The sequence below is a fragment of the Rhizobium sp. L43 genome, assembly GCF_002531725.1.
Lineage (GTDB): Bacteria > Pseudomonadota > Alphaproteobacteria > Rhizobiales > Rhizobiaceae > Rhizobium.
Genome location: NZ_NWSQ01000008.1, coordinates 115,343 through 230,685, shown reverse-complemented (window position 1 = coordinate 230,685; position 115,343 = coordinate 115,343). Strand labels below are relative to the sequence as shown.

The 115,343-nt window shown below is 61.7% G+C and carries 97 protein-coding genes and 2 pseudogenes (2 of these 99 running past the window's edge); 49 read left to right on the top strand and 50 right to left on the bottom strand.

Going from position 1 to position 115,343, the window contains the following annotated elements; translation table 11 throughout:
- Positions 1–303, bottom strand: the 5' portion of a protein-coding gene (locus tag CO667_RS12955) for an Lrp/AsnC family transcriptional regulator (RefSeq protein ID WP_097618753.1). Its footprint begins 192 nt before the window's first position; 303 of the gene's 495 nt are visible here — the first part of the coding sequence; its start codon is at positions 301–303; its stop codon lies off the left edge, out of view.
- A 172-nt stretch (positions 304–475) separates the two neighbouring features.
- Here CO667_RS12955 and CO667_RS12950 point away from each other — a divergent pair, with 172 nt between their 5' ends.
- The 3 genes from CO667_RS12950 to CO667_RS12940 all read left to right on the top strand — a co-directional run bounded on the left by CO667_RS12950 (position 476) and on the right by CO667_RS12940 (position 7,095).
- The gene (locus CO667_RS12950; protein WP_097618752.1) at positions 476–676 is read left to right on the top strand and encodes a hypothetical protein; all 201 of its coding nucleotides are present in this window, start codon (positions 476–478) and stop codon (positions 674–676) included.
- A 26-nt stretch (positions 677–702) separates the two neighbouring features.
- On the top strand, positions 703–4,410 hold the full coding sequence (gene putA / locus CO667_RS12945; RefSeq protein WP_097618751.1) for a trifunctional transcriptional regulator/proline dehydrogenase/L-glutamate gamma-semialdehyde dehydrogenase: 3,708 nt from the start codon (positions 703–705) through the stop codon (positions 4,408–4,410).
- A 147-nt stretch (positions 4,411–4,557) separates the two neighbouring features.
- Positions 4,558–7,095, top strand: a complete 2,538-nt coding sequence (locus CO667_RS12940) for a methyl-accepting chemotaxis protein (protein WP_097618750.1) — start codon at positions 4,558–4,560, stop codon at positions 7,093–7,095.
- 21 nt (positions 7,096–7,116) lie between these two features.
- Here CO667_RS12940 and CO667_RS12935 read toward each other — a convergent pair whose 3' ends face one another.
- From CO667_RS12935 to CO667_RS12925, 3 genes are read right to left on the bottom strand one after another with little or no spacing between them, the layout of a single operon-like run.
- Complete coding sequence (locus CO667_RS12935) at positions 7,117–7,959, bottom strand: ABC transporter ATP-binding protein (protein ID WP_097618749.1); 843 nt, start codon at positions 7,957–7,959, stop codon at positions 7,117–7,119.
- The gene (locus CO667_RS12930) at positions 7,956–8,750 is read right to left on the bottom strand and encodes an ABC transporter permease (protein ID WP_097618748.1); all 795 of its coding nucleotides are present in this window, start codon (positions 8,748–8,750) and stop codon (positions 7,956–7,958) included. Before CO667_RS12930 ends, CO667_RS12935 begins: the two co-directional genes overlap by 4 nt.
- 8 nt (positions 8,751–8,758) lie before the next feature.
- Positions 8,759–10,171, bottom strand: coding sequence for an ABC transporter substrate-binding protein (locus CO667_RS12925; RefSeq protein WP_097618747.1), 1,413 nt, complete (start codon positions 10,169–10,171; stop codon positions 8,759–8,761).
- Between the two features lie 369 nt (positions 10,172–10,540).
- Here CO667_RS12925 and CO667_RS12920 point away from each other — a divergent pair, with 369 nt between their 5' ends.
- Positions 10,541–11,347: a Crp/Fnr family transcriptional regulator gene (locus CO667_RS12920; RefSeq protein ID WP_097618746.1), complete on the top strand. Its 807-nt coding sequence runs from the start codon at positions 10,541–10,543 to the stop codon at positions 11,345–11,347.
- Positions 11,348–11,422: 75 nt separating this feature from the next.
- Here CO667_RS12920 and CO667_RS12915 read toward each other — a convergent pair whose 3' ends face one another.
- The 14 genes from CO667_RS12915 to CO667_RS12850 form a co-directional block, all read right to left on the bottom strand.
- Positions 11,423–12,379, bottom strand: coding sequence for a HEAT repeat domain-containing protein (locus CO667_RS12915; RefSeq protein ID WP_097618745.1), 957 nt, complete (start codon positions 12,377–12,379; stop codon positions 11,423–11,425).
- Between the two features lies 1 nt (position 12,380).
- On the bottom strand, positions 12,381–12,614 hold the full coding sequence (locus CO667_RS12910; protein WP_097618744.1) for a ferredoxin family protein: 234 nt from the start codon (positions 12,612–12,614) through the stop codon (positions 12,381–12,383).
- Positions 12,615–12,626: 12 nt separating this feature from the next.
- Positions 12,627–14,363 carry a fumarate reductase/succinate dehydrogenase flavoprotein subunit gene (locus tag CO667_RS12905; protein ID WP_097618743.1) on the bottom strand — a complete coding sequence of 579 codons (1,737 nt, stop codon included), beginning with the start codon at positions 14,361–14,363 and terminating at the stop codon, positions 12,627–12,629.
- A gap of 10 nt (positions 14,364–14,373) precedes the next feature.
- On the bottom strand, positions 14,374–14,661 hold the full coding sequence (locus CO667_RS12900) for a DUF971 domain-containing protein (RefSeq protein WP_097618742.1): 288 nt from the start codon (positions 14,659–14,661) through the stop codon (positions 14,374–14,376).
- Between the two features lie 141 nt (positions 14,662–14,802).
- Positions 14,803–16,128 (bottom strand): FAD-binding oxidoreductase, encoded by a 1,326-nt coding sequence (locus tag CO667_RS12895; RefSeq protein WP_097618741.1) that lies wholly within the window; start codon positions 16,126–16,128, stop codon positions 14,803–14,805.
- A 238-nt stretch (positions 16,129–16,366) separates the two neighbouring features.
- The gene (locus CO667_RS12890) at positions 16,367–18,022 is read right to left on the bottom strand and encodes an ABC transporter ATP-binding protein (RefSeq protein WP_097618740.1); all 1,656 of its coding nucleotides are present in this window, start codon (positions 18,020–18,022) and stop codon (positions 16,367–16,369) included.
- Complete coding sequence (locus tag CO667_RS12885) at positions 18,019–18,885, bottom strand: ABC transporter permease (protein WP_097618739.1); 867 nt, start codon at positions 18,883–18,885, stop codon at positions 18,019–18,021. Before CO667_RS12885 ends, CO667_RS12890 begins: the two co-directional genes overlap by 4 nt.
- A complete protein-coding gene (locus CO667_RS12880) occupies positions 18,882–19,832 on the bottom strand; it encodes an ABC transporter permease (RefSeq protein ID WP_097618738.1) in 951 nt (316 codons plus the stop codon). The genes CO667_RS12885 and CO667_RS12880 overlap by 4 nt, the downstream gene beginning before the upstream one ends.
- Before the next feature lie 81 nt (positions 19,833–19,913).
- Entirely contained in the window at positions 19,914–21,524 is a 1,611-nt protein-coding gene (locus CO667_RS12875; RefSeq protein WP_097618737.1) for an ABC transporter substrate-binding protein, read from the bottom strand.
- Positions 21,525–21,588: 64 nt separating this feature from the next.
- Positions 21,589–22,302, bottom strand: a complete 714-nt coding sequence (locus tag CO667_RS12870; protein WP_097618736.1) for an HAD-IA family hydrolase — start codon at positions 22,300–22,302, stop codon at positions 21,589–21,591.
- 640 nt (positions 22,303–22,942) lie between these two features.
- On the bottom strand, positions 22,943–24,223 hold the full coding sequence (gene otnK / locus CO667_RS12865) for a 3-oxo-tetronate kinase (RefSeq protein WP_097618735.1): 1,281 nt from the start codon (positions 24,221–24,223) through the stop codon (positions 22,943–22,945).
- Between the two features lie 3 nt (positions 24,224–24,226).
- Complete coding sequence (otnI, locus tag CO667_RS12860; RefSeq protein WP_097618734.1) at positions 24,227–25,003, bottom strand: 2-oxo-tetronate isomerase; 777 nt, start codon at positions 25,001–25,003, stop codon at positions 24,227–24,229.
- Positions 25,004–25,017: 14 nt separating this feature from the next.
- Positions 25,018–25,962 carry an L-threonate dehydrogenase gene (ltnD, locus tag CO667_RS12855; protein WP_097618733.1) on the bottom strand — a complete coding sequence of 315 codons (945 nt, stop codon included), beginning with the start codon at positions 25,960–25,962 and terminating at the stop codon, positions 25,018–25,020.
- Between the two features lie 71 nt (positions 25,963–26,033).
- Positions 26,034–27,350 (bottom strand): MFS transporter, encoded by a 1,317-nt coding sequence (locus CO667_RS12850; RefSeq protein WP_097618732.1) that lies wholly within the window; start codon positions 27,348–27,350, stop codon positions 26,034–26,036.
- A gap of 199 nt (positions 27,351–27,549) precedes the next feature.
- On the opposite strand from CO667_RS12850, the gene CO667_RS12845 reads away from it, so the two are divergent.
- Both CO667_RS12845 and CO667_RS12840 read left to right on the top strand, forming a co-directional pair.
- Positions 27,550–28,548, top strand: coding sequence for a LacI family DNA-binding transcriptional regulator (locus tag CO667_RS12845; protein ID WP_097618731.1), 999 nt, complete (start codon positions 27,550–27,552; stop codon positions 28,546–28,548).
- 16 nt (positions 28,549–28,564) lie between these two features.
- Positions 28,565–29,233, top strand: a complete 669-nt coding sequence (locus CO667_RS12840) for an aldolase (protein ID WP_097618730.1) — start codon at positions 28,565–28,567, stop codon at positions 29,231–29,233.
- A gap of 50 nt (positions 29,234–29,283) precedes the next feature.
- Here CO667_RS12840 and CO667_RS12835 read toward each other — a convergent pair whose 3' ends face one another.
- On the bottom strand, positions 29,284–30,327 hold the full coding sequence (locus CO667_RS12835) for a tartrate dehydrogenase (RefSeq protein ID WP_097618729.1): 1,044 nt from the start codon (positions 30,325–30,327) through the stop codon (positions 29,284–29,286).
- Positions 30,328–30,780: 453 nt separating this feature from the next.
- Complete coding sequence (locus CO667_RS12830) at positions 30,781–31,092, bottom strand: hypothetical protein (RefSeq protein ID WP_097618791.1); 312 nt, start codon at positions 31,090–31,092, stop codon at positions 30,781–30,783.
- A gap of 301 nt (positions 31,093–31,393) precedes the next feature.
- Between CO667_RS12830 and CO667_RS12825 the strand changes: the two genes are divergently transcribed.
- The 7 genes from CO667_RS12825 to CO667_RS12795 all read left to right on the top strand — a co-directional run bounded on the left by CO667_RS12825 (position 31,394) and on the right by CO667_RS12795 (position 35,641).
- On the top strand, positions 31,394–32,299 hold the full coding sequence (locus tag CO667_RS12825) for a LysR family transcriptional regulator (protein ID WP_097618728.1): 906 nt from the start codon (positions 31,394–31,396) through the stop codon (positions 32,297–32,299).
- A 54-nt stretch (positions 32,300–32,353) separates the two neighbouring features.
- Entirely contained in the window at positions 32,354–33,484 is a 1,131-nt protein-coding gene (locus CO667_RS12820) for an HPP family protein (protein ID WP_097618727.1), read from the top strand.
- A 40-nt stretch (positions 33,485–33,524) separates the two neighbouring features.
- Positions 33,525–33,803 carry a DUF6522 family protein gene (locus CO667_RS12815; RefSeq protein ID WP_097618726.1) on the top strand — a complete coding sequence of 93 codons (279 nt, stop codon included), beginning with the start codon at positions 33,525–33,527 and terminating at the stop codon, positions 33,801–33,803.
- Between the two features lie 301 nt (positions 33,804–34,104).
- Positions 34,105–34,395 carry a hypothetical protein gene (locus CO667_RS12810; protein ID WP_097618725.1) on the top strand — a complete coding sequence of 97 codons (291 nt, stop codon included), beginning with the start codon at positions 34,105–34,107 and terminating at the stop codon, positions 34,393–34,395.
- Between the two features lie 107 nt (positions 34,396–34,502).
- Positions 34,503–34,859, top strand: a complete 357-nt coding sequence (locus tag CO667_RS12805) for a hypothetical protein (protein ID WP_097618724.1) — start codon at positions 34,503–34,505, stop codon at positions 34,857–34,859.
- 31 nt (positions 34,860–34,890) lie between these two features.
- Entirely contained in the window at positions 34,891–35,217 is a 327-nt protein-coding gene (locus CO667_RS12800; RefSeq protein WP_097618723.1) for a DUF2934 domain-containing protein, read from the top strand.
- Between the two features lie 4 nt (positions 35,218–35,221).
- On the top strand, positions 35,222–35,641 hold the full coding sequence (locus tag CO667_RS12795; RefSeq protein WP_097618722.1) for an HD domain-containing protein: 420 nt from the start codon (positions 35,222–35,224) through the stop codon (positions 35,639–35,641).
- A 40-nt stretch (positions 35,642–35,681) separates the two neighbouring features.
- On the opposite strand, the gene CO667_RS12790 is transcribed toward CO667_RS12795, so the two are convergent.
- The 9 genes from CO667_RS12790 to CO667_RS12750 form a co-directional block, all read right to left on the bottom strand.
- Positions 35,682–35,951, bottom strand: coding sequence for a cyclase (locus CO667_RS12790; protein ID WP_097618721.1), 270 nt, complete (start codon positions 35,949–35,951; stop codon positions 35,682–35,684).
- A gap of 34 nt (positions 35,952–35,985) precedes the next feature.
- Positions 35,986–36,249 carry a hypothetical protein gene (locus tag CO667_RS12785; protein WP_097618720.1) on the bottom strand — a complete coding sequence of 88 codons (264 nt, stop codon included), beginning with the start codon at positions 36,247–36,249 and terminating at the stop codon, positions 35,986–35,988.
- 339 nt (positions 36,250–36,588) lie between these two features.
- Entirely contained in the window at positions 36,589–38,439 is a 1,851-nt protein-coding gene (locus tag CO667_RS12780) for a DUF2264 domain-containing protein (protein ID WP_097618719.1), read from the bottom strand.
- Positions 38,440–38,518: 79 nt separating this feature from the next.
- Positions 38,519–39,793, bottom strand: a complete 1,275-nt coding sequence (locus tag CO667_RS12775) for a sugar ABC transporter substrate-binding protein (RefSeq protein ID WP_097618718.1) — start codon at positions 39,791–39,793, stop codon at positions 38,519–38,521.
- A gap of 35 nt (positions 39,794–39,828) precedes the next feature.
- Positions 39,829–40,542: a YesL family protein gene (locus CO667_RS12770; RefSeq protein WP_097618717.1), complete on the bottom strand. Its 714-nt coding sequence runs from the start codon at positions 40,540–40,542 to the stop codon at positions 39,829–39,831.
- A gap of 18 nt (positions 40,543–40,560) precedes the next feature.
- Positions 40,561–41,670, bottom strand: coding sequence for a sn-glycerol-3-phosphate ABC transporter ATP-binding protein UgpC (gene ugpC / locus CO667_RS12765; RefSeq protein ID WP_097618716.1), 1,110 nt, complete (start codon positions 41,668–41,670; stop codon positions 40,561–40,563).
- Between the two features lie 15 nt (positions 41,671–41,685).
- Complete coding sequence (locus CO667_RS12760; RefSeq protein WP_097618715.1) at positions 41,686–42,858, bottom strand: glycoside hydrolase family 88 protein; 1,173 nt, start codon at positions 42,856–42,858, stop codon at positions 41,686–41,688.
- Positions 42,859–42,862: 4 nt separating this feature from the next.
- The gene (locus tag CO667_RS12755) at positions 42,863–43,699 is read right to left on the bottom strand and encodes a carbohydrate ABC transporter permease (protein ID WP_097618714.1); all 837 of its coding nucleotides are present in this window, start codon (positions 43,697–43,699) and stop codon (positions 42,863–42,865) included.
- Complete coding sequence (locus CO667_RS12750) at positions 43,696–44,676, bottom strand: sugar ABC transporter permease (protein ID WP_179874130.1); 981 nt, start codon at positions 44,674–44,676, stop codon at positions 43,696–43,698. Before CO667_RS12750 ends, CO667_RS12755 begins: the two co-directional genes overlap by 4 nt.
- Before the next feature lie 217 nt (positions 44,677–44,893).
- Between CO667_RS12750 and CO667_RS12745 the strand changes: the two genes are divergently transcribed.
- The 4 genes from CO667_RS12745 (at position 44,894) to CO667_RS12730 (ending at position 49,683) form a co-directional block, all read left to right on the top strand.
- Positions 44,894–46,684: a heparinase II/III family protein gene (locus CO667_RS12745; protein ID WP_097618713.1), complete on the top strand. Its 1,791-nt coding sequence runs from the start codon at positions 44,894–44,896 to the stop codon at positions 46,682–46,684.
- Between the two features lie 11 nt (positions 46,685–46,695).
- A complete protein-coding gene (locus tag CO667_RS12740) occupies positions 46,696–47,547 on the top strand; it encodes a discoidin domain-containing protein (protein WP_097618712.1) in 852 nt (283 codons plus the stop codon).
- 77 nt (positions 47,548–47,624) lie between these two features.
- On the top strand, positions 47,625–48,293 hold the full coding sequence (locus CO667_RS12735; RefSeq protein ID WP_097618711.1) for a response regulator: 669 nt from the start codon (positions 47,625–47,627) through the stop codon (positions 48,291–48,293).
- A complete protein-coding gene (locus CO667_RS12730; protein WP_097618710.1) occupies positions 48,283–49,683 on the top strand; it encodes a sensor histidine kinase in 1,401 nt (466 codons plus the stop codon). The genes CO667_RS12735 and CO667_RS12730 overlap by 11 nt, the downstream gene beginning before the upstream one ends.
- A gap of 75 nt (positions 49,684–49,758) precedes the next feature.
- Here the strand turns inward: CO667_RS12730 and CO667_RS12725 are convergent, their stop codons facing one another.
- From CO667_RS12725 to CO667_RS12695, 7 genes are all read right to left on the bottom strand, one after another.
- Positions 49,759–50,640 carry an ABC transporter permease gene (locus tag CO667_RS12725; RefSeq protein ID WP_097618709.1) on the bottom strand — a complete coding sequence of 294 codons (882 nt, stop codon included), beginning with the start codon at positions 50,638–50,640 and terminating at the stop codon, positions 49,759–49,761.
- Between the two features lie 11 nt (positions 50,641–50,651).
- Positions 50,652–51,470 (bottom strand): ABC transporter ATP-binding protein, encoded by an 819-nt coding sequence (locus CO667_RS12720; RefSeq protein WP_097618708.1) that lies wholly within the window; start codon positions 51,468–51,470, stop codon positions 50,652–50,654.
- A gap of 97 nt (positions 51,471–51,567) precedes the next feature.
- Positions 51,568–52,581 carry an ABC transporter substrate-binding protein gene (locus CO667_RS12715; RefSeq protein ID WP_097618707.1) on the bottom strand — a complete coding sequence of 338 codons (1,014 nt, stop codon included), beginning with the start codon at positions 52,579–52,581 and terminating at the stop codon, positions 51,568–51,570.
- Positions 52,582–52,678: 97 nt separating this feature from the next.
- Entirely contained in the window at positions 52,679–53,692 is a 1,014-nt protein-coding gene (locus CO667_RS12710; protein ID WP_097618706.1) for a helix-turn-helix domain-containing protein, read from the bottom strand.
- The gene (locus tag CO667_RS12705; RefSeq protein ID WP_179874129.1) at positions 53,689–54,267 is read right to left on the bottom strand and encodes an isochorismatase family protein; all 579 of its coding nucleotides are present in this window, start codon (positions 54,265–54,267) and stop codon (positions 53,689–53,691) included. Before CO667_RS12705 ends, CO667_RS12710 begins: the two co-directional genes overlap by 4 nt.
- A gap of 123 nt (positions 54,268–54,390) precedes the next feature.
- Entirely contained in the window at positions 54,391–55,119 is a 729-nt protein-coding gene (locus CO667_RS12700; RefSeq protein WP_097618704.1) for a FadR/GntR family transcriptional regulator, read from the bottom strand.
- A 337-nt stretch (positions 55,120–55,456) separates the two neighbouring features.
- Positions 55,457–56,464, bottom strand: a complete 1,008-nt coding sequence (locus tag CO667_RS12695; RefSeq protein ID WP_097618703.1) for a LacI family DNA-binding transcriptional regulator — start codon at positions 56,462–56,464, stop codon at positions 55,457–55,459.
- A 207-nt stretch (positions 56,465–56,671) separates the two neighbouring features.
- Between CO667_RS12695 and CO667_RS12690 the strand changes: the two genes are divergently transcribed.
- From CO667_RS12690 to CO667_RS12640, 10 genes and pseudogenes are all read left to right on the top strand, one after another.
- Positions 56,672–57,991 carry an alpha-L-fucosidase gene (locus tag CO667_RS12690; protein WP_097618702.1) on the top strand — a complete coding sequence of 440 codons (1,320 nt, stop codon included), beginning with the start codon at positions 56,672–56,674 and terminating at the stop codon, positions 57,989–57,991.
- Between the two features lie 50 nt (positions 57,992–58,041).
- Complete coding sequence (locus CO667_RS12685; protein WP_097618701.1) at positions 58,042–59,265, top strand: sugar ABC transporter substrate-binding protein; 1,224 nt, start codon at positions 58,042–58,044, stop codon at positions 59,263–59,265.
- Positions 59,266–59,308: 43 nt separating this feature from the next.
- Entirely contained in the window at positions 59,309–60,283 is a 975-nt protein-coding gene (locus CO667_RS12680) for a sugar ABC transporter permease (protein ID WP_179874133.1), read from the top strand.
- The gene (locus CO667_RS12675) at positions 60,273–61,157 is read left to right on the top strand and encodes a carbohydrate ABC transporter permease (RefSeq protein ID WP_097618700.1); all 885 of its coding nucleotides are present in this window, start codon (positions 60,273–60,275) and stop codon (positions 61,155–61,157) included. Before CO667_RS12680 ends, CO667_RS12675 begins: the two co-directional genes overlap by 11 nt.
- A gap of 199 nt (positions 61,158–61,356) precedes the next feature.
- Positions 61,357–62,286, top strand: coding sequence for a substrate-binding domain-containing protein (locus tag CO667_RS12665; protein ID WP_097618699.1), 930 nt, complete (start codon positions 61,357–61,359; stop codon positions 62,284–62,286).
- 16 nt (positions 62,287–62,302) lie between these two features.
- Positions 62,303–64,447 (top strand): methyl-accepting chemotaxis protein, encoded by a 2,145-nt coding sequence (locus CO667_RS12660; protein WP_097618788.1) that lies wholly within the window; start codon positions 62,303–62,305, stop codon positions 64,445–64,447.
- Positions 64,448–64,688: 241 nt separating this feature from the next.
- Entirely contained in the window at positions 64,689–65,066 is a 378-nt protein-coding gene (locus CO667_RS12655; protein ID WP_097618698.1) for a nuclear transport factor 2 family protein, read from the top strand.
- Positions 65,067–65,087: 21 nt separating this feature from the next.
- Entirely contained in the window at positions 65,088–65,960 is an 873-nt protein-coding gene (locus tag CO667_RS12650; protein ID WP_097618697.1) for an NAD(P)H-binding protein, read from the top strand.
- Positions 65,957–66,890: pseudogene (locus CO667_RS12645) on the top strand (NAD(P)-dependent alcohol dehydrogenase). Before CO667_RS12650 ends, CO667_RS12645 begins: the two are co-directional and overlap by 4 nt.
- A 110-nt stretch (positions 66,891–67,000) precedes the next feature.
- Positions 67,001–67,708, top strand: a complete 708-nt coding sequence (locus CO667_RS12640) for a YafY family protein (protein WP_097618696.1) — start codon at positions 67,001–67,003, stop codon at positions 67,706–67,708.
- A 67-nt stretch (positions 67,709–67,775) separates the two neighbouring features.
- On the opposite strand, the gene CO667_RS12635 is transcribed toward CO667_RS12640, so the two are convergent.
- Positions 67,776–69,041 (bottom strand): DUF3422 domain-containing protein, encoded by a 1,266-nt coding sequence (locus CO667_RS12635; protein ID WP_097618695.1) that lies wholly within the window; start codon positions 69,039–69,041, stop codon positions 67,776–67,778.
- Between CO667_RS12635 and CO667_RS35365 the strand changes: the two genes are divergently transcribed.
- The gene (locus CO667_RS35365; RefSeq protein WP_179874128.1) at positions 69,040–69,195 is read left to right on the top strand and encodes a hypothetical protein; all 156 of its coding nucleotides are present in this window, start codon (positions 69,040–69,042) and stop codon (positions 69,193–69,195) included. The two genes, CO667_RS12635 and CO667_RS35365, sit on opposite strands and share 2 nt — an antisense overlap.
- A gap of 170 nt (positions 69,196–69,365) precedes the next feature.
- Here CO667_RS35365 and CO667_RS12630 read toward each other — a convergent pair whose 3' ends face one another.
- On the bottom strand, positions 69,366–70,652 hold the full coding sequence (locus CO667_RS12630) for an ABC transporter substrate-binding protein (RefSeq protein WP_097618694.1): 1,287 nt from the start codon (positions 70,650–70,652) through the stop codon (positions 69,366–69,368).
- 191 nt (positions 70,653–70,843) lie between these two features.
- Between CO667_RS12630 and CO667_RS12625 the strand changes: the two genes are divergently transcribed.
- The 8 genes and pseudogenes from CO667_RS12625 to CO667_RS12590 form a co-directional block, all read left to right on the top strand.
- On the top strand, positions 70,844–73,366 hold the full coding sequence (locus CO667_RS12625; RefSeq protein WP_097618693.1) for a hypothetical protein: 2,523 nt from the start codon (positions 70,844–70,846) through the stop codon (positions 73,364–73,366).
- A 16-nt stretch (positions 73,367–73,382) separates the two neighbouring features.
- Positions 73,383–74,477: a glycoside hydrolase family 88 protein gene (locus CO667_RS12620; RefSeq protein WP_097618692.1), complete on the top strand. Its 1,095-nt coding sequence runs from the start codon at positions 73,383–73,385 to the stop codon at positions 74,475–74,477.
- Entirely contained in the window at positions 74,474–75,838 is a 1,365-nt protein-coding gene (locus CO667_RS12615) for a glycoside hydrolase family 28 protein (protein WP_097618691.1), read from the top strand. The genes CO667_RS12620 and CO667_RS12615 overlap by 4 nt, the downstream gene beginning before the upstream one ends.
- Positions 75,826–76,932, top strand: a complete 1,107-nt coding sequence (gene ugpC / locus CO667_RS12610; RefSeq protein WP_097618690.1) for a sn-glycerol-3-phosphate ABC transporter ATP-binding protein UgpC — start codon at positions 75,826–75,828, stop codon at positions 76,930–76,932. The genes CO667_RS12615 and ugpC (CO667_RS12610) overlap by 13 nt, the downstream gene beginning before the upstream one ends.
- A gap of 2 nt (positions 76,933–76,934) precedes the next feature.
- Positions 76,935–77,921, top strand: coding sequence for a sugar ABC transporter permease (locus CO667_RS12605; RefSeq protein ID WP_097618689.1), 987 nt, complete (start codon positions 76,935–76,937; stop codon positions 77,919–77,921).
- Between the two features lie 13 nt (positions 77,922–77,934).
- Positions 77,935–78,981 carry a carbohydrate ABC transporter permease gene (locus CO667_RS12600; protein ID WP_179874132.1) on the top strand — a complete coding sequence of 349 codons (1,047 nt, stop codon included), beginning with the start codon at positions 77,935–77,937 and terminating at the stop codon, positions 78,979–78,981.
- A 573-nt stretch (positions 78,982–79,554) separates the two neighbouring features.
- Positions 79,555–80,103, top strand: coding sequence for an MCP four helix bundle domain-containing protein (locus CO667_RS35860; protein WP_097618687.1), 549 nt, complete (start codon positions 79,555–79,557; stop codon positions 80,101–80,103).
- An 89-nt stretch (positions 80,104–80,192) separates the two neighbouring features.
- Positions 80,193–81,485 (top strand): annotated as a pseudogene (locus tag CO667_RS12590) (methyl-accepting chemotaxis protein); the annotation flags it as partial.
- Between the two features lie 171 nt (positions 81,486–81,656).
- Here CO667_RS12590 and CO667_RS12585 read toward each other — a convergent pair.
- Positions 81,657–82,808, bottom strand: a complete 1,152-nt coding sequence (locus CO667_RS12585) for an ROK family transcriptional regulator (protein WP_097618685.1) — start codon at positions 82,806–82,808, stop codon at positions 81,657–81,659.
- 224 nt (positions 82,809–83,032) lie between these two features.
- On the opposite strand from CO667_RS12585, the gene CO667_RS12580 reads away from it, so the two are divergent.
- Entirely contained in the window at positions 83,033–84,064 is a 1,032-nt protein-coding gene (locus CO667_RS12580) for an AraC family transcriptional regulator (protein ID WP_097618684.1), read from the top strand.
- Positions 84,065–84,079: 15 nt separating this feature from the next.
- Here the strand turns inward: CO667_RS12580 and CO667_RS12575 are convergent, their stop codons facing one another.
- Both CO667_RS12575 and CO667_RS12570 read right to left on the bottom strand, forming a co-directional pair.
- Complete coding sequence (locus tag CO667_RS12575; RefSeq protein ID WP_179874127.1) at positions 84,080–85,159, bottom strand: LacI family DNA-binding transcriptional regulator; 1,080 nt, start codon at positions 85,157–85,159, stop codon at positions 84,080–84,082.
- 75 nt (positions 85,160–85,234) lie between these two features.
- A complete protein-coding gene (locus CO667_RS12570) occupies positions 85,235–85,867 on the bottom strand; it encodes a TetR/AcrR family transcriptional regulator (protein WP_097618683.1) in 633 nt (210 codons plus the stop codon).
- Between the two features lie 110 nt (positions 85,868–85,977).
- Between CO667_RS12570 and CO667_RS12565 the strand changes: the two genes are divergently transcribed.
- The 5 genes from CO667_RS12565 to CO667_RS12545 all read left to right on the top strand — a co-directional run bounded on the left by CO667_RS12565 (position 85,978) and on the right by CO667_RS12545 (position 94,174).
- On the top strand, positions 85,978–87,051 hold the full coding sequence (locus tag CO667_RS12565; RefSeq protein ID WP_097618682.1) for an efflux RND transporter periplasmic adaptor subunit: 1,074 nt from the start codon (positions 85,978–85,980) through the stop codon (positions 87,049–87,051).
- Positions 87,048–88,133 carry an efflux RND transporter periplasmic adaptor subunit gene (locus CO667_RS12560; RefSeq protein WP_097618681.1) on the top strand — a complete coding sequence of 362 codons (1,086 nt, stop codon included), beginning with the start codon at positions 87,048–87,050 and terminating at the stop codon, positions 88,131–88,133. The genes CO667_RS12565 and CO667_RS12560 overlap by 4 nt, the downstream gene beginning before the upstream one ends.
- Positions 88,130–91,201: an efflux RND transporter permease subunit gene (locus CO667_RS12555; RefSeq protein WP_097618680.1), complete on the top strand. Its 3,072-nt coding sequence runs from the start codon at positions 88,130–88,132 to the stop codon at positions 91,199–91,201. The genes CO667_RS12560 and CO667_RS12555 overlap by 4 nt, the downstream gene beginning before the upstream one ends.
- 254 nt (positions 91,202–91,455) lie before the next feature.
- A complete protein-coding gene (locus tag CO667_RS12550; RefSeq protein WP_245433130.1) occupies positions 91,456–92,583 on the top strand; it encodes an alpha/beta fold hydrolase in 1,128 nt (375 codons plus the stop codon).
- Between the two features lie 139 nt (positions 92,584–92,722).
- On the top strand, positions 92,723–94,174 hold the full coding sequence (locus CO667_RS12545) for an NCS1 family nucleobase:cation symporter-1 (RefSeq protein ID WP_097618678.1): 1,452 nt from the start codon (positions 92,723–92,725) through the stop codon (positions 94,172–94,174).
- A 66-nt stretch (positions 94,175–94,240) separates the two neighbouring features.
- Here the strand turns inward: CO667_RS12545 and CO667_RS12540 are convergent, their stop codons facing one another.
- On the bottom strand, positions 94,241–96,124 hold the full coding sequence (locus tag CO667_RS12540; RefSeq protein ID WP_097618677.1) for a HAMP domain-containing methyl-accepting chemotaxis protein: 1,884 nt from the start codon (positions 96,122–96,124) through the stop codon (positions 94,241–94,243).
- A gap of 201 nt (positions 96,125–96,325) precedes the next feature.
- Here CO667_RS12540 and CO667_RS12535 point away from each other — a divergent pair, with 201 nt between their 5' ends.
- Together CO667_RS12535 and CO667_RS12530 are read left to right on the top strand one after the other, a co-directional pair.
- Complete coding sequence (locus CO667_RS12535; protein WP_097618676.1) at positions 96,326–97,036, top strand: DUF4272 domain-containing protein; 711 nt, start codon at positions 96,326–96,328, stop codon at positions 97,034–97,036.
- A 312-nt stretch (positions 97,037–97,348) separates the two neighbouring features.
- Entirely contained in the window at positions 97,349–98,392 is a 1,044-nt protein-coding gene (locus CO667_RS12530) for a magnesium and cobalt transport protein CorA (protein WP_097618675.1), read from the top strand.
- On the opposite strand, the gene CO667_RS12525 is transcribed toward CO667_RS12530, so the two are convergent.
- Complete coding sequence (locus CO667_RS12525; RefSeq protein WP_097618674.1) at positions 98,393–99,166, bottom strand: aminoglycoside phosphotransferase family protein; 774 nt, start codon at positions 99,164–99,166, stop codon at positions 98,393–98,395.
- 26 nt (positions 99,167–99,192) lie between these two features.
- A complete protein-coding gene (locus CO667_RS12520; RefSeq protein WP_097618673.1) occupies positions 99,193–100,074 on the bottom strand; it encodes an MBL fold metallo-hydrolase in 882 nt (293 codons plus the stop codon).
- Between the two features lie 384 nt (positions 100,075–100,458).
- Between CO667_RS12520 and CO667_RS12515 the strand changes: the two genes are divergently transcribed.
- A complete protein-coding gene (locus CO667_RS12515; protein ID WP_097618672.1) occupies positions 100,459–100,998 on the top strand; it encodes a hypothetical protein in 540 nt (179 codons plus the stop codon).
- 590 nt (positions 100,999–101,588) lie between these two features.
- On the opposite strand, the gene CO667_RS12510 is transcribed toward CO667_RS12515, so the two are convergent.
- The 3 genes from CO667_RS12510 to CO667_RS12500 form a co-directional block, all read right to left on the bottom strand.
- Entirely contained in the window at positions 101,589–101,948 is a 360-nt protein-coding gene (locus CO667_RS12510; protein WP_097618671.1) for a type II toxin-antitoxin system PemK/MazF family toxin, read from the bottom strand.
- Positions 101,948–102,211, bottom strand: a complete 264-nt coding sequence (locus tag CO667_RS12505; protein ID WP_097618670.1) for a PbsX family transcriptional regulator — start codon at positions 102,209–102,211, stop codon at positions 101,948–101,950. Before CO667_RS12505 ends, CO667_RS12510 begins: the two co-directional genes overlap by 1 nt.
- A gap of 141 nt (positions 102,212–102,352) precedes the next feature.
- Positions 102,353–102,715 (bottom strand): hypothetical protein, encoded by a 363-nt coding sequence (locus CO667_RS12500; RefSeq protein WP_097618786.1) that lies wholly within the window; start codon positions 102,713–102,715, stop codon positions 102,353–102,355.
- 227 nt (positions 102,716–102,942) lie between these two features.
- Between CO667_RS12500 and CO667_RS12495 the strand changes: the two genes are divergently transcribed.
- From CO667_RS12495 to glgB, 3 genes are read left to right on the top strand one after another with little or no spacing between them, the layout of a single operon-like run.
- Positions 102,943–106,167 (top strand): alpha-1,4-glucan--maltose-1-phosphate maltosyltransferase, encoded by a 3,225-nt coding sequence (locus tag CO667_RS12495; RefSeq protein ID WP_097618669.1) that lies wholly within the window; start codon positions 102,943–102,945, stop codon positions 106,165–106,167.
- Positions 106,168–109,449 (top strand): maltose alpha-D-glucosyltransferase, encoded by a 3,282-nt coding sequence (gene treS / locus CO667_RS12490; protein WP_097618668.1) that lies wholly within the window; start codon positions 106,168–106,170, stop codon positions 109,447–109,449. It abuts the gene before it with no gap.
- A complete protein-coding gene (gene glgB / locus CO667_RS12485) occupies positions 109,446–111,656 on the top strand; it encodes a 1,4-alpha-glucan branching protein GlgB (protein WP_097618667.1) in 2,211 nt (736 codons plus the stop codon). Before treS ends, glgB begins: the two co-directional genes overlap by 4 nt.
- A gap of 20 nt (positions 111,657–111,676) precedes the next feature.
- On the opposite strand, the gene CO667_RS12480 is transcribed toward glgB, so the two are convergent.
- Together CO667_RS12480 and CO667_RS12475 are read right to left on the bottom strand one after the other, a co-directional pair.
- Complete coding sequence (locus CO667_RS12480) at positions 111,677–113,305, bottom strand: thiamine pyrophosphate-dependent enzyme (protein ID WP_097618666.1); 1,629 nt, start codon at positions 113,303–113,305, stop codon at positions 111,677–111,679.
- 25 nt (positions 113,306–113,330) lie between these two features.
- Positions 113,331–114,509, bottom strand: coding sequence for an amino acid aminotransferase (locus CO667_RS12475; RefSeq protein ID WP_097618665.1), 1,179 nt, complete (start codon positions 114,507–114,509; stop codon positions 113,331–113,333).
- 149 nt (positions 114,510–114,658) lie between these two features.
- Here CO667_RS12475 and CO667_RS12470 point away from each other — a divergent pair, with 149 nt between their 5' ends.
- On the top strand, positions 114,659–115,126 hold the full coding sequence (locus tag CO667_RS12470; protein ID WP_097618664.1) for an Lrp/AsnC family transcriptional regulator: 468 nt from the start codon (positions 114,659–114,661) through the stop codon (positions 115,124–115,126).
- A gap of 13 nt (positions 115,127–115,139) precedes the next feature.
- Here CO667_RS12470 and CO667_RS12465 read toward each other — a convergent pair whose 3' ends face one another.
- A protein-coding gene (locus tag CO667_RS12465; RefSeq protein ID WP_097618663.1) for an ABC transporter ATP-binding protein crosses the window boundary here: on the bottom strand, positions 115,140–115,343 show its 3' end. It continues 558 nt past the right edge of the window; only the last 204 of its 762 coding nucleotides appear in the window; its start codon lies off the right edge, out of view; it ends in the stop codon at positions 115,140–115,142.

Genomic DNA, 115,343 nt, shown 5'->3' with positions numbered 1-115,343 from the left:
TTCCCTGATCTTCTTGATGGCCTCGTTGAAGCTTTTCAGCGCTTCCTCGCGGGTATCGGAGAGCTTGACCTCGACGAAAGCGATATGGTCGAGCTGCATTTTCGCAGGATTGAGGACGGCCTTGAAGCCTTCGATATAGCCGTCATTGATCAGCCGCTTGAAGCGGAGCTGGCAGGGTGTCTTCGAAAGGCCGACGCGTGCGGCGAGATCGGTGATCGACAGTCTGCCATCCTCGGCAAGAGCCGCGAGGATCTTTCTGTCGAACTGGTCCAATTCACTAAAGACGTCGTTTTCTGTGGCCATTTGAACTCTCGGTGATCGCTTTATAAGTTCATACAGCTTGAAAACCGCTGAAATCAAGTGAGATCGCGATTTGCCATTGTGGTAGATTATGCGTCGGCACTGGGAGCAAGGGCGCAGCCGGCTGGCGCGTGCCCGGAATCGGTATCGGCGCCGCACAAAAGGGGGATCATGGATGCACGAGAAAAAAGCGGACGACGATCGAAAGCCCGACCTGCTCGTTCACTACCGGCCGGTGGCGATAAGAGCGGTTGCGGCGGCATTCACCCTGAAGCGCGACAAGCCGGACGCGCGCCCGCTTCGCGAGACGGAATATTCCGGCCCGGCGGATGATGCACCCTGGGATGACGAGCCCGGTGTTCCATTTATCCGTTAGACACACATAGATTGATAGGGACTCCCATGTTGAACGCAGCGATCGACCCCGCATCCTCCAATGATCCCGCCGAGGGAGCGCCTTTCGCCGCCTTCGCGCCGCCGATCCGGCCGCAATCCGAGCTTCGCCAGGCGATCACGGCGGCCTATCGCCGCCCGGAAACCGAATGCCTGCCGCCGCTCGTGGCGGCCGCGCGTGTCTCCGAGGCGAAACGCTACGACATTCGCAGCACCGCCCGCACCCTGATCGAGGCGCTGCGCGCCAAACATAAGGGCACCGGCGTCGAAGGGCTGGTGCAGGAATATTCGCTCTCCAGCCAGGAAGGCGTGGCGCTGATGTGCCTTGCCGAAGCGCTGCTGCGCATTCCCGATACCGACACCCGCGACGCGCTGATCCGCGACAAGATCGCCGAGGGCAACTGGACCTCGCATATCGGCGGCGGCAAATCGATGTTCGTCAATGCCGCCACCTGGGGCCTCGTCGTCACCGGCAAACTGACGTCGACGGTCAACGACCGCAGCCTGTCGGCGGCGCTGACGCGGCTGATCGCGCGCGCCGGCGAGCCGGTCATCCGTCGCGGCGTCGATATGGCGATGCGGATGATGGGCGAGCAGTTCGTCACCGGCGAAACGATCGCCGAGGCGCTGAAACGCGCCCGGCCGCTCGAAGCGCGCGGTTTCCGCTATTCCTACGACATGCTGGGCGAAGCCGCGACGACCGCCGCCGACGCCGAGCGTTATTTCAAGGATTACGAAAAGGCGATCCACGCCATCGGCAAGGCCTCGGACGGGCGCGGCATCTATGACGGCCCTGGTATTTCGATCAAGCTTTCGGCTCTGCATCCGCGCTACGTGAGGGCGCAGGCCGGCCGGGTGACCGGCGAGCTGCTGCCGAAGGTCAAGGCGCTGGCCGTTCTCGCCAAGAATTATGATATCGGCCTCAACATCGATGCCGAGGAGGCCGACCGGCTGGAGCTTTCGCTCGATCTGCTCGAGGAGCTCTGCTTTGCCACGGAACTGACAGGCTGGAACGGCCTGGGCTTCGTCGTGCAGGCCTATGGCAAGCGCTGCCCCTTCGTGCTCGACTATATCATCGATCTCGCGCGCCGCTCCGGGCGCCGGCTCATGGTGCGTCTGGTCAAGGGCGCCTATTGGGATGCGGAGATCAAGCGCGCCCAGCTCGACGGTCTCGACGACTATCCGGTCTATACCCGCAAGATCTACACCGACGTCGCCTACATCGCCTGCGCGCGCAAGCTTCTCAATGCACCCGACGCCATCTTCCCGCAGTTTGCCAGCCACAATGCGCAGACGCTCGCCACGATCTATCATCTCGCCGGTCCCGATTTCGCCGTCGGCAAATATGAATTCCAGTGCCTGCACGGCATGGGCGAGCCGCTCTATGATGAAGTCGTCGGCAAGGAAAAGCTCGACCGGCCCTGCCGCATTTATGCGCCTGTCGGAACGCATGAGACGCTGCTCGCCTATCTGGTCCGGCGCCTTTTGGAAAACGGCGCCAATTCCTCCTTCGTGCACCGCATTTCCGATCCGAACGTCTCGGTCGAGGCGCTGATCGCCGATCCCGCCGAAACCGTCGCCGCCATGCCCGTCGTCGGCGCTCCCCACGCGCAGATCGCCGCGCCGAAGGCGCTTTACGGCAGTGCCCGTGCCAATTCCGATGGTCTCGATCTGTCCAACGAGGCGACCCTTTCCGATCTGGCGCAGGTGCTCGCCGCCTCGGCGGCGAACCCATGGCACGCGCTGCCGATCCTTGCCGACGGCTCGACGGATGGGGTGAGGCGTGACGTGCTCAATCCTGCCGATCATCGCGACGTCGTCGGCACGGTCACCGAGCTGAAGGTCGAAGACGCCGCCCGCATCGTTGCGATGGCTGCCGAGCATGCGTCGCAATGGGCCGCCGTGCCGCCGGCCGAGCGCGCGGCTTGCCTGGAGCGGGCGGCCGACATCATGCAGGCCCGCATCAAGACGCTGATGGGCATCATCATGCGCGAGGCCGGCAAATCGGCGGCCAATGCCGTCGGCGAGGTGCGTGAGGCGATCGACTTCCTGCGCTATTACGCCGAACAGGCGCGCAAGACCCTCGGGCCGTCGCATGCGCCTCTCGGCCCGATCGTCTGCATCAGCCCGTGGAATTTCCCGCTGGCGATTTTCACCGGGCAGGTTGCCGCGGCACTGGTGGCCGGCAATCCCGTGCTTGCCAAACCTGCCGGCGTCACGCCGATCATCGCCTCGGAGAGCGTCAAGATCCTCCACGCGGCGGGTGTGCCTGTAGGCGCCTTGCAGTTCGTGCCCGGCAGCGGCCGCCTCGGCGCCAGCATGGTGGGCGCAGAGGAAACAGCGGGCGTCATGTTTACCGGCTCGACCGAGGTTGCCCGGATGATCCAGGCGCAGCTGGCGGAACGGCTGTCTTCGACCGGCAAGCCGATCCCGCTGATTGCCGAAACCGGCGGCCAGAACGGCATGATTGTCGACTCCTCGGCCTTGGCCGAGCAGGTGGTGGCCGATGTCATTGCCTCGGCTTTCGACAGCGCCGGCCAGCGCTGCTCGGCGCTCCGGGTTCTCTGCCTTCAGGACGATGTCGCCGACCGGACGCTCAACATGCTGAAGGGCGCCTTCCGCGAGCTGACGATCGGTCGCACCGATCGGCTGAGCATCGATGTCGGGCCTGTGATCAACGACGGCGCAAAGGCCGAGATCGACCAGCATATCGAGCAGATGCGCGGCGCCGGCCGCAAGGTCGATCAGCTGCCGCTGCCCGAAAGTGCCGCGGCGGGGACCTTCGTTCCGCCGACGATCATCGAGATCAAGGCCCTGTCGGACCTGACGAGGGAGATCTTCGGACCGGTCCTGCATGTCGTCCGCTTCAAGCGAAACGGCCTCGACCGCCTGATCGACGACATCAACGCATCGGGCTACGGCCTCACATTCGGGCTCCACACCCGGCTCGATGAGACGATCGCGCATGTGACCAGCCGCATCAAGGCCGGCAACCTCTACGTCAATCGCAACATCATCGGCGCGGTCGTAGGCGTGCAGCCTTTCGGCGGCCGCGGCCTGTCGGGCACCGGTCCGAAGGCCGGCGGTCCGCTCTATATCGGCCGGCTGGTGCAGCGTGCCCCCGTGCCGCCGCAGCAGGATTCCGTTCATACGGACCTTGCCCTTCGCGACTATATCGTCTGGCTCGACAAGAAGGGTTTGCCGGCCGAAGGCGAAGCGGCGCGTGGATATGCAAGCCGCTCGGCACTCGGGCTCGAACGCGAGCTTACCGGTCCCGTGGGCGAGCTTAATCTCTACGCGCTCCATCCGCGCGGCCGTATTCTTCTTGTGCCGCAGACGGAAAATGGGCTTTACCGCCAGATCGCCGCAGCTCTTTCGACGGGCAACCACATCGTCGTCGACGCCGGTTCGCTGTCGAAATCGGTCCTGGCGGATCTTCCGGCGGCTGTCGCCGGCCGGATCTCCTGGACATCGGATTGGGAAAAGGACGGGCCTTTCTCCGGCGCGCTCGTCGAAGGGGACCGCGAAAAGGTTCTGGCCGTCAATCGGAAGATCGCCGCTCTGCCAGGCCCGCTTCTCTTGGTCCAGGCCGCGACGAGCGAGGAACTGGCTGATGATCCCGAGGCCTATTGCCTCAACTGGCTGCTGGAAGAGGTGTCGACCTCAATCAACACAGCGGCCGCCGGCGGCAATGCGAGCCTGATGGCTATTGGCTAAGAAGAACGAGGCAAGGGCGGAAAAATGCGCCCTTGCCACGCCCGTTATGGCGTTTGAATGAACTCGACACCATTGACCATTTTTTCAGCAGTTGCGGCTATGGTCGGGGCATCGGGCGTGACCATTCCTGGGTGCGGGGGCTTCCTTATGGCGTTGATTGATCGACTGTTGCAGCGTATGCGGATCGTGACCAAGGTCCTCTTCTTCTTGGTGCCTCTGATCGTCCTCATCGCAGGCATCGGCCTTTTCGGTTATTTCACGGCCGGTACGCTCAATGGCCAGATGACGCTGACCCGGCAGACCATCGATACGCTCTCCAGTTTTCAGCAGCTGCGATCCTCGCTGACGGCGTTTACCGATCTTCCCACAGCGGCCACGCGCGATCGATTGATCGCCAGCATCTCCGATCAGGAGAAGGGAGCGGCGACGCTCGATGCCATGTTGATCGATCCGGCGCAGAAGCAGCAGATCGCTGTGGTGCGCGAACTCGGGGCCAAGATGCAGGGCGGCGCCGATGCGCTTTGGACCGTGTCACAGGAGCGCGTCAATACAGAGAAGGCGATCGACGATGCCGTGACCCAGCTGTTCAAGGAAAGCCAGACCGCCCGCAAGCAGCTCGACGTCCTTCAGGACCAGGCGAACGGAAAAGAGGCCTTCGTCCGGGCGCTGCTCCTCGATGCCTCCGTCTACAAGAATCTCGCGCAGCGCATTGCAAAGTTGCGCAAGGCGACCGCGCAGGCAACTGCCCCCGCGGATATCGCCGGCGCTCTCGGCAGCCTGCTGCCGCCGCTCGTCAAGGAGGTCGGCGGGAGCGCCGCAATCGCCTCCGACAAGGCGCAAAGCCAGCTTGCCGCGCTGAAGCCGGTATTGGACAAGCTCGCCGCGATCGCCAAGGACAGCGCCAACCTTACGCTGGACAGCTACGCTCCTGTCGACCAGGAGCTGCAGGGCTTCGAAGAGAAGTTTGGAAAGCTTGCCTCCGGAAATGCGGATACTGCGATCGAGCGTTTTGTCGGCATGGATGCAAGCATCTCAACTCTTCGCTCGATGGTGGCGATCGTCAATACCGCGTTCAAATCGATCGACGATCTGCGCCTGCACTTAAGCGAACTGAACAGGCGGGTCGATGCGGAGGCGCGGGATGCCGTTCTCGCCGATCTCAAGGCGTTGCGCGAAAGCGCTGCACAGCTCGTGCCCTTGAGCGGGAAAAATGCCGCCTTGCAGGATCTTGCCAAGAAGATCGAGCCGTCCCTTGCCTCGATCGAAAAGGATAGTTCGCTTCTGATATCGATCGCCGACCGGTGGCGGGCGAACAAGGAGGCGGCGACCGCACTGGTGGCCGACGCAAGCCACACGCTCGAGCAGTTCGTCAGCACGGCGCAGGAGAGCGGCAAGGAAATCAGCCAGCGCTCGGCGACGATGTCGCTTGCGGCCATGATTGCGGGCACGGTGCTGGCGATCATCGGCGGGCTCATGCTGATCGAAACCCTGCGCGCACCGCTGAAGCGGATCACCCAGACGATGATGAGGCTTGCCGACGGCGATCTGAACATCTCCATCGGCGACGGCAAGCGCGGCGACGAGATCGGCGACATGATCCGATCGGTGACCGTCTTCCGCGACCAGGCGCTTGAAAAGACCAGGCTAGAAGAGCTTGCCGAAGCAAACAGGGCGCGGGATGAACTGGAGCAGGCCCGCCGCGCGGCCGAACAGGCGCGCATCGAGGCAGAACAGAGCGAGGCTTTGAACGCTCTGTCGGATATGCTCGGCAAGCTCGCCAATGGCAACCTTGCCGCAGAGATGAGCGAGGATCTGGCCGCAGATTATGTCGCCATGGCCCGCACCTACAATCACGCCATCGACGCGTTGCGCCTGACGCTCGCCGAGGTGCGCAACTCGACCTACGAGATCGCCGAGGGCAGCACCAATCTTTCCGGTGCCGCCGACGATCTGGCGCGGCGCACGGAACAGCAGGCCGCGGCGCTCGAGGAGAGCTCGCGGGTGCTCGGCGAACTCACAGACAGCGTGCGGACGACCGCTGAAAACGCCCGTCAGACCTCGATTTCGGTCGCTGAAGCCCATCGTCAGGCGGAGCATTCCGCAGCCGTTGTCGCCAAGGCCGTCGATGCCATGGGCGCCATCAACCGGTCATCCGAAAAGGTCACCAGCATCATCGGCGTGATCGACGAGATCGCCTTCCAGACCAATCTTCTTGCTCTCAATGCCGGCGTCGAAGCTGCGCGCGCAGGCGAGGCGGGCAGAGGCTTTGCCGTGGTTGCGCAGGAAGTGCGCGAGCTTGCCCAGCGCTGCGCCAAGGCTGCCCGCGAGATCAAGGATCTCATCTCCAACAGCGCATCGCAGGTCGGCGCGGGCGTCACGCTCGTCGAGGAGACCGGCCACGCGCTTTCCGCCATCATGGAGCATTTCACCTCGATCAACGGGCTGGTGCAGGTCATCTCGTCTGCCACGACCACGCAGTATAAGGGGATCGACGAGGTGAACAACGCCGTTCGCGACGTCGAGCATATCACCCAGCACAACGCCGCCATGGTCGAGGAAAACACGGCGGAGATTCACCGGCTTCGGCAGCAGGTGGAACTCTTGAACGAAAGAATTTCCCACTTCCAGACCGTTGCCGCCGATGGCCGCAGGGCAGCCAGCCCATTGATGTCCCTGGCCTCCTGAGGGGGCGCCCGGCGCCGATAATCAGACCGCCCGTCCCAATCCAAGCGGCGTCAGGCGGGGAAGGGTGTCGGTGCCTCTGTCTTCATGGAGCAGTTCGAGGCAGTGACGCTTGAGCCGCGAGAATTCGGGCGATGCGACGATATCGGTCGCACGCGGTCGCGGGAAGGGGACGGTGATCTCCTCGTGAATACGGCCGGGTTGCGCCTTCATCACGATGATCCGGTCGGCGAGCAGCAGCGCCTCGTCGATATCATGCGTCACGAACAGGATCGTCTTGCGGAACTGCTCCCAGATGGCGAGCAGCAGTTCCTGCATCTTCAGCCGCGTCAGGGCGTCGAGCGCGCCGAAGGGCTCGTCCATCAGCAGTAGGCGCGGCTGGTTGACCAGCACGCGGGCGATTTCCACCCGTTGCTGCATGCCGCCGGAAAGTTGAGCCGGATATCGATCGGCAAAGCCGTTCAGGCCGACGAGATCGAGCATCATTTGCGCCTCGCGCCGCCGCTGTTCCTTTCCGACGCCGCGCATCTTCGGGCCGAAGGCAACATTGTCGCGCGCGCTCTTCCAGGGAAACAGCGTGTGGTGCTGGAAGACGATGCCGCGTTCGGGGTGTGGTCCGTGGACCGGGGCGCCGTCGACGTCCAGCCGGCCGCCTGCGATGTCGATATGGCCGGCGAGCGCGCCGAGAAGCGTCGATTTCCCGCAGCCGGACGGGCCGAGCAGGCAGACGAATTCGCCGGGTGCGACGGAGAAACTGACATCCGACACCGCTTCGAAAGCCGCCTTGCCCTTGCCGAGGCGGATGGAGACCTGTTCGGCCACGATTCTCCCGGTTTCCGACCGCACCAGGCGCTGATGGCTGTTCATCGTGCCGTTTCCTTTTTCTGCCAGGGAATGAGTGCGTTGCCCGCCGCACGCAGCACGCTGCTGCTGCTCATGCCGAGCAGGCCGATCACTGCCATTCCGACGATGATCTCCGGATAGTTCTGCAGGGTGTAGGCTTCCCAGGTGTAGTAGCCGATGCCGAATTGCCCAGAGATCATCTCGGCCGTCACCAGGCAGAACCACGACGTGCCCATGCCGATGGCGAGACCGGTGACGATGCTCGGCGCGGCGCCGGGAAGGATGACTTCGAACAGCATCGCCCGTCGCGTGCTGCCGAGGCTGCGCGCCGCCGCGATCAGGCGGGGGTCGACGCCCTCGACGCCGTGGATCGTATTGAGCAGGATCGGAAACAGGGCGCCGGTGAAGGTGATGAAGATCATCGACAGTTCGGACGACGGAAACATCAGCACCGCCAGGGGGATCCAGGCAACCGCCGGGATTGGCCTCAGCAGTTCGAGGGGCGCGAGCAGGAAATCGGCAGCGTTGCGCGATCGGCCGATGATCAGGCCGAAGGTGATCCCGGCGATGGAGGCGATCGCATATCCGGCAAACACCCTTTCGAGGCTGCTGGAAACATGCGAAAACAGTTTCGGCGATCGGGCAAAACCCAGGGCCGCGGTGAGCACGTCGACCGGCGAAGGGACATTCCGGAAGGTGACCAGGCCGAGATCGAGCCGCAGGGTGGACGCCATCTGCCAGAGAAGAAGACAGATGGCGATCGATCCCGAGCGGCGCAGCCAAGATCCATAGTCAGGGTGCGTCCACGTCGTCATCGTCTGCCTCAGTTGCTTGCCACGACGGAGGATTTGGCGTCGGCGAAATCGAGCACGTTGCCGCCATGCGCCTTGGCCCAGCTCTCGGCACTTTCCTTGAGCAGGAAGGCGCTGATTTCGCCCTTGTCACTGCGAACGAACCAGGCCTGATTGCCAAGCAGCTTGATGCCGCTCTCGCGATCCTGCGCATAGAAGACCCGGATGGCCTTGCCTTCGCCTTCCAGCGCCTTCAGAGCCTTGAAGGCATTTTCCGCCGTGGCGTAATGGCGGACGAGCGGTTCGTCCTTGACCCAGATCTGAGCGACGCGCTTCGGATCCTTGATCGGCTCGCCGGTGGCGGCATCCTTCGCGTCGAGCGGAAGCTGGCCGTAATTCTTCAGGCTTGCCTCATAGTCGAGGCCCGACGCTTTGAAGGCGGCCTTGATGAACCGGTCGTCGACGAATGTGTCGACGTCGAGCCCGCTATCGGCCTTTTTCAGGAATTGCAGTGTTTCGATCGCGGTGCCGACCGCTTGCCGGTATTCCGGCTTCCAGGTCAGGTCGCGGGTCTGCAGGCCCAGCGGGCCATGGAACAGATAGTCGACCTCCGCTTCGACGCCGGTCACCTTGGCGATCAGTTCGCTGTATTTTTCCGGCTCCTTGGCGATCAGCTGATCGGCTTCCAGCGCCGCGCGCAGATAGGCGGTGACGACCTCGGGATATTTTTCGGCATAGTCGGCATCGACCAGCGCGCCGTGGAAGGTGGGGCCGTTCGCCTGCGAGCCGTCATAGATCTTCCGCGCAAAGCCGCGCCATGGATAGAGCTCGGCAAAGGGCACGAAATCGGCATGCGCCTCGATCTGGTTGGACTTGAGCGCGGCGCCGGCGACTTCAGGCGCCTGGGCGATGATGTTGACATCCGTTTCCGGATTCCAGCCCTGAGCCTTGATGGCGCGCAACAGCAGGCCGTGCGAGGTGGAGGCGAAGGGAACGGAAATCGTCTTGCCCTTGAGCTCCGAGATGGACTGGATGGGAGAATCCGTCGGCACGACAATGCCGTTGCCGCTTCCCTTGACGCTGCCCGAAAGGACCGTGATGAACAGGCTCTTGCGTCCCGCCTTCAAGTGCGCGAGGCCGTTGAAGGAACCGGGGAAATCCGCCATCACGCCGAAATCGAGCTTGCCGGCAATCTGCTCGTTGGTGATCGGCGCGCCGCTGGTGAAATTCTTCCACTGGATGTCGTAGGTGGCATCCTTGTATTTGCCGTCATGCGGCAGATCTTTTTCGAGAAGATTCAGTTCCCGGATCAACAGGCCGCCGGTGGCGGTGTTGATCGTGGTGTCCTGCGTGCCGATGGCGACGCGAATGGTTTCCGCATGCGCCCAGCCGATGAAACTGGTCGCAGCCAAAGCTGCAGCTGCCAATGTTAAGCGAAAATGCATTGTGCCACCCCATGTCATCCCATCGTCTCGCGGCGGGAAATCTCCGAAATTTTGCCGACCGGCAGCCGCTGTTGCACCTGCCGACGTCGCGCAAATTTATGTGGCGAGGCCCATGACGGCGGAAGCAATTAATTTGCATTGACACGGCGGCAGGTCGGCGCCGGGCGTCCGGAGGGGATCGGCGCGGACAAATATCGGAGTATTTAGATAAATGATTACAGCGGGTTATTCGTCGTTCGCCTAGGCGGGCCGCTGGGATTTCCGGCGATAAACGACCATTTTCGGCAGCGAATACGCAAATATATTTCTTTATAGTCCATAGATTTTATATTTATTGAATTGCTCATCCGACACCAGACGGGGCTATCGATGAGCTTGGATTTCGAAATCGCAAAGCCGGAGCCGAAACGCGGATTGCGCGAAACGGGCCCCGAGCTGCCCCCGCAGGCCATCCTGCCCGGCGACCAGTCGTTGTTTCTGAGCGAGACCGTCGATGGGCTGGACGAGGGCGCGCATTTCCTCGATCCGCTCAAGCCGGATGAATGGGCTGTATTGCGCAGTCATGGACGCCAGCTCAGCTTCTCCACCGGCGAAACGATCTTCACGCAGGGTGACCGGCATGGCGGCGTCTTCATCATCGAACGTGGCTCGGTGCGCGTTTTCTATTCGGCCCCTTCCGGCCGCGAGATCACCCTGGCCTACTGGACGCCGGGCAATTTCATCGGCGGGCCGGAGATGACCGGCGGCGGCACGCATATCTGGTCGGGCGAGGCCATGGATGATTGCGAGATCCTGTTTCTGCCAGGCCATATCTTGCGTAAGCTGATCGTCGAACTGCCCAATTTCGCGCTCTGTCTTATCCAGGGCCTGGCGTCGAAGGGCAAAAGCTATTCGGCCATGGCTCAGATGCTCGGCACCCGTTCTGTCATCGAGCGGCTGGCGCAGTTTCTGACGAATCTCGGCAAACTGCATGGGGTCAGGGACGGCCACGCCGTCATCATCAATGCGAAGGTGACCCACGATCAGATTGCGGCGATGGTCGGCTCTACCCGGCAGTGGGTGACGATGATGATGAAGCGCTTTCAGAAGGAAGGATTGCTGACCGTCACGCCGCGGCACATCCGCATCGAGCGGCCGCATCTGCTGATGGCGATGGTATCGAAGGGCGGCGCGTAAGCGCCGCTTAAGGCGGTTCAGCTTTTAACGGAAACGCCAGCCGCTCTATCCCTGGAATTGCTCTAATGCGGTTTCCTAACCCAGGCGGGTCAGCGCCCAGCGGACGGTCTTGCGCACATCGGGATCGGGATCGTCAATATGCGCGGCCAGCGCTTCCCTGGCCTGGGGATTGCCGATCTCGCCAAGGGCGGCTGCCGCTTCCTTGCGCAAGGTGGGCATGTCGCTTTCGAGCAGAAGGGTGATCCGGAGCAGGGCGGCGTCCGCCTTCAGCTTGCCGAGGGCATTGAGCGATTTCTGCTGCACCTGCCAATATTCATCGGAAAGCGCCTTGCCGAGCGCTTCGACCGCCGAGGCGTGGCCGATGCGGCCGAGCGATTCCGCCGCCGCTGCCCGGACTTGCCAGTTCGCATCGCCAAGAGCCGCAGCCACGGCTTCCGCCGCGGCCGATTGCGTCGTGAACGTCAACGCGTTGACCGCTGCGGCGCGCACTTCGATGTTCTCGTCGCGCGTGGCCGCGATGAGAGAGGGGAGCGTCGAGTCGAGCTTGAGATAGGCGATCGTGCCGAGCGCCTGCACTCGCACAGACGCGTCCGCGTCGCGGAGCGCAATGAGGGCGGGGCCGAGTGCATCCTGCAGCCGCAGCCCCTTCAATCCGCGAAATGCCGCTGCCCGCACGAAGGCGCTCGCATGGTCCAGCAGCGGCAGCAAGCTGCCGCCCGCCTCCTGGTTTTTCAGCTCCGCCAGGCCGTCGGCCGCAGCCTGCGCGACCGATGGATCGTCGTCGACGACCAGCCGCGCCAGGCCACCCGCCGCACCGGCGCCGTCGAATTCGGCAAGCGCGATCGCCGCCTGGAGGCGGACATCTCCGCTGGCATCGCCGGCCGCCCCAATCAGGTGCGGCAGGGCCTCGGGACTTGCGGTTTCCGCAAGCTCGATCACCGCAAGGCGGCGGATGGCGGCATCCGGATCGAGCAGGCGTTCGGCGATGGCCTCTATGTCGCCAAAGGCTTCGAAAGGTTCAAAGATGCTCATATCAGCGCAACAGGTAAGGAATGTTGACGGTGACGGCGCCGGTCGGGCAGTCGGTTTCGCAGGGCATGCAGTACCAGCATTCGTCGAATTTCATGTAGGCCTTGCCGGTGAGATCGCTGATGCGCAGGACATCGAGCGGGCAGACGTCGACACAGACCGTGCAGCCCTTGTCGGCGATGCATTTGGCGTCATCGACAATCACGGGGACTGTGCTCGGGGAGAGGGCGAGAGGCATGGGTGCTTCCTGTCAGGCTTGCTTTTGAACACGCAGACGGTCGTAGGCCGTCCGTTCTTCGGTCTCGATCGGAACGACATAGGGCTCCACCTTGCGCTTCTCCGAGACCATGCGGCCGTCGATCTTCCTGAGAAGCGTGTGACAGAACCAGTTGTCGTCGTCCTTCTCCGGGTAATCGACGCGATTGTGGTAGAGGCCCCAGCGGCTTTCGGTGCGGAAAAGCGAGGCGTGGGCGGCCATTTCGGCGCAGTCGAGGATGGAGGACACTTCGAGCGCCCGCATCAGTTCATGGGCGTCGCGGGCGACAAGCGCGGTTTCGAGATCGTCGCGGACTTCGCTGAGCCGCGCCTGGCCGATCTGCATCTTGGCCGTCACTTTCGGCGGCTGCAGATAGTCGTTGACCAGGCGGCGCGCCTTGTATTCGAGCTGGTTGGGCGGAATGCCGTCGTCGCGCCGCGTCGGCGCCAGCACACGTTCACGCTCACGTGCGACAAACTCGCGGTCATAATCGGGAAGCTCTGTTTCCGCCGCGACCTCGGCCGCATGCTCTCCGGCAACCGCCCCGTTGGTAAAGGCGCCGAGCATGTAGTTGTGCGGGACATTCGCCATGTCGCCCGCCGCATAGAGGCCCTCGACCGTCGTGCGCGCGAATTCGTCGACGAAGACGCCTGAGGCGCTGTGGCCGGAACAGAAACCGATTTCGGAGATGTGCATCTCGATCATCGTCTCGCGGTAATCGGTGCCGCGCGTCTCGTGGAAGCGCCCGCGCGAAGGGCGCTCGACCTTGTGCAGGATCTGCTCGATCTCGCCGACGGAATCGTGGTGCAGGTGATTGAGCTTCAGGAAGACCGGTCCCTTGCCGGACTGAAGTTCGTTGTAGAATTCCTGCATCATCTGGCCCGACCAGTAGTCGCTTTCGATAAAACGCTTTCCTTCGCTGTTGGCGGTATAGGCGCCGAACGGACCGGCGACGTAGGCGCAGGCCGGGCCGTTATAATCCTTGATCAGCGGGTTGATCTGGTAGCATTCGAGGTTCGCAAGCGCTGCCCCTGCGTGATAGGCCATGGCATAGCCGTCGCCTGAGTTGGTCGGGTTTTCATAGGTGCCGAAGAGATATCCCGAATGGGGCAATCCAAGCCGGCCCGCTGCGCCCATGCAGAGGATGACGGTCTTGGCGCGCAGGACGAGAAATTCCGCCGAGCGCGTGTTGACGGCGATCGCGCCGGCGATCCGGCCATCCCCAGCCGTCAGCAATCGCGTCGCCATATAGCGGTTGGAGATCAGGATGCGCTCGCGGCGCAGCTGCCGATAAAGCGCCTTCTTAACGGTGTCTCCATTCGGCATCGGCAACACATAGGTGCCGAGGTGATGCACTTTCTTGAGGTCGAAATCGCCATTGGCGTTCTTCTGGAAGCGGATGCCGAAGCGATCCAGTTCCTCGATGATCTCGTAGCATCGCGACGCATATTTATAGACCGGCGCCTGATCGACGATGCCGTCATTGGCGATGGTGATTTCCTTGGTGTACTGCTCCGGGGTCGCATAGCCGGGAACCACGGCATTGTTCAGCCCGTCCATGCCCATGGAGATCGCGCCGGAGCGCTTGACGTTGGCCTTCTCGAGCAGGATGACGTTCAGGTTGGGATTGCGCTGCTTAGCCTTCAGCGCCGCCATCGGCCCTGCCGTGCCGCCGCCGATCACCAGCACGTCGCACTCGACCTCGGACAGGCCTTCTACAAAATTATCCATGCATCATTCCTCACGCCAATGAATCCGCGATTTCGCGCAAGTATTGCCAGGGGTAGATCCCTCGATCATGGCCGTCCGAGAAAACCAGCCTGACGGCATAGGAGCCGATCGGCTCGATGCCGGTCACCATGACATCATCGAAGTCCGTCTCGCGCCCATCGAGGGAGGCGCGCACCGCCTGGGCGGCGCGGCTGCGCCGGCGCAGCTCGGAGGCGGGAAGGAGAGAGATGTCGCCGCCTTCCCAGGTTATGGCAAGCGTGCGGCGTTCTGGCTTCAGCTTCAGTTGCAACGGTGTCATGGCTTTCCCTGTCAATCGAACGCCACTCTAAGAGAGCGCCGGACAGAGACACGCAATAAATTGCCATGGGCAGTCTGAAAGGGGTTGCGTGCAGCAAGTGCCCTCGGCACTGCGGTGACGCATCCTTTCGCCGAGCCGTCTTTAAAAATCGGCCACTTTGCCCCAGGCGGATGTTCCGAAGCGGTCGGGATGGTAAGGCCTGGGATCGACGATCGGCTCATCGCCGGTGACGATATCGGCGATCAGATGGCCGGCGCCCGGTCCGATGCCGAAGCCGTGGCCGCTGAAGCCGGCAGCGAGGATGAAACCGGGGAGCGTGGCGATCTCGCCGATCCCCGGCACGCCATCCGGCGTGCTGTCGATATAGCCTGCCCAGGCCGCGGCGATCTTGGTTTCCTTCAAGGCGGGTAGAAGCTCGAGCGCCCGTGCATGCGTCAGCGCAATGGTGGCCTTATCGACCGCGGGGTCGAGGATGCGCATGCGCTCCATCGGCGTCGGCTTGTCGAGCCGCCAGCCCGCCAGAGACTCGTGGCCGGAACGGAACCCCTCCAACCCGCCGGGTGCGAGACTGCGCCATCGCCGGGCGAACATCGGCAGGAATTGTGGGGCGAAGCGGAACTGCTGGGCGGTGGGATCGACGCGGCCGCGGCCGCTGATCGCCAGCGTGTAGCCGCCATCGCTGCGACGCGTAGCGGAGACTGCGGATGTGTGGAGCGCATCCGGCAGGCCGCTCGCGCCCGGGGATACGGAGAGGATCGACGAGCGGATCGAAGCTTGCGGAAATCGAATGCCGAGCTGGCGGCAGAAGGAGGAGGCCCAGGCGCCGCCGGCCAGGATCGCGATTTTTGTACGGATCGTGCCATGCTCGGTGACGACGCCCGAGAGCCTGCCGCCTTCGATGTCGATGCCGCGGGCCGCGCAGGACTGATGCACTGTGCCCCCCAGTTTCAGGATCGCGCGCGCGACGGCCGGCGCGGCACGTGCCGGATCGGCGGTCCCGTCGGTCGGTGAAAACACCCCGCCTTTCCACGAGGCGCCGGTGACACGCCCGCGTTCGGTTGCCTCTGCTCCGCTCAGCATATGCGTCGTGACGCCGACCGAGCGGGCGAAATCGCGCCAGCGTGCCCAGCCGGACAGTTCCTCGTCGCTATTGCTGAGATAAAACAGGCCGCAGCGACGAAAGCCCGTATCCTCCCCGGTCTCTGCGGCGAAGCGCTCCCACAGATCGAGGCTCCTCGTCGACATCGGCAGTTCACGGGCGTCGCGGTTCTGCTGGCGGCACCAGCCCCAGTTGCGGCTCGACTGCTCGGCGCCGATCAAGCCTTTCTCGAGGAGGGCGACCTTCAATCCGCGCCGGGTGAGATAATAGGCCGCGAAAACGCCGACGATGCCGCCGCCGATCACCACCGCATCGGCGGCAGTCGGCAGCTCCGGCGTTGTGTCGACGCGATCGAGCGGTGCGGGCATGGGAGAGTCTCCGTTTCAGGCTTTAAGCGCGTCGCATATGCGACGCGCTTTAACTCTTGTTTTGATGCCTGTCGTTATCCCGGACCGCTGCACAGTTCCAGGCGACATGCATTAGTCTAGCGGATCTGGCGCACCGCCTTTGCCGCAGGTCAGCCGCCGGCGGCAGAAGGCGACTTGCAGAAGAATGGCCGGGTTACAACCGCGCAAGCTTGCCGAAAAGTGATCGCCACGCCGACCCTCATTGCCGGCAATAGGCCCGCACCAGTTCAGGATCCTGCTGGAGCCCGTCGAGCCAGGCCGGATCAAGCGTCGGCACCGACGAGAAGAGCAGTTGCGAATAGGGATGCGTCGGCGCCTTCACCGTCGAGGATGTGATTTCCTCAACCTTCCGGCCTCCATACATCACGACGATCTCGTCGCAGATCGCCTCCACCACCGAGAGATCGTGGCTGATGAAGATGTAGGAGAGGCCGAGTTCCCGCTGCAACTCCTTGAGCAGGTCGATGACCGCGGCGGCGACCACCGTGTCGAGCGCCGAGGTGATCTCGTCGCAGAGGATCAGCTTCGGATCGGCGGCCAACGCCCGGGCGAAATTGACGCGCTGCTTCTGCCCGCCCGAGAGCTCTCCCGGCCGGCGATGGCGCAGGTTGCGGGGCAGGCGCACCATGTCGAGCAGTTGATCGATGCGGGCATTTCGCGCTTGTCGATCCATGCGGTGGTAAAAAACCAGCGGCCTGGCGAGGATGTCCTCCACCGATTTTGCCGGGTTGAGCGCGGTATCGGCATATTGGAAGACAATCTGCATCTCGCGCAATTGGTCGCGCGAGCGCTCGCGGGCGCTGCGGCGCAGTTCTGTGCCGTCGAAGACGATCTTGCCGACTGCGGCCGGCAGGATGCCGGCGATGGTGCGGGCGAGTGTCGACTTGCCGCAACCGGATTCTCCGATGATGCCAAGATTGCGGCCTTTCTCCACCTTCAGGCTTACGTGCTCGACCGCGCGAACGAGCGGGAGGCCGTCGGCCTGGCGCTGTCCGTAACCCGCGACGAGATCTTCGATCTTCAGAAGCGGCGCCGTCGCGCGCTCGATGGGGGCTGCCGCGGCGCGCAGTTTCGGCTCGAAGGCTGCAAGCAGCTCCCGGGTATAGGGGTGCTTCGCATGGTTGAGGATCTCTTCGGTGGTGCCGGTTTCCTGGGTCTCCCCGCCTTTCAAGACCACGATGCGGTCGGCGATCTGGGCGACGACGGCAAGGTCGTGCGAGACGTAGACGCCCGATATGCCGCCCTTCTTCATGACCGATTTGAAAGCGCGCAGCACTTCGATCTGGGTGGTCACGTCGAGCGCCGTCGTCGGCTCGTCGAAAATGACGAGGGTGGGGTCGCCGATCAGCGCCATGGCGGCGGCCAGACGCTGCAGCTGGCCGCCGGAAACCTGGTGCGGATAACGGCTGCCGATCGTCTCAGGTTCCGGCAGCGACAGCGCCCGGAAGAGCTCGACGGCCCGGGCACGCGCCTCGTCCGGCGACATCAGCTGATGAATACGTGTGACTTCGATCACCTGGTCCATGATCGTCGTGGCCGGGTTGAAGGCGGCCGCCGCCGATTGCGGGACATAGGTGACTTCGGTGCCGCGCACCTTGGCGCGCTGCTTTTCGCTGAGCCTGACCATATCCTTGCCGCCGACCGAAACGCTGCCGCCGGAGATGCGACAGCCCGCGCGGGTATGGCCCATCAGGGTCAGGGCGATGGTTGTCTTGCCCGAGCCGCTCTCGCCGATCAACGCGACGATCTCGCCCTCGGCAACGTCGAGGCTGACACCCTTGATGATCTCGACGCGCCGGCCGGAATCGGTGGTGGCCTCGACCTTCAGGTCACGGATTTCGATGAAATTGCTCATGAGGCGCTCCTGTCGCGGATCTTCTGCGGCAGGTTGTCGATCAGCAGATTAACGCTGATCGTCAGGCTGGCGATGGCCAGCGAGGGAAACATCACCGCCGGCGCACCGAACGGCAGGCCGCCGATGTTTTCGCGCACGAGCGCACCCCAATCGGCATAGGGCGGCTGGACGCCGAGGCCGAGGAAGGAAAGCCCGGAGAGCAGCAGAACGATGAAGACGAAGCGGATGCCGAGATCGGCAAGCACCGGCCCGACGATATTGGGCAGGATTTCCGAGCGAATGAGATAGAGGGTGCTTTCGCCGCGGATGCGCGCGACCGTGATGAAATCCATCGCATTGATATTGACGGCGAGCGCCCGGGCGAAGCGGTAGGCGCCGGGGATGTAGATCACCGACAGCGTCAGGATCAGAACCGGGACCGAGGAGCCGACGGCAGCGACGACCACCAGGCCGAACAGCTTGCTCGGGATGGAATTCATGGCGTCGAGGAACCGGCTGAGGATCGTGTCCAGCCAGCCGCCGGCGACCGCTGCGATCATGCCGAGCACCACGCCGCTGAAGCAGGCGATCGCGACCGCCGCCAGCGAGATGCCGACCGTATAGCGCGCGCCCATCAGGATCCGCGAGAGCATGTCGCGGCCGAGATAATCGGAGCCAAGCCAGAGCTGCCTGCTCATCGGGCCGAAATAGTCGAGATCGACAATCTCGCCGACGGGGTAAGGGATGACCAGCGGCGCCAGGATCGCGATGAGCGCCCAGGAGAGGATCACCGTAAGGCCGATCGCTCCGACGATGTTGAAGCGATAACCAAACCGGGTTCCGGACGGCCGGCCGGAAGCGGTTGCGGAACGGGTCATGGTCATCGGAGCCTCGGATTGGACAGGATGGCGATGATATCGGCGATGGTGATCAAGAGCAGATAGCCCAGGCAGAAGATCATCGCGCAGCTCTGGATCAGCGGCAGGTCGCGGGTGGCTACGGCATCCAGCATCAGCTTGGCGATGCCGGGATAGTTGAAAATGGTCTCGACGATGATGACCCCTCCCAGCAGATAGGACAGAGAAAGCGCAACGGCATTGACAATCGGACCCAGCGCATTCGGCAGCGCATGGCGAAAGACGATGCGCGGTCGCGAGGCGCCCTTGAGCAGTGCCATTTCGACATAAGGCGTGTTGAGCGTCTCGATCACAGCCGCGCGCGTCATGCGGATCATCTGGGCCGAGACGACGAAGGTGAGCGTGATCACCGGCATGGCGTAGACGCGCAAGATGTCGCTCAGACTATGGACCTCATTGGCCAAGGAGAGCGCCGGCAGCCATTTCAGATAGACGGCGAAGAGGAGTGCAGCGGAGGTTGCGACCATGAACTCCGGCACGGAGATCACGCCGATGGTGATCACCGTGACGATCCGGTCGTAAAGCGTACCGCGCAGCATCGCTGAGGTAATCCCGAGCGTGAGCGCGATCGGCACGGAGAACAGCGCGGTGACGCCGGCAAGTTTCAGCGTATTGACGAAGCGGCCGGCAATAAGATCGGCGATCGGCATGTCGTTGGCATAGGAGGTGCCGAGATCGCCCTGCAGCAGCCCGACGACCCAGCGCAGGAAACGGAAGAGGGCCGGCTCGTCGAGATGCATGGCCTTGCGCAGGCCTTCGACGGCTTCCGGCGTGGCGGCCTGACCGAGCAGGATGGTCGCCGTATCTCCGGGCAACAGCGTTGTCGCGAAGAAGACGGCGAAGGAGACGATCACCAGGGTGATCAGGGCGATGAGCAATCGGCTCAACACCAGGGACAAGACCTGATGGTTCACGGGTGCCTCCCTTTCTGCGTTCGAGTTCGGTTCCGGAAGAACCGGGGCCTGCCTGCTGCAGCCCCGGTTCCCTTCATTTTATCAGGCTTCGAGCCAGACGTATTCCGCGAAGGCGTATCCCATCTGGCCGCCAAGCGGGCTGGGCTCCAGACCCTTGAGCTTGGCGGTGGTGGCATCGACGTTCGAGAGATAGGCCGGGATGATGGTGCCGGCTTCGTTGGCAATCATCACCTGCATCTCGTCGTAAATTGCCCTGCGCTTTTCCTGGTCGAGCGAGCCTCGCGCTTCGATCAGCATCTTGTCGAACTTCTCCGACTTGTACTGGCTCTCGTTCCAGGGAGCCTGAGAGGAGTAGAGCAGCGAGAACAGAATATCCGGCGTCGGACGGGGATTGATATTGCCGAAGTGGATCGGCGCCTTGAGCCAGTAATTGTCCCAGTAGCCGTCGGAGGGAACGCGCTGGACATCGAGCTTCAGTCCGATTTCGGCGCCGGAAGCCTGAATGATCATCGCCATGTCGATCGAGGAGTTCGCCGCCTCGGAGGCGATCACCGGAATGGACTGGCCGAGGACGCCGGCCTTGTCGAAATGGAACTTCGCCTTGTCGGGATCGAAGGCCCGCGGCTTCAAATCCGCATTGCGGTAGAAATTGACGGGGGAAACCGGCTGGTCGTTGCCGACTTCACCGAGGCCGCGCAGGACCGACTTGACGATCTGCTCGCGGTTGACGAGGTACTTCATGCCCTCGACGAAGTCGCGCTTGCTGCCGGGATCCATGTCCAGCCGCATGTTGAGGTTGGTGTAGTTGCCCGAGGTGGTCTTCGACAGGAAGAAGCCGTCCCCCTGGGCCTCGACGAGGCGCATGGAGCGCGGATTGATCGAGGCTGCAAGGTGGATGTCGCCCGACAGCAGCGCATTGACGCGGGCATTGTCGTCGCTGATCGCGAAATATTCGAAAGAATCGACGTTCGGGCCGGATTTCCAGTAGTTTTTGTTCTTGATCCCGACCGAGCGAACGCCCGGCTCAAACACTTCCTTGACGAAAGCGCCGGTGCCGTTGGCCTTGGTGAAATCGGTCGTGCCGTCGGCGACGATCATGAAGTGATGCATCGACAGGATGGTCGGCAGGTCGGCATTCGGATCGGCAAGGGTGATCTCGACGGTCTGCTTGTCCACGGCCTTGAAGCCGGTCATCTGGGCGGCGATCTTGGCGACTTTCGAGCCGACGGACGGGTCGAGATGGCGCTTCAGCGAGAAAACCACGTCGTCGGCGGTCAGCGGCTTGCCGTCGTGGAAGGTGACGCCCTTCTTCAGCTTGACCGTCCAGGTCTTCGCATCCTTGGATTCGATCGCCTCGGCAAGCTCCATCTGCGGCGTGCCTGATTTGTCGAGGAAGGTGAGGCGGTTATAGAAGGAGCAGCACCGGACATAGTCGGTGGAGAGCGACGCCTTGGCAGGGTCGAGCGTATCGGCCGTGGAGGACGACCAGCCGGCTGCCTTGAGCGAACCGCCGGAAACGGGTGTCGCGGCAAGCGCCTTGCCGGCGCGGCCAAGCACGAGCCCGCCGGCCGACACGGCGACGCCGCCCGCAAGCATCATATGCAGCAGCTCGCGACGGGTCGCGCCGCGGCGGATCGCGGTTTCGACCATGGCGTCGTCGGATCTGGTCCAATTGGTGATCTTGTCGTTCATCTCATTCCCCTTTTCTTCTGTGGCGGGCTGCCCGTCACGGGCGGGGCCCGATCCGGTTTTAAAGTCAGGCGCGCGCGGCAGCCACGGCATCGGCAAGGCCAGCCATGGACGTGAAATGGTAATCGGGTCTGGTGAATTCGGCCGGCTCGATCGTGCCGCCGTAGCCCTTCTCGGCATGGCGCCGCTCGACCCAGCAATTGGTCAGCCCGAGTTTCCTGGAAATCCCGATATCGTGGTACTGGCTCTGGGCGACATGCAGGATGTCGTCCTTTGAATGCCCCTCCGAGCCGAGGTAATCGAACACCTTTTCGAAGAAGGCCGGATCGGGTTTTTCGGTGCCGGTATCGTCCGCGGTGAAGGCGGCATAAAAGGGATTGCCGAGTTCCTTTTCGAAGAAATCGAATGCCCAGCGGCGGGCATTGGTCATCGCAACGAGGCGGTAATCCTTCGCAAGACTGGCGAGCGCTGCGGCGCTGTCTGCAAAGCCCTTCCAGCTCTTTGCCGAGTCCCGCAGCCGTTCGCCATATTTTCGGTCGACGGGCAGGCCGAGCTCCGGCGCGATCGCCAGGTAGACGCGCACGAGGTCGTCGGGAAAAAGGTCGGCATCCCCGGAGTAGCGGGCTGCGCGGTAGAGGCTGAGTGCCTGCTCGCCGTCGACCGTGCCCCCCGCCTCGGCCGCGATCTCGGCGAGGCAGGCCTTGAGGCCGCCCTCGAAGTCGATCAGCGTACCGACGACGTCGAATGTCATGTATTTGAATTCCGGAAGGCTCTTGCTCACGTGAATTCCCCAGTGTTCGGCTCTGACGGGAGCGCGGTTCTCGAAGAAGAATATTCTGTTCCCATAGGCGAGATCTTTGTCCCGCTCTTATATGGAAGGCCCGCATCTGTCGGGATCCGCGCCCTTCACTGATCGTAGTGTGTCACCTGCACTGCGCCGGATTCTCCTGAAAGGCGGCATATGGCGGCACAAAATACCGAATCTGACGGTTTCGCGATATTCTCAGGCTTGCGTCGACCACACGCATCCTGGGCTGTCAGCGCCTCGTCCAGCGTCAAGCGCTTGCGCCGGACGAGGCCCGCTGCGTCGATGCGGGCGGCGGCTGCGCGCCGATGAGCGCCGGGATAACGAGGTTGTTTCGAGGCCCAATCGAAGATGCAGCGCACCGGCCCTGACGCCGTTTTCGCAAAGCTTCGGAATTTCGGGGCCAATTGCGGCGCAGGGGGGGTTGTTGCCAGTCGAGGGGACGCCGAAGCGGCATGGACGGCAGGGAGCGGGTTCAAGTCCTGCGCCAACCGCCGATGAGCGCAATAGTCGATCGAGCTGAATTGATCGCGTTCAGGCTATCCCTGGCTATTCCAGAATGGTCGAGTCGCTTCTCGACCATCGGCGCCTGGCGATGCTGCATGCGTTGGACAGGTCAGTGCATCATCGCCAGTGCTGCCGCAAAGAAATCCTCGCCTCCGAAGTTTCCTGACTTCAACGCCAGAAGCATGTCGCCCTGGGCATTGCCGACCGTGCGCAGCACCGGCACGCCGGGTGCAATCTCCGGGCCGATCAGAAATGCCGGAATGGCGAGCCTGTCGACGGCGGCGCCTGAGGTTTCGCCGCCTGCGACCACCAGGCGGCGCACGCCTCTCTGCACCAATTCGGCTGTTATGATCGACGTCGCGGTCTCGATCGCGTGGCCGGACGCCTCTCGTCCGTGGAGCGCCTGCAGCCGGGACACGGTTTCCGGCGCGGCACTTGCGGCGATGACCACGGGGCCGGCGGCGATGCGGTCTCCGGCCCAGGAAATCGCTGCGGCGATCTCATCTGGACCGGCAAGCAGCCGCTCCGGATCGAGCCGCAGCACGGGCATCGACCGTTCGGCGATGTCGAGTTGATGGAGCGTCGCCTTGGAACAACTGCCGGCAACGATCGCGGACAGCCCGCCGACGGGGCGCATGGCGTCCGCCGTGGTCGCGCCGCCGGACGATATCCGCCCGGAGCGGACGAGGGCGTGGGCAAGGCCGAGGCCGAGGCCGGACGCACCTGTCGACACCGGTGTTTCCAACGCGATCTCGCCGAGCGTTTCAAGGTCGCGTTCGAAAATCGCATCGGCGATAACCGTGGTGACGCCTGCCGCGCGCAGGGCATCGAGCCTTGCCCTGACGGCGCCGGGTCCGGCCGCGATGGCTGTGAGATCGACCAGTCCGACAGCGTTGCGCGACTGCCGGGTGAGAACCCGCACCAGATTGGCGTCATGCATCGGATTGAGGGGGTGGTCCTTGAGCGGGCTTTCGTTCAGCGGCTGGCCGCCGACAAAGAGATGGCCGAGATAGACGGTGCGTCCCGTTTCCGGGAAGGCGGGTGTCACCAGCACGGAGCCGCCGCCGGCCGCCTCGCTCAATGCCTCGGTGACCGGACCGATATTGCCGGCATCGGTGGAATCGAAGGTCGAGCAGATCTTGTAAAGCACATGGCCGGCACCCCGCTGGCGCAGCCACCGCTCGGCGCTGGTCGCGGCCGTCACGGCCTCCGGGGCCGGGACGGAGCGGATCTTCAGGGAAACCACCACGGCGTCGACATCCGGCAATGCCAGCGACGGGTCGGGGATGCCGACTGTCTGCACCGTGCGCAAGCCGTTCTTCGTCAGTGTGTTGGCGAGGTCGGAGGCGCCGGTATAGTCGTCGGCGATTGATCCGAGCAAAATAGCCATCGTCTAGCTCCGTGCAAAAGGTTTGAACCAGCCAAGCCCGTCCAACGTGCGGCCGCGCGGGATATATTCGCAGCCGATGAAACCGTCGTAACCCAGGCGGTCGATCTCGCCGAACAGATAGGGATAGTTCAGCTCCTCCCCGTCCGGTTCGTTGCGGGACGGCACGCTGGCGATCTGGATATGGCCGGTGATCGGCAGCAGGCGCCGCAGCGCCATGACGACGTCGCCGTGGATGATCTGACGGTGATAGATGTCGAACTGGAGTTTCAGGTTCGCCAAGCCGCTTTCGGCAATCAGCCGCTCGGCCGCGCCAAAGTCGTTGAGGAAATATCCCGGCATGTTTCGCCCGTTGATCGGCTCGAGCAGGAGATCGATGCCCTTTTCCGCAAGCCGTTCGGCCGTGTAGGTGACGGAGCGCCGATAACAGGAGGAGGCATCTTGGTCATGAGGGTCGGCGATGCCGGCCATCAAATGCAACCGTTTGACACCCGTCGCCGCCGCATAATCCAGCGCCCGCTCGACATCGGCTTTCAGCGCATCGAACCGTCCGGGAAGGGCGGCGATGCCACGCTCGCCGGCTGTCCAGTCGCCCGGCGGCAGGTTGAACAGGGCCTGTTGCAGATTGTTGCGCGCAAGCCGTTCGGCGATTGCCTCCGGCGGGGCTTCATAGGGGAAGAGGTATTCGACGGCGGCAAAGCCGGCATCGGCTGCGGCATCGAAACGGTCGAGGAATGCCCATTCGTTGAACATCATCGTCAGGTTGGCGGCGAAAACCGGCATGTCTAGCGTTCCCTCTACAGGCTTTGTGGCTCTTTGGCGGAGCCGGGCAATTCTGCGCCGGAAAGCTGGGCATAGAGCCGCGCAAGCGAGGAATCGTCGTCACGCCCCATGCCGGCGCCTGCGGCGGCCAGATACATCTGCAGGGCGGCTGCCGCAAGCGGCACCGGGTAGCGCTCGGAGCGGGCCATGTCCTGGACGATACCGAGATCCTTGACGAAAATCTCGATGCTGCTGAGCGGCGTATAGTCTCCGGCCAGCACATGCGGCACGCGGTTTTCGAACATCCATGAATTGCCGGCCGAAGCCGTGATCACCTCATAGACCTTGTCGAGGTCGAGGCCCTGCTTGGCGGCAAAGCTTATCGCCTCGCAGGCAGCGGCGATATGCACGCCGGCGAGAAGCTGGTTGATCATCTTGAAGGCCGCACCTTTGCCGGCGGCGTCGCCAAGTTCGTAGACCTTGCCGGCCATAGCCTCGAGCCCCGGGCGCGCCGTGTCGAAGGCCTGTCTGGAGCCGGACGCCATGATCGTCAGGGCCCCCTGCGCCGCCTTGGCAGCACCACCCGAAATCGGCGCGTCGAGATAATGCAGGCCGAGAGCCTCTACCCGTTGCGCCAGATCGCGCGCGACGGCGGGATCCATGGTGGCCGACGAGATGAAGACGGCGCCGGGCTTCATCACATGCGCGACACCTTCTGGCCCGAACAGCACGGCCTCGGTCTGCGCGCCGTTGACGACCACGGAGACGACAATGTCCGCATCCTTTGCCGCATCGGCGGGGGTTGCCGCGCCACGCCCGCCCTCGGTGATGAAGCGGTCCACCGCCGCCGGCGTGATGTCATATCCAACGACGTCTAGGCCTGCGCGCTTCATCGACCGGGCCATTCCAAGCCCCATGGAACCAAGACCGATGACGGCCGCGACAACGGCGGAGCCCGGGTTTTCAGCAAGCGGTGACATGAGGAGTTCTCCAGTCTTGTGAGGAAGGCTTTGCGCCCCTCCGGGGGGTACCGTCCCGGAGGGGCTGTGATTCAGCGATTGACGCTTTTCGCCGGAACCGTCAACACGGCCAGCGAACCAATGACCAGCGCAGCCGCCAGCAGATACATGCCGGCGCTGTTGGTGCCGGTGAAGTCCTTGAGATAGCCGACCAGAAACGGCCCGAGAAACCCGGCGAGGTTGCCGACCGAATTGATCCAGGCGATGCCGGCCGCAGCGCCCGTGCCGGCCAGAAAAGCTGTCGGAAGCGACCAGAAGAGCGGCGCGCAGCTGATCGCACCCGCCGCCGCCAGCGAGAGGCAGACAATCGAGACCGTGGTGCTGGTCGCCATGGTCGCGGCGACAAAACCACCGGCGGCGATGAGAGCGGGGACGACGAGGTGCCAGCGGCGTTCGCGCAGCCTGTCGGCGGAACGGCCGAGCGCCAGCATGGCGACGAATGTGCAGATATAGGGGATCGCGGAAATCAGGCCGATATTGAGGTTTCCGCTGACGCCCGAGGCCTTGACGATGGTCGGCATCCAGAAATTCAGGCCATATTGCCCGAGCACGAAGCAGAAATAGATCAGGCACATCAGCCAGACGCGACGGTCGGTCAGCGTTGCACCGATGCTGTGCGGGCTTGCTGTCTTCGTCAGGTTCTCCGCCTCGATATTGGCCGTCAGCACGCGTTTTTCCTCATCGCTCAGCCATTTGGCGCCCTGGATCGTATCATCAAGATAGAAGAAGGTCGCGACGCCGAAAAGAAGGGCGGGAATGGCTTCGATCAGGAACATCCACTGCCAGCCGGAAAGCCCGTGCGTGCCGTGAAAACTGTCCATCAGGAGACCTGAAAGCGGATTGCCGAAAATGGCGGATATCGGGATTGCGGACATGAAGGTGGTGATGATCCGGGCGCGGCGGTGGGACGGATACCACGCGGTCAGATAAAGAATGATGCCGGGGAAAAATCCGGCTTCGGCAACGCCCAGCAGGAAACGCAGGACATAGAAGACGGTTTCCGAGGAGGTGAACATGAAGGCGGCTGATATGATGCCCCAGGTGACCATGATGCGGGCAATCCACACCCGCGCGCCAACCTTGTTCATGATGATGTTGCTCGGCACTTCAAATAGAAAATAGCCGATGAAGAAAATGCCTGCGCCGATGCCATAGGCGGCTTCCGAGAGGCCGAGCTCGCTCGACATCTGCAGCTTGGCGAAGCCGACATTGACGCGGTCGAGATAGGCGACCACGTAGCACAGCATCAAAAAAGGTACGATGCGCCAGAATACCTTGCCATAGGCACGGTCTTCCGCCGCCTCAGCGGTATATGCGCCAGCGACTGGCGCCTGCGTCTCTAGTGTCATGATTTTCTCCTCCGATTGTTGCCGCGGTCCCTGTCGATCCTCCCGCGGCTCGTCGCGCCGTCTTTGGCAGCGCTGCCAATTTTCAATAATTCATTTTGGCAGCGCTGCCAACAGCAAAATGGTAGCGCTGCCAAAAAAATCTTGCTTCTTGGTGCGAGCAATGAAAAATGGTGAGGGAAAAGCTGGGTTCGATGTAACGATGGAATTCAAACATCAGGCGACGGTCACGCTTGCCGAGGTCGCGGAAGCGGCCGGTGTCGGCGAAAGCACGGTGTCGCGCGTGCTGCGTAACCATGGTTCGTTTTCCGGCAGGACGCGGGAACGGGTGATGGCTGCCGTCGAGCGGCTGGGCTATGTGCCGAACCGGATCGCCGGAACGCTGGCCTCCACCGGTTCGCGTCTTGTCGCCTTCGTCATTCCGTCGCTCTCCAACATCGTCTTTCCCGATGTGCTGCGCGGCGCCAGCGCCGTCCTGGAGGAAAACCGGTACCAGGCGGTGTTCTCCGTCACCGATTATGATCCGGGCAAGGAGGAAGCGCTTGCCGCCGCGATGCTCGCCTGGCGGCCGGCGGCGGTCATGCTGGCGGGATGCGAGCATACCGAGGGCACGGTGAAGATGCTGCGCGCCAGCGGCTGCCGGGTGGTGGAACTGCTCGATCTGGACGGCGATGCTCTCGATATCGCGGTCGGCTTCTCGAACCGCGCGGCCGGGCGGGAGAGCGCTGCCTTCCTGCTGAAGCGGGGTTATCGCCGGATCGGCTATGTCGGTCACGACCTGAACCGCGATACCCGTGCCGGCAAGCGGTTTTCCAGCTTTTGCGAAACGCTCGGCGCGCATGACGCCCCGCTCGTCGCCCGCGAAATTCTCCCAGGCGCTTCGTCTGTGGAAAACGGCAGGCTGGGATTGGAGCGGCTACTCGCCCGGACGACGGATCTCGATGCGGTTTATTTCTCCAACGACGACATGGCGCTGGGCGGTTATTTTCACTGTCTGGCTCAAGGGATCGCGATCCCCTCGAAGCTCGCCATTTTCGGCTATAACGGCCTCGATATCGGCCGGGCAACACCGCAACCCTTGTCGACCATCCGAACGCCGCGCGTGGCGACCGGGGAGATCGCCGCGCAGTTGGTCGTCGCTAATGCGCCACCGCAGGCCGTCGATCTCGGCTTTGAACTGATCGAAGGGGCAACCGCGTAATATTGGAGGAACTGTCATGTCCGACGCACGTCTGCGTGAAGAAATCTGCCGATACGGCCGCTCGCTGTTCGAGCGCGGGCTGACGCCCGGTTCGTCGGGCAACATATCGTTGCGGCTGGAGGATGGCGGCTGGCTGGTCACGCCGACCAACGCCTCGCTCGGCTTTCTCGATCCGGCACGTATTTCCAGGCTCGACGCCGAAGGCCGGCTCCTGTCCGGCGACAAGCCGACCAAGGAAATTCCACTGCATACGGCACTTTACGATACGCGCGGCAGCGCCCGCGCCATCGTCCATCTTCACTCCACCCACGCAGTGGCATTGACCATGCTGCCGGAGATCGATCCGCGCGCCGCCCTGCCGCCGATGACGCCATATTATCTCATGCGTGCCGGCGAAACCGCGCTGGTGCCGTATTACCGTCCCGGCGATCCTGATGTGGCCGACGCCATTCGCGGGCTGGCGGGCAAATATTCGTCGGTGCTTCTGGCCAATCACGGACCCGTCGTTGCCGGCGACAGCCTGGAAGCGGCGGTCTTTGCCACCGAGGAACTGGAGGAAACGGCGAAGCTCTATCTGCTGTTGCGCAACCTCAATCCGCGTTTCCTCAGCCCGGCTGAGGTGGCCGATCTCGTCAACACCTTCGGCCTCGACCTTCCATCGCATCACCATCACGACGATGATTGACGCTGTCGCTTGACTTCCAAGCGTACGCTGCACGCTATTGCCGCGGCGCTCTAGTCGAGCGCCGAAAGCACCGCCGACGTGATCGCGTCGGTCCTGTCCTTGCCGGGAACCGAGCCGATGCCGCGTGCCGTCGTCGCCTCGATTGCGGCCATCACCTTTGCGGCGGCAGCCGTTTCTCCCAGGTGCTCCAGCATCATTGCGCCCGACCAGATGGCGGCGATCGGGTTGGCGATGCCGAGATGGGCGATATCCGGCGCCGAGCCGTGGACGGGCTCGAACATCGACGGCGCCGAGCGGTCGGGATTGATGTTGGCGGAGGCTGCAAAGCCCAGTCCGCCCTGGATGGCGGCGCCAAGGTCGGTCAGGATGTCGCCGAACAGGTTGGAAGCGACGACGACATCGAGACTGTCGGGCGCCATGACCATGCGGGCGGCCATGGCGTCGATATGGTAGCTGGTCACCTCGACATCGGGATATTCCGCCGAAAGCCTCTGGGTGATTTCGTCCCAGAAAACCATCGAGTATCTCTGGGCGTTGGATTTTGTCACCGAGGCAAGCTTGCCGCGTCGCGCACGCGCTTGCTCGAAGCCGAAACGCAGGATGCGCTCGACCCCCTTGCGGGTGAAGATCGAGGTCTCCACAGCCACCTCGCTGTCGGTACCCTGGTGAACCCGGCCGCCGGCGCCGGAATATTCGCCTTCGGTATTTTCACGAATACAGAGGATGTCGAAGTTCTCCGACCGCAACGGTCCCTGCACACCCGGCAGCAGCCGGTGCGGACGGATATTGGCATATTGGACGAAAGCCTTGCGGATCGGCAGCAGAAGTCCGTGCAGCGACACGGAATCGGGCACTTTGCGAGGCCATCCTACGGCGCCGAGCAGAATGGCATCGAAGGAGCTCAGCGTTTCGATGCCATTGGCGGGCATCATGCTGCCGTGCTCGAGATAGTAGTCGCAGGACCAGGGATAGCTTGATGCAGCGAACGAAAATCCGCTTCGTGCCGCCGCCTTTTCGAGCACTGCCTTGGCTGCTTCCGTCACGTCGCGGCCGATGCCGTCTCCTGGCAAAAGGGCGATCTTGTAGGTCTTCATGGCAGGTCCTCACAGGCTGATGAGCAAGCTCTTGCGAATGCGTTCGGGAGATGGGCTTTGCGGCTGGTGCCTTGTCGATGCAGGCGGTCAGCGTTGCGCCGCGGCACTCACTGTAGACGGAGGCTCAGGCTTTATTTGCCGAAAGCGGCCTGGATTTGGTGGATCGTTGTTTTTGCTGAGGCATCGCCAGTCAATTGTATCGAACGATCTGGACTAGTCTGGATCGAGACGTTCCGGGTGCCCATCCCTCATCGCGACCTGGCGAAAAATGCGCAGGCGGGCGAGGGTAAATGCACTGGCATCCGGATCCAGCGTGCACCTTCGCCGGGCGACAGCTCTTCGTCATTACCGCGGAGCCGCAGGCTACGGCTTCGTGATACTGCGCGGATTGGGCATCGCTGCGGCAGCTCCTGAAAGCGTTCCGTGGCACCGTCGCCTGGAAAAGCGGATGGCTCAGTTGATCGAACGCAAGCCCAGATAGATCGCCAGGCTGAGGGTGGAAAGCGCGATGGTCAGCTTGGGTCGCCCATCGTCGAACATGGCCGCCAGCAACAGGCCGATTATCAGGATGACGGATTTTGCCCAAAGGTCCTGATCGGAGACGGTGAAGGCCAGTGTCGCCAGAAACACGGCGCTTGCGACGATCGTGACGGGTGCAGACTTCTCGGCGAGATCGCCGCCCGGGAAATACGGCAGAAGAAAGCGCCGCATGCTCAAGCCGGAAGCGATGCTGAGAAGAAGACAGGTCAAGACAAGATGCAACATGGGTCGGCGCCGATCGATCTGCAGATGGAATTGCAGATGCAAACCCCGTGCCAGCCTCAAACGCTTGGTTCGTCATGCGGCAGAGGCAATGTCGCGGCCTGCCTGGCTATTTCCTCGGCGTCGCGATCCTTTTTTCGGCAACCGCTCCGCTTCGCTCGAGCAAGCGATGCGCATCGCGATACGGATGTAAAGCACGATAAAAGCTGAAGGTGATAGTGCGATGAAACCGGCTTGAGCTATGGAGATGATTTTTATATAGAGAATTATCTTTCTCCTTAATTCCGGAAACGAGATCCTTTCATTGGACCTTTCGTCGATCGAAATCTTCCTCGCCGTTGCCAGCGATCGCAGCGTTACCAAGGCCGCCAGGGCCGTCGGGCGGGTGCCGTCGAATGTGACGACGCGCATCCAGCAGCTGGAGGAGGATCTTGGCGTTTCTCTCTTCAGCCGTGACGGTAAGAAGATGACGTTGACACGGGAGGGCGAGACGTTCCTTGCCTACGCCAACCGGCTGACGGCGCTTGCGCTTGAAGCGCGCCAGGCCGTGCGGCCTCGCGTCCCCACGGGAACATTGCGTGTCGGCACCATGGAAAGCACGGCGGCGAGCAGGCTGCCGGCGGCGCTGACGCAATTCAAGCGGATGTGGCCGGATGTGTCGCTTCATTTGACGATGGGCGCATCCCTGGATCTCGCCCGCGCCGTCGTGGCCGATGCGCTGGATTGCGCGCTGATTGCCCGCCCGCCGAAGACGATGCGCGGCGAAGACATGGGTTTCGATGCCGAGCTCAAGGGGCTGGAGATGGAGCCGGTCTTTGTCGAGGAGCTGTTGATCGTGCTGCCGCCCGGCCATCCAGCGATCAAATCCGCTGCCGACCTTAGCGTCGGCGCGATTGCCGCTTTGGAACCCGGCTGCACCTATCGCAGGATCGCCGAAAGCTGGGCGCGCAAATCGAGCGCCCTGCCGACCAGCGAGCTCGGCTCTTACCATGCGATCCTGGCAAGCGTTGCGACCGGCAACACCGCCGCCGTCATGCCGAAATCCGTGCTCGACCTCATGCCCTGGCCGACCCCTGTCCAGACCCACCAACTGGGGCCTGTCGAGACGCTGCTCGTCTACCGCAAAAATGATCGTCCCAGCGCATTCAACGCATTCCATGAAGTCCTCAGCGCTAGAAAAGGCAGAGATACCAGGCTGGCGACAAACTAGCCCTCACGTCTTTCCTCAATCCGCCAGATAATCCTCGCTAAAATTGGTCTTGTCATGCAGTATCCCGTTTCCCCGAAGGTGGGACCGAGCCGCTTCCGTCGCTTCCGTCTGTTTTCACCGATCTTGGCTGGCGCGACCTTGCGGGAGCGGTTGATCGCATGTCTCGGCGCTTTGGTGGCCATTGGCCTCACCGGCGTCATCAGCGGCTATCTTTTCGGGCAGGGACCGCATCTTCCCCTGATCGTCGCGCCGATGGGCGCGTCTGCGGTGCTTCTTTTCGCAGTGCCGGCCAGCCCGCTTGCGCAACCGTGGTCGATCATCGGCGGCAACACCATTTCCGCCCTGATGGGAATCATTGCCGCCTATTTCATCGGCGACCCGATCATTGCGACCGGCGTCGGGGTATCGCTTGCCATCGGCGCGATGTCCTTCACGCGCTGCCTTCATCCGCCGGGAGGAGCCGCGGCCCTTACCGCCGTCCTCGGCGGCCCTGTCGTTGCCGGCTGGGGATTTCTCTTTCCCTTCGTGCCGGTCGCCTTGAACTCCTGCATCCTGGTCGGTCTTGGTCTGCTGTTCCACAAGCTTTCCAGGCGAAACTATCCGCATGTCGTTCCAAAACCAGCTGAGAACACCCATCGCACGGTCGACCTGCCGTCCGCCGTGCGGGTGGGTTTCCGCGAAGAGGATGTCGATGCCGCGCTTGCAGCGCTCGACGAAACCTTCGATATCGATCGCGCCGATCTCGGCCGCCTGCTGCAGCAGGTCGAACTGCAAGCGGCGATCCGGTCAAACGGCAAGATCAATTGTGCCGATATCATGTCGCGGGACGTGATTGCCGTCGGCGAAGCTGCAGAACCGGATGCCGCACGGCACCTGCTTTTGAAGCATAATATCCGTACGCTGCCGGTGAAGGACCCGGAGGGGCGCCTGATCGGCAGCGTCGGCTTGCGGGAATTGTCGACCATCAGCGACACGATCGCAGGCGCAATATCAAAACCGGCGGTCGCGAAACCTTCGGATCCGGCCTTGTCGCTGCTGCCCGTTCTGACGGATGGGCGCACACACGCGGTCATCATTGTCGATGACGATTACCGGATCCTCGGCCTGATCTCGCAGACCGACCTCCTGAGCGCGGTGGCGCGGCTGCTGCCGAACGACAGCGCCCCGATCTCGGCTGTGGTCTGAGCGGTGACCGTAGATTGCCAAGAAAAGGAAGAATGAGCCGGTGTTGATCGAGCGCGATCCGAATGGGGATTTTATCCTCGACTCATCCGAACTCGCGGAACGGTTCGGACTGTCGCTGGCCGATCTGCGCCGTCACATGCGACATGGCTCCGTCGTCAGCACCGTGGAAATCGGTACCGCCGAACACGAGGGTACCAAGCGGGTGTCGCTTCGGCTTGGCAACAGGCTTTGGCGCGCCGTTCTGAACGATGAAAATGAAGTGCAGCAGGAACAGATGACCGTTTTCCGGGGGAAAACTTCCGGACCGCACCTTCGCTGACGCCATCCTTTATTTATGACGGCTTGCTGAAGCCTCTCTGCAGCTCCGCCCCCAAGGCACGGGATTGAGTTACCGCTCACTCGTTCCGGAGATTCCGCGCGCCGCCTCAACACCAGTCAGCCCCCTCCAGGGAACCGAAGATCGGTTCCTGCGTTCGCAATAATGGATGGTTGTCGCCCTCGAGTTGAAAGGTTCAAGCCGTACCGAGGCTTGAACCGGATTTCGGGGTTTCCAGCTCGTTGGTGATCGAGGCTCGATGCACTCGGTTGCCGTCCCACATCTCTTGGAGTGAGTGACGGAAATGCAAGAAATCACCAATCTCATCAGAGACCTCAGTGTCGAGGAGCGCGAGGAAGTCTTCGTCGATATCGCGCGTATGCTGGAGGGTACGGCGCGTGAGGCGTTGGTCGAGGGCAATACGCATTTCGCAGCAATTTCCAACGACATGGCCGAAGCGATCCGTATCAACGCCGATGAGCTCGCCCGCGATGATCCCGAGAATGCCGAACTCGTCTTGCAGCAGGCAACGGCGATGATCTCGCAGTTCGAGGCCGTCCACCCCTATCGCATGGTGAGTATGGCCGTTCATTGATTGCCCGCCGGACGGTCCCGGCTCGATCGCTCTCAAATCACACGCGACCCACCCGGAACTCTCGCCGCCCGCGGGGGTTATCGGTTCACAACAGCGAAAGGTGATCCATGGCGACTTCCAACTCCAACGTACCGCCCGAGAGCGGCACCGACGACGCTCGTTCCGCTGACACGGAACCTGCCGAGACCGAGCGCAACCGGGCATTGGCAACGGCTCGGCGCAACGCGGGTTCGGCGTTAGGCGGCGGAAGCGACACTGAAACCCCAAGCCTGAAGCTTGCGAAGGAATATCTGAGCCTCGGCGGCCGCCGCCGGTCCATGATCGACGACAATATCACCGATGTTCGCCAATGGGACGAGGATCCGCCGGAGGCAGAACGGTTCTGGCAGGAAAGGGTGGAGACGCTGTCAAAGGATGAGCGGAAGCAGGTAGAGGATTTTCTTCCAACCATCAATACGCCCTGACCGGCTCATTCCAATGTGTCTGGAGGAGATCATGGCTATAGACAAGCACGAGCAGATACGTCGCCGTGCCTATGAAATCTGGGAGGCCGAGGGCCGCCCGGATGGCGCAGACCAGCGTCACTGGCTGCAAGCCTGCGATGAGCTGGCCGGCGAGGACGAGGATCAGACGCTGCAGGACCTGCTCGATGAAGACGACAGGGATGATACGGCGCTGCTTCAAGGCGCCGGTGAGAGCGGCGATTTCGATCGGCGACCAGCAAGGTTCAGCCGGGTCGCCGCGGCTCGCGTGCCTGATATAGAGATGACGACCGGCGAAAAGCCGTCCCAGCGGAAAATCAGGAAGACCGAGGGGCCGTAATCCCATGCAGCATCTCGACCACGCCATCCAAATCGCTCTCGAAGCGCATGAAGGGCAGGCTGATAAAACCGGCCGGCCGTTCTTCGAGCACTGTCAGCGGGTGGCGCTTCTCGTTTCCGGCGACGAGAGCCGAACGGTCGCCTATCTTCATGACGTCGTCGAGAAGGGAAGCGGGTGGACGCTCGACAGGCTGAGGGAGGAAGGCTTTCCGCCGGCGATTATTTCTGCGGTGGATGCTTTGACACGGCGGCCGGACGAGCCGGACGACGACTTCGTCAGACGTGCGGCATCAAACCCGCTGGCCTTGCCGGTCAAACAGGCCGATCTCGAAGACAATCTCCGGCAGGCCGAACAAGCCGGTAAGAAAACGGAAAAATATCAGCACGGACTCAACCTGCTGCGCGACATCAGGAATGGCCAATAGGAACTCGGACTCCGGGCGCAGCGGGGGCCCTGTCCTAATTTCATGTTTTGTTGGTAAACCATACCGTCGGGGCGCCGAGCACGCCTCCCGTGCGCATTGCCGTCTTCAACTCGTCGAGCTTGCTGAACGCCTGAGCCGCTTCAAACGTGGCAAACTCGTGGGTGACGGTAATGTCGTTCGGATTGTCGATGGCGCGATAAACGGCTTGCGCCGTCACCCCATTGGCCTTCTGCACCTGGTGAAACGCATCATATACTTTGCGCCAGGCGGCATAGTCAGAGACTTCGTGCCTCACGAATAACGTCGTCATATCATCCTCCCGCCAACCCTCGTGGCGATGTGCGTTACGATTGAACCAGGAATATCATGGTCTCGGGCAAGACACCGTCACTTGCCATGGCATCGGCCGCGGCCTGGGTCTGCATGAAGGCCATCAACTTTTCCATGTCTGCAACGTCCATGACCAAACCAACGTGGTTGGACGTTTGAGGGTCTGTAAACGTGCGAATGTTCGTGACGCCGATAGGTTCCAATACCTGTTTGCGAATGGGTGAAGCGAGCCAGTGTTTCGTGTCTTTGACGTCGTGACAGACCATTATGGTAGGCATTGCATCCTCCTCTCAAGATCTCGGAAAATGAAAGCTGAGTAGCTGCTGCGCTTTGCCGGATTCATTACAGCAATGTTGCGCAGAGTGGATTTTTCTTATTCATTAGTTGAAGATATAAATATAACTATCGAGTAACTCGAAAAATATTATCCGTAGCTAAATTGAATGCGCGTTGCTGACATTGGACCAGACTTCGACCGCACCGCGTTCGACAAGGAATTCAATGCTGACGTCCTGGCATTCTTCCGCAAGCATTTGATGGACGCGCTAAAACCTTAGGCAGGGAGGGCCGGACTGTTTCAGCGGGTCTCGTGCTCATGCTCAAGACCCGATCCCAAGTCACTGCCGGAGGGCGAATGCCGGCACCCGACTGCCGTCCTCGCGAAAGAGCCGCTCCACCTGGTCGAAGCGAGGGCAGGCAGGCGGGTTGTCGAGCGCCTCCGCCCAGTTCTCGCGGTTGGGCAGGGCCATCGCCGCGGTCACGAGCACGGTGGTTCCGGGGGCGATGTCACCGCGCAGCTGCGGTAGCAGGGTCTTGGCGTGGATGAGGTTGGTATTCGGGATCGGGCTCATCGCATGGCCGGCCCTCGGATCGGGCGATAAATCCACGATCGCGCTGACATCGGTCTGTCCGTGCCAGACGGCGCGGCCTTGTCTTACATCGGAGCGGTCGGCATTGAAATCCGCGCGCTCGATCGCAAAGCCGCCCTCGATGGTGCTGAGGGGGCGCGGCGTGGCGATGCGGTGGATGCGGATGTGCCAGGGGTTTGCCGGAAGCAGCCAGGTCTCGATGGCGACATCGTTCCAGGGGCGCCAGCGCGAATAGAGCCGGTCGCCTGCGATTAGCGCCTCTTCGAGACTTTCCCGCATGCGGAAGTGGCTTCCGTCGTCGGAGAGGCCGAGCATGCCGTCGAAGCTTGCTGCCGAAAAATTCCGGTCGTCGGCTTCGATGTTGAAGGCGTAGCGCGTGGAATAGACGAATTTCGAATATTTCTCGTTTGCGCCGAGCATCTTGTCGTGCTGCTGCCCTGAGGAGAGTACGACCACGTTTCCCGGCGTGTGCATGGCGACCATTCCCGCCGGCTTCAGCGCAACCGGCTCCGGAAATTCCGGCTGCGACGCCTCCTCGGCGGCCCAGAGCGGATGATCCCCCGGAAGGGCGAGCGGCAGGAAGAATTTCAGCGCCCAATAGGGCGAGCCGGGAGAGTTGTAGCTCTCGCTCATGAAGAGGTTCGGATAGCCGTAGCCGACGGAGAGAACGCCGTCGCGATCGGCAATCGGCATCGCCGACCACCAGCGGATATGGCGCATGTAATAGCCCTTGATCTCCGCCCAGGGCAGGGCTTCGACGCCGGCAAAGGCAAGCGCACCCCAGAAACCGCCTGCCGCGAAGCGATAGGTCTGGCTGCGGCCGAAGGCAAGGGCTGCGCCATCGGGGCCGAACCAGTGGCGAATATCCCCGGCGAATGTCCGCGCGCGATCGCGGAAGCGTTCCTTGCGCGCCTCGTCGCCCTTAGCCAGCACCGCATAGATCAGGCCGTAGAAATGCATGGCGAAGGGAATGTAATGATCGACCCGCCGGACCGGCCCGTCGCGATACCAGCCTTCCCCGAGGTCGAAAGCTTCCAACTCGTCGAGATAGGCGCGGGTTTGGCTGTGGTCGAACGTCACGCCTATCCGTTCCAATCCGAGATCGATCAGGACGCGGAAGAATTTCCAGTTGTTGTCGATGAATTCCAGGTCCCGCGCGGCGACAAGATAGGCTGCGACTGTCTTCTTCTGACTATCGCTCAAGGGTTCCCAGATGTGTTCCGGCACCAGCGCCAGCGCAAATCCGACGGCGGCGAGTTCGACCAGCCGCTGGTTGCGGTCGGCAAGATCGCCCCAATATTCGGGATGGGCGGGATTGGTGCCGTTCGCCAGCCCGCGCCGGTAGAGATCCCAATGCGGGAAGTCGCCGCCACCGGCAACAAGCGGGACGATACCCCAGAGCGGCCGTGCAAATCCTTCCAGATCCGCGGCCGCACGGTCGAAGATCGCGCCGGCGGCACCCAGGCGCACGCGGGCGCCACCTTCGGAAAAATACGGCAGGAGTGGCTCGAACAGGTCGATGACGGCCTTGGCGAGGTCGTCGCGTGTCTTCAGCGGATTGCCGAAAAGCGGATTGGCCCTGATGGGATCATATATCATTGTCAGGCTCGAAATTCATAGGAACAGGACTGGCCGCGGACCAGGTTCATGGCCGCGGCCGTCAGCAATCTCGTAAGGTCTACTTGATGGCCTTCACGCCTTCGGTCATTTCCTTCAATCCGTCGTCGATCGAGGTATTGTCGGTCATGACAGCGTCATGCACGCGATTGAGCACGACCTCGATCTTGGCGGCGTTCGGATTGACCGCCATCTCCAGATAGGCCTTCGACGGTATCAGCGCTTCCTTGCTGGCCGCGTCATCAGGGAAGCCGGGCGTTGCCGCGATCTTTGCGCTGACGTCGGCGGTCTTGAGCGCCGGGAAGGTGCCCGTTGACGCGATGACTGCCGCGCCCTCAGGACCGGTGACGAATTTGATGAAATCGAGCGCTGCAGCCTTGTGCTCGGAATTGGCATTGACCGCCAGGCCCGAGATCTGCGCAGCCGTTGTGCCGGCTGCCACGCCATCCGGATGCGGGAACTTCACGATGCCCCAGTTCTTGCTCTTCGATTCACCCGATTTCACCTTGGCGATCTGCGTGCCGACGAACCAGGTTCCCATCGGCAGCATGCCGATTGTGCCGTTGAAGAACAGCGCCGAATAATGGGTGTTCGATGTCTTCAGGAAGGCATAGGAGGGGATGGCGCCATCCTTCTGCAGGGTGAGCGCCCGCTCGTACCAGGGCTTGAGGAAGGCGTAGTCGCCATCGACGAGCGTGTGTTTTCCGTCGAGGATGCCGGGCAGCTGGACGGTCGAACGCCAGGTATGCAGCAACGCGCCATAGGTCTTGTTGGTGCCCATACCGCCCGTAAGCTTCTCGGCGGTCGCGTCGAACTGGGCCCAGGTCATGTCATTCGTGGGGTAGGGGACGCCTGATTTGTCGAATATGTCCTTGTTGTAATAGACGATCCAGAAGTCGGAGCGGAACGGCAGCGAATAGATCTTGCCGTCGATGGTCAGTTCCTCGATCAGGCCGCCATAGGGCGCCGGATCGATCTTCTGCTCGGTCACGAAGCTGCTGAGATCGGCGATATTGCCGGCGCGCACTAGATTGGTGTAGCCCGGCACATCCTTGATGGTGACGATGTCGATGTCCTTGGAGCCGCCGGTCAGCTGCGTCGAGATCATCTGCTGGTAGTCCTGCGAGCCGAGATCCATCGGCTCGAACTTCACGTTTGGATGCTTGGCCTGATAGGCCTCGATCAGAGGCTTGTAATAGGCGGTCTTGTCCCAGTCCCACAAAGCCCATTTGAGCGTTACGGCATCCTCGGCAAGTGCTGCGCCGGCCGTTGTCGCGGCCAAGGTGAAACCTGCCAAGGCAAGTTTCATCGTCCTCCCGAATTTATCCAAATACATTCCCGTTCTCCTTCCCTGGATCATCTCTGGATCAGTTATTTTATGAAGTGTCGGTGCAGCTGCATTGCCTCTGGCAGGTCCAGAACCAGCACCGCCGCCCGATGGACGCCGAATGCGACGGCGAACATTCCGAGTGAAAAATTGAAGGTTGCCGGCATGAACACGGAAACCGGATAGAAGAGGATATGCGCCAGCCAGAGGCTGGCGACGAAGGCGAGTGAGCCAAGCGCCGGGAGCGGACGGATGACGGATGCGAGTGCCGCGAGGCGCAGGAGCCGCAGCACCGGCAGATCGCGCATCACCATCAGAACGATGAGATGGCAGGCAAGAACCGCTGCGAAGGCGGTGGCGACGAGGGCAATCGCCAGCGGCACGCTCAGCAACAGGTTGTCGCGCGCGCCGGCGGCATAGGTGACGATCGCATGGATGCCGATTGCAAGCGCTCCCGTCAGCGCCAGCCCCCAAACGGTGGCGCGCCAGAAATAGCGCAGAAAGGCTTCCGTGAAGTCCCTGAGGAGATAGGTGTTGCGATCTTCCACCAACGCCACCGAGACCCGGGCCATGGCGATGAGGGCGGCCGGCAGCGTCACCACGAGGAGGCTGGCCAGGATGAACAGGATGTTGAGCTTGACTATCTCCCACCATTCGCGGACGAGGATGTCGGCGAACAGGGCAAGGCCGGTCTTCGCTGGCGCATCCTTCGCAATGCCCGGCCCCTCCTTCGTCCACATATCCCGCAACCACTGCATGGCCGTCTCCCCAAGCGCTCAGTAAAGAATCGAGCGTTCCGTTTCCCTGTCGAACAGCTGCGCATTGCTCATGTCGGCGACCAGCGTCGCCTCCTCGCCGATATCAGGCCGGAAGCGCGGCGACACACGGGCGATGAGATTGCGCCCGCCCGCCACCATGTTCAGATGCACTTCCGAGCCCATCGGTTCGGCAAGTTCGACGACCGCCTTCAGCGGCGCCAGGTTTTCTGCCGGAATGTCGGCCGGCGGCAGTTCGTGGAAGTTCTCCGGACGGATGCCGAGCACCAGTTCGCGGCCCTCATAGGGGGCGATCCGGCTCTTGTCGAAATGATCGGGCAGCGGCAGTTCCCTGCCGTCGAAGACGGCGACATAGCGGTCGCCTCGCCGCGTGATGGTCGAGGGCAGCATGTTCATCTGCGGCGCGCCGATGAAGCCGGCGACGAACATGTTGACGGGACGGTCGTAGAGGTTCTGCGGCGTGTCGACCTGCTGGATATGGCCGTCCTTCATGACGACGATCCGGTCGGCCATGGTCATGGCCTCCACCTGGTCGTGGGTGACATAGATGAAGGTGGCGTTGAGGCGCTTGTGCAGCTTGGTGATCTCAGAGCGCATCGTGCCGCGCAGCTTGGCGTCGAGGTTGGACAGCGGCTCGTCGAGCAGGAAGACGGCGGGGTTGCGCACCATGGCGCGGCCGAGCGCCACGCGCTGGCGCTGGCCGCCCGAAAGCGCCTTCGGCTTGCGGTTGAGGAGATGCGTGATGTCGAGGATCTTCGCCGCGTCCTGTACCTGCTTATCGATGAAGTCGCGCGAGACTTTCCTCAGCTGCAGGCCGAAGGCCATGTTCTTGTAGACGGTCATATGCGGATAGAGCGCATAGTTCTGGAAGACCATGGCGATATCCCGGTCCTTGGAGGGGACGTCGTTCATCACGTCGCCGCCGATCTTGAGTTCGCCGCCGGAGATTTCCTCGAGGCCGGCGATCATCCTGAGCGTCGTCGATTTGCCGCAGCCGGAGGGGCCGACCAGGATGATGAATTCCTTGTCGGCGATCTCCAGATCGATGTCGTGGACGACGGTGAGTGCGCCGTAGGATTTGTTCAGCTCTTTAAGCGAAATGCTGGCCATCGGGTCCTCCTGAGGTCACCAATAGGAAGACCAGCGGCGCGACAGCCGCGTCAAAGCTTCCATGTAATAATAATCTCCCCAGGAGACGCATTCATCGACGCCTTCGCCGCGGCAGGTATTGAACGGCGATTTCTTCGAATAGGTGGCGTGCAGCACCAGCCCGTTCGAGATGGTCGGGTCCTTGACGGCATAGTGGTCGGCAAGGCTCTTCATCATGCGCCGCGCCAGCGTCCGATAGCGCTCGGCGGCGTCGGCTTCGACGAGTTCGGCCATTTCGAGCAGGCCGCAGGCAGTGATCGAGGCCGAGGAGCTGTCGCGCGGCTCGCCGTCGCCGTCCGAAAAAACCAGATCCCAATAGGGCACCATGTCGGCCGGTAGCCGGTTGAGATAGAAGGTGAGCAGCCGGTCGAAAGTCTGGCGATATTCCTCGATCCGCTCATAGCGATAGGAGACCGCCATGCCCGCAATGCCCCAGGCCTGGCCGCGCGCCCAGGCGCTGTCGTCCCGATAGCCCTGTTTGGTGGCGCCGCGCACCGGCGCGCCGGTGACCGGGTCCATGTAGAAGGTATGGTAGGTGGAATCGTCAGGCCGGACCGAATTGGCGAGCGTGGTGCGGGCGTGGGTGAGCGCGATCTCACGGTATTTCGGATCGCCGGTCTCGCGGCTTGCCCAGTAGAGCAGTGGCAGGTTTAAAAGGCAATCGATGATATAGCGGTATTCCTCCGCCTTGCCCTTATGGCCCCAGGCCTGGATGAACTGGCCGATCGGCTGGAAGCGTTCGACCAGCTGATCGGCGGCCAGGATCGCCGCCTTGCAGCCGTCCTCGTCTCCGACGAGCTTCCAGGCGGCAATGCACGAGGGCGAATAGAGAAAGCCCATATCGTGATGATCGGTCTCGATCCGATTGAGGATCCGGTGCAGGAAAGACTGGACCTGGATCTGCGCGGCATGGCGGAAGACCGGATCGCCGCTATGCTCGAAGGCGAGCCACAGCTCTCCGGGCCAGAAGCCCGCGGTCCATTGGGTGTTCGCCACGGCGGGATAGAAATTGCCGACGCTCGAATGGTTCTGCGCGGCGTAGGTGAACTCAGGAAGGTTGCGTCGGATCTGGGCGACGGCAAGATCGAGCGCGGCTTTCACTTCCTCATCGGTGATCGGCTGCGGGGCGACGGACGAGACGGCGTTCATGGATTTAACCCTTCAGTCCCGTCGAGGCGATGCCTTCGACGAAGAAGCGCTGGAGAGAGAGGAAGACGACGAGAACTGGGATGAGGGCGACGACGGAGGCCGCCATGATAAGCCCGTATTCGGCCGAATATTGCGAGATGAACATGCGCAGCCCGATCTGGACGGTCTTCAGCTCGGTCTTGGTGAGATAGATCATCGGCCCGAGGAAGTCGTTCCAGGTGGTGACGAAGGTGAAGATCGTCAGCGTCGAGAGCGCCGGTTTCGAAAGCGGCAGCATGATGCGCGCCCAGATCTGGTACTCGTTCATGCCGTCGATGCGGGCCGCCTCGCAGAGCTCGGTCGGGATCGACATGTAGAACTGCCGCATCAGGAAAACGCCGAAGGCGGTGAAGGCCTGCAGGCAGATCAGCGCCAGATGCGTGTTGTTGAGGCCGAACTCGCGCATCAGCAGGAATTGCGGCACCATATAGACCTGCCAGGGCATGGCGATGGTGGCGATGTAACCGAGGAACAGCGTGTTTTTGTAAGGAAAATTCAGCTTGGCGAAGGCGTAGGCGGCGAAGCTGGAGGTGAGCAGCTGCAGCAGCGTGACGATGATCGTCAGCTTAGAGGTGTTGTAGATGAAAAGGGCGAGCGGAATCTTCGTCCAGATATCGACGTAGTTCTGCCATTGCGGCTCGGATGGTATCCACTCGATCGGAAAGGCGAAGACGTCGCGGCTGAGCTTCAGTGACGCCGAAAGCATCCAGGCGAAGGGCATCAGCATGACCAGCGTGACGGTGATCACGATGGCATAGAGGAGGACCGTCTTGAGGGTGACTTTGCGTCCGGCAATCCTCATGCCTCGTCCTCCCTTTGGCGCCGAAACTGGAAGACCGTGACGGCGAGCACGAGAAAGAACAGCACCAGCGAAACCATGCTGGAATAACCGAGATCCCAGGAAATAAAGGCCTCGTTGTAGATGTGGTAGACGAGGACGAGCGTCGAGGTGCCGGGCCCGCCCTGGGTGATCATGTAGATCTGGTCGAACACCTTGAAGGACTGGATCGTCAGCATGACGGTGACGAAGAAGGTTGTCGGCCCGAGCTGCGGCACGGTGACATGGATGAACTTCTGCCAGGAGTTGGCGCCATCGAGATCGGCGGCCTCGTAGAGCTCCGCATTGATGCTCTGCAGGCCGGCCAGATAGATGACCATGTAGTAACCCATGTTCTTCCAGATGCCGAAGAGGATCACCGTCACCATCGCCCAGTGGCGATCGGCCGCCCATCCCGGCATGTTCTTGGGATCGAGGCCGAGCGTGTAGAGGATCATGTTCACCGGCCCCATCTCGGGATTGAAGATCATGTTCCAGACGACGGCGACGGCCACCAGCGAGGCGACATAGGGGAAGAACATCGCCGTGCGGAAGAAATTCCGCCCGACGATCTTCTGGTTGAGGAGAACGGCGAGGCCGAGCGCGCAGAGCAGCGTCGCCGGCACCGAGGCGACCGTATAGATGACCGTGTTCCAGAACGCGGCGATGAACGCCTTGTCCTCGAAGAGGCGCCAGAAATTATCCAGCCCGGCAAATGTGATCGCATTCGAGCCGTCCCAATGCATGAAGGCGAGCGCGAAGGCGAAGAGGATCGGGCCGAGCGTGAAGACGGCGAAACCAATGAAATTCGGCGCGATGAAGGAATAGGCGACGAGCGCATTGCGCAGCTTGCGCTGGCGTTTGGACAGGACCGTGACTTTCCGGCTGGAAATTGCCGGAGCGCCATCCCTAGCAATGACCGAATTCGATATGGACACCGATGCTTCCTCCTGGGCGAACATTCTGCAGCTGACGGCTCGCGGAGATCCTCGATCCGGAACATCCGGGCGGTCGAATGCCGCCAATTCTTCCTCCTGCTGAGGACATAGCACATCTCCGGTATTGGTCAAACAAGTTCTGAATAGATCATACAAATTTTATGGCAGACGCCGAAAACATATGATAGGTGGGGAAATGCAGGCCAAGCGCTTGTCGAGGCTTTTCCAGTGTGGGGAGGACATGTTCAGCGAGATTTCAGAGGAGCTGCCGGACATACTGGGCGATTTCACGCCGGGCGCCGTCTGCTCCGATCGCGCCAGATGGAATTCCGTGCCGCAGGCAACGCGGGATGTGGTCGTTCGCGCGGCCGAAGCCACTCTTGCACGCGCCTGGCCCCTCATCACGGCCGCCGATTACCGCGAGTATACAGCGACCGGCAACCGCTCGCGCTTCGAGGCGCTTTATTTCACGCGGCGGCGGATGCTCAACGATCTGGTGCTGGGCGAACTTATCGAAGCGGAGGGACGCTTCCTGCCTGGGATTGTCGACGGTCTCTTCCTGATCGCCGAGGAGAGCGGCTGGCAGCTTCCGGCGCACAATGCCTATGAGCGCAGCGGTGCGCGGCTGCCGCTGCCCGACAATTCGCAGCCGGTCGTCGATCTCTTCGCCGCCGAAACCGCTGCCCTGCTAGCCACTGTCGTCGCCCTGCTCGGCGACGAGCTCGACGGCATCAGTTCTGAGATTACGACGCGTGTGAAGCGCGAGATCGAGGCCCGCATCTTTACACCCTATCTCGGCCGGCATTTCTGGTGGATGGGTCGCGGCGAGGAGAGGATGAACAACTGGACGGCCTGGATCAGCCAGAACGTCCTGTTGACGGTCTTCTCGCTGAAGACCGATCAGCCGACGCGTCGCGCCGTCGTCGAAAAAGCGCTCGGCAGTCTCGATGCATTTCTCAAGGACTATGCCGAGGATGGGGCCTGCGAGGAGGGTGTCGTCTATTACCGCCATGCCGCGCTCTGCCTTCATGGTGCGCTGACCGTTTTGGATAGCGCGGCGCCCGGCCTGTTCGGCAGGATCTGGCGGCAGCCGAAGATCCGCAACATGGCGGAATATATCGCCACCATGCACGTGGCCGGCCACTATTATTTCAACTTCGCGGATTCCTCGGCCGTGGTCGAGCCCTGCAGCGCGCGCGAATATCTGTTCGGAAAGGCGGTCGGTTCCGACAGGCTGACCGAGTTTGCGGCAGCCGACAGGGCGACAGCGGATCATCCGCACCTGCCCGGGGAATGGAACCTCTGGTATCGCGTGCAGGAACTGCTGGTCGGAACGCTTGCGGTCGCGAAGACACGTCCGAAACCCCCGCGCGGTATCTTCTATCCCGGCATCGGCCTGTTCGTCGCCCGCGACGAGCGGTTCTCGCTGGCGGTCAAGGGTGGCAACAATGGCGAGGGTCACAATCACAACGATGTCGGAAGTGTCACACTCTATAAGAACGGACGACCGTTGCTGATCGATGTCGGCGTCGAGACCTATACGGCCAAGACCTTCTCGCCGCGGCGCTACGAAATATGGACGATGCAATCGGCCTATCACAACCTGCCGACCTTCGAAGGCGTGATGCAATCCGCCGGCGAAGCCTTCGGCGCGAGGGATGTCGAGGTCGAATTCGGCGAGGACAGCGCGCGCATATCGCTCGATGTTTCCGGCGCTTATCCCCAGGAAGCGAAAGTCCGCAGCTATCGCCGCGCCGTTTCCCTGCTGCGGGGCCGGCATGTCGAAATAGCCGACGTTCATGACGGAGAAAAACCGGCGGTCTTGTCGCTGATGACGTGCCTCGCACCGAACGTCACCTCCGAGAGGATCGATCTCGGCGATCTCGGCAGCATTTTCGTCGAGGGCGCCGGCTCGATCGAAATCGACCAGATCGAGGTGAATGACATCAGGCTGAGATCGGCCTGGCCGGAAAAACTCTTCCGTCTGCGCGTGCCGCTTACCGGCAAGCTTTTGAGATTGCGGATCGTCTGAGGAGGGCGAGCATGGAATTGACGCTGAAGATCGTGGATGCCGATGGGTTCGTGCTGGCAAGCGCCACCGCGCAGGACGAGACGTTTCTGGTCTACCGCCAGAACTATAGCGAAGGCGACTGCGTCGTCGTCGAGGCTTCCGAGCCCGGACATGTCTTCCTCGCACTTGATAACGCGATCCACGCTGGCCTCGTCTACATCAGGGAAAGCGCCTATGCGTTCGCCGTGCCCTTCGGCGACAAGCGTAAATCCTATTCGCCGAACGCCTTCAGGGGCGATATTCACCGGCTTTCTGCCAAAAGCGCGCGGCCTGACGACATCGCCCAAAGGCGAAACCTTGCTGTGAACCCCTGGGACGATCACGCCAACCGGTCGCTTTTCCCGCATGCGCGCGCCAATGTCGAAACCCGCGGCGAAGCGGTCTTTGCCGCACGCAATGCCATCGACGGCGAAAAGGCCAACGACAATCACGGCTTCTGGCCTTACACGAGTTGGGGCATCAATCGCGATCCTGAAGCCGCACTGACGGTGGAATTCGGCAGGCCCGTCCGGATTGACGAGATCGTCTTCTACCTCCGGGCAGATTTCCCGCATGACTCCTGGTGGCAAAAGGTCAGCGTCACCTTCTCGAACGGCGGCACTTCCTCTTTTCCGCTGGTGAAATCGGGCGCCGCGCAGGGTTTTTCCATCGAGCCCTGCATCGTCGAATGGGTGGAGTTGCACGGACTGATCAAGGCGGAGGACGGCTCGCCCTATCCGGCGTTGACGCAGATCGAAATCTGGGGAACGGAGGCGCCTGACGCCGGAGACCGGAACGTCGCAGCCGTGGTCGCCGAAGACAAGATCGAGCACGCTACTCCATAATTCTTAAATCGGAATCGCTGGCCGGCAGAAACCGTGTCCGCTTCCGCCAGACCGTCTGCCCGTGCTAAGGAGGTCGGATGCGACTGCTTGTGGTGGAGGACAACAAGGATCTGGCAGCCTGGCTGGGCAAGGCCCTGCGGCAGGCGCAATACGCTATCGACATCGCCTATGACGGCGAGGACGCCGAGCATATGCTCAAGGTGGCGGAGTATTCGGCGATGATCCTCGATCTCGCGCTGCCCAAGCTTGACGGATTGACGCTTTTGAAACGGCTGAGGCAGTCCGGCAGCAAGCTGCCGGTCATCATCCTGACCGCGAATGCGAGCCTGGACGGCCGTGTGGCGGGGCTCGACAGCGGCGCCGACGACTATCTCGCCAAACCCTTCGAAATCGCCGAGCTCGAAGCCAGGATTCGTGCGGTGGTCCGTCGCGGCCAGGACCGGGCATCGTCCGAGATCACCGTCGGTGACCTCCGATTCTCCGGCGGGACGCGGCAGTTTTTCGTCGCAGGCGAGCTGTTGCAACTGACGCCGCGCGAATATGCCGTTCTTGAACAGCTTGCCATGAAGCTGGGCAACACGGTTTCGAAAGCCGCCCTTTCCGAAAGCGTATTCGGTTTCGACGACGAGGCGGATCCGAGCGCCATCGAAATCTACGTGCACAGGCTCAGAAAGAAGCTCGAGCGCAGTTCGGTTCAGATAGCGACGTTGCGCGGGCTCGGTTATCTCCTCAGACATGTCGAATAGCGTCGTGACAAAGGCTGGCTTGACGATCGCGCGGCTCAGCCAGAGCCTGAGGGTACAGTTGCTCTGCTGGGTGCTGCTGACCCTGTTCGGCGCGATCGGCTTCAATCTTTACGACAGCTTCAGGACGGCGGATGCGACAGCAAAGCTGGTGACGGATCGAACCCTTCTGGCCTCGGCCCGCGTCATCGCCGAGGCCGTCCGCGTCGACGAGGGCGGCAATGTTCAGGTGGATGTGCCGCCGGCCGCGCTCGAAATGTTCGACACGGGTTTCGGCGACCGGGTATCTTACCAGGTGATCACCGCCTGGGGCAGCCTGGTGAGCGGTCTTCCCGACCTGCCGTTGCCGGCCGTCCAACGGGCCGGCGAGGATCGCACCTTCCATGGCGCCGATGTGCGCGTCCTGATGCTCGACCATCCCGTCGTCGGCCTTCCCGATGACGGCACGATCTCGGTGACCGTCGCCGTGATGCATAACAGCCAATATGCGATGCGACGGCAGCTATGGCTTTCGGATTTTTCGAAGCAGTTCGTGCTCGTCTTCGTCGCCAGCCTGGTGACCATCCTCGGGCTTCAGCGCGGCCTGGCGCCTGCTCTCAGACTGCGGGACGCGGTGCGCCAGCGCGGGCGCAACCGTCTCGATCCGCTTCCGCCCGAGATGGTGCAGAGCGAATTGCGGCCGCTCGTCCAGGCGCTGAACGACTATATGGAGCGCGTCCAGAACCAAATGGCCGCACAGCGGCGGTTCGTATCGAATGCCGCCCATCAACTCAGAACGCCGCTGGCGCTGATTTCGACGCAGGCGAGCGTGGCGGCCCGCGAAACCGATGCGGCACGTCGCGACGAGGCGCTTGCCGCCCTGCGCTCCAGCACGAAGCAGATTTCGCGCCTCGCCAGCCAGCTCCTGACCTTGTCACGGGCCGAGCCCGGCAGTCGCCGTCCGCGCAGCGATACGACCGATCTCAGCAAGGCTGCCCGCGAGATCCTGGAAGCGCATGCCGAAGAGGCGCTCAGGCGCAACATCGACCTCGGGTTGGAAGCGGATCGCCCGGTCATTGTCGAGGGCGACGGCACGATGCTGCGCGAGATGCTGGTCAACCTCATAGACAACGCCATCCGCTATAGCAGTGCCGATGGACGGGTGACCGTCGCGATCGGGCAGGCTGATGGTAACGCCGTCGTCACCGTCGAGGACGACGGCCCGGGCATTCCGAGCGACGAGCGTGAGCAGGTTTTCGAACGCTTCTACCGCATCATGGGGACCGAAGCCGAGGGGAGCGGTCTGGGGCTTGCGATCGTTCGGGAGGTCGTCGAAGGCGCCGGAGGTTCAGTCTCGCTCGATGACGCGGAAGGCGGTGGGCTCTTCGTGACGGTGCGGCTTCCGCTCGCTTAAGTCCATCAAATGAAAGAAGGCCGGGCATAGAGCCCGGCCTTCTCTTCGATCTGCCTTGGGAGGAGGCGGATTTGATTACTGCGTATCGAGGTGCTGCTGCGGACGCCACTTGGCAAGGCGGTTCTCAATCAATGTCATGATGTATTCCGCAACAAGCGTGACGACCATGACGAGAAGGATGGCCGCGAACATGCCGGCGGCATCGAACGTGCCCTTGGCGATCGAGATGAGCTGACCGATGCCGAAGCGGGCGCCGACGAATTCGCCGACGATCGCGCCGATGATGGCGAAACCGAAGGAGACGTGCAGGCTGGCGAAGATCCAGCTCATCGCCGAGGGAATGACCACCGTGCGGGTGACCTGCCAGTCCGAGGCGCCGAGGATGCGGGCATTGGCGATCATGTTGCGGTCGGCCTCGCGCACGCCCTGGAAGGCATTGGCGAAGACGACGAAGAACACCATGATGAAGGCGAGCGCGACCTTGGAGGGCAGGCCGAGACCCATGATCATGATGAAGATCGGGGCAAGGACGACGCGGGGGATGGAGTTGATCGCCTTGATGTAAACGGAGAAGATGTCCGACAGGAAGCGGTTGCGGCCGAGGCCGATGCCGACGAAGACGCCGGTGATCGAGCCTGCGAAGAATCCGATCAGCGCCTCCTCCATCGTCACCCATAGATTATACCAGAGCGACCCTTCCGTCGTGCCCTCGGTCGCCCATTCGTAGAGGCGCTCAACGACACCGCTCGGGCTCGAATAGAAGAACGGGTCGATCCACTGCATGTTGGAGGAGAGCTCCCACATGCCGATGACGAAGACCAGGATGGCGATCTGCCAGAAGCGCACGAGCGTGTTGCGCCGCCGTATTGCCTTCAGCGCGGAGGCTTCGATTTCGGCATCAGATGTGCCTGGGCGAAACAGCGTGGCCGAACCGGCCTCGAACGTGGTGTGTGCCATGATATCCTCCCTCAGGCCGCTTCGCTTGCGCGGCGGTAGCTGGTCTCGACCTCCTGGCGGAGGTCCTCCCAGATCGTCTTGCAATAGTCGATGAAGCTCTGCTCGTAGCGGATCTCCGATACGACTCGGGGGCGGGGGAGATCGATCGTGTAGACCGACTTGACCGTCGCCGGGCCGGCGGTCAGGACATAGACCTTGTCGGCGAGCGCGACAGCTTCTTCGAGATCGTGTGTCACGAACACCACCGAGGCCTTTCGCTCCGCCCACAGCTTCAACAGTTCCTCGTGCATTACCGTACGGGTCTGCACGTCGAGCGCCGAAAAGGGCTCGTCCATCAGCAGGATTTCCGGTTCGTTGATGAAGGTCTGCGCCAGCGAGACGCGCTTGCGCATGCCGCCGGAAAGCTGGTGGGGATAGTGGTGGGCAAACTTCGAAAGGCCGACGCGCGCCAGCCAGTCGCGGGCACTTTTTTCAGCTTCGGTGCGCGACTTGCCGCGGAACAGCGGCCCGGCCATGACGTTGTCGATGACGTTCTTCCAGGGAAAGAGTGCGTCGGTCTGGAATGCGAAGCCGACACGCGGGTCGATGCCGGTGATCGGGCCGCCCATCAGCCGGACTTCGCCGGCGCTCGGGCGTGCGAGGCCGGTAACCAGGTTGAGTGTCGTCGACTTGCCGCAGCCGGTCGGACCGACGACGGCGACGAACTCGCCGCGGGCGACCGTCATGTTGAAATCGCGGAGCGCAGTCAGGGATTTGCCGGTCGGTGAGACGAAGCGGCGGCTGACATTGATCAGCTCGATCGCCGGGATCTGATTGTTGTCATGTTGCATGATGATACCTGAGGCGTGCCTTTGGGGCGCGTGCACGCAATGCCCATGGATCGATAGGGAGGCCGCTTCCGGTTCGGACCGGAAGCGGCGCGACGCCTTACTGGACGTTCTTGACGAATTCCGTCGTGTAGGTCTTGGAAAGGTCGATCTGCTTGCCCTTGACGTTCTTGGAGAACTCCGACAGCACCGCAAGCACGGTCTTCGGACCGTCTTCCGGCATGACGCCATCGGGCGTGAACATGCCCTTGCCCTCGTCGAGAGCCTTGATGTAGCCGTCCTTGTCGCCGACATAGAAGTCCTTCGGCATCTTGTCCGCGATCTCGGCGGCAGAATGCGTGTTGATGTACTTCAGCGTCTTGACGAAGGCGTTGGCGAGCTTCTGCGCCTCTTCCTTGTGGGCGTCGACCCAGGAGGCTTCCATGTAAAGCGAGGCCGCCGGATAGGTGCCGCCGAGCGCCTTTCGGGTCGATTCGACCGTGCGCATATCGACGAGCACACTGGCTTCGCCTGTCTTGATCAGGCGCGAGATCGTCGGCTCGGTCGTCATCCCGGCCTGGATCTGATCCTGCTGCATGGCGGCGATGAAAGTGCCGCCGGCGCCGACCGGGACGGTGACGACGTCGCCGGGCTTCAGTCCGGCCTTCGAGGCCATGAAGAGGGTCAGGAAGTTCGTGGACGAGCCGAGACCGGTAACACCGAGGGTCTTGCCTTTGAAATCGGCCGGCGACTTGATGTCAGGATGTTTGCTCGAGACCATCTCGACCTCGCCCGGCGCCTGGCTGAACTGGACGATGGATTCGACGAATTTGCCCTTGGCCTGCAGGTCGACGCAGTGGTCGTAGAAGCCGACTACGCCCTGGACGGCGCCGGCCAGCAGCTGGTTTTCGGCATCGACGCCGGCAGCTTCGTTCAGGAGCTCGACGTCAAGGCCCTCGTCCTTGAAGTAGCCGAGGGATTCGGCGAGCTTGGCGGGCAGATAGATCTGCTTCTCATAACCGCCGACCATGATGGTGATCTTGTCGGCTGCGCTGGCTGCGCTCGCAGTCAATGACGCGGCAGTGAGAAGCGCAGAAAAAGCGACGGTGTGAAAAAGGCTGCGCGAAGAACGCATTGATATCTCCTCCTTGTGGTGTGCTGCATCGTCGTCTTGCCACCTTTGACCGTGTCTCCTCCACGATGCTGCCCAACTTCCTATGACGTCGAAGCTTTCAACTAGCTTTCAGCTGCAGCCTTGAGCGCGCCGCGCTCGGCGGGCCGTCATTCAAACGGTTCCAGGCGCGGCGCAGCTGCCGTGCCGAGCCGAAGCCGGCGCGCATGGCGACGGCCTCCATGTCCAGCCGCGAACCGGCGAGCATCTCGCGGGCAAGAGCCACACGCATACGGTTGACGAAATCCGTAACGCTCATGCCGGTCTGTTCGTTGAACAGCCGTGAAAGGTTGCGCGGGCTGGCGCCGCTGAGGCGGGCGAGCAACGCCACCGACCAGTCCCGGGAGGGATCGGCGACCACGGCGTCCTGCGCACGGTGAATGACCGGGTGGATATGGTTGCGGCCTTCGAGCCAGGGCGAAAGCTGCGGATCCGAGCCGCCGCGCCTGAGATAGACGACAAGATATCGTGCCACCGCAAGCGCGCAGGCATGTCCCGCCGCCTCGGCGACGATATGGAGCATGAGGTCTATGCCGGCGGTGATGCCGGCGCTGGTGAGGCGGTCTCCGTCCTCGACGTAGAGCCGGTTGTCCCGGACACGCGCCGTCGGCGCGAGCCTGATCAGATCTTCCATGCAGCCGTGATGCGTGGTGCACTCGCGGCCGTCGAGCATTCCGGCCTCGGCAGCGAGCAATGCGCCCGAGCAGATCGAGACCAGTCGAATTCCCGGACGGATGGTACGCTTCAACCATGCAACGATGGCGGCCTCATCGGCGCATTCCCGCCCGTCCTGTGGGCCGCTGCCTTCCATCGGCGCGTCGGCGCTGCCGGCAATGACGACAAGCGCACTATCGGGCAGACGTTCCGGCAATGCGGCGACGCCGGTAACGGCAAGACCGATCGAGCTGCCGACCGTCGCCGATGGGCCGACATAGGTGACGGTAAAGCGCACCCTGCGCTGTTCGAGGTTCGCCTTGCGCAGCACTTCGATCGGGCCGGCCACGTCGAGCAGCAGCACGCGCGGCGGCACGACGACGAAGACCGGGATATCGAAGGGCTGCGCGGCGTCCGTCATGCGGCGAGCGGCTTTCCACGCCCCGCCAGTGCCTGTTCGACGGTCGAGATCCGAGCGAAGCGGCCTGACAGGACCAGTTCGGTCCGGTCGCGGATTTCCCTCGCACTCCAGGTGCGTCCGGTGGCGTCGGTCATCGGGAAGGTCAGGGTCGCTTCGCCGACATAGTCGACTTGATAGCCGAGATCGGAGGCGTGGCGGGTCGTGGTCTCGCAGCACTGTTCGGTGCGGATGCCGGAGACGAGGATCCGACGGACGCCGTTCTCGGTCAGCCACACATCGAGGCCCGAACCGACCAGAGCGCTATGGCGGCTCTTCCTGAATGTCGCCTTCGGCGCGATCCTGAGCGGCGCGAGGGTCCTGACGAAGCCTGATGCCTCCGAAAACGGCGAGTTTTCATCGACATGGAAGATCTGGACAACGGGTATTCCATCGGCTTGCACGCCGTCGATCAGAGCCTGCTGACGATCGATGTAGGCGGATGCCAGGGTTTCATCCCAGTAATCGCGTTGTCTGAAAGACTCTTGGGCGTCGATGACGAGAAGGACAGTATCATGGCCGGACATTTTTTGCTCCATGGCGGTTGATCATGAAGCTATATTCGGCGATTTGATGGCGTGGGAAAATGCGCGCGCCGGACAAATAGCGGACAATTCGCGCCAACAGCCGCGGACGCTTCCAGGCAATTCCGGGATCGACTGTCAGCTCGTGAAGCTTCGCAGATCCTTCAGCAGGTTGCGGTATCTTGTCTGGCTGCCGACCAGGTGCTCGCGCATCGCATTTCGGGCGGCCTGATCGTCCCTGTCGGAGATGGCAACGACGATTGCTTCGTGTTCTCTGTGAATCAGCTTTCGGTAGGCGGTCTGTTCGGCTGTCCGCGATTCCGGGACCAGCCGCGACTGCGGGATGATCGCCGAGCCCTGGGATTCCAGGAACTGCCTGAACAGCGGATTGTTCGTGGCTTCGGCGATCGCGGCATGGAGTTCGAGATCCGCCTCACGAATGGAATGGTCGCTCTCGATGCAATGGAGGATATTCCGGTGGCATTCGAAAATCGCCTCTTCCTGCGCAGGCGAGCGGCGCAAGGCCGCAAGACCGGCGGCCTCGATTTCGACAGGCGTTCTGATCTCGAGCACTTCCAGGTCGGAAACGACGCGGGCCTTGTCGGCCTTCCGCCCGGATTGCGCGGGATCAGCGCCGATCACGAAAATCCCCGCTCCCTGCCGCACCTCGACAAGACCGTCAGAACGAAGTGCGGCCACGGCTTCGCGCACGACGGTTCGGCTGACACTGTGTGTCTCCGTCAGCTCATGTTCGCTGGGAAGTTTGTCGCCGGCCGAATACTGGCCGCTCAAGATCGCTTGCCGGAGACTTTCGCCGACCTGTGAAACCAGCGACCCGGAACCTTTGCTGCGATCCTTCATCTGCATTGCCACGCCTAACCCCCGCGTCGGCTTTGATCCGAACGCCGGCCAAATGCGCGGCATTGCGAAATTCACGATTCATCACACATGTATGACAAATTGCGTCCTATTTCAATGGATACGCGGCGCTGGTTCCTCTCTGTTTGCAGACATGGCTGCTGCGATTGGATAGGGTATTTGCTATAAGACGAGGAAGCTTCAATGGAAATTAAGGGGCCGACCGCGCATGTTCCGGTGCCGCCTGCGCAGGAGAAGCGTCGGCGCCGGACACTGGAGGCGCTAGCCGATGTGGACCAGGGCAGCGCATCTTCCCTTGCCTGATGAGGAGTTTTAGACAGGCGGCTCACAGTCGCCTGGTCGACTCCCCACGCACAAATCTCGGCGTCAGGATGAAATCCTCCGGCGACTGAGCGGCGGCTTCGGGGCTTGCTATCCTTGCCAGAAGACGTTCTGCCGCCAGTTCGCCGAGCTTCTGCGCATCCTGCACGACCATGGTGATGCGCGGCGTAATGACGTTGCTCCAGGGTACGTCGTCGACCATCGCCAGCGACACGTCGTCGGGGCAGCGGAAGCCCATTTCCTGCATCACCTGCAGGGTTGCCAGCCCCATCATGTTGTTGGCGCCGATAATGGCGGTCGGCCGGTCGCGGCGGGTGAGCAGCCGCATCGCCTGTGCATGGCCGCCGGTCCTGGTGTAGCCGCCCTCGACCACCAGTGAAGGATCGACCTCCACGCCGGCGCCGGCCATCGTGTTCATATAGCCCTTCAGGCGCTCATCGGCGGTGTGCAGGCCGGCGGGGCCGGAAATGAAGCCGATGCGCCGGTGGCCGAGCTGCAGCAGATGTTCCGTCAGGATGGTGGTGGTCAGCGGATTGTCGGAGCCGACGAAATCGCGCTCGGCACCTTCCACCTTCTGGTCGAACATCACGATCGGCGTCTTGAAGTCGCGCAGGAAGGCTGCGTATTCCGCGCCGCGCCCGTTAGCCGCCAAAGCGATGCCGGCGATCTTCTGCGCCTGCAGCCGCTCCAGCAGCGCCCGTTCGAGATCGGCCCTGCCGGAGGAGTCGGCGATCAGCACGAAATAGCCGTGGTCGAGCGCCTGGTGCTCGATCTCGCGGCGGATGTCGCCGAAGAACATGTTGCCGAGATTGGCGGAGACGAAGCCGATGAGCGAACTGCGCCCGCGCGCCAGCGTCTGGGCCACCGGATCGATGCGGTAGCCCGTCGATTGTATCGCCTGCTGGATGCGATCGAGCGTCTCGGCGCCGACCCGCTTCGGGTTGTTGAGCGCGAGCGAGACGGTCGAGATCGAAACCCCCGCCAGGCGCGCGACATCTCGTATGGTCGTCATGTCTATCGAACCGGTTCTAAAGCTTTCTTTTGTCAGATTTTATTCATTGTTGCAACATACCCTGTTCCATCTGCCGCCGTGGCGCGGCTTAATTGGTAGTTTAGCGATTTGCGAATTTCGGCTTGACAGGCGCCGGATCAAGGAAGATGTTCACCCACCGAACCGGTTCGACATGACGTGAAGCCGGGAAACAGGGAGGAGAAACCTGTGACGAGTTCGGAGCGCCAGCCGGAAAATTCGGTGCCGGGAGTGGGTAAGCACGCCTGGTTCAGCCATGATCGCCTCGGCATGTTCATCCATTGGGGCCTTTATGCTCTTGGAGCCCGGCACGAGTGGTTGAAGAACCGCGAAGAGCTGAACGATGACCACTACCAGCGCTATTTCGACAACTTCGATCCTGATCTCTACGATCCCAAGGAGTGGGCCCGCCGCGCGCGTCTTGCCGGCATGAAATATGTCGTGGTGACGACCAAGCATCACGAAGGTTTCTGCCTCTGGGACAGCAAGGTCACCGATTACAAGGCGCCGAACACGCCCTGCGGCAGGGACCTGCTGACGCCGCTGGTCGAAGCCTTTCGCGCCGAGGGATTGAAGATCGGCTTTTATTATTCGCTGCTCGACTGGCACCATCCGGATTTCCCGATCGACGTCCACCACCCCTTGCGCAACCATCCGCAGGCCGAGGCGCTGAATGCCGGCCGCAACATCGCCAATTACGCCGCCTATATGCGCGAACAGGTGCGCGAGCTTCTAACCGGCTTCGGCCGTATCGACATCATCTGGTTCGATTTCAGCTATCCCGGCCGTGAATATCGCGGCCTGCCCGGCAAGGGGCGCGCCGATTGGGAGAGCGAACGACTGCTCGAACTGGTGCGCCAGCTGCAGCCCGAAATCATCGTCAACAATCGCCTCGATCTGCCGCCAAGCAAGCTGCCCGACATAACGACGCCGGAGCAATATACGCCCCGCGTGGCGCCTGCCATCGCGAGCCAAGGGGTGCTCTGGGAAGCCTGCCATACCTTCAGCGGCTCCTGGGGTTACCACCGCGACGAGGATAGCTGGAAGAGCCCGGAACAGATCGTCCAGCTGCTCATCGATTCCGTTGCACTCGGCGGCAACCTGCTGATGAATGTCGGCCCGACCGGCCGCGGCACGTTTGATGCGCGCGCCATCGACGCGCTGGAGGTCTACCAGAACTGGATGGCCGTAAACGCACGCTCCATTTCCGGGGCCGGCGCGTCCGATTTTCCGGTGCCGGCCGGCTGCCGCTACACCCAGCGCGGCAACCGCCTCTACCTGCATGTCTATAACTGGCCTTACCGCCACATCCATATCGAGGGCCTCGCCAACAGGATTGCCTATGCGCAGTTCCTGCACGACGCCAGCGAGGTGCGCTGGCTCAGCCATACCAGGGATGTGGATTCCAATATCGGCGTGATGGTGCCGGAAGGCATGATCACGCTCGAACTGCCGGTCCGGCGCCCGGACGTTACCGTGCCGGTGATCGAGATCATCCTCAAGGCGTGAGCTCGATCGCACTCGCGTGTCCTTTACATTCATGGAGGGAGGAGAAACCCATGAAGGTTCTGAAGAAGGCGCTTTTTCTAGCCGCAATCGGCGGCAGTCTCGTTACCACAGCCGCATCGGCCGAGCAGGTCAACCTGACCTGGCAGATGTGGACCGGCTCCGAAGCCGACACCAAGAGCTGGCAGCATCTGGCCGACATGGTGACCGCCAAGTACCCCGACATCAAGGTGACGCTGACGACGACGGGCTGGGTCGATTACTGGACGAGGCTGCCGGTGCTGGCGGCGTCCGGCCAGCTCGCCGACATCGTGTCCATGCAGTCGCTGCGCATGCCGAATTTCTATTCGCTGCTCGAGCCTCTGAATGACCGGATCGCTGCCGACAAGTTCGACGTCGGCGCTTTCACCCCCTCGATCATCGGCGGCATGTCCGTCGACAAACAGCTTTATGGCCTGCCCTACGACGTCGGTCCGTGGGTCATCTATTATAACCAGGATGCCCTCGAAGCCGCGGGCATTCCGCTGCCGAAGCCGGGCTGGACGCTTGCCGAGTTCACCGATGCCGCCAAGAAGCTGACCAAGGACGGCAAGTATGGCTTCGGCATCACGCCGACCAACTATTCGGTCCTGGCTGCGGCCTGGGGCGATAAATACGTCAACGACGCCGGCGAGCTTGACTTGACCAGTGCGAGCGCAGTTGCCGCCGCCGACAGGCTGATCGGCTTTGCCGCCAAGGATAAGATCGCGCCGCTGGTTCCCTCGGGTGGCGCGGATCCCGGCGAAGTCGTCCAGGGCCGGTTCAATTCGGGTAACATCGCCATGTATATCGATGGTCCCTGGTCGATCATCGGCATGAAGGGCCAGGCCAAGTTCAAGATCGGCCTCACCACCCTGCCGCGCGCCGAAGGCGAGCTCTCGGCCGTCACCGCAGGTTCCGGTTTCGGTATTTCCACGTCAAGCAAGAACAAGGATGCGGCCTGGAAGGCCATTCAGGTGCTGACAAGCCCCGAAGCGCTAGCCTACCTCGCCGAGGGAGGGCGTGCGTTGCCGGCGCGCACGGCGGCGCAATCCTCCTGGTATCAGGTGGCGGCCAAGGACATCACCAATGGCGGCGAGGCCATCGACTACTCGCTCGCGCATTCCGTACCTTATGTGATCACCGGCAACTGGGCGGCGGTGGAAAACCTCTTCAACCAGTATTTCCCACCTGCCTTCGCCGGCAGCGCCGACGCCAAGCAGACAATGGAGTCGATCCAGAGCCTCGCGCAACAATAGAGCGCCGCCCATGCCCCCGAAAATCGAATTCGTTTTCGGGGGCATGGGCCAGCTCTCGTCGCGGCAGCAACTGCCGCGCATGGAGGAAGACATGTCGCAAAGCGCCGTCGCCGAAATTCCGTTGCAGCCCAGACAGCCACGGCGCTTTTTCAAGCCTGAGACGCAGACGGCCATGCTGTTCCTGCTGCCGAGCTTTCTCGGTTTCATGATTTTCATGGCCCTGCCGATCGTGGCGTCGCTGGCGCTCAGCTTCACCAATTGGCAGCTGATCTCGACGCCGTCCTTCGTCGGCTTCCAGAATTATATCAAGCTCTTTACCGTCGATCCGGCGTTCTACACCATTTTGGGCAATACGCTGTTCTTCGCCGTCGAGTATCTGGCTGTGAATATCATCGTCTCGCTGACGCTTGCGGTGTGGATATCGAGCCTGAAGCGCGGCAAGGCGATTTTCCGGGTGATCTTCTTCCTGCCGACCTTCACGCCGACGATCGCCGCCTCGGTGGTGTGGCTGCTGATCTTTACGCCGGACGGGCTGGCCGACAGCGTTATTCGTTCGCTCGGCCTCGGCCTGCCGAATTTCCTGCTGAGCTCGACCTGGGCCATGCAGGCGGTCGTGCTTGTCACCCTCTGGGCGAATGTCGGCTATAACGTGGTGATGTTCAACGCCGCGCTCGATCTTGTGCCGAAGCACTATCTCGAGGCGGCGACGATCGACGGCGCCAATGTCTGGCAGCGCTTCTGGCGTATCCGCCTGCCGCTGATCTCGCCGACCATTTTCTTTGCCACCGTGATGACGGCGATCACTTCGCTGCAGGTCTTCGACGAGATCTTTGCGATGACACGTGGTGGCCCGGGCTCGGCGACGGCGACGCTCGGCTTCGCCATCTACCAGAAGGGCTTCACCAATTTCCAGATGGGCTATGCCTCGGCTCTCGCCTGGGTGATGTTCGTCATGATCATGGCGCTCACCATCCTGCAGTTCCACATGCAGCGCAAATGGGTGCATTATGACGATTGACCCGACCTCTCGGCATCCGGATTCCGTCTCTGCCGATCGGCACCGCCTCTTGCGGCGCATCGGCACATTCATCAGTTATGCGGGACTTTCGCTGATCGCGTTGCTTTTTCTCTTTCCCTTTTTCTGGATGGTATCGAACGCGGTGCGCTCCAACGCCGAAGTGATGGCCGTTCCGGTCCGCATCTTCCCCGAAGAATATCAATGGGGAACTTTCGTCGACGCCTTCGTTTCACTGCCGTTCGGAACCTTCCTGCTGAATTCCATCATCGTCGCCTGCGGCGTCACGGCAATCGTGCTTGTGGTGTCGTGCCTTTCCGCCTACGCCTTCGCCCGGCTGCGGTTTCCTGGCCGGGAAGGGCTGCTGCTGACCTATCTCAGCACGCTGATGATCCCGCAGGTGATGCTGGTCATCCCGCTCTTCCTCGTCGTCAGCAAGCTCGGCTGGATCAATACCTATCACGGCATGATCCTGCCGGTCGCCTTCTCTTCCTTCGGCACCTTCCTGCTGCGGCAGTTCATCCTCGGCATTCCCAAGGATCTCGACGAGGCGGCGATGATGGACGGGGCTTCGCGTCTGCGCATTTTGGTCACCGTCATCGTGCCGCTGGCTATGCCGGCCATCGGCCTGTTGTCACTCTTCGCCTTCATCGCCCAGTGGAAGAGCTTCCTCTGGCCGCTGATCGCCACCAGCGGCGTCGAAAGAGCGACGCTGCCGCTCGGACTCACTCTGTTCCAGACACAGCAGGGCACCGCGTGGAACTACATCATGGCGGGTGCGACCATCTCCATGGTGCCGGGCGTGATCCTCGCCATCGTGCTGCAGAGGGTGATCTACAAGGGTATCAGCGTCGGCTCCGGTTTCGGCGGAAGATAATTCTCGTTAAACAAAGACTTGAAGCCGTCGCATCAAGTTCGGCTCGATGTCATTCAAGTCCGGCCGAGCGCCGCCAAAGAATGCGCTTCTGCCGCCGCTAGGTCATTCCTGCGCGCTTAACTTTCGCTTCACCTCGAAAAGTAAAATTTAACCAAAATTTGAAATAACGCATTCGTATCCGAATCGCGCAGGGGAATTCATGAAAACCGCCACGCTTGCATCCATCGCCTTGGCGATATCGGTCTCTGTTGCCAATGCGCAGACGATCGGGGTTTCGATGACCAATCTCGACAAATTCAGAGAGATGCTTCTGAACGGCGTCGTCTCGCACGGGAAGACGATATCAGGCCTCAAGCTCGTCACTGAGAATGCCAACGGCGACAATGAGCTGCAGAAGAAACAGGTTCAGCAGTTCGTTGCCGACAAGGTCGACGCCATCATCATGATGCTGTCTGATGGCGATTTCGGACCGCAAATGACCAAGATCGCAGCGGATGCCGGCGTTCCGCTGATCTACATCAACACGACGCCCTCCAATCTCTCGGACTTGCCGGACAATCAGGTCGTTGTCGCCTCCAATGAGAAAGACTCCGGTACGCTCGAGACGAAGCAAGTGTGCTCTCTCCTCAAGGGCAAGGGCCGTGTCGTCGTGCTGATGGGGGAGGTCTTCCATGTGGCCGCCCGTACCCGCACCCAGGACATCGCCGATGTCATCGCGACGCCGGAATGCAAAGGCCTGGAGATCGTCGAGCAGCAAGCGGCCTATTGGTCGCGCGATTATGCCGATCAGCAGATGCAGGAATGGCTGGCGGCCGGCGTCAAGTTCGACGCTGTGATCGCCAACAATGACGAGATGGCGCTCGGTGCGATCCGCGCCATGAAGAAGGCCAATATCCCGATGAAGGACGTCGTCGTGGCCGGCGTCGACGCGACCGACGACGCGCTCGCCGCGATGGTGGCGGGCGATCTCGACGTCACCGTTCTCCAAAGCGCCGTCGGGCAGGGTGCGGCTGCGGTCGAAGCCGCCATGAAGCTCATCAAAAAGGAGAAGGTGCCGCGCGAAAACAACGTTCCGTTCGAACTCGTCACACCTGAGAACATTGCCAGCTATCTGCCGAAAAGCCAGTGAGCATAAGAGGACTATGATGTTGCATTTCTGGAATAAATTCGGCATTCGCGCGCAGATCACCTCCGGCTTCGTGCCGCTGATCCTGTTGATGAGCCTGCTGACCGTCAGCGCGATTTCGGGCATGAACGGGCTCGCCTCGATCTTCGCGTCCTATCGCGCCACGGCCGGCCAGAGCCTTGCCATCTCGGACTACAGCGACCAGCTGCACGAGATTCAGGTGTCGGCGGAAGCGTTCCGCTCGACGCCGACACCGGCTGTCGTCGACAGCTTTCGCGCCGGCGTGAAAGCCTTCGACGCCGACGATCCGCGGTTTGCCGGCAACAAGGACCTGCAGTCCGGCCTTTCGGCGATCCGTCAGGATATTGCCGCCTATGGCAAGGCTTTCGAACAGATCGTCTCCCTGCAGGCCCGGCGCGATGCGCTGATTTCCAAGGTCACCGAATTCGGGCCGTGGACCAGCATTGCGCTCAACGACGTCATGCGCAGCGCCTGGCGCCAGAACGACGTGGCTCTGCTGCATATGACGGCGGCAACGCTCGAGGCCTTGAACCGCAGCCTCTATTTCTCCGAACGCTTCGTGCATTCCGACGATTTCGCCGCTTATGACACGGCGCAGGCAGCACTCGCCGAAGCGGTCTCGCTGAATGACGCCGCTGCCAAGGCTGCCAAGAACGAGCTGCAGAAGAAGCGCCTAATGGGTGCCGGTCAGCTCATGCAGAACTACACCGCCCGTCTTGGCGACATGAAGGACGTATTGCAGGCGAGCGGCAATATCCGCCAGACGCAGCTCAATGTGCTGGCGCCGAAGATATCAGGCGAGTTCAAGGATCTGCAGGCCAGCGTCACCGGCGCGCAGAAGAACCTGGACGGTTCGGTCGAAGCAACGGTCGCCTCCGCGACCAGCGCGACGCTGGTTATCAGCGGTCTGCTGATCGTCATCGGACTTGTGCTGTCCTATTTCGTCGGCCGGTTGATTTCCTCGGCGGTGCGCAACATGGCCCAGTCGATGGAGCAGCTTGCCCGCGGCGAGGAAGGGATCATGATCACCGGTGTCGAGCATCGCCACGAACTCGGCGCCATGGCCCGCTCGCTGAAGGTTTTCCAGGAAACGGGACGCGCCAAGCTGATCGCCGAGGCCAATGCCGAACGGGCTCGCCTCGCCGCCGAAGAAGAGCGACTGCGCCAGGAGGCCGAGCGGCTCTCCGACGCGCAGGTGATGGAGCATGCCTTCCGCCAGATTTCCGTCGGGCTGGATGCACTCTCGAAGGGCGATCTCACCGTGCGCGTCGGCGAAGTCGACCATCGCTACGTCAGGATTCGCGATCACTTCAACAATTCGGTCGCGAGCCTCGAAGAGGCCGTCGCCTCCGTCATCCGCGCGGTCGCCACCATCCGGTCCGGCCTTTCGGAAATCTCGACAGCCTCCAACGATCTGGCGCGCCGCACCGAGCAGCAGGCAGCTTCGCTTGAGGAAACCGTAGCCGCGCTCGGAGAGGTGACCCGCGGCGTCAATGGAACGGCCGAGGGCGCAAGCCGCGCCCAGGGTGTCGTGGCGACGGCCCGCACCAATGCCGAAAAGGGTGGCGAGATCGTTGCCCGTGCCATCGCCGCCATGACGGAAATTCAAAATTCCTCGTCGAAGATCGGCAACATCATCAGCGTCATCGACGAGATCGCCTTCCAGACCAACCTGCTGGCGCTGAATGCCGGCGTCGAAGCGGCACGCGCCGGCGAAGCGGGCAAGGGCTTTGCTGTCGTCGCCCAGGAAGTCCGCGAGCTCGCCCAGCGCTCGGCCAATGCGGCGAGGGAGATCAAGGAACTGATCTCCACCTCCTCGACCCAGGTCAAGACAGGCGTCCAGCTGGTGGGCGAATCCGGCCTCTCGCTGGAACAGATCGTCGAGCAGGTCACGGCGATGAATGCGACCGTGGCCGAGATCGCCGTGGCCGCCCGCGAGCAGGCCACGAGCCTGCGCGAGGTCTCGGCTGCCGGCGACCAGATGGACAAGGTGACGCAGCAGAACGCCGCAATGGTCGAAGAAACGACGGCGGCCGCGCAGAGCCTGACACAGGAAACCGAAAGCCTTGCCGAACTGCTGCGGCGGTTCAAGACCAGCAGCGGCCGGGCATCGGAACATCGCCAGTACGCAATGGCATCCTGACGTTCTGCTGAGGCAGGTGGCCCGACCAGATCTGCCATAACGTTTCAGCACTTGCATCGAACGCCGCCGCCTCGAAAGGGGCGGCGGCGTTCGCGCGTCAGAAGGAGCGCCTTCGCCGCAAGTCCCATGCTGCCCGCTATCAGTTCCCGCCGCGGGAAACCCGGCGCGCATCATGCTGACAAAATCTGTCACTGCCTTGCGCTATACACCGACCATCGCCACTCAACAGAAGGAAAGAACGATGGCTGGAACAAACGGCAAGGCCCTGATGATCGCCCAGACCTATTTCGACGCCATGGCCAACAAGGACATCGGAACCATTGCTTCGGTTGCCGCCGAGGACGTCGTCTGCACGTCTCCTCTGGGAGAAATTCGAGGCGCGCAGGCATTCCGTGGTTTCCAGGAAGGCTTTGCCAGGATGATCGAGAAACTGACATTGGTTGCCATCTTCGGCGACGAGGAGCGCGCCGTCATTGTCTACGACGCGCAGACCCACCCGGTTCCGAACGCGATCGTGGCCGAGCATATCACGGTCAGGGACGGCAAGCTGGCGTCGACGACAGTGATCTATGACGGCACGCCCTTCGCGGAATACGCGAAAAACGTAGCGCAGCACTGACCGGGATCGCGGAGGTTGCCTATGATTATAATTACCGCCGCGACCGGGCGTTATGGTCGGCTCGTCATCGATGCTCTTCTGCGGCGCGGCGTACCCGCCCATGAGCTGGTCGCTGCCGTTCGCGATCCGCGCAAGGCACAGGATCTGGCAGCCGCAGGTCTTCAGGTTCGCGAAGCAGACTACGATCGGCCAGAAACACTGGCATCCGCTTTTGCCGGCGCAGACAAGATCCTACTCATTCCGTCCGCTGATTTCGGGCGGCGGTATCCGCAAATGAAGAGCGCAGCGAAGGCAGCGGTGGAGGCGGAAGTCGGCGCGATCGCTTATGCGGGGTTCATCAACAGCGATACCAGCACCCTGATGCTGGGCGAAGAGCACAAGCAGGCCGAAGACTTCATCACCGCGACCGGATTGCCTCACATTTTTCTGCGTAACGGAGCCTATATCGAGGTCTATGCCGGCGATCTTGGCAACATTGGCTATGCCCTGATGACAGGCGAGCTCCTAGGTGCTGCCGCAAACGGGTATGTGTCCGGCGCGAGCCGTCAGGATCTGGCGGAAGCGGCGGCAACTGTTCTTGCGAGCGAATTGGAGGGGAACGCCGTTTACGAACTCGGCGGCACCGCTTTCACCATGGAAGACATGGCAGCCACGATCTCGCAGCTCGCGAGCAAACCGCTCGTCTATCAGGACATGTCCCTCGACCAGTATCGACAAGTGCTGGCAACCATCCTGCCGGGCTTCCTCGCGGAGCTTGTCGCCGATGCGAGTTTCGCCACCCAGCGTGGCGACTGGTTCAGCGAAAGCACCGATCTGGAACGTCTTCTTGGCCGGCCAAGCACACCGCTGATTGACGTTGTCTCCGCCACCCTCAAGAGAAATGGGTTGATATGAAACGGATCCAGTATGACGGTTACGGCGGTCCGGAGTTGATGAAGCTGGAAGACTTCGAACTTCGTGCGCCCGGCAAAGGTGAGGTCGCGGTAAAGGTCAGCTTCGCGGCCATTAATCCGATCGATTGGAAGGTGCGCAACGGCGCGTTGAAGATGGTGACGGGGAAGAAATTCCCACGCGCCCTTGGAAGCGACTTCTCAGGCACGGTGATTTCCGTCGGGCTCGGCGTCACGCGCGTGAAACCCGGCGACGCGGTATTTGGCCTGGCGCCGATCAAAGAGGGCGGGGCGATCGGCGAAGCCGTGATCGCGCCCGAGGCTTTCGTCTCCAGGAAGCCAGATTCGATTTCCTTTGAGGATGCAGCCTGCCTCGCGACCCCCGGGCGTCACGGCTTGGAACGGCCTCGTCGACAAAGCGGGTTTGAAACGCGGGCAACGCGTGTTCGTCAATGGCTGCGGTGGCGCCGTCGGTCAATCGGCGGTCCAGCTTGCCTGCATGCTCGGTGCGATAGTCTCGGGCAGTTGCAGTGCCGAAGGCGCGCAGAGCGCGCGCGATCTCGGGTGTCAGACAGTGTTTGACTACCGGACGACCGATTTGTCGAGGATCGGCGATCGTTACGATGTCGTCTACGACACAGCAGCCACGATGACGGTGGCGGCCGGGCTGGGCCTGCTTCGCAAAGGCGGTGTGTTTCTCGACATCAACCCCACGCCGGTCAAATTCATCCGTGCTCTCGTCAATCGACAGCTGAAGCCGATCATCTGCACGGCGGGAGCCGATATTCTGGACGGTCTTTCCCGAGCGGCAAGTGAAGGAAAATTGAAGCTGCCGGTTGCCCAGGTCATCCCGCTGGAGGACGCGATCTCATTGGTGACCGCACTAGAAGCTGGCCGGAAGCTTAAGGGAAAAGGGCTGGTCTCCATGAACTGACGGCATGTCGTTCGATAGCTGAAGCGGGCCGTATGAATCTCGGTCGATGTGGCACGCTTTTCTGGCAGCATGCTGCCAAATTTTGGCACAATTCGTGCTAACTTGGTTTCATGTCCAGGAGTAACCGCCTTTTCGACCTCATGCAGACGCTGCGGCGGCACCAGCGTCCGGTGCCGGGGCCTGAGCTTGCCCGCGAAGCCGGGGTATCCCTGCGAACGATCTATCGGGATATCGCCGCCTTGCAGGCCTTAGGCGCCCAGATTGACGGTGAGCCGGGCTTTGGTTACGTCCTGAAGCCCGGCTTCCTGCTGCCACCCCTCATGTTCTCCGAGGAGGAACTGCATGCGCTGACCTTGGGTGCCCAGTGGGTCTGCCGACAGACGGATGCCGGGTTGGCGATGGCCGCGCAAAACGCGATCGGCAAAATTGGCGCCGTGCTGCCAGCCGAACTGCGACCCGCGCTGCATGAAAACGCCTTTCACGTCAGCCGGGCGCCGGCCCAGGCGAATGAATTCGATCTTGGGATCATAAGGCAAGCGATGCGGGAGCAGCGAAAGCTGCTCATCGGTTATCGCGATCCGAACGGCACCCTCTCCGAGAGGATCATCTGGCCGATCATGCTCGGTTTCGTTCAGACGAACCGCTTCATCGCGGGCTGGTGCGAATGGCGGCAAGACTTCCGACTGTTCCGCGCCGATCGGGTTATGCGCGTGGAGCGGCGAGAGGAACGTTATCCCGGCCGTCGTCGCGATCTGGTCAAGCAATGGAGGGCGAAGGTCGATGCGGAACGTGCGGCGGCGCCCGGTGCGCGAACCTGATTCATGCGACGCGCTTTGGGGTTTTTGCGCAAACTGAAAATGAGAACGGCCGGCGAACGTCGCGCGCTCAGTTGTGGCTTCCGGATACCGGACCGTGCGGGACGCCAGCGATGCTCCTGCGGACATGGCGGACAGCGGTCCAGACGGCGAAGAGCACCAGTGGGATCGCGGCCAGCACGGCGAGTTTGGCCATATGCGGATCGACGCCGAGTTCGGCAATGCTTTCGAGGCAGATCTTAGCCAGGCCGACCGTGTAGTAGGTGATGGCGATGACGGAGAAGCCTTCGACCGCCTGCTGGATATGCACCTGGATGCGCGCCCGCTCCTCCATCGAGGTCAGCAGCGAGGCGTTCTGATCTTCGAGCTGAACCTGCACGGTGGTTCTGAGCAGGTCGCCGGCGAGGCTGACGCGCTCGGCCAGTTCGTCGAGGCGCCGTTCTGCCGCATAGACCGAGCGGACAGCCGGTTGGAAGCGCCTGTCGATGAACGTACCTAGCCTTTGCCTTTGCTCGACGCGTTCCTCGCGAAGCTCCGACAGCCTGCTGGCCACGATCTCGGCATAGGCTTTCGTCGCGCCGAAGCGGTGGCGGGCAAGCGCTGAGAAGTTGAGCACGTCGGAGGAGAGCCTCGTCACCTCGGACAGCAGCGCTTTGTCGACTTTGACGGCGCTCTGCATATGCGCGATCAAGAGATCGAGGCGCCTGTCGAAGGTTGAAAGCTTCGATACTGTCTCGCGCGCCATCGGCAGCGCAAGAAGCGCCATCATCCGATAGGTCTCGATCTCGAGGAAACGCCGGACCATGCGCCCGGTCCTGTAGGCGTTGAGGTTGCGGTTGAAGAACAGGAACTCGACGAAGCCGCTGTCGCTCAGGCGGAAGTTCGAATGTACTTCCGCATCGCCGCCGCCAACCTCGGATGCGACATAGTCCAGCTTCGGTTTTTCGGGACGATTTCCGCCCGTTTCGTCGCGCACCAGCACCCGGACTGCGGCGATGACCTTTCCGTCGATCTGGCGGCAGCAGGCCTGAAAGGCTTCAGGCGGATTGCTGCCGGGTTCGGCCGATGCCGGCACGACGAAGGTCAGCGTCAGGAATTCGGTATGGGCTTCCCATTTCAACCGGCCGTTGCCGACGCGGCCGATGCCGTGGTTGCCCTCGCCGGTCATGGTGACATCTTCCAACCCCGGCAGGGACTTGGGCAACGAAGGAGCGCCATTCTCGCCGACGATGGCGATGTGCCAAACATCGGTGTCGCCATCGAAATAAAGTGACGGGCGCGCGTGGAGCTCGTTGTGAAGTTCCCTTCGCAGCGGATGCTCGGAGCCGAGTGGCATGAAAATGCACCTCAATGGACTGGACTGCCGCCGATTTGCCGGCGTTAGTAAATTGAGCCTGAGCCGGCGCGCCGCGCAGGCCGACAACGCCTATAGCCTCTCCTGGGTCCTGTGTCACGAGCGCCTGACTGTCCATCTTGCCTATTCGCGCTGATGTGCCGCGCCGGCTTGGCCGGCTGTCAGAGCGAGCGGCTGATAAGGACGCTTCCGACCAGTTGCGCGGCGGCGCCTGCCGACATCGCCGCAAAAAAAACGATCAGCCACGGCCCGTTGCGAGGCCGTGGCTGATGCAGCGCGCAATCTGTGGGAGACAGGCGCGGCCGGTTACTTGTTGGCGGCGAGGGCCACGTTGACCTTATCGACATCGGCGCTCATCGCCTTGAACGTATCGTCGAGGGAAAGTTCGCCGACGATCAGCTGGCTCATCCTCTGGACGATCAACTGATAGATGGCGGAGGATCCCTTGAGGCGTTCGAGGTCGCGGGCGGCCTTCGGTGCGCTGTTGCGGCTTGCGAGGAAGACGGCCATGGCCTCCTTGGCGTTCTTGCTCTCGAGCTTGTACTGCGGGTCCTTGATGTCGGCACCGGTCAGGATGACGTAGTTTTCGGCGATTTCACGCTGGACCTTTTCAGAGCCGAGGAACTCGATGAATGAGGCCACGGCCTGCGGGTACTTGGTGCGTTTGAAGCCGACGATCGCGGTGCCGCCCGGCATCGCATAGCAACCGGCATCGCCGCAGGGTGCGCTGATCGCCGTCCAGTCGAAGGCGTCGCCGATCTTCTTCTGGAACGGATTGACCATCCAGTTGCCGGCGAGATAGGTCACGACATTGCCGTTGACGAACTCGTCACCCATGTTCTTGTACTGGGTTCCGCCGGCCGCACCCCACATTTCCTTCGGGAAAGAGCCGTCCTTCGTCCAGTTATAGAGATCGGTGATGTAGTGCTTGGCGGCATCGTCGGGGAACGAGAACTTGCCGTCCTTGACGTAGTTCGAGCCGTAGGAGAAGGCAGCACCCGAGAAGCGATGGCCCGAGCGGTCCATAGTGAAGGGGATCTGGGCGCCGGTCGCCTTGGCGACGCGCGCCGAAGCTTCGACGATGTCCTTCAGAGTGGCGGTCGGCTTGGGAAGCGGTTCTTTCGCCTGTTCGAACAGCGTCTTGTTGACGAACGGCAGGTTGAAGGTCTGCGAGGCGACATAGCCGTTGATCGAGTTCGGATCGTTGACGCCGGGGAAGCGAAGCGTGTTCAGGCTGTCGCCGTGCAGCTTGGCGAAGCCGTCCGGATCCTTCATCAGCGGGCGCATGTCGAGGTAATAGGGTGCCAGCTGCCAGTCGGTGATCTTGGCAATGTCGGGACCTTCGCCGATGGCGAGCTGCACCGGCAGCTGCTTGGCGACGGCATCATAGCCCGACGAGACGAAATTCACCTTGATGTCGGGATGCGCCGTCTCGAATTCCTTGCTCAGCGCTTCCATCCGCTCGACATAAGCCTGGTCGTCGTCGGTGAAGAGAAAGGTGATCGTCTGGGTTTCCGCCATGGCCACGCTGGACCATGCGAAAGAAACGGTGGCCAGCGCCAGTGCGAAAGCCCCTGAAAGATACGTTTTCATTTTCATCCTCCCATGAAAACATTTTCATCAATCGCGGCATAAGCCATCGATAAGTGAATTTCATATACTTGACATTCGTTCCGTCAAGCTATTTTCTAAGCGAATAGCGATGTTTTTGAGCAATTTTCAAAAATTACGCACACAAATGACCTAGTGAAAATATTTTCATAGGATTGCGGAGGAGGCGATCTGTGAAAACGGAAAGCATCAAGCAGCCGGGCGATATGGCGCCAGCATACAGCGTGGCCGAGGGGCAGACGGTAACGGCATGGGCCGTTTCCGGCCTCATCGCCAGCTATTTTCCCGGCGAGCCGGCCCCGGCCGAAGATCGCGTGAACTATCGTTTCATCAACGGTTTCGTCGATGTCGGCGACCTGCCTTGCCGCAAGGCCTTCTGGTCGACGATGGTGGGGCGGGCGCTGGCGCCCGACACGTCCTGGCCGACCGAAAGCCTCTATCTTCCCGGCTCGAACCGCCGCGTCGAGTTTACCAGCTTCTGGCATGTGCCCACACATGTCAGACGGTGGCTGAAGGGCACGTTCAGGACGGAAGCACCGTGCACGCTCCATCTCGCGCTCAAGACCTGCGGCGGCGTTCGCATCTGGGTCAACGGAGAGGAGGCGGTGCGCTTCGAGCCCTTTAAGCGCAACGTCGAAAGCGCGACTGAGATAACGCTGCCGCTCGAAGCCGGCGACAACGAGATTCTCGTCCATACCGAAGATCTTGCCGAGCGCGACACGACCTGGTTCTTCGAGCTCGAAATGCTGGATAAGGCGCCGCTCTGCGTGCTGCTGCCGGTGTCGCTTGATCAGGACGAGGTGCGCGAGCTGGAAGCCCTTTCGCGCGGCGTGCGCCCGGCCCGCGACGTCTTCGTCAACCAGCCGCTGGAGATCATCTTCGACACGGCGCCCGAGCGCGATCTGCCGGTGGAACTGAAGGTTGTCGGCCATGGCCATGAGCGGCCCGTTCTCGCCCATTCGAAACTGACCCTGCATGCCCGTCAGAGCCGTCTGACGGCGCAAGATGTCTGCGGCATTGCGGACGGTTATCACGGCATCCATATGACGATCGGCTCCGGGCCGGGTTCGGTCACCCGCGTCATCGATGCCGCCTTCATGAGCAGCCTTTCGCCATTGCCGGCCGAGGCATCGCTTTCCGCCCGCAAGCGGCAGGCGCTGGAATACAGCGCCCGTTTCGGCGCCAACCGCGCCGGGCGGCTGATCGCGATGATGGAAACCGGTCATGACGACCAGGAAACCTTCGACCGCATCGTCGACATGACGCTCGCCTCGATCGACTCGCGGGAGGATTGCTCGGACTTCATCATGGTGCCGCTCCTGTGGCTGCTCGGCGCCTATGGCGACCGGATGCCCAAGGCCACGGTCGATCGCATCCGCCGTTCCGTTCTCTCCTATCGCTACTGGGTCGACGAGCCGGGCAATGATGCGATGTGGTTCTGGAGCGAGAACCATGTGCTCTGCTTTCATACCAGCCAGTTGCTGGCCGGGCTTCTTCTGCCCGACGAGCTGTTCTCGGCCTCTGCGCGGACGGGACGGCAGCAGGCGGAACTTGCCGTCGAGCGCCTCGGGCGCTGGTTCGACAGTGTCGAGGCTCATGGTCTGGCGGAGTGGAATTCGGCCGCCTATTACCCGATCGATTTCATCGGCCTGCTTGCGCTGGAGCGCTGGGCCGAGAGTGAGATCGCCGATCGCGCCCGCGGCCAGATCGATCTCATCTTCCGCATGATCGCCCTCCATACGCTTGCCGGCGTTCCCGCCGGCTCGCAGGGCCGTGCCTACGACAAGGAACTGCGCGCCGGCCCGCTGACCGAGCTTGCGCCCTTCGCCCAGGTCGCTTTCGGCACCGGCTGGCTGAACAACGGCGTGGCGGCATTGACGATGTTCTGCGCCGGCGGCTACGAGCCGCCCGCCGAACTGACCGAGCTTGCCGTTCTTCCCAGGGGCAGAAACGTCGAGGCGCGTTACAGCCAGGGGCTGGAGAGTGGAAAACTCGTGCTGTTCAAGAACGAGGCGGCGCAGCTTTCGACGGTCGTCGATCACAAGACCGGGCAGAAAGGCCACCAGCAGCACGTCCTCGATGTCAGACTGGCCGGCCATCCGATGGCGAGGTTGTGGGTCAACCATCCCGGCGAGGACGATCCCTGGGGCAATCAAAGGCCGTCCTATTGGGCCGGCAACGGCATCCTGCCGCGCGTCGCCCAGCATCGCGACGTCGCCCTCCTGATCGAGGACACAAGCGACGCACGGCATGCGTGGACCCATGCCTATATCGGCCGCGACGGCCTGGACGATCTCATCGTCGAAGACAAGTGGCTGATCGCGCGATCGGGCCGAGGATTTGCCGCCCTCTGGGCCTCGAACGGCCTGGAATTGATCACCGACGGGCCGACCGCCGGCCGAGAGGCACGCTCCTTTGGGTCGCTTTGCGGCTGGGCGGCCATCATTGGCTGTGGCGATGGCGACGCCTTCAAGGCTTTTCTCGAACGCCTGTGCCAGACGACGGTTTCCTTCGATCCAGCGCTTCGGCATCTTGCGCTGACGCCGCCGGGCGGCCCGGCGCTCTCTCTTTCCTATGCCGACGGTCTTTTAATCGCCGGCAAGCCTCGGCCGTTCACGCATGATCAGCCGCACCCGATCCTCACCCACGACAGCGCCGCGTCCCAAGCCGGCACTGACGGGCCGTTCTACTCCTGAAACATAGGTCTCCAGCATGAACACAGCATCTGTCGATAACGCCGCTCTCCTGACGACGATCGATCGCGTGGCGACGGCTTTCAGCCGGCTCAGAGGCATCAAGGAAGGTCTCGTGACGGGAAGCGCTGCCTCCGGAATCCAGTTCGACGAATGGGACTGGGAAGTCGGTGTCGGCCTCTATGGGTTCCTCAGGCGCGCGGTTGCCACCAATGACCAGAAGGCGCTGCAGGAGCTCGTCGCCTGGTACAGCGCCCAGATCGAACGCGGTATTCCGCCGCGCCAGATCAACAGCACGGCGCCGATGCTGCCGCTCGCAATTCTCGTCCAGCATGTTGATCGCCCCGATTTCCGCGCTCTCGTCGAGGACTGGGCCGAATGGCTCGTCAAGGAATTGCCGAAGACCGAAGACGGCGGCTTTCAGCACGTCGTCAAGGAGCGTCTCAACGACGGCGAATTGTGGGACGACACGCTGTTCATGGCCTGCCTCTTCCTCGCCCAGGCGGGCGTGCTCTGCGACCGCAATGACTGGATCGACGAGGCCGTCTATCAGTTCTTGATCCACACCCGCTATCTCTCAGATCCGGTGAGCGGCCTCTGGTATCACGGCTGGACCTTCAACGGCCGGCACAATTTCGCCAATGCCTTCTGGGCGCGCGGCAATGCCTGGATCACGGTGGCGATCCCTGAACTCTTCGACATCGTGCCGAACCTCAGCGAGAAGGACCGGCGTTTCCTGTCGAACGTTCTCGTCAGCCAGGTGCGCTCGCTGAAGGCATATCAGCGGCCGGACGGCATGTTCACGACGCTTCTGGACGATCCGTCCTCGCCGTTGGAAACCTCGGCCACAGCAGGCATCGCCTATGGCATCCTGCGCGCCGTCGACGCCGGCATTCTTGCCGAAAGCGACAAGGCTTATGCCGAGCGCGCGCTTGCGGCGGTGCTGGCGCAGATCGACGAAGAAGGCGTCGTCCACGGCGTCTCGGACGGCACGCCGATGGGCCATGACCTCGATTTCTACCGCCGCATCCCGAACCTGCCCACTCCTTATGGCCAGGCGCTGACCATGCTGCTGCTGACGGAAGTCGTCATCGAGAACGGCCATCGCCAATGAGTGCTACCTCCCTTGTCGCGATTGAGGCGCTCGACAGCGACAATACCGACCGTCTGCAGGCGGCGATCGACGGCCTTTCGGCTTCCGGCGGCGGACGCCTGGAGCTCCTGGCAGGCATCCACATCTGCCAGGGGCTCCGGCTGCGCTCCGGTGTCGATCTGCATCTTTCCGCCGGCGCGATCCTGCGTCCCGTTCCCGATTATGCGGCTTACGCGCACACGAGCGTTTCGGTGATCGCGGAAAAATCGGACCGCGGCATGATCGTGGCGAGAGGTGTGCGCCGGATCAGCCTGACGGGGGAAGGGCGCATCGAAGCCGGCTGCGAAAGTTTCATCATTGGCGATGACGAGTCAGTGGGAACTTTCATCCCGGCCGAATTCCGTCCCCGCGTCGTCGTCTTCGAAGGCTGCGACGAGGTCGAGATCAGCTCTGTCACGATCAGCCGCTCGCCGATGTGGACGCTGCATTTCGTCGACTGCACCGATGTCGCGGTCCGCAACGTCACCATCGAAAACGACCGCCGCCTGCCCAATACGGATGGCATCGTCCTCGATGCCTGCCGCGGCGCCGTCATCGAGGGCTGCACGATATCGACGGCCGATGACGGCATATGCCTGAAGACGAGCATCGGTCCGCAGGCTGTTGCCATCGGCCGATGCGAGAACATTCTTGTCCGCCGCTGCTCCGTTCAGAGCCTCAGCTGCGCGCTGAAGATCGGCACGGAAACGCATGGCGACGTCACCAATGTCGTCTTCGAGGATTGCAGCGTCTCGTCCTCCAACCGGGCGCTCGGCATATTTTCGCGCGACGGCGGCCGGATCTCGAACGTGAGGTTTTCCCGGATTGCGGTAGAGTGCCGCGAAACGCTCGATGGTTTCTGGGGCTCTGGGGAGGCGCTGACCGTCAACGTCGTCGACCGCGTCGCCGAACGCACGGCGGGCGCCATCGAAAACCTCGTTGTCGAGGACATCACCGGATGCATGGAAGGGGCGATCACCGTCATTTCGACCTCATCGGCCGGCATCCGCAACGTATCGCTGGCGCGCATCGGCATCGATCAGCAGCCGGGGCAGCTCGGCACCGCTCAGTTCTATGACCTGCGGCCGACGAACGCGGATCTGGCGCCGAAGGCCGACGGCGGCGGCCGGGCCAATGCCTGGACGCGCGGCTCGGACGGGCGGGTGATCGGCCTGGAACACTATCCCGGAGGAATGCCGGCCGTCTATGTGGCTGATGTTGCCGGGATCCTGATGAACGAGGTGCGGATCAATAGGCCGACACCTCGGCCGCAAGGCTGGAACACAATCGACGTCGTCTTCGAAACGGCGGCACCTGATGGGAGCGGGACATGGCAGAACTGAAACTTTCCACCGTCAACAAGTCATATGGCTCCGTCAAAGTGCTGCATGACGTCGAACTCGATATCAAGGACGGCGAGTTCGTCGTCTTCGTCGGCCCGTCGGGATGCGGCAAGTCGACCCTTTTGCGCGTCATCGCCGGCCTTGAAGAGGTGACGTCGGGCGGAATCGCGATCGGGAGCCGCGACGTCAGTGCCCTTTCGCCGGCCGAGCGCAAGATCGCCATGGTCTTCCAATCCTACGCGCTTTATCCGCATATGAGCGTTCGCAAGAACCTCGCTTTCGGCCTTGAAAACCTGAAATTCAAGCGCGCCGAGATCGAGGCGCGGATTGCCGAGGCCGCCAGGATGCTGGCGATCGAACCCTATCTCGACCGGCGCCCGAAGCAGCTTTCCGGCGGCCAGCGCCAGCGCGTGGCGATCGGCCGGGCCATCGTCCGCGAACCGGATATTTTCCTCTTCGACGAGCCGCTGTCCAATCTCGATGCGGCGTTGCGCGTCCAGACCCGGGCCGAGATCACCAAGCTCCACCGCGAGATCAAGACGACGATGATCTATGTCACGCACGACCAGGTCGAGGCGATGACGATGGCCGACAAGATCGTCGTGCTGCGCGCTGGGCGGGTCGAGCAGGTCGGCGCACCGCTGGAACTCTTCGACCATCCGCGCAATCTCTTCGTCGCCGGCTTCCTCGGCTCGCCGCGCATGAACATCATCAAGGGCAAGGTCGCGGCCGTCACGGAAAGCGGCATCGCCATCGATGTCGCCAACGGCGGCAGGATCGTCAGCGATGTCGACCCCGCCGGCATTGCGGTGGGGCAGGAAGTTCTCGCCGGCATAAGGCCTGCCCATTTCTCCCGGTCCAGCGGACAGGGCCTGCCGTTCGTCGTGCAGTATCACGAAGGCCTGGGTACCGAGACCTATGTCTACGGCAACCTCGAGGGACAGGACGAGCAGATCATCATCCACGAGGCAGGCCATTTCGCACCTGTTCAGGGCGACCGGCTCGTGATCGATGCCGATCCGGCACGTATTCATCTGTTCGATCCCAAAAGCGAACTTGCTTTTGCCCGTCGACCAGGACCGGGGAGGCGCTGATCATGGCGGCTGGTGCATTGCTCTCCCAGGCGGGCGAAACGGCGATGAGGGTGGTCGAGGCTCCGATGAATGCGGTCGAGCGCGTCTTCGGCCGCAAGCGCATGCCCTGGCTGTTCCTGACGCCCAACCTCGTTCTGTTCGCCATCTTCACGTTCCTTCCGATCGCGATCGCGGTCGGTTACGCCTTCACCGGCGGCACCAATCTTTTCGTCTCGGAGCGGCCCTTCGTCGGCTTCGACAATTTCCGTGCCCTGCTGTCCTGCGGCAATTATCTGCAGCCGGGAACCTGCCAGGAATCGCTGTTCTGGACGGCGGTGTGGAATACGCTCTGGTTCGTGGCATTGAACGTCACCGCCACATTGCTGGTGGCGCTGATTACGGCGCTGATCCTCAATCGGGCGATTTTTGCGCGCGGCTTCTTCCGGGCGATGTTCTTCTATCCCGTGCTGCTGTCGCCCGTCGTCATCGGCCTGATCTGGAAATGGTTCCTCGATCGCAATGGGCTGTTGAACGCCTTCTTTCAGATGATTGGCGTTCCTCCTGAAATCTTCCTGTTGGATGTCGGCTGGTCGCGCTTCTTCGTCGTCGTGGTGTCGGTCTGGTTCCACATGGGCTTCTACACGCTCATTCTGCTCGCCGGCCTCCAGGCGATCCCGAAGGAGCTCTACGAGGCGGCCTCCATCGACGCCGCTTCGCCGCGCCGCACCCTTTTCAGGATCACGCTGCCGCTGCTTGCGCCGAACCTGCTCGTCGTCTTCATCCTTCTGATGATCAAGTCTGTGCAGATCTTCGACGAGGCCTGGGTTCTGACCAATGGCGGCGGTCCCGGCACGGCCAACAGCTTCATCGTCCAATATATCTACCAGATGGCCTTCAGCAGCGATCTGCGTCTCTTCGGCCTTGCCTCTGCCGCATCGGTTCTCATGGGACTGGTGCTTCTGGTCCTCACCCTCATACAGCTGCGCCTCGGCAAGCGAATGGAGTCCTGAGATGAACAGCTCTATGAACCCGATCCGCTTCATGACGCGCACGCGCCGGGCCGGACGCATCGACATCACCGATATTTTGTCATGGGTCTGGCTGATCGGCGGAACACTGGCGGTGCTCGTTCCCGTCGTCTGGGCCGGCCTCTCCTCGCTGAAGCCGGCGGCCGAAATCACCCGTTTTCCGCCGACCCTGCTGCCGCGCGCCGCCGTGGAGCAGACCGTGCCCGGCTTCGACAAACCGCTCAGCCTCTGGCAGGTCACCATCGACGGCCGCTCGCGCGAAATGGCCATGGTGCGGCGCATCGGCCTCAAGGCCCAGATGGTTGATCCTGCAAACCCGGGGCAGCCGGTCAGCGTCGACGTGAAGGGGATCACGCCGGTGCAGCACCTGACCGTCGCCACCGAGAATTACACCGATCCGCTGACGCGCTTCAACTTCTTGACCTTCCTGAAGAATTCGGTCTTCGTCACCGTGGTTGCGACGCTTCTGACGCTCATCGTCAACGCCATGGCGGCCTTTGCGCTGTCGAAATACAAATTTCGCGGCGACACGACGGTTTTCGTCATCATCATCTCGACCCTGATGATCCCGCTCGCAGTCGTCATGGTCCCGGCCTATCTCGTCATCGTCGGTGTCGGGCTTGCCGACAATCTCTGGGGTGTCATCCTGCCGACGATCGCCTCTCCGACCGCCGTCTTCCTGCTGCGGCAATATATGCTGACCATACCGGACGAGCTGATCGAGGCGGCGCGCGTCGATGCGGCGAGCGAATTCTGCATCTTCTGGCGCATCATCCTGCCGCTGACGGCGCCCGCGCTTGCGGTGCTGGCGATATTCTCGGTGCTCTGGCGCTGGAACGACTTTCTCTGGCCGCTCATCGTTCTCAACAGTCGCGAGAATTTCACGCTGCAGGTCGGCCTCAACGCCTTCCAGGGAGAGTTCTCGGTGCAGTGGCACTATATCCTGGCGATGACCTTCCTCAGCCTGCTGCCTGTCACCGTCGTCTTCCTGTTCCTGCAGAAATACATCACGACAGGCATTGCCGGAACCGGCATGAAGTAAACGAGGCTGGCGCATAACCCGAAATCGGGGGAGACGTGGAGCCAGATCTCCTCCCAAGCGAAACCGCATTCGCATCTCTGAGCGCCGGCTGAAGCGCGCCGCATCGAAGTAGATCGATGCGGCGCGCTTCAGCCGTTTGTCTTGCGCATGGCTTCCAAGCCTATTGCGCATTTTCTGAGCGAAATTTCTCGGCCAGCCTGTACGGTTTATGCGTGACTATCCGAAATGCGCAAAATTCCGAGTGCCGGCGCCAACGCTATTGTATCGTTTACACCATCTTAATTTCCGCATGCAATTTCTTGTGTCAGACGGACATAACAATAGATCCGGCCATGATGCGCCGAAAATACTCCGTAATTTTCTAAAATTATAATTATATGTTCGATTGCATCCTGGGTTTGCGGGTAATTTCATCACACTCATAAGTAATCTTGTTCGGATACTCTATAATCGCGCGATATATTTCGTCGCAATAGTACATGCTTCCGATTGGAGTTGCCAAAACGCCGGAATGTGAAGCGAGTACGATGCTTGATTTCTGTAAATATCTAACGCACGCACTGGAACAGTATCATGATTTCCCTGAAGTCTCTCAAAATAGGCCCGAAACTGCTGGGATTGACAGTTTTCACCGTCATCGTCGGGGTCAGCGTCAGTGTCTATGTTTCCACGAAGCTGCGGTCGATCGACGACACCTACAGCAGGCTCCTGGACGTGGATGCAAGCGGGACGAACAAGCTTGCGGAAATCACCGGTAATTCCGACTCGATCGGCCGCGTTCTCTTCCGCCTCATTGCCGAGCCGGATCAGGAGAGCGTCAAGAAGTCGGAAAGCGAGCTAGCGCAGGTGTTTGATGAGACCGCGGGCTTCATCGATGATGCGGCAAGCCATTATCCAGGCGAAAAGGCGCGTTTCGACGAGGTTAAATCCGATCTGCGCGGCTTGCAGGCGATAACGCCGCCCATCGTGACGGCGTCGCTGGCGAGCGACGATACCACCGCTCTGCATCTGTCAATTGGCAGCTTCAAGCCCGCAAGAATGAAGTTCGACGCCGACGTAACAGAGCTTTATGCCTGGGCAAAGGCGGAACTGAAACGGAAGAACGATGCCGCAAGCGCGTGACCAACGAGACCATCGTCACGAGCTATATCGTGCTGGTGACATCAGCGCTTGTCTCGCTGGCCATCGCGACTGCCGTCAGCCTCGGACAGATCGTGCGGCCGATCCGCCGCCTGACCGAAACGATGGGTGCCATCGCCGGCGGCAACCTCGCCCTCGATATCCCCGGAGCCGACCGCGGCGATGAAATCGGTGAAATGTCCTCCGCCGTCGAAGTCTTCCGGGCCAATGGATTGGCCGCCAAGCGACTGGAGGAAGAGGCCGCCGCCAACCGCAATATGACCGAGGAAGAGCGCCGGCAGAAGGCGGAGGCGGACCGCCTTCGTGCAGAGCAGATGGCGCAGGCGACCTCCGGTCTTGCCGACGGCTTGAAGCATCTTGCCGGCGGAAACCTCGGCTTCCAACTGACCCAGTCTTTCGCCCCGGATTTCGAAAGCCTGCGGGCCGATTTCAACGCAGCCGTCGCGCAGCTCCAGCAGACATTGCGCGCCGTCGCTCAATCGACCGGCCAGATCGACAGCGGCACGCGTGAGATCAGCATCAGCGCCCAGGATCTTGCCAAGCGCACCGAACAGCAGGCCGCTTCGCTTGAAGAGACCGCCGCCGCCCTCGACCAGATTACCGCAAATGTTTCGAACTCCTCGAAACGCGCTGACGAAGCCCGCACGGTGGCGGTGCAGGCCAATACCAGCGCCGTCCAGTCGGGCAAGGTCGTCGCGGATGCGGTCCATGCCATGCAGAAGATCGCGCAGTCCTCGAACCAGGTTTCCAATATCATCGGAGTGATCGACGAGATCGCCTTCCAGACGAACCTGCTGGCGCTGAATGCCGGCGTGGAAGCGGCGCGTGCCGGCGATGCCGGCAAGGGTTTTGCGGTCGTCGCACAGGAAGTGCGCGAGCTTGCCCAGCGCTCGGCGCAAGCCGCCAAGGAAATCAAGGACCTTATCCGCAACTCCTCGGTCGAAGTGGAGAGCGGCGTCAGGCTCGTCAGCGAAACCGGCCAGGCGCTGAAGACCATCGAAGACTATATCGTCACGGTCAACCAGCACATGGATGCGATCGCCACATCCGCGAAGGAGCAATCCCTGGGACTTTCGGAAGTCAACACCGCCGTCAACCAGATGGATCAGGTAACGCAGCAGAATGCGGCGATGGTCGAGGAAAGCAATGCGGCGAGCGCAACGCTTGCCGGCGAGGCAGGCCGCCTTCGTGATCTCATCGCCGGCTTCCAGCTCGGCGACAGCGGGTCATCCCAGGTCGCGGCGCTCCGCAGAACCGCCACGGCTATGGCGACTCCTGTGCGCAACCCCAGCGCCAGCGCCGGCCGGCCGCCGGTCGCGCGCGGCAATACGGCCCTGAAGCAGGAAGAATGGGCCGAATTCTAAGATAGATGCAATAATGCGGCGGGGAGGCTCGGCCTTCCCGCGTCGCACAGGAGCGGTTCAGGCCGATCGCCTGAGCCGTTTGATTTCCTCACCGGTCCTTCGGCTTGTCGGCCAGGCGATCGGCATTCGTTCAAGACACGGTACAGAGGTTTTCGGCCTGGGAGTTCGTTGTCACAAAACGGTTTCGAAGAGTGGGATCAAGGCTGCGCCGATGGCGCCGGGGGCATCGACGACCTCAGCCACCGCAAGGCTGGGGACGTCACGCAGGACGCCGTGCCGAGGCAGATTGTTGAATTCGGTCCGTTCCATCAGCATTCTTGCCAGCGAATGCGGAAACCCGCCGCCAAGCACGATTAAGGCCGGGTCAAAGACTGCGCAGATCGCATTGATGGCGCGATTGTGGGCCGGCGCGACGCGGTCGACCCATTCCGCAACGCCATCCCAATCCACCAAAGCCTCGTTTTTCAAGTCCTTCAGCGTCAGGTCGGAGCGGCCATTGGCATGAAGATGTTGAAGCAGGAGGCTGAGTGCGGGGCGATCGTCGTATTCCCGACGATCGAAGAGAACGGAATATTCGCCGGCATTGCCGAAACTGCCGCGGAACGGCATTCCGCCGGAAACGAGGCCGCCGCCATAGCCGTGAAGATGGGCTATATAGGCGAAATCCGCGACATCGCGGCCGACGCCGAAAATCGCTTCCGCCAAAGCGGCGGTTCTGGCCACATTGTCTACCCAGACCGGCAGGCCGAGCTGCTCTCCGAGCACGGGCGCCAGGTCGATCAACGACCAATGAGCAAGCGGCAGAGGACAGTTGAAGGCCGTGTCGAGCATGCGGTGGCCGGCGACGCCGAGACCCACACCGAGGATATCGCGCCGCTTGGCATCCCGGCGGGCAAGAAGCTCTTCGACTGCCGCTTCGATCCGCGCCATCTCCGCGGCGAGCGACGATCCGGCCTGCGGAATTTCCATGTTTTCCAACGGTTCTCCGAAACCCATCAGGCAGAGGCCGATCGAGCCGACATTGACGGAGATACCGAGCGTCAAACACCAATTTCTGCACAGGCTAAGCTCCGGACTGGGCGGTCCGGGACGTCGAGTTTCCGAGGGGGAAAAGACGATCATTCCCCGATCGTGAAGCCGCCCGACGATCCTGTGCAACGATTGCTGGGTGAGATCGAGCGGCTCGGTCAGATCGGAGCGTTCGATCCCCGGGGATTTCCAGATCAGCCGCAAAAGGTCCCGCTCATTGCGGGAGGCCACGCGCGCAGGTTGCGTATCCCGCAAAAATTGCCTCGCAACATGATTCAGAGGGACGTACTTCATTTTCGGATCGTTTTGATTTACACTGCAGGTGTGAAACCTGCCGAGGGAAAGGCCTGCTTCTACCAAACCGAGGATCGGTCCCCAATTTGTAAGTCCTGCTTACCGCATCGAAGCCGGCCAAGCCAGCCGAGAGAACGGTATTTCGTGGAGACGAGGGGACGGTGTCCGAGGGGATAGAGAGCGCTTGGATCGGCGGGCTGTGAAAAGGAGAAGAACCGAGCTGCATGGTATGGTTGAGATCTCAGAAGCCGGCGTATCCGCGCGAACGTGACTACGGCTTCACGCCAACTCATGAGGGTGGTGACTTCGAGTCGATGGTGCAAGCCTTTACGACAGGCTATGGGGTCTTTGGCGCGAAACCGCTGCACAGCGATCGAAACTTTGCCTGGGCCACCGATTTGAGAGCAAGCGGTACGCTGACGGCGGTTCATTCGGTTTTTCAGAGCTCCTTCGAAGTTCGAACGCTCGATGAAACCCCGCAACACCTGGCCTTCTATATTCCGCACTCAGGATCTCTTCGCCTAACGGTCGGGAACCGGACGGTCGAAGGGAGGGCAGGCCGTATTCTCATGGCCAACAACCACCAAGCCGGTGATCGGGTGGTTCAAGGCGATCAGCACTGTTCGGATGCTCTTTTGCTGGATTGGAAAGTCGTAAGGCGAACGCTCTTTTCTCTCCTGGAAACGCCGACTCTCGATTCGATCGATCTAGAACCCGTCGTGGACCTCGCTACAGCGTCAGGCCGGCTTATCGGCAACCTCGCGCAAACCATCGTGCAGGGCATGCGCAATGGCGGGCCGCTTCTATCCTCGCCGCTTGCCGTATCGACGATGAGCGAAACGCTCGCCGACCTCGTCATTCGATTTGGCCATCATCGTCTTTCAGGCCATTTCGAAAAGAAGAAAGTGTCGGCTGTCGCACCGTGGCATGTCCGGCGCGCCATCGACTATATGCACGCCAATATCGCCGAGCCTTTCACCATGTCGATGGTTGCGGATCAAGTCGGGATTTCACTCCGCGCGCTGCAGACGGGCTTCAAGGCCTTCCGAGGAACGTCACCTGGCGCCTATCTGCGCACAATCAGGCTGAAAGCCGTTCACGACCAATTGCGGGATCCCTTCAACCAGCAAACGCTTCGCGACATCTGCACCACGTGGGGCTTCTTTCATCCCGGCAGGTTTTCTGCGATCTATCGCAGTGCTTTCGGAGAAAGCCCGCGCGACACGCGCCTGCGGGCGGAGAACTCGCCGCGCTAAGCGCGGCGTGATCTTTCAGATGCGCGGCGGCGCAATGCTGCCGCGCAGGACGAGGTGGCACCCGAGTTCCAGACGATGGGCTGGCCGTTGCGGATCGTTGGCGATCAGCCGCTGTTCGATAAGCGCGAGTGCGGCGGCGCCGAGCCTGTCGGTGGGAACGCTGACCGTCGAAAGCGGCGGGCGGCTGAACTCGCCGGGGACGATGTCGTCGAAACCGAGGACGGAGATCGCTTCGGGCACGCGGATGTCGCGATCGGCCAATGCCTTCAGGCAGCCGAGCGCCAGATTGTCGGCGGCGCAAAAGACGGCGGTCGCGCCTTTCACCTGGGGATCGCGGTCGAGCAGCGCGTTGATGGCCGCCTCGCCGTGTCTTGGCTCATATCCCTCGGCCTCCAGAATCATATCGTTGGGCATCGGGAGCTGGGCGGCGAGATAGGCATCGGAAAAACCGTCATATCGACGCTGGATCGTCGTGCGGCCCTTCCAGGTCAGATGCAGGATGCGGCGATGCCCGAGCGCCAGCAGGTGCTCGATGCCGAGCCGTGCTCCGAAGCGGTTTTCGGGTGTCACCGTATCGACCAGCATGGCCGGATCCTCGCCATTGACGATGACAACCGGCATATCAGGGGAGGCGAGGCTGCGGATGAGTTCCGGCTGATCGTCGTTCAGGACCACGATGCCGTCGGCACGCTCGGCGAGTGCGATCTGTCTGACCTGAGCGCCGTCGATGCGCCGGCCGGTGCTGACGAAGGGCACGATTCGGATGCCGCGGCGCTCGCACTCCCTCCTGAGACCGTTGAGGATCGTCCAGCTCACCAGGTTGAGGTCGCTTTCCGGCGCGGCATCGTCGGGAATGGCGAGAAGCAGCACACGCAACGCCGCGATCGTCGCCTTCTTCCGCCGCCGGTCGAGGTAACCCAGGCGTTTGGCCGAATCCAGAACCCTCTCGCGCACCTCGATCGTCAGCGGCGCGGTTCCGTTGAGAGCGTGCGAGGCCGTGCTCAGCGACACGTCGGCATCGCGCGCGACATCCTTGAGATTGACTTTGCGTTCCACTTTTTCCGTCACGAATTGAGGCCATGCCTTCGAAGGCATCGCTAACTCAATGTTTTTACATAAAAACTTGAGAAAATCTATGCGCTTCGCGTGGTATTTTTCGTCATTCTGTGATCAATGAGACTTGGCAAGCAGGCCGTGCAGCAGCAGGTCGAAATAGGTCCGCAGGAAGGCCTCCTTGTTGGGAGCGGGCACCCGGCGATCGTCGAATATCAGCCGCAGAACCGTCGTGGTCAGGATGGGCGCGACCACGATGTCGGAGAATTCCACCGGAACCTCGCGAAACTCCTTGGACGCAACCCCTTCCAGAATGAGGGCGTCGACCTTGGCGATGATCGGCTCAATGAACTGATCGTGGTGCTGGTCGATCAGGTCGGGGAAGCGATGTCCCTCCGCAATGACGAGCCGCGTGAGCTCGCGGGTCGTGCGATCCTCGGCGATCTGTTCGTAGAGCAGCCCGAGAATGGAGGTTAGCCTGTCGGTGACGCTGCCGCTGAGGCTCTCGGTGATCCCCAGCAGTTCCTGGAACGGCACGGAGAAGTGGTTGATCATCGCTTCGAAAAGCTTTTCCTTCGTTTCGAAATAGACGTAGACCGTGCCCTTGGTGACGCCCACCCTATCGGCGATGTCTTCGACGCGCGTGCCCGCAAAACCGCATCTGACGAATTCCTCGAAGGCGGCATCGAGAATCTGGATGGGTCGCAGCGCTTTCTGTTCCGCGCGGGTGAGCTTCTTTTGAGCTGCCATTTTGCCTTGCCTCCCGTGTCGTGCGCGCCTCGTCCCTGCGGCACAAAGTTTCATTGACTAATGCGTCAGTCAATTATATAGCAGCTGCCGTTGAGAGCAAGAGGTCAACTATGAGAACCATTCTGGTCGCCACAGCGATCGTATGCGCCATCGGTCTCGGATCATGCAGCGATGCGGGCGGTCCGACGGAGCCGAGCCCGCGGCAGGTCGCCGTCGTCGTCGCCAAACCCGAGCCGCTGGTTCAGGGCGGCGCGATCACCGGAGAGGTCCGCGCCCGTGTCCAGACCGATCTGTCGTTCCGTGTCAGCGGCAAGATCATCGAACGGCTGGTGGAGGTCGGGCAGTCCGTGAAGGCGGGGCAGCTGCTGGCGCGGATCGATCCGGAAGAGCAGAAGGCCGAACTGGATGTGGCGGCTGCCAATCTCCAGTCGGCTGAGGCGCAGCAGACCCAGGCGCAGCTCGCATATGACCGGCAGCAGAGCCTGTTTCGAACGCAGGTGACGACGCGCGCGGCACTCGACCAGGCGCAGGAGGCGCTTCTGACCGCGCAGGCATCGACGAAGTCGGCGCAGGCGCTGCTGGAAACCGCACAGGATACTCTGTCCTACACGGAGCTGAAGGCGGATGCCGACGGCGTGATCACTGCCCGCAATGCCGAGGTCGGGCAGGTGGCGCAGGCGGCCCAGCTCGTCTTCACCCTTGCCCATGACGGCGACCGGGATGCCGTCTTCGAAGTGGTCGAAAGCGCATTCCTGCGCCCGATCGACGGCGACGGGACCGTGACCCTGCTGTCGGATCCCTCGCAGAAGATAACGGCGAAGGTGCGCGAGATTTCACCGACGATCGATTCTTCCACCGGAACCATCAAGGTCAAGGTCGCGATATCGAGCGACGCTCCGATCCCCCTCGGTGCTCCCGTCGTCGGCAGGTTCAATTACGTCTCGCAGAACGTCATCCAGCTTCCCTGGTCTGCGATGACCTCCAAGGCCGGCAAGCCGGCCGTCTGGATCGTCGACCCCGCATCCTCTGCCGTTTCGGCAAGGGCGGTGGATGTCGCCGGCTACGAGACCGGCAGCTTCATCGTCAAGGCGGGCGTGTCGGAAGGAGAGGTCGTGGTGACCGACGGAACCAAGTTCCTCAGGCCGGGTGAAATCGTGTCTTATGTCAAGGAAGCTTCCAAGTGAGTATTCGTCCCAAGATAGTTGCACTGATGATCGGTACGGCCCTGATCTCTTCCTGCACCAAGCAGGAGGAAAGCAAGGAGCAAGCACCCCGTCCGGTGCTGTCGACGACAGTCAAACAGACGCCCGCTACGAGCCTCAGCCTCACCGGCACGATCGAACCGATGATCGAGACCGATCTCGGCTTCCGGATTCTCGGGCGGATGATCGCCCGTAACGTCAATGTCGGAGATATCGTCAAGCGGGGCGACGTCGTTGCCGCCATCGATCCGCTGGCGCTGGAGCTTGCCGTGCGCAACGCCCAGTCGGACGTGGAAAACAGCGATGCCCAGCTCAGAAACGCGGTGACCACGGAGCAGCGCCAGCGCGCGCTGGTGGAATCGCGCTCGGGCACGGAAGCTTCGCTCGAAGAGGCCGAGCAGGCGAGACGGACGGCCGCGGCTGCCGTTGCCAAGGCGCAGGCCAACCTCGACAAGGCCAAGGAGCAGCTCGGCTACGCACAGCTTCAGGCGGAATTCGACGGCCTCGTGACGGCGACCTCGGCCGAGGTCGGCCAGGTCGTCTCGGCCGGCCAGACGGTGGTGACCATCGCCCGGCCGGACAAGCGCGACGCCGTGGTCGACGTGCCCCAGGCCGCCGCCCAGAAATTGAAAATCGGCGCGCCCTTCGACGTGACGCTGCAGCTCGATCCTTCAATCCGGACCTCGGGGATCGTGCGCGAAATCGCGCCGGAGGCGGAGACCGCCACCCGCACGAGCAGGACCAAGATCGCGCTCACCGATCCGCCTGAAGCCTTCAGGCTCGGTTCGGTCATAACCGCCTCTGCAACCATTGCCGCCGATCCCGAGATCGTCCTGCCGTCCTCGGCCATCCTTGCCGGCAGCGACGGCCCGAGCGTCTGGATCGTCGATGCGCCGGCCAAAAAGGTATCGCTGCGCCGTGTCAAGATCGACGGCGACGTGGAAGACGGCGGCACCGTCCGCGTCACCGAAGGGATCGCCCCTGGAGAAAGGGTGGTCGTGGCGGGCGTGCATAAACTTGAAGATGGCCAGGCCATCAGGATCGACCAGGAGATCAGCCAGTGAAGTCCTTCAATCTCTCCGACTGGGCGCTCGAACACCGTTCGCTCGTCTGGTACTTCATGATCGTCTTCATTCTCGCCGGCACCTTCTCTTATCTGAACCTCGGCCGCGAGGAAGACCCGAACTTCACGATCAAGACGATGGTGATCACAGCCCAGTGGCCCGGCGCCTCCGCTGAAGAGGTGACGCGGCAGGTGACCGACAGGATCGAGAAGAAGCTCCAGGAACTGGAATCGCTCGATTACACCAAGAGCGAGACCGTTGCCGGCCAGACGACCGTCTTCGTCGAGCTGCTGCCGACGACCAAGGCCAGGGATGTCGCGCCGACCTGGCTGCGCATCCGCAATATGATCGCCGACATCAAGGGCGATTTCCCGAGTGGAGTCGTCGGTCCCTTCTTCAACGACCGCTTCGGCGACGTGTTCGGCAATATCTACGCCTTCACCAGCGACGGGCTGACCCAGCGGCAGCTTCGCGATCTCGTCGAAAACGCCCGCTCCGAGGTTCTGACCGTGCCCAATGTCGGCAAGGTCGATGTGATCGGCGCCCAGGACGAGGCGATCTATCTCGAATTCTCCACACGCCAGATCGCAGCTCTCGGCATCGACCAGCAGTCGGTAATCCAGACCCTGCAGGCGCAGAATGCCGTCACCCAATCCGGCTTCGTCGATGCCGGGCCGGAGCGCATCGCCTTGCGGGTGAGCGGACAATTCACCTCCGAGGATAGCCTCCGGGCAATCAACCTTCGCATCAACGATCGCTTCTTCCCCCTGACCGACGTCGCGACGATCAAGCGTGGCTACGTCGATCCACCCTCGTCGCTGTTCCGATTCAAGGGCCAGCCCGCGATCGGGCTTGCCATTGGCATGAAGCAGGGCGCCAATCTCCTGGAATTCGGCGAGGGGCTCGACGCCCGGATGAAACAGGTCGTTTCCGATCTTCCGATCGGCGTGGACGTCCACCGCGTCTCCGACCAGCCTGCTGTCGTCGACGAAGCGGTGTCCGGCTTTACCCGCGCGCTCTTCGAAGCCATCGTCATCGTGCTTGTCATCAGCTTCATCAGCCTCGGTCTTCGCGCCGGCATGGTGGTGGCGATCTCCATTCCTCTCGTGCTCGCCATCACTTTCGTGGTGATGGAATATTCCGGCATTTCGCTTCAGCGCATTTCGCTCGGCGCGCTCATCATCGCGCTCGGGCTGCTGGTGGACGATGCGATGATCGCCGTCGAGATGATGGTGGCCCGCCTGGAGGCGGGCGACGATCTGAGAAAGGCCGCCACCCACGTCTATACGTCGACGGCCTTTCCGATGCTGACGGGAACGCTCGTCACCGTCGCAGGCTTCATCCCGGTCGGTCTCAACAGCAGCGCCGCCGGTGAATTCACCTTCACGCTTTTCGTGGTCATCGCGGTTTCGCTGGTGGTTTCCTGGATTGTCGCGGTGCTTTTCACGCCGCTTCTCGGCGTCACCATTCTGCCGAAGACGATGAAGTCGCATCACGAGAAGAAGGGCCGCTTCGCCGCCGTCTTTTCCTGGCTTCTGGGGCTGGCGATGCGCTGGCGCTGGGTCACCATCGTGCTGACGATCGGCGTTTTCGCTCTTTCGGTCGGCGGCATGGGGCTGGTGCAGCAGCAGTTCTTCCCCAATTCGGACAGAACCGAGCTCGTCATCGACTGGAACCTGCCACACAACAGCTCGATCGCCGAAACCAACAGGCAGATGGCCAGGTTCGAAAAGGAGATGCTGGCCGACAACAAGGATATCGATCACTGGACGACCTATGTCGGCCAGGGCGCGCCGCGCTTCATCCTGTCCTTCGACGTGCAGACGCCCGATGTCACCTTCGGACAGACGATCATCGTCACGAAGGGGCTCGACGTGCGCGACAAGGTGCGGGCGGAGCTGCAGGACTATCTGACGAAGACCTTCCCCGGCACCGACGCCTTCGTGAAGCTTCTCGATATCGGCCCGCCGGTGGGCAAGCCGGTCCAGTACCGGATCAGCGGCCCCGATATTCAAAAGGTTCGCGACATCTCGCAGCAATTTGCCGGCGTCGTCGGTTCGCATCCGCTGCTGTCGAACATGGTCCTGGACTGGAACGAGCCGTCTCGCGTCGTGAAGGTCGATGTCCTGCAGGACAAGGCGCGCCAGCTCGGCGTCTCCTCCGAGGATATCGCAACCGCCCTCAACGGCATCGTCGAAGGTTCGACGGCGACGCAGATCCGCGACGACATCTACCTGGTCAATGTCATCGGCCGGGCCAAGGCATCCGAGCGCGATTCCATTCAGACGCTGCAGAATCTGCAGCTCTCCACCTCCAACGGCAAGGTCGTGCCTCTCTCGGCCGTGGCGAATTTCCGCTACGAGCTCGAGCAGCCGACGATCTGGCGTCGCGACCGGCAGCCCACCATCACGCTCAAGGCAGCCGTCCTCGGTTCGACGCAGCCGGCCACGATCGTCGACCAGCTGAAGCCGAAGGTGGAAGAGTTCCAGAAAACCCTGCCTGTCGGATACAAGGTGGAAATCGGCGGCGCGGTCGAATCCAGCGCCGAGGCGCAGGGGCCGATTGCCGCTGTCGCTCCGCTGATGCTCTTTACGATGGCGACGATCCTGATGATCCAGCTGCAGAGCTTCAGCCGCCTGTTCCTGGTGTTTGCGGTTGCGCCGACGGCCCTGATCGGCGTGGTCGCAGCACTCCTGCTGAGCAATGCGCCCATGGGCTTCGTCGCGATCCTCGGCATACTGGCGCTGATCGGCATCCTGATCCGCAACTCCGTCATCCTGGTCGTGCAGATCGAGCATCTGCGTAGCGAAGGAATGGCGGCGTGGCAGGCGGTCATCGAGGCGACCGAACACCGTATGCGGCCGATCATGCTGACGGCTGCGGCCGCCACGCTCGCGCTGATCCCGATCTCGCGCGAGATCTTCTGGGGGCCGATGGCCTACGCCATGATGGGCGGCATCGTCGTCGGCACCGCGCTCACCCTGCTGTTCCTGCCCGCGCTCTATGTCGCGTGGTTCCGGATCCCGCGGGATGAAAATGTCAAGGCCGATGCCGTGGCAGAGGCATGAGGGCATGCTTCGACGGCTATCGCCTATGGCCGCGCGGCGGCCGCTGCAACACGGCCGTGACAAAATGGTGGGATGGTGAAGGCGATGCCATCCCACGCCGGAGTGGGAACGACATGCCGGATGAGGAGAGGGGCAGAGCCATGCGGCCCGAGAGTTTTTGGTTTCCGGGGAGCGGATCGATGACGGAACGACATTCTCCGGAGCTGCCAACGGCAGCTCCGCGATGGCGACCAACGGCAGGGCTTCAAGGGCTCATGAAGACAGTCCCAGCCATCATCGTTGCGATCGGCCTTGCGACGCTTGCCGGCTGCGCCACGAGACCATCGCCTGAGGTCTTGAAGCCCGTTCATCTGAGTGAAACGGTTCATTCCGAGACGGCGCCGGACAGGGTGAGCGTGCTGGCTGTGACCAACAGAACCGCCGACAGCGTGCGGGGCGGGTTCGGCAGTGTATGGGCCGAGAACCCAACCTACGAGCAGTACGAGTTTTCGGTTCCTCCCGGCAGGAAGGACACGGCCATCACCTACCCCAGCGCGAAGCCGGATCCGGAACGGCAGTTTGCCGTCATCGGACGCAAGCCCTTGCCCAAAGACGCTTTCGTGCAGGAGGCACTCGCCTTCATGCAGCCCGACGGCACCATCGGCGTCTTCGTGCATGGTTACAATTACAGTTACCAGGAGGCGCTCTATCGCACCGCGCAGATCGCCGCGGACGCCAAAATACCGGGCGCGCCGATCCTGTTTTCCTGGCCTTCGGCCGCAGCCGTCGCCGGCTATGTCGGCGATCGTGATGCAGCACTCTCCTCGCGCAGCGATCTCGATTCCCTCGTCACATCGCTCTCGGCGTCCGGCAAGGTGAAACGCATCATTCTTTTCGGCCACAGCATGGGCGGGTTCCTTGTCATGGAAACGGTGCGCCAGCTCAAGCTGCAGCATCGCGATGACGTCATCGCCAAACTGGCGGTGATCCTGGCCGCTCCCGACATCGACGTCGATGTTTTCCGTTCCCAGCTGAAGGATATCGGGCGGATGCCGATCCCGATATCCCTTCTTGTTTCGAAGGACGACCGGGCGCTGGTCGCCTCGAGCTTCATCGCCGGCGAGCGGGCGCGCGTCGGGCGCCTCGATATCGACGATCCCGTCATCGAGGAGGCTGCTTTGAGGGAAAGGCTGCGGGTCATCGACATCACCTCGATCCAGGCATCCGATGGGCTCGGACACGACCGCTACGCATCGCTCGCCAAGTTCGGCGCGCAGCTTGCCTCCCTCGAAAGCGGCCGGCGTTCGAGCGCCGGCGACGTCGGCGCCTATGTCTTCGATGCCGCCGGCGCCGCGGTCGCTAGTCCGTTTCGGCTGGCCGGGCGTGTGGTCGGCGCGCAATGACCCGAACGCCTTGGGAGCACTCTGTACATGCGGCCGCCAGCATTGTGTACAATGTGACTATTAAATTGTCAGATGCCTAAATGAAGCGCAGACTTCCGCCCGTGGTCGAGTCGGCCTCAGGGGATATGGGAGGGCATTCATGAGCATTCGAAATCCGTCTCCCTCGTTATACAACGAGGATCTTGCACCCGCCGAGGAGCGTAAATGGGGTGCATTCAGTATCTTTAACGTCTGGACGTCCGATGTTCACAGCCTGTGGGGCTATTATCTGGCGGCGAGCCTGTTCCTGCTGTGCGGCAGCTTCGTGAACTTCGTCATCGCCATCGGCATCGGCTCTCTGGTCATCTTCCTGCTGATGAGCCTGGTCGGCAATGCCGGCGTGCGCACCGGCGTACCCTTTCCGGTTCTGGCGCGCGCCTCCTTCGGCACGTTCGGCGCCAACGTTCCGGCACTGGTCCGAGCGGTGGTCGCCTGCTTCTGGTACGGCGCGCAGACCGCCGCCGCATCCGGGGCCATCGTCGCCTTGCTGATCAGGAACGAGAGCCTGCTTGCCTTTCATCAGAACAGCCACATGCTCGGCCACTCGACCCTCGAACTCATCTGCTACGTCATCGTCTGGGCGCTGCAGCTGCTGATCATTCAGCGGGGGATGGAAACGGTTCGCCGGTTCCAGGATTGGGCCGGTCCGGCCGTCTGGATCATGATGCTGATTCTGGCCGTCTATCTGGTCGTCAAGTCAGGTACCTTCTCCTTCGGTTCTGAAATCCCGCGCGACGTGCTGATCGAAAAGACCAAGGATGCCGGCGTGCCGGGGGAACCCGGATCGATCGCAGCACTTGCCGCGGTGGCCGCCACCTGGATCACCTATTTCGCGGCGCTTTACCTGAACTTCTGCGACTTCTCGCGTTACGCAACGAGCGAAAAGGCGCTGCGGAAAGGCAATCTCTGGGGCCTGCCGATCAACCTCCTGGCCTTCTGCCTCGTCGCAGGCGTCACCACTACGGCCGCCTTCACTGTATACGGCGAGGTGCTGCTGCATCCGGAAATGATATCGGCGAAATTCGAAAGCTGGTTCCTGGCGCTGCTTGCGGCACTGACATTCGCGATCGCAACGCTCGGCATCAACGTCGTGGCGAACTTCGTCTCGCCGGCCTTCGATTTTGCCAATGTCTTCCCGCGCCAGATCAACTTCAAACGCGGCGGATATATCGCCGCATTGATCGCTCTGGTGCTTTATCCCTTCGCGCCCTGGGAGACGGGTGCGGCGCATTTCGTCAACTTCATCGGTTCGACGATGGGGCCGATCTTCGGCATCATGATGGTGGACTACTACCTCATCCGGAAGAGCCAGCTGAACGTCGAGGCGCTCTACCACGAGAATGGTGAGTTCCGCTTCCAGAACGGATGGCACGGCAATGCCTTCATCGCATTTGCGGTCGGCGCGCTGTTCTCCTCGATCCTGCCGACCTTCACCAGCATCCTGCCGGATTGGTGGGGCACCTATGGCTGGTTCTTCGGCGTCGCCATCGGCGGGGCGATCTATTTCGTATTGAGAATGGGCGCGCGGCGCAATCCAGCCTTCGCGTCATGACCAAATGAAAAGGCGCCCGGCAATCGCCGGGCGCCTTTCATGGCGGGTTTCCCGCTGACGCCTGGTTCAGCGGCGCGCGGCGACGGCATGCACCGCTGAACGGGCTGCAGGTTGCGCCATCGATCTCGCCGTCGAGCGAAGGGCTGATGACTGGCTGGAAGCCGCGTCGTCAAGCCTGAACTGGGCGATGAGTTCGCGAAGCTTCTGGGCTTGCTGTGCGAGTGAATCGGATGCCGCGGTCGACTGTTGCACCATGGTTGCGTTCTGTTGCGTGGTCTGGTCCATTCGGTTGACCGCGACATTGACTTCGCTGAGGCCTATGGACTGCTCTTTCGCAGAGGTGGCGATTGAATCCATATGGTGATTGATCTGAGTGATGAAGCCGCCGATGGTCTTCAGGGCCTGGCCGGTGTCGCGCACCAGCTTGACGCCGCTTTCCACCTCTTTGGAGGAGTTCTGGATCAGGCCCTTGATTTCCTTGGCGGCACTTGCCGAGCGCTGGGCGAGTTCACGCACTTCCTGGGCGACGACCGCGAAGCCCTTGCCGGCCTCGCCGGCTCTTGCCGCTTCCACGCCGGCATTGAGCGCGAGAAGGTTGGTCTGGAAAGCGATCTCGTCGATGACGCTGATGATGTTGGAAATCTGCTGCGACGAGGTCTCGATGCGCTCCATCGCCTCTTCGGCGTGGGAAACGACTTCCGCGGAGATGCCGGCGCTGCGATTTGCCTCGGTGGCGACCGTACGCGTTTCCTCGGTTCGCTTGCTGGAGTTCGACACGTTCGCGGTGATCTCTTCCAGTGCGGCCGCCGTCTCTTCCAGCGAGGCCGCCTGCTGCTCCGTGCGCTTTGAAAGATCGCTCGCCCCGGAGGAGATTTCCCGCGTGCCTTCGTCGATCGTGCCGATGCTTTCGGAAATTGCTCTCAGCGTTGCACCGAGCTGGGTGACGGACTGATTGAAATCATGGCGCAGCGCCTCGAAATCGGGGGCGAAAGCCTCGTTGAGCTGGAAGGCGAGGTCGCCTGCGGCGAGCCGTTTCAAGCCGGCGGCAAGACCCGAAGTGGCGATGCGCAACCGCTCCGATGCGTCGGCTTCCGCCTGCTTCTGAGCGGCAACGCGATCGGCCTCCGCCCTGTTGCGGTTTTCCTCGGCTTCGATGGCCATCCGCTTGTTGGTGATCGCGGCTTCGCGGAAGATCTCGACTGCGCCTGCCATCGATCCGATTTCGTCAGCCCGGTTGGCAAACGGAATCTCCGAACCGGTGTCTCCGTCGGCCAGCCGCCGCATCGAAGCGGTGATGCCGGTGATCGGATTGGCGATGCCCGTCAGCACGAAGGCGACGGAGCCGAGAACGAGCAAGCCTGCAACGCTGATGGCGACGAGCAGATAGAATTCTATGGAGTCGAAGGTTTCCTTGCTAAGGGCGGCGGCCTTGTTGCTGCCGCTGACATCCAATTCGACCAGCGTCGTCGTGGCTTCCTTGAGCTTATCCGAATAGGAGCGCATCTCGCCGCCCAGATACTGCCCGGCTTCTTCGGTCTTGTTGGCGCGGGACAGCGCGAGCAGCTGCGAGCTGCTGGCGATGTAGCCTCCAACGCTCTCCTTGATCGTCTTGATCAGTTCGCGCTCGTGGTCTGATGACGCAAGCGGAAGATAGGCGTCCACCGATTTGCCAATTGTATCCTCGGCGACTTTGATGGCCTCTTCGCGCGTTTTCTTTTCCGCCTCCGACTGCGCGATGATGTGATCACGATAGGCGAGACGCAAATTCGTCATGGCGAGATTGATCGCCTGCGAGGCCTGCACGCTCGGCAGCCAGTGGGTCGCAATCTCTTCGGTCGAGCCGTTCGTCTTTCGAAGGCCGTCGACCGCGAGATAGGCGACGAGACCGAAAAGAATGGCTATGCCACTGAAAATCAACAGCAAACTGGATTTGATGTTTGGACGACGCATTGAAAGTCCTCGATCGAACTTCCGGCTTCAGACCGGACGGGATGAGGCGTTTTCTAACAAAAAAAATTTAACGATTTGCTCCATCTGTAAAATGCCGTTTACCACTTTTCCGGAAAACCGACGTCGCATTTGCGCAAACCATATCCCGGTAGCGCCGGAAATGTTTATCGATTGCGTCGCTGGAGATGAGAGGAGCCGGACATGATGAAGCGCATATTTTCCGCCTTTTTTGCCCTGATCATTCCGGTGCAGGCAACCCTGTCGCAATCCGCCGATGAGGGGCAAGCACGCAAAGCCCGATCCATCGCCCAGCTTCAATCGGAGGGCGTGCCGACCATCGATCATCTGCCGGTCATCGAGCCCGAGAGCGAAAGCACCCGCCGAAATACGAAATTCGTCGTCCAGCGCACCATCGCACTGGCGATCGTTGCCGTAAAAGGCGAAACCGGCGACCACGCCATGGGGCAGGCTCTTATCCGGCAGTTCGACGCCGCAGGTTTTTTCACCCCTAGGGAAAAGGCGTTCATGGATGATCCCGATCCCTCGGATCAGGACCGGACGAATTTCGCCTGGCGATACGAGGGTGTCCACGTCATGCTGTGGGCGCTGGGGATTTCGCCGGAGCTCGAACGTCCCGACCATATTTGCGATGTTCCCTCCATTGCGAATACGCTTCGCGAACTGGGGACGGACGGGCTGATGCGCCGTGCCAAGCTGCGCCCGCAGAAAGAGCTGCTCGACGCTGCCGACCTGATCTACCGCTACGATTGGGCCGCCGTGAACGCGCGACTAAAGGGCGAAGAGCCACCTGCCGGATTGGACAAAGGCGTGGTCTATGAATGGCACTACGCCCTCAACTGGCTGATCGGTTATATGGATCAGGACTGGGACGATATCACTACAGACACCTGATGTTTCTAACGCCTCGATAAGGTGATGGAACCTCCTTCGTATTGCGTTCGGCGTTTCATATCGTCGCGTGACAATTCTTCGATCCTCATTCGCTCCTTGGAGGATATCCGCGCATGGCTATCGGATCGCGGATAAATTAGACGAGTCTCAAGCATTTCGGTCGCCGTTCCGCGCTTTTGCCGGCGGCGCGAGACCCGCTCAGCCCTCACGCTGAGGCAGATGCATGTTTTACGAAATAGCATTATGATCGATGCGACGCCTACCGGCGTTGGTTGTGGATCTTTGATCCGCGCGGGATGGGAGGACGCAGGATTGGAGCAGCTGAAGGATCGGAACACTATTCCCAAGCGCGAAGGCAGCGGTTCGGCATCGCCGCCCTATGAACGGCCCGGCGTCGTCGCTGCCGCCGTTTACCAGCAAGGGCAACGCATCCGCGACATCAGGATAGAAGAGGCCGGTGAATGGCGGGGTCGGGAGAATGCGGTCGTCTGGATCGGCCTGCACGAGCCGGATGAAGTGCTGCTGCACCAGATCCAGGCCGAGTTCAATCTCCATCCGCTGGCGATCGAGGATGCGGCGCAGCCCCATCAGCGCCCGAAGCTGGAGATTTACGGAGAGGCGATGTTCATCGTCGCCCGGACCGCCCACATGAAGGACGACGAAATCGTCTTCGGCGAAACGCATCTCTTCGTCGGTCGCGGTTATGTCGTCTCCGTTCGCCACGGAGAATCCTCCTCCTATCTGGCGGTCAGGCAGCGATGCGAGGCGACGCCGGCCGCCCTTGCCCACGGCGAGAACTACATTCTCTATTCGATCCTCGATTTCATCGTCGATAACTACATGCCCGTCATCGAGGTCGTGCAGGAGGAAGTCGAGAAGCTCGAGGACCTGGTGTTGCGCGAGCAGCTGGAAAAATCCGACATCGAGCGGCTTTACCTTTTGCGGCGCAAGCTGCTGCGGCTGCGCAATGCCGTCGTGCCGCTCGTCGACGTCTGCCGGCGCTACGAGCATATCGATCTTCCCGGCATGGATCCGACGCTCCAGTCGCTGTTTCGCGATGTGACCGATCACGTGCGCCGGGTTCAGGAGGATATCGATGCGCTGCGCGAGGTTCTCGCCTTTGCCTTCGAGGCCAGCGTGATGATCGGCCAGACGGAGCAGACGGCGATCGCCCGCAAGCTCGCCGCCTGGGCGGCGATCCTCGCCGTGCCCACCGCAATCGCCGGCATCTACGGCATGAACTTCAGCGATATGCCTGAGCTGAAATTCCAGTATGGCTATTTCGTCGTGCTCGGCGTCATCGCCGTCCTGTGCCTCGGGCTTTTCGGCTTCTTTCGCCGGAGGAGGTGGCTCTAATCAGCACAGTGCTTCCAGCAGCCGGTCCCGGTGGATGCCGACATAGCTGATGTCGTTCAGATAGAGCCGGGCGTCTCCCGTCGCTACATCCTCCGCAAAGGTCTCGTCCCCGGCCGCGGCACTTGCCAACATGAAATCGACGAGTGCTTGAAGCCGCCTGCAGATCATCTCGGGAAGCTGGCGCCTTTCTTCCACGGTCGCGCCATAAGCTGAGCAGAAGATTTCCGCCCGCCGCAGCTGGTCGTCGAGGCCGAATGCCACGCCGGGATTGGCGGGATCGGACAGAGGCGCCCAGCGATAGACCGCATAGGCGAGATCCCACAGGCGCGGTGCGGGATGGGCGGTATCGAAATCGATGATCCCGACAGCCTCATCATTTACGGCGGCGACATTGTAAGGCGCATAGTCGCCGTGGCAGATGATCTCGCGCGGCTCCCGCGGCGGTAGCATCCATGTCTGGACCTCGCCATCCCCTTCGAGAAACCCTTCAGATGCCGAATGAAAATCCCGCAGAAGCCTGGCCGCCGAAATCAGCATGCGCTCCGATCCGACAGACGGATCGCCGAGGTCTTCGCAGACCCGCCCGGCGACATAGCTGACAATTTCCTGGCCTTCCCGTGATATCTTGATGGGTTCCGGGGCTCCCCGAAAACCTCTGCTCCCGAGATGGCGCAAAAACCGGTGCACCGTCGGCGTCCACACGCCCGACGGCCTGACGACGGTATCGCCGTTGCGCCAGATCTGCCCGGTTCGTCCGCCCTCCAACAGTTTCACGCCATGGCCTCCCGCGTGCGATCCCTCTATGCGGATTTCAGCTTTCCGATACGGTCCTGAACGGTCGCGCCAAGGTTCGTCTCATGGCAGTTCCGGTAAAACGTCGCCATATCGGCGGGCATCCCCTCGGGGATGGCGACGAAGTCTTCGAGCCGGAATCCGCTGGCGCTGCCGAGTTGCGGGTCTGCAAGCCGGCTCTCGCTCAAATCGCCGACACGATCGGCCAGGGCTTCGAAGTAGGCGAGGTTCTCATCCACCGCCGAAGGCGAAGATGTCCTGCCGTGTGCGGGGATGACCAATCTTGCACCGAGGTCGCGGATGCGCGCCAGCGAGGAGCGGATCAGGCGAAGATCATCGGCACGTCTGCTCCAGACTTCGGGAATGGGATATTCCACCGCATCGACCGCCAGGCAGATGCGAAGTTCTGGAATCCAGACGGCGACATGGTCGGGCGTGTGTCCTGGCGTATGGATGAGTTCCAGCGTCAGATCGCCGCCGTTCAGAACCATCGAGCCGGAGAAGGTGATGTCGGGGCCGATGAGTTCGACATTGCGAAACCGGGCTTCCTCGCCCGCCTTGTCGTTCAGCACCTGCTGCGCGGAGGGATCACGCAGGCGGTCGAGTGCCGCGGCATGCGCGATGATGGGAGCGCGCCCGGCTACGGCGGCATTGCCCCAGAAGTGATCCCAATCCATATGCGAATTGATGACGATCAAGGGGCGGGCCTCGGCCTTTTCCCCAAGCAGATCGAGCGCCGTCTTGCATTGCTCCGGCGTGCCGAGCGTATCGATCAGGACATTGAACCTCTCCGTCCGAACGAACGCGCCGTCCACTTCGTCACCCGCCCTGACGATCACGATCCGCTCGTCAAGTCCGGGATAGGAGCACAATTCCACCGATGGATCCACGTCTGGCTGCCTCTGTTGTTATCGCGGTGATTTTATCCAGTACATCAAATCCTGTTCGGATGCCTGATGGTTGAAGGCGAGCCTCTACCTGTCTTTTACATGTGGCCTTGGCACCGTGTCTCTGCATCTAAGTGTCCAAGATCCGTATTACTCACTTCACGATTACTTGGCAGCACGGATGTCTTGCCGGTGTATCTATTACTAGGAAACTCTCAAGACTCGATCTCCTTGTATCGAGCGTGTCTTTGAGAAAGTATGTAAGCAAACAGGTTCCGAGAAAGAATTCTTGCTCCGTTCTGGACTCTGTGACCGATTTGCAGAGCGCATTGACTTCGCTCTTGATTGGTCTCTAGATAAGGTAGCTGCGAATCAAGAGGCCCAGATATGCCGAACGACCTTCTTGCCCATGTCTACAGAGAGAGAGAGAAGCTGCAGGCCGAGCTGGCGAGAGTTCCAGCCTGGCAGAAGTTGCAACAGCTTCAGAAGTTAATTGCTACCTACGAAGCCTTTGAAGACGTAGAAGAAAAGCCAAGGGCATCTTCTGAAATTCCGCCTTCTAACGCAAACGTTGTCGTAAATGTTCAGCCTCAGTCAAGGGCGGGCTCCAAAACCGCTCTGGTCAACGAGGTTATCTCAAGACATCTGTTGGACTCTGGACATCGGGCTTCTTCTGGTGATCTTCTGCCAATCGTTCAGGCGGCCGGTATAGAGATCGGCGGCTCGATACCTGCAAAGACACTTTCTTCTTTCCTTACCAGTTCCAAACTTTTCAACAATGTGAAGGGTTTTGGATACGGACTCGTTGAGTGGGGCAATAGTCTAGGGCCTAAAGCCGGCCTGTTGCAGTCTGCAGCGAAGCAGAGCCCCTCTATGTCCATGCTCGACGAAAAAAACAATTCAGGAGTGGATGGTGGCCACTCCTGAATTCTATCAACCCTGCGCTGTTTAAAGCGCCCAAACACGGAGGATGGCATGGCTAAATACCATGGACCGACAACACCGGTCTAATAGGACCCGCATCGAAAGCTGGTAACGATCGATGCGGGCTTGTGACTACCCCGGTTAGGAGAAGGCCACAGGTTTCCTTTTCTTGACCGGGTTCAACATCAAGCGCAAGCACGAAAGGATTTCGCATGCGCGTCGAACTCGATCATTTCCCTAGCACGTATATAAAGGCATGCAACGTGCTTTGGGCAGTTCTGATCAAGGGGTGGCCTCAGACCAAGGCTGCTATAGTCTTTCGCCTGAACGTCGGAACCGTGAACCACATTGTTCATCGTCGCCGGTTCCCAACTGCCGTACCCCTCCCTCCGAATGATACGACTCTCAGCTAAAAGGTAGTCTAACTATGCGGCATCATCAAGTCTGGTGATGCCGCTAGCATTGTCGTTATAGAAGAAAAAACCGCAGACCGTAGCTAGGCCAAATGAAGCGGTTCCACCGGGTTGGCGCAGCCAATGCCGCTTTTATACCAGACCAAGTCATTTTTGAGATGCTGCAGCATCTCGGTGCGATCAAGCCGGATCAATCATACTGACCACTCGTGCGACGATCTCGTCGGTCGTGGAGGTGTCCAATGTATCCACAAGCCGAGCGGTTTTAAGCCTTACTCGCTCCATAATGTCGAGGGCTCTGACCTGATTGCAGAGAGCGACCCCTGTCGTCTTATGACCTGAGATGTTGACGGCCAGTCCAGCTTTGCGCGTGAACACACCTCCCGTGGTGATAGGCACGGTGAGGCACATTCCCACGACATTGATTTCGCGAGGACTGATCACGACGCATCGATGGGCGTCCTTCATTTCGTTCCCGACGACTGGATTCAGGTCGACGAGAAAGACGTCGCCACGCCTGGGAACGTTGCTGCGAACCATCAGGACACTTCGTTGCCGACAGGCGGGCTGACGTTCCAGGCTGCAGCCTGCTTGTTCAGCGCAGACATCTCATCTGCCCCTTCAAGCAACTCCGCCAGTGTATATCTCTTCTTCGCCACCGTTGGCGTGGCGACAAGCGCTCCATTGCTTACGACCAAGGTCAACTCCGCGCCGACTTCCACCCCGAGCATTTTTAACAGTGCGGGGGGAATGCTAAATACAGTCGCGCCGCCCTGGCGGCGAATCTTTGCTGTGTTCGTCATCTAAGTGCCTCTGATTTGTGCTACATAAATAGCACATTCTTCGATGGCGACAAGGACGGGCGTGCGGCTTCTGGTTACGGCGCGCGCTTTTGCGGCACTTGTACCGCGATGCTGGCATTTGCGATGGCCGTCATCGGACGTTCATTCCGCCTTCGGCTTCCGCTCCACGGGAACATGGACATCCCAATCTTTCATCACAGAGTTCGGCACGGCGGCCGTGCAGATCACCATGACGCTCGGTTTCGAGCGGCCAAGGCTCTTCGGCGTCCACTGTGTTTCCAGCGGGACCGCACATCGGGGAACCAGCGTCTTCAGGTTGGGTTCCAGCACCTCCCATTGCTGAGGTCCCTTGGCGTTCTCCTGCGAAATGAAGCGCCTGGCCTCCTCGCGGATTTCGAACAGGCCATGCGTCTCCTCCGTGGAGTGATCGGTCTCGATGCTCCAGGAAGCCAGGCACAAGGCGCAAGCCGACAGGGCGGCGCTAAAGAGTATCGATCGAAGCAATGGTGCGCCGTCAGCAGTCAAATGGGTCACCCTCCCGGGAGGCGCAAGACTACCCAAAGATAGCGCGAATCTTCAAGGCCTCTCTGCAGCGCGAGCGCTTGGAACACGTCTCATCCAAGCCGCGGCAATGCGGCCGACGGGATATGGCGCATCGCGAATTGCCAGTTTCGGTGGAACAACCTCCGCCAACAGAAGTTTGCCTCTAAAGCAAATCGAGGCGGCGGCCGATGTCATTCTCTCCAAACCAGGGTGTGTTGAGCACCCCACCGCGGATTTATTACGTCAATCCACTCCTTCTTCAGGGTATCGATGCGTGGCGCGAGGTTTTCGACCACGCCGCGGAGATGGATTTCGACCGTGTGCTGACCGCACCTCTCTTCGACCGGGGCGGGGAGCGCAGCGTCTTTGTCTCCCAGGACCTGGATTGCCTCGATCCTGAGCTATCACTCGGAAGCGAGGTCGAGGATGGGGTCGGGCGTCTGGCGGCGGCCGCCCGCGAAAGCGGTGTCGCCTTGATGATGGACCTGATGCTCGACGGCAAAGCCCGGGATCCACATGCGGGCTTTCATCCCGTCGACCCCCGGCGCTCGCCGTTGGACCCGGAAGACCCGATATCGGTGATAGAGGCGGAGCGCCAATCGCAACTGTCGGCGGAATGGACCGAACGGCTGCGACTGCTGACCGATCTCGGCGTCTCCGGCTACCGGGCGCTCGGCATCGACCGCATTGCGCCGGCGGTTTTCAAATCGCTGATTTCGGCGGTGCGCGAGAAGGCAGAAGCGCAATTCCTCGCCTGGACGCCCGGCACTGATTTTGGGGCGAGGGACGCGGTCAAGAATACAGGCTTCGACGGCTGCTTTTCATCGATGGCCTGGTGGGATTTCGACGAGAGATGGTTCATCGAGGAATACCGCATCCAGGCGCCGCTCGGCTGGCAGATCGCTTTTCCGGAACCGCCATTCGCCAGGCGGATTGCGCACGGAACCGAGAGCCGCGAAATCCTCGAACGGCGCGCCACCAGGGCGCTGCGCCTTGCCGCCACGCTCGGCGGCGGCCTGATGGTTCCGATGGGCTTCGAATATGGCGCAGCCACGCCGCTCGATCCGACCCATGGGAATGCAGCCGGCCTGCGGGGCCTGCGCCATGACCTCGCTTTCGATCTCTGCTCGGAAATTCGCCTTGCGAACACCGAGATCGGCAAGAACCCGCATGCGCATGCCGCATCGCTTCGGCTGATCCGCAACGCCAATGGCCCGGTCTCGGCACTGCTGCAGTCCGAGGCCGAAGACCTGCGCAGCGCGGGGAATGTGCGGTTCATCCTGCTCAACAGGGACCTCCGGAAAAGTGCGCCGGCGCCGGTGACCGCACTTCGCGAAGCGGCTTCGGGTTTTCTTCCCGTCGCAGCCGATGGCGCGGCGCTACGGCTGCGGGCAGGGGAGACCCGGGTGGTCGAATGCAAGGCGCCGGCGCCGATCACAGCCCGGCCGATCCTCGAGATCGAGCAGGCGGTCGCCTCGGCGCGGCTTGCCATCGAAAACATCATGCCGCGGGTCGATGACGGGCGCTTCCCCGTCAAGCGGGTGGCCGGCGACATCGTCACCGTCGAGGCTGACATAGTCGCCGACGGCCATGACCCGATCGCGGCGATCCTGCTCTGGCGGCCGGTCGATGCGGCGGACTGGAACGAGACGGAGATGCAGCTGGTCGAAAACGACCGCTGGCGCGCCGAATTCCTGCTGGAGCGCACCGGACGTTATGAGTTCGCCGTCGAGGCGTGGAAAAACCCATTTGCGATCTTTCGCTATGAACTGACGAAGAAACACGACGCCAGGCTGGACCTGAAGCTCGAACTGCAGGAGGGGCTGAACCTCGTCCGCTCGGCCGAGACACATGCGGGTGCCGCGCTCCGCACCGAATTGAAGGCCCTCGCCGACAGTCTCGAACGGGCGTCCGATGCCGAGCGCACGGCGATCCTGCTCGATGCCGAGACATTCGAATTGATGAACAGGGCGGACAGGCGGCCGTTTCGGCTTCGCTCAGGGGCAAGCGCCGTCGATGCCGAGCGCAAGGCGGCGGCTTTTGCCAGCTGGTACCAGATCTTCCCGCGCTCGCAGAGCGGCGATCCGGACCGGCACGGCACCTTCGACGACGTTATATCGAGATTGCCCGCCATCCGCGACATGGGCTTCGATGCGCTCTATTTCCCGCCGATTCATCCGATCGGATCGACCAACCGGAAAGGCCGCAACAACAGCCTGAAGGCCGCGCCTGATGATCCCGGCAGCCCCTATGCCATCGGCTCCGAGGACGGCGGCCACGATGCCATTCATCCCGAGCTCGGCGAGTTCGAGGATTTCCGCCGGCTGGTCGAGGCGGCAAGCCGGCATGGCCTGGAGATCGCTCTCGACCTCGCAATCCAGGCGTCGCCGGATCACCCCTGGCTGAAGGAGCATCCCGGCTGGTTCGACTGGCGTCCCGACGGCACGATCAAATATGCCGAAAACCCGCCGAAGAAATACGAGGATATCGTCAACGTCGATTTCTACACAAAAGATGCGCTGCCTTCGCTCTGGGTGGAAATCCGAGATGTCGTCCAGCTTTGGGTGGACCAGGGCGTCAAGCTCTTTCGCGTCGACAATCCGCACACGAAACCTTTCCCGTTCTGGGAATGGCTGATCGGCGATATCCGGGCGCGTCACCCCGATGTCGTTTTCCTGTCGGAGGCCTTCACCAAGCCGAAGGTCATGTACCGGCTGGCGAAGATCGGCTTCTCTCAGTCCTACACCTACTTCACCTGGCGCAATGCCAAGTGGGAGCTTGAGCAATATATGCGGGAGCTGACCGAGACGGCGGCGAAGGAGTTCTTCCGGCCGCATTTCTTCGTCAACACCCATGATATCAATCCGGATTTCCTGCAGAACGCGCCGCGCCCGGCCTTCCTGATCCGTGCGGCCCTTGCCGCCACGCTGTCTGGATTATGGGGCGTCTATAATGGTTTCGAACTTTGCGAGGGGCGCCCGGATGCCAAGCGCAAGGAATATGCCGATAGCGAGAAGTACGAGATCCGCGCCTGGGACTACGACCGGCCGGGCAATATCATTGCCGAAATCAGGACGCTCAACCGCATCAGGAACGAAAACACCGCGCTGCATTCGCATCTCGGGCTGACGCTGCTGAATGCGTGGAATGACAATATCCTTTTCTTCGAGAAGGCAAGCAAGGCCCGCGACAATGTCCTGCTCATCGCCATCAGCCTCGACCCCCACAATTTTCAGCAAAGCGATGTCGAACTGCCGCTCTGGCACTGGTCGCTCGGCGACGACGGCACGCTGGATGCCGAGGATCTGATCGGCGGGCATCGTTTCAAATGGACCGGCAAAAGGCAGACCGTCAGCCTAAACCCTGAGATTCTGCCCTTTGCGATCTGGCGCGTTCGAGCAGCGGAGGCATGAATGGACACGATGAACCCCGATGGTATCGAGCAGCCGCTCTGGTACAAGGATGCGATCATCTATCAGCTGCACATCAAGTCGTTCTACGACGCCAATGGCGACGGGGTCGGCGACTTTGCCGGCCTGCACCAGAAACTCGATCACATCGCAGCCCTCGGCGTCAATGCCATCTGGCTCCTGCCGTTCTTTCCCTCTCCGCGCCGCGACGACGGCTATGACATTGCCGACTATGGCAATGTCAGCCCCGATTACGGGACGGTGGAGGACTTCCGTGCTTTCGTCGACGCTGCCCACCGGCGCAATATCCGCGTCATCATCGAGCTCGTCATCAACCACACCTCCGATCAGCATCCCTGGTTCCAGCGCGCCCGCCAGGCCCCGGCGGGATCGCCGGAGCGCGACTTCTACGTCTGGTCCGATAGTGATCAGAAATTTCCGGAAACGCGGATCATTTTCATCGACACGGAAAAATCCAACTGGACATGGGACGCGGTTGCCGGCGCCTATTACTGGCACCGCTTCTATTCCCATCAACCCGACCTGAATTTCGACAGCCCCCTCGTCATGGAGGAATTGCTGAGGGTGATGCGCTTCTGGCTGGAAACCGGCATAGACGGATTTCGTCTCGATGCGATCCCCTACCTCGTCGAGCGCGAGGGCACGATCAACGAAAACCTGCCGGAAACCCATGCAATCCTCAGGCGCATCCGCGCCGCTCTCGACGCCACCCATCCCGGCGTGATGCTGCTTGCCGAGGCCAATCAATGGCCGGAGGACACGCGCGAATATTTCGGGGAGGGCGACGAATGCCACATGGCCTTCCACTTCCCGCTGATGCCGCGGATGTATATGGCGATCGCCAAGGAGGACCGGTTCCCGATCACCGACATCCTGCGCCAGACGCCGGAGATTCCCGACAACTGCCAATGGGCGATCTTCCTTCGCAACCACGACGAACTGACGCTCGAAATGGTGACCGACGCCGAGCGGGACTATCTCTGGGAGACCTATGCGTCCGACAAGCGCGCCCGCATCAATCTCGGCATCAGGCGGCGCCTGGCGCCGCTGATGGAGCGCGACCGGCGGCGGATCGAGCTGATGAACGCGCTGCTTCTGTCGATGCCGGGAACGCCTGTCATCTATTACGGCGACGAGATCGGCATGGGGGACAATATCTATCTCGGCGACCGCGATGGGGTGAGGACGCCGATGCAATGGTCTCCGGACCGCAATGGCGGCTTCTCTAGGGTCGATCCGGCGCGTCTCGTCCTGCCGCCGGTCGCCGACCCGCTCTACGGTTTCGAGGCCGTCAACGTCGAGGCGCAGAGCACAGACGCCCATTCGCTGCTCAACTGGACGCGCAAGATGCTGGCGCTGCGCGGCAGGCATCCAGCTTTCGGGCGTGGTTCGCTGCGGTTTCTCTCTCCGGAGAATCGCAAGATCCTTGCCTACCTCCGGGAATATGAAGGCGAGACCCTGCTTTGCGTCGCAAATCTCTCGCGGCTGCCACAGGCCGTCGAACTCGACCTATCGAGCTTCGAGGGCCGCGTGCCGATCGAATTGACCGGCATGTCGCCCTTTCCGCCGATCGGTCAGCTGACCTATCTGCTGACATTGCCGCCCTACGGCTTCTTCTGGTTCCAATTGGAGGCCGATGCCGACCCGCCGGCATGGCGCACCGCGCCGCCGGAGCAGCTTCCCGATCTGGTGACCATGGTGATCCGCCGCGGCCTGCTCGATCTTGTCGATGAACCCAAGCTCGCGCGCGTCCTCAGCACTGAAATCCTGCCTGCCTATCTCGCCAAACGGCGGTGGTTCGGGGCGAAGGACCAGGCGCTTCAGGCGGCACGGCTGATCTCCGCAACGCCGATCCCTTATGCCGACGGTATCGTCCTCGGCGAATTGGAAGCTGTGCTGCCGAACCACAGCGAATCCTATCAGCTGCCGCTGGCGGTCGCCTGGGACGATGCCCAACCCTCCGTGCTGACCCAGCAGCTTGCCCTCGGACGGGTGCGCCAAGGCCGGCGCGTCGGCTTCCTGACGGACGGATTTGCCGTGGAGGCGATGGCGCGCGGCATCCTGCGGGGGCTTGGAGACCGCTCGCGGACCACCGGCCGCACCGGCACGCTTGAATTTCTCGGCACCGAGCGGCTCGACCGGCTCGAAATCACCGACGAGCTTCCGGTCCATTGGCTCTCGGCCGAGCAGTCCAACAGCTCGCTGATCGTCGGCGACCTCGCGATGATCAAGCTAATCAGGCACATCTTTCCCGGTATTCATCCGGAGGTCGAGATGACGCGCTATCTCACCCGCGCCGGCTATGACCACACGGCGCCCCTGCTCGGCGAGGTCGCACATACCGATTCCAGCGGACGCCGTTCGACATTGATCATCGTCCAGGGCGCAATCCGCAATCAGGGCGATGCCTGGAACTGGATGTTGAACAATCTGCGCCGTGGAGCAGACGAACTCGTGCTGAATGACCCGGCGGTTCAACCGGGCGACGACGTCTTCCGGCCGCTGATCAGCTTCGTCGCGATGGTCGGCCTTCGGCTCGGCGAGCTGCATGTCGTACTTGCCGGGGAGACCGGGGACGAGGCCTTCAGCGCGGTGGTCGCAGGCGACAGCGAGGTCGAGGCGATGAAAAAGGCCGTTGCCGGCGAGGTCGCCTATGCCATGTCGAAACTGGCAGAACGCGAGGAGAATGCCGATCCCGCGATCGACCTGCTCGCAGCCCCGCTTCTCGCGCGTCGTTCCGAGCTCGTCGAGCTCGCTGCGACGCTGGCGGAGAGCGCCCGCCATACGCTGATGACCCGCACGCATGGCGATTTCCATCTCGGTCAGATCCTCGTCAGCGAGGGCGATGCCGTCATTATCGATTTCGAGGGCGAGCCCGCGAAAAACCTGGCCGAGCGCCGGGCCAAGACCAACCCGCTGCGCGATGTCGCCGGGCTTTTGAGATCGCTGAGCTATCTCGTGGCCACCGCCCAGCTCGACAATGATGCGGTCATCGAACACGAGAATGAAGTCCGCCGCGACGCCATCGCCCGCTTCGGGCGTCATGCCGAGGAGGCCTTTCTCGATGCCTATTCGCAGGCGGTCTCCGTATCGAAGGAGCTTGACATGTCAACCGATCAAAGACGGAGGGTTCTCGATGCCTTTCTTCTCGAAAAGGCCGCCTACGAGATCGCCTATGAAGCCCGCAACAGGCCGAAATGGCTACCGATCCCACTATCCGGCCTTACCGAAATCGTATCGCGTCTGGCGGGGGTCAAGGCATGAATGTTGAACGTTCGGAACTTCTCTCAGGCATCGGACAGGATGCGTTATGGGCCTTGATCGAGGGGCGCCATGGCGATCCCTTCTCGATCCTCGGTCCCCACGAAAGCGGCGGCATGACGATCGTACGGGTCTATCTGCCCGGCGCCGAAGCGGTCGATCTCATCGAGGCGGCGAGCGGTCGGGTGATAACGCCTTTCAGCATCGCCCATCCGTCCGGTCTGTTTGCGGCGGCGGCCGCCTCGAGGAGCGGATACCGGCTGCGGATTACCTGGCCGGATGCGGTCCAGATCACCGAGGACCCCTATAGTTTCGGTCTGCTCCTCGGCGAGCTCGACCTCCATCTGATAGCGGAGGGCACCCACTACAGCCTGAGCCGGACGCTCGGCGCGGTTGATATGTCGATCGACGGCATAACAGGCGTCCGTTTCGCCGTCTGGGCCCCGAATGCGCGCCGCGTCTCGGTCGTCGGCGATTTCAACGCCTGGGATGGGCGGCGAAGTCCAATGCGGCTGAGACCGTCGGCGGGTGTCTGGGAACTGTTTATTCCCCGCCTCGCCCCCGGCGAAAGATACAAGTTCGAGATCGTCGATGCACAGGGGACCTGCCTGTCGCAGAAGGCCGATCCGGTGGCGAGGGCGAGCGAGGCTGCACCTTCCACCGCATCCATCGTCGCATCGTCGACGCCGTTTCGATGGAGCGATGACGGCTGGATGAAAGGACGATCCAGGCAAGACAGGCTGGAGGGCGCATTCTCCGTCTATGAGGTGCACGCCGGTTCCTGGCTTCGCGACCAGAAGGACGGCAACAGGTCGCTTGACTGGGTCGAGCTCAGCCAGCGCCTCGTTCCCTATGCCCGCGACATGGGTTTTACCCATATCGAGCTGCTGCCGATCATGGAGTATCCGTTCGGCGGATCCTGGGGTTATCAGCCGCTTGGCCTGTTTGCGCCCACCGGCCGATATGGGACGCCCGAGGATCTCGCCTATTTCGTCGACCGCTGCCATGGCGCCGGGCTCGGCGTCATCCTCGACTGGGTGCCGGCCCATTTTCCCACAGACGTCTGGGGGCTTGCCCGCTTCGACGGCACGGCGCTCTACGAACACGAAGATCCGCGCGAAGGCTTTCACGGCGATTGGAACACGCTGATCTACAATCTCGGCCGCAACGAGGTGAAAGGCTTCCTGATCGCCAGCGCCCTGGAATGGCTAGAGCGCTACCATATCGACGGTCTGCGCGTCGATGCCGTTGCCTCGATGCTCTACCGCGACTACAGCCGCAACGAAGGCGAATGGATTCCCAACCGCTATGGTGGCCGCGAGAATCTGGAAGCGGTCGAATTCTTCAAGCACCTGAACAGCATCATTCACGAGCGCTGCCCGCATGCGATTGTCATCGCCGAGGAATCGACGGCCTGGCCAGGCGTGACGAAGCCGCCGGAGCAGGGCGGGCTGGGGTTCGACATCAAATGGAACATGGGCTGGATGCATGACAGCCTGAGTTATATCGAGAAGGATCCGGTCTATCGCAGCCATCATCATGGCACGATGACCTTCGGCATGCTCTATGCCTATTCCGAGCGCTTCATGCTGCCGATTTCCCATGACGAGGTGGTTTACGGAAAGGGCTCGCTGCTCACCAAGATGCCGGGCGACGAGTGGCAGAAATTCGCCAATCTGCGCAGCTATCTCGGCTTCATGTGGGGCCATCCCGGCAAGAAGCTCCTGTTCATGGGAAGCGAAATCGCCCAGCCGGGTGAGTGGAACCATGACGGTTCGGTGACCTGGGATGTGCTGGACCGACCTCAGCATGCGGGGATTCAGCGGCTGGTCAAGGATCTCAATAGCTTTTACGGAGAGGAGCCGGCCTTACAGTTCGGCGATTTTCATCCCGAGGGCTTCGAATGGGCGACCGCCGACGATGCCGTCAATTCCGTTCTCGGCATACTGCGTTATGCCCCGGATCGCGCCTCGTCCGTCCTCGTCGTCTCGAATTTCACGCCGGTGCCGCGTTACGGCTACAGGATCGGCGTGCCTCGGGATGGTGTGTGGGTCGAGCAGATCACGACGGATGCCCGGGAATATGGCGGCGCGGGTCTCGTCAACGGCGCGCTCTCGAGCGAACCCATACCCACCCACGGCAGGCCCGTCTCTCTGTCACTGACGCTGCCGCCGCTGGCGACGGTCTTTCTCAAGGGACCATCGCCGTGAGAAGGCTCAAGGCCCTCTGGTCACCCTGCGTGCGGAGCCGGATGAATGAAGGGCCAGGGGCTCGCCTCGGATCCCTTTTCGATGGGAACTTCGATCAAAACGGGTTCATCGAGAGATAGAGCTTTTTCGAGCGCCTCTTTCAATTCGCCGGGGCTCGTCACCCTGAACGATCGAATGCCGAAGCTCTCGCCAAGGGCTGTAAAGTCCGGATTGGTGAGGTCCGAGCCAAGATAACGGCCCTTATAGGTCTGTTTCTGGTCGCGCAGCACATTGCCGTAGGCGGAATTGTTGAAGACGACCGCGACGACGTTGATCTTGTGCTGGACGGCGGTGGCAAGTTCCTGAACGCCGAACAGGAAGCCGCCATCGCCTGAGATAGAAATAACTGATTTGTCGGGATGGGCGACTTTGACCCCCAAGGCCGTGTTGAAGCCGAAACCCAGATTGTCCTGATAACCGCATGTCACGTACTGGCGAGGGCCGTAGACCGGGAATGCAAACCGGGCGGTAAAGCCCATCTGGCAGATTTCCTCGACGAAGAAGCCGTCCCTCGGGAGAGCCTCGCGGATGGCATTGAGATAGGCGAGCTGCGGCTGCGCCGCCTGGAAGCAAGACCGGGCCTCTTCGTTGAGCTCGGCGAATTCGCGCGTGCGGTCCTCGCGGCCGGACCCGGCCAGGGCATCGATCAGCGCCTGCGTTCCATCCCTCGCATCCGCGACGACGCCGACATCGGGCTTGAGGCGGACCATCTCGGTCGGATCGATATCGATGCGGATGACCTTGAGATCTTTGGGAAGCCACTTCCATCGCATGAACTGCAATTCGAGCCGGCTGCCGATCCCGATCAGCACGTCTACCTTCTTCCAATATTCATAGGCGGCGACGAAATTCAGATAGTTCGGGTGGTCGTCGGCGACGATGCCCTTGCCGGAGCGGTGGGACGTCACAGGCGCCTGCAGCAGTTCTGCCAGGGCTGCGATCTCGGCTCCCGCATCTGCTGCGCCGCCGCCGACCATGATCATCGGATTCCGGGCGCCTGAAATCAGCGCCGCCGCGGCGGCGATCTCGTCTGAGTTGACGGCCGGATGAGGCGCCCTCACTCCGATGGGAAGATCGACCTCGGGACCGGATCGTCCAAACACATCCCACGGCGCTTCGACCGCTCCTGGGCCCTGACGGCCGGAGAGTATCTTGCCGATGACCCCTGATATGACGGGGCCGGTTTCGGACTGGTGATCGATGCGTTCGGCCGTCTTCGTGATCCCGCGCATCGTGGCGAGCTGATCCGGCAATTCGTGCAACTGTCCTCTGCCCTGGCCGATCAGGTGGGACATGATGTTGCCGGTAACGCAGAGAACCGGCGCGTTGGCGCCGTAGGCGGTGCAGAGGGCCGCACCAGAATTGAGAACACCCGGGCCGGGCACGACCGTATAGGCGCCGATCCTGCCGGTGGATTTGGCATAGCCGTAGGCCATGTATCCGGCGCCCTGTTCGTGCCTGGTATGAATGAACCGGATTTTATCGCCGGCGCCATAAAGGGCGTCGTTGAAATCGTACATGTGGGCGCCGGGGATGCCGAAGACCGTGTCGATCCCATGGGCGACAAGCGAACGGGTGATCGCCTGGCCGGTCGTTTCTTTCCTGCTCATTTGGAGGCTCCGATGGTGCGTTCGGTTATGATTTCAGGCAGGCTTCGGCGCGAAGTGCCGTGACGATGGCGCCGGCGTCGGCCGGCTGCATGCCGGCAAGGTTCATGCGCCCGGAATCCGCCATGTAGATGCCGTGGTTTGCCCTGAGCGCGATCGCCGTTTCTTTTCGCATGGAGAGATTGGAAAACAGCCCGCGTTGCCGGCTGATAAAGGCGAGATCGGGAGAGGCAGCGGCCAGCGCCGCACGATTGCCGTTGACGCGCAGGCACATTACTTCGAGCTCGGCGCGCCATATCGCCGTCATCTCCGGGCTTTCGAGAATGGCCCGGACGATGGCGGCCCCATGGTCGGGCGGCATCGACCAGTTCACACGGGCGAGAGCCGCCATGTTGCTTTCGGCCTTCCGGAGATCATCCCCATTGCGGGCCATGACATAGAGCGCGCCGACGCGCTCGCGGTAGAGGCCGAAGTTCTTGTCGCAGGAGTAGGCGATCAGCGCCTCGTCGACCGCGTCGAGGACCATGCGCGTCGGAGCGGCATCCTGTTCGAGGCCGTCACCAAGGCCCTGATAGGCAAGATCGATGAAGGGCACCAGCCGATGCGCAACGAGGAGATCGGTAATCTCTTGCCACTGCTCCATGGTGAAATCGATCCCCGTCGGGTTGTGGCAGCAACCATGCAGCAGCACGACGTCGCCTTCCCGAGCAGAAGACAAGGCGGCGATGACGCTTTCGAATGTCACCTGCTGTGAGGCCAGATCGACGAAGGCGTATTGCTTGACCGGCAAGCGCGCCGAACCGAAGATCGGCGCGTGATTTGGCCAGCTCGGCGTCCCCAGCAGAACCGTTGCTGCCGGGTTGGCCGTTTGGATGAGCTCGGCGCCGAGACGCAGCGCGCCGCTTCCACCCGGCGTCTGAATGCCCACGAGGCGGTTGGCGAAATTAGGCGATGCGCCGAAAATAATCGGCTCAAGCAGGCGCACGAATTGCAGGTCGCCTTCCGGGCCGAGATATTTCTTGCTGTCCTGGTTCTCTAGGAGGAACTGCTCGGCTGCCTTGACGGCGCGCATGACCGGCGTGCGTCCCCTGGCGTCGCGATAGACCCCGACGCCGAGGTCGATCTTTCCCGAGCGCTCGTCAGCCTGAAATGCCTTGATGAGTGCAAGCAGGCTGTCGGCCGGCCGGTTGTTCAGTTCATTAAACACAAGTCACCTCGTTTCCTCTATCCTGGGTCGGAGATTAACTGAAGTGTCATGCCGAATTTCTGCGATTTTCCTCCTGTAGCGATGGAAGCGTGCAGACAATCGGCGCAATCCGACTATGATGCGCAGAAATTCACCATCTCGGAGGGGCCATGCTTGACCAGTTCGATATCAAACTGCTTGCCGCACTCCAGCAAAACAGCGAGCTGACACAGAGCGAACTGTCTCAGAAGGTCAATCTCTCCGCGACCCAATGCGCACGTCGTTTGGAAAGGCTGCGCAACGAGCAATATATCCAGAGCGTCGTCGCCATCCTCAACCCCGCAAAACTGGGTTTCACGGTCGTCGCTCATACGCTTGTCAGCTTGAGAGCACATACCGAAGGCGGAAACGAGCAGCTTCATCGCTTCATCGAGACCGCGCCGGAGATTCTGGAGTGTTATTCGCAGACCGGTGACGCCGACTTTCTGATGAAGGTGATGACGCGCGACCTCGAACATCTCAGCCAGTTTCTCGAAAGGATGATCCGTGTCACCGACAATCTGGCGTTGGTCAAGTCAAGCATCGTTCTCAGGACACTGAAAAAGACCACCGCTTTGCCGCTGCAGATCGTGACGTGAGAAGCGCGCGCTCTTACTTGAGATAGTGGATGTGCGGGCGCGAATGGTAGGGCGACGCTTCGATGCGGGCTTCGATGGAAAAGACCTCGCGCAGGAGGTCTTCGCTCAATATGTCCTCAGGCGCGCCGGAGGCGACGATCCTGCCTTGCTGCATGATAACAAGCTCATCGCAGAACATGGCCGCGTGGTTGAGATCGTGCAAAGCGACGATGCTGGT

Excerpts from the sequence above, each read along its gene's own strand:
- CO667_RS12950 (WP_097618752.1), top strand. The coding sequence starts at position 476 with ATGCACGAGAAAAAAGCGGACGACGATCGAAAGCCCGACCTGCTCGTT.
- putA (WP_097618751.1), top strand. The coding sequence starts at position 703 with ATGTTGAACGCAGCGATCGACCCCGCATCCTCCAATGATCCCGCCGAG.
- CO667_RS12940 (WP_097618750.1), top strand. The coding sequence starts at position 4,558 with ATGGCGTTGATTGATCGACTGTTGCAGCGTATGCGGATCGTGACCAAG.
- CO667_RS12935 (WP_097618749.1), bottom strand. The coding sequence starts at position 7,959 with ATGAACAGCCATCAGCGCCTGGTGCGGTCGGAAACCGGGAGAATCGTG.
- CO667_RS12930 (WP_097618748.1), bottom strand. The coding sequence starts at position 8,750 with ATGACGACGTGGACGCACCCTGACTATGGATCTTGGCTGCGCCGCTCG.
- CO667_RS12925 (WP_097618747.1), bottom strand. The coding sequence starts at position 10,171 with ATGCATTTTCGCTTAACATTGGCAGCTGCAGCTTTGGCTGCGACCAGT.
- CO667_RS12920 (WP_097618746.1), top strand. The coding sequence starts at position 10,541 with ATGAGCTTGGATTTCGAAATCGCAAAGCCGGAGCCGAAACGCGGATTG.
- CO667_RS12915 (WP_097618745.1), bottom strand. The coding sequence starts at position 12,379 with ATGAGCATCTTTGAACCTTTCGAAGCCTTTGGCGACATAGAGGCCATC.
- CO667_RS12910 (WP_097618744.1), bottom strand. The coding sequence starts at position 12,614 with ATGCCTCTCGCCCTCTCCCCGAGCACAGTCCCCGTGATTGTCGATGAC.
- CO667_RS12905 (WP_097618743.1), bottom strand. The coding sequence starts at position 14,363 with ATGGATAATTTTGTAGAAGGCCTGTCCGAGGTCGAGTGCGACGTGCTG.
- CO667_RS12900 (WP_097618742.1), bottom strand. The coding sequence starts at position 14,661 with ATGACACCGTTGCAACTGAAGCTGAAGCCAGAACGCCGCACGCTTGCC.
- CO667_RS12895 (WP_097618741.1), bottom strand. The coding sequence starts at position 16,128 with ATGCCCGCACCGCTCGATCGCGTCGACACAACGCCGGAGCTGCCGACT.
- CO667_RS12890 (WP_097618740.1), bottom strand. The coding sequence starts at position 18,022 with ATGAGCAATTTCATCGAAATCCGTGACCTGAAGGTCGAGGCCACCACC.
- CO667_RS12885 (WP_097618739.1), bottom strand. The coding sequence starts at position 18,885 with ATGACCATGACCCGTTCCGCAACCGCTTCCGGCCGGCCGTCCGGAACC.
- CO667_RS12875 (WP_097618737.1), bottom strand. The coding sequence starts at position 21,524 with ATGAACGACAAGATCACCAATTGGACCAGATCCGACGACGCCATGGTC.
- otnK (WP_097618735.1), bottom strand. The coding sequence starts at position 24,223 with ATGGCTATTTTGCTCGGATCAATCGCCGACGACTATACCGGCGCCTCC.
- otnI (WP_097618734.1), bottom strand. The coding sequence starts at position 25,003 with ATGCCGGTTTTCGCCGCCAACCTGACGATGATGTTCAACGAATGGGCA.
- ltnD (WP_097618733.1), bottom strand. The coding sequence starts at position 25,962 with ATGTCACCGCTTGCTGAAAACCCGGGCTCCGCCGTTGTCGCGGCCGTC.
- CO667_RS12850 (WP_097618732.1), bottom strand. The coding sequence starts at position 27,350 with ATGACACTAGAGACGCAGGCGCCAGTCGCTGGCGCATATACCGCTGAG.
- CO667_RS12845 (WP_097618731.1), top strand. The coding sequence starts at position 27,550 with ATGGAATTCAAACATCAGGCGACGGTCACGCTTGCCGAGGTCGCGGAA.
- CO667_RS12840 (WP_097618730.1), top strand. The coding sequence starts at position 28,565 with ATGTCCGACGCACGTCTGCGTGAAGAAATCTGCCGATACGGCCGCTCG.
- CO667_RS12835 (WP_097618729.1), bottom strand. The coding sequence starts at position 30,327 with ATGAAGACCTACAAGATCGCCCTTTTGCCAGGAGACGGCATCGGCCGC.
- CO667_RS12830 (WP_097618791.1), bottom strand. The coding sequence starts at position 31,092 with ATGTTGCATCTTGTCTTGACCTGTCTTCTTCTCAGCATCGCTTCCGGC.
- CO667_RS12820 (WP_097618727.1), top strand. The coding sequence starts at position 32,354 with ATGCAGTATCCCGTTTCCCCGAAGGTGGGACCGAGCCGCTTCCGTCGC.
- CO667_RS12810 (WP_097618725.1), top strand. The coding sequence starts at position 34,105 with ATGCAAGAAATCACCAATCTCATCAGAGACCTCAGTGTCGAGGAGCGC.
- CO667_RS12805 (WP_097618724.1), top strand. The coding sequence starts at position 34,503 with ATGGCGACTTCCAACTCCAACGTACCGCCCGAGAGCGGCACCGACGAC.
- CO667_RS12800 (WP_097618723.1), top strand. The coding sequence starts at position 34,891 with ATGGCTATAGACAAGCACGAGCAGATACGTCGCCGTGCCTATGAAATC.
- CO667_RS12795 (WP_097618722.1), top strand. The coding sequence starts at position 35,222 with ATGCAGCATCTCGACCACGCCATCCAAATCGCTCTCGAAGCGCATGAA.
- CO667_RS12790 (WP_097618721.1), bottom strand. The coding sequence starts at position 35,951 with ATGACGACGTTATTCGTGAGGCACGAAGTCTCTGACTATGCCGCCTGG.
- CO667_RS12785 (WP_097618720.1), bottom strand. The coding sequence starts at position 36,249 with ATGCCTACCATAATGGTCTGTCACGACGTCAAAGACACGAAACACTGG.
- CO667_RS12780 (WP_097618719.1), bottom strand. The coding sequence starts at position 38,439 with ATGATATATGATCCCATCAGGGCCAATCCGCTTTTCGGCAATCCGCTG.
- CO667_RS12775 (WP_097618718.1), bottom strand. The coding sequence starts at position 39,793 with ATGTATTTGGATAAATTCGGGAGGACGATGAAACTTGCCTTGGCAGGT.
- CO667_RS12770 (WP_097618717.1), bottom strand. The coding sequence starts at position 40,542 with ATGCAGTGGTTGCGGGATATGTGGACGAAGGAGGGGCCGGGCATTGCG.
- ugpC (WP_097618716.1), bottom strand. The coding sequence starts at position 41,670 with ATGGCCAGCATTTCGCTTAAAGAGCTGAACAAATCCTACGGCGCACTC.
- CO667_RS12760 (WP_097618715.1), bottom strand. The coding sequence starts at position 42,858 with ATGAACGCCGTCTCGTCCGTCGCCCCGCAGCCGATCACCGATGAGGAA.
- CO667_RS12755 (WP_097618714.1), bottom strand. The coding sequence starts at position 43,699 with ATGAGGATTGCCGGACGCAAAGTCACCCTCAAGACGGTCCTCCTCTAT.
- CO667_RS12750 (WP_179874130.1), bottom strand. The coding sequence starts at position 44,676 with ATGTTCGCCCAGGAGGAAGCATCGGTGTCCATATCGAATTCGGTCATT.
- CO667_RS12745 (WP_097618713.1), top strand. The coding sequence starts at position 44,894 with ATGTTCAGCGAGATTTCAGAGGAGCTGCCGGACATACTGGGCGATTTC.
- CO667_RS12740 (WP_097618712.1), top strand. The coding sequence starts at position 46,696 with ATGGAATTGACGCTGAAGATCGTGGATGCCGATGGGTTCGTGCTGGCA.
- CO667_RS12735 (WP_097618711.1), top strand. The coding sequence starts at position 47,625 with ATGCGACTGCTTGTGGTGGAGGACAACAAGGATCTGGCAGCCTGGCTG.
- CO667_RS12730 (WP_097618710.1), top strand. The coding sequence starts at position 48,283 with ATGTCGAATAGCGTCGTGACAAAGGCTGGCTTGACGATCGCGCGGCTC.
- CO667_RS12725 (WP_097618709.1), bottom strand. The coding sequence starts at position 50,640 with ATGGCACACACCACGTTCGAGGCCGGTTCGGCCACGCTGTTTCGCCCA.
- CO667_RS12720 (WP_097618708.1), bottom strand. The coding sequence starts at position 51,470 with ATGCAACATGACAACAATCAGATCCCGGCGATCGAGCTGATCAATGTC.
- CO667_RS12715 (WP_097618707.1), bottom strand. The coding sequence starts at position 52,581 with ATGCGTTCTTCGCGCAGCCTTTTTCACACCGTCGCTTTTTCTGCGCTT.
- CO667_RS12710 (WP_097618706.1), bottom strand. The coding sequence starts at position 53,692 with ATGACGGACGCCGCGCAGCCCTTCGATATCCCGGTCTTCGTCGTCGTG.
- CO667_RS12705 (WP_179874129.1), bottom strand. The coding sequence starts at position 54,267 with ATGGAGCAAAAAATGTCCGGCCATGATACTGTCCTTCTCGTCATCGAC.
- CO667_RS12700 (WP_097618704.1), bottom strand. The coding sequence starts at position 55,119 with ATGCAGATGAAGGATCGCAGCAAAGGTTCCGGGTCGCTGGTTTCACAG.
- CO667_RS12695 (WP_097618703.1), bottom strand. The coding sequence starts at position 56,464 with ATGACGACCATACGAGATGTCGCGCGCCTGGCGGGGGTTTCGATCTCG.
- CO667_RS12685 (WP_097618701.1), top strand. The coding sequence starts at position 58,042 with ATGAAGGTTCTGAAGAAGGCGCTTTTTCTAGCCGCAATCGGCGGCAGT.
- CO667_RS12680 (WP_179874133.1), top strand. The coding sequence starts at position 59,309 with ATGGGCCAGCTCTCGTCGCGGCAGCAACTGCCGCGCATGGAGGAAGAC.
- CO667_RS12675 (WP_097618700.1), top strand. The coding sequence starts at position 60,273 with ATGACGATTGACCCGACCTCTCGGCATCCGGATTCCGTCTCTGCCGAT.
- CO667_RS12665 (WP_097618699.1), top strand. The coding sequence starts at position 61,357 with ATGAAAACCGCCACGCTTGCATCCATCGCCTTGGCGATATCGGTCTCT.
- CO667_RS12660 (WP_097618788.1), top strand. The coding sequence starts at position 62,303 with ATGTTGCATTTCTGGAATAAATTCGGCATTCGCGCGCAGATCACCTCC.
- CO667_RS12655 (WP_097618698.1), top strand. The coding sequence starts at position 64,689 with ATGGCTGGAACAAACGGCAAGGCCCTGATGATCGCCCAGACCTATTTC.
- CO667_RS12650 (WP_097618697.1), top strand. The coding sequence starts at position 65,088 with ATGATTATAATTACCGCCGCGACCGGGCGTTATGGTCGGCTCGTCATC.
- CO667_RS12640 (WP_097618696.1), top strand. The coding sequence starts at position 67,001 with ATGTCCAGGAGTAACCGCCTTTTCGACCTCATGCAGACGCTGCGGCGG.
- CO667_RS35365 (WP_179874128.1), top strand. The coding sequence starts at position 69,040 with ATGAAAATGCACCTCAATGGACTGGACTGCCGCCGATTTGCCGGCGTT.
- CO667_RS12635 (WP_097618695.1), bottom strand. The coding sequence starts at position 69,041 with ATGCCACTCGGCTCCGAGCATCCGCTGCGAAGGGAACTTCACAACGAG.
- CO667_RS12630 (WP_097618694.1), bottom strand. The coding sequence starts at position 70,652 with ATGAAAACGTATCTTTCAGGGGCTTTCGCACTGGCGCTGGCCACCGTT.
- CO667_RS12620 (WP_097618692.1), top strand. The coding sequence starts at position 73,383 with ATGAACACAGCATCTGTCGATAACGCCGCTCTCCTGACGACGATCGAT.
- CO667_RS12615 (WP_097618691.1), top strand. The coding sequence starts at position 74,474 with ATGAGTGCTACCTCCCTTGTCGCGATTGAGGCGCTCGACAGCGACAAT.
- ugpC (WP_097618690.1), top strand. The coding sequence starts at position 75,826 with ATGGCAGAACTGAAACTTTCCACCGTCAACAAGTCATATGGCTCCGTC.
- CO667_RS12605 (WP_097618689.1), top strand. The coding sequence starts at position 76,935 with ATGGCGGCTGGTGCATTGCTCTCCCAGGCGGGCGAAACGGCGATGAGG.
- CO667_RS12600 (WP_179874132.1), top strand. The coding sequence starts at position 77,935 with ATGAACCCGATCCGCTTCATGACGCGCACGCGCCGGGCCGGACGCATC.
- CO667_RS35860 (WP_097618687.1), top strand. The coding sequence starts at position 79,555 with ATGATTTCCCTGAAGTCTCTCAAAATAGGCCCGAAACTGCTGGGATTG.
- CO667_RS12585 (WP_097618685.1), bottom strand. The coding sequence starts at position 82,808 with ATGAAGTACGTCCCTCTGAATCATGTTGCGAGGCAATTTTTGCGGGAT.
- CO667_RS12580 (WP_097618684.1), top strand. The coding sequence starts at position 83,033 with ATGGTATGGTTGAGATCTCAGAAGCCGGCGTATCCGCGCGAACGTGAC.
- CO667_RS12575 (WP_179874127.1), bottom strand. The coding sequence starts at position 85,159 with ATGCCTTCGAAGGCATGGCCTCAATTCGTGACGGAAAAAGTGGAACGC.
- CO667_RS12570 (WP_097618683.1), bottom strand. The coding sequence starts at position 85,867 with ATGGCAGCTCAAAAGAAGCTCACCCGCGCGGAACAGAAAGCGCTGCGA.
- CO667_RS12565 (WP_097618682.1), top strand. The coding sequence starts at position 85,978 with ATGAGAACCATTCTGGTCGCCACAGCGATCGTATGCGCCATCGGTCTC.
- CO667_RS12550 (WP_245433130.1), top strand. The coding sequence starts at position 91,456 with ATGAAGACAGTCCCAGCCATCATCGTTGCGATCGGCCTTGCGACGCTT.
- CO667_RS12545 (WP_097618678.1), top strand. The coding sequence starts at position 92,723 with ATGAGCATTCGAAATCCGTCTCCCTCGTTATACAACGAGGATCTTGCA.
- CO667_RS12540 (WP_097618677.1), bottom strand. The coding sequence starts at position 96,124 with ATGCGTCGTCCAAACATCAAATCCAGTTTGCTGTTGATTTTCAGTGGC.
- CO667_RS12535 (WP_097618676.1), top strand. The coding sequence starts at position 96,326 with ATGATGAAGCGCATATTTTCCGCCTTTTTTGCCCTGATCATTCCGGTG.
- CO667_RS12515 (WP_097618672.1), top strand. The coding sequence starts at position 100,459 with ATGCCGAACGACCTTCTTGCCCATGTCTACAGAGAGAGAGAGAAGCTG.
- CO667_RS12510 (WP_097618671.1), bottom strand. The coding sequence starts at position 101,948 with ATGGTTCGCAGCAACGTTCCCAGGCGTGGCGACGTCTTTCTCGTCGAC.
- CO667_RS12505 (WP_097618670.1), bottom strand. The coding sequence starts at position 102,211 with ATGACGAACACAGCAAAGATTCGCCGCCAGGGCGGCGCGACTGTATTT.
- CO667_RS12495 (WP_097618669.1), top strand. The coding sequence starts at position 102,943 with ATGTCATTCTCTCCAAACCAGGGTGTGTTGAGCACCCCACCGCGGATT.
- treS (WP_097618668.1), top strand. The coding sequence starts at position 106,168 with ATGGACACGATGAACCCCGATGGTATCGAGCAGCCGCTCTGGTACAAG.
- glgB (WP_097618667.1), top strand. The coding sequence starts at position 109,446 with ATGAATGTTGAACGTTCGGAACTTCTCTCAGGCATCGGACAGGATGCG.
- CO667_RS12480 (WP_097618666.1), bottom strand. The coding sequence starts at position 113,305 with ATGAGCAGGAAAGAAACGACCGGCCAGGCGATCACCCGTTCGCTTGTC.
- CO667_RS12470 (WP_097618664.1), top strand. The coding sequence starts at position 114,659 with ATGCTTGACCAGTTCGATATCAAACTGCTTGCCGCACTCCAGCAAAAC.